99 protein-coding genes and 8 pseudogenes (2 of these 107 only partly in view) are annotated in these 115,343 nt (G+C 58.6%); 37 read left to right on the plus strand and 70 right to left on the minus strand.

From position 1 onward, the window contains the following. A protein-coding gene (locus B0G75_RS12510; RefSeq protein WP_106305236.1) for an amidase crosses the window boundary here: on the minus strand, window positions 1–1,063 show its 5' portion. 467 nt of this gene lie to the left of the window's left edge; the window shows 1,063 of its 1,530 coding nt (coding positions 1–1,063); its start codon is at window positions 1,061–1,063; its stop codon lies beyond the left edge, outside the window. Window positions 1,064–1,083: 20 nt separating this feature from the next. Then, complete coding sequence (locus tag B0G75_RS12515; protein ID WP_106305239.1) at window positions 1,084–2,370, minus strand: MFS transporter; 1,287 nt, start codon at window positions 2,368–2,370, stop codon at window positions 1,084–1,086. 97 nt (window positions 2,371–2,467) lie between these two features. Between B0G75_RS12515 and B0G75_RS12520 the strand changes: the two genes are divergently transcribed. Further along, window positions 2,468–3,127 (plus strand): helix-turn-helix domain-containing protein, encoded by a 660-nt coding sequence (locus B0G75_RS12520; protein ID WP_106305242.1) that lies wholly within the window; start codon window positions 2,468–2,470, stop codon window positions 3,125–3,127. Between the two features lie 153 nt (window positions 3,128–3,280). On the opposite strand, the gene B0G75_RS12525 is transcribed toward B0G75_RS12520, so the two are convergent. The 4 genes and pseudogenes from B0G75_RS12525 to B0G75_RS42015 form a co-directional block, all read right to left on the minus strand. Next, window positions 3,281–4,123: a tetratricopeptide repeat protein gene (locus tag B0G75_RS12525; RefSeq protein WP_106305245.1), complete on the minus strand. Its 843-nt coding sequence runs from the start codon at window positions 4,121–4,123 to the stop codon at window positions 3,281–3,283. Continuing rightward, window positions 4,120–5,070, minus strand: a complete 951-nt coding sequence (locus tag B0G75_RS12530) for a Ku protein (protein ID WP_106305248.1) — start codon at window positions 5,068–5,070, stop codon at window positions 4,120–4,122. Before B0G75_RS12530 ends, B0G75_RS12525 begins: the two co-directional genes overlap by 4 nt. Before the next feature lie 211 nt (window positions 5,071–5,281). Continuing rightward, on the minus strand, window positions 5,282–7,789 hold the full coding sequence (ligD, locus tag B0G75_RS12535; RefSeq protein WP_106305251.1) for a DNA ligase D: 2,508 nt from the start codon (window positions 7,787–7,789) through the stop codon (window positions 5,282–5,284). Between the two features lie 194 nt (window positions 7,790–7,983). Further along, window positions 7,984–8,232 (minus strand): annotated as a pseudogene (locus B0G75_RS42015) (hypothetical protein); the annotation flags it as partial. 599 nt (window positions 8,233–8,831) lie between these two features. Here B0G75_RS42015 and B0G75_RS12545 point away from each other — a divergent pair. The 5 genes and pseudogenes from B0G75_RS12545 to B0G75_RS41280 all read left to right on the plus strand — a co-directional run bounded on the left by B0G75_RS12545 (window position 8,832) and on the right by B0G75_RS41280 (window position 14,973). After that, the gene (locus tag B0G75_RS12545) at window positions 8,832–9,719 is read left to right on the plus strand and encodes a manganese catalase family protein (RefSeq protein ID WP_106305257.1); all 888 of its coding nucleotides are present in this window, start codon (window positions 8,832–8,834) and stop codon (window positions 9,717–9,719) included. A 1,025-nt stretch (window positions 9,720–10,744) separates the two neighbouring features. Beyond that, window positions 10,745–10,951, plus strand: a complete 207-nt coding sequence (locus tag B0G75_RS12555) for a DUF2934 domain-containing protein (protein WP_106305260.1) — start codon at window positions 10,745–10,747, stop codon at window positions 10,949–10,951. Between the two features lie 486 nt (window positions 10,952–11,437). Then, the gene (locus tag B0G75_RS12560; RefSeq protein WP_106305263.1) at window positions 11,438–13,147 is read left to right on the plus strand and encodes an ATP-binding protein; all 1,710 of its coding nucleotides are present in this window, start codon (window positions 11,438–11,440) and stop codon (window positions 13,145–13,147) included. Window positions 13,148–13,877: 730 nt separating this feature from the next. Beyond that, window positions 13,878–14,126: pseudogene (locus tag B0G75_RS41275) on the plus strand (CHASE3 domain-containing protein); the annotation flags it as partial. 298 nt (window positions 14,127–14,424) lie between these two features. Beyond that, window positions 14,425–14,973 carry a GGDEF domain-containing protein gene (locus B0G75_RS41280; protein WP_258194446.1) on the plus strand — a complete coding sequence of 183 codons (549 nt, stop codon included), beginning with the start codon at window positions 14,425–14,427 and terminating at the stop codon, window positions 14,971–14,973. A 92-nt stretch (window positions 14,974–15,065) separates the two neighbouring features. Here the strand turns inward: B0G75_RS41280 and B0G75_RS41855 are convergent. From B0G75_RS41855 to B0G75_RS12600, 4 genes and pseudogenes are all read right to left on the minus strand, one after another. Then, window positions 15,066–15,427 (minus strand): annotated as a pseudogene (locus B0G75_RS41855) (MFS transporter); the annotation flags it as partial. Window positions 15,428–15,837: 410 nt separating this feature from the next. Then, the gene (locus tag B0G75_RS40620) at window positions 15,838–17,409 is read right to left on the minus strand and encodes an ATP-binding protein (RefSeq protein ID WP_181309237.1); all 1,572 of its coding nucleotides are present in this window, start codon (window positions 17,407–17,409) and stop codon (window positions 15,838–15,840) included. Window positions 17,410–17,603: 194 nt separating this feature from the next. Beyond that, window positions 17,604–17,924: an NAD-dependent epimerase/dehydratase family protein gene (locus B0G75_RS42020; RefSeq protein WP_374956885.1), complete on the minus strand. Its 321-nt coding sequence runs from the start codon at window positions 17,922–17,924 to the stop codon at window positions 17,604–17,606. Between the two features lie 863 nt (window positions 17,925–18,787). Next, complete coding sequence (locus B0G75_RS12600) at window positions 18,788–19,027, minus strand: hypothetical protein (protein WP_106305696.1); 240 nt, start codon at window positions 19,025–19,027, stop codon at window positions 18,788–18,790. Between the two features lie 264 nt (window positions 19,028–19,291). Here B0G75_RS12600 and hfq point away from each other — a divergent pair, with 264 nt between their 5' ends. Both hfq and pstS read left to right on the plus strand, forming a co-directional pair. After that, window positions 19,292–19,558, plus strand: a complete 267-nt coding sequence (hfq, locus tag B0G75_RS12605) for an RNA chaperone Hfq (protein ID WP_106305266.1) — start codon at window positions 19,292–19,294, stop codon at window positions 19,556–19,558. 634 nt (window positions 19,559–20,192) lie between these two features. Next, the gene (gene pstS / locus B0G75_RS12610; RefSeq protein WP_106305268.1) at window positions 20,193–21,212 is read left to right on the plus strand and encodes a phosphate ABC transporter substrate-binding protein PstS; all 1,020 of its coding nucleotides are present in this window, start codon (window positions 20,193–20,195) and stop codon (window positions 21,210–21,212) included. 608 nt (window positions 21,213–21,820) lie between these two features. Here pstS and phoU (B0G75_RS12615) read toward each other — a convergent pair. The 4 genes from phoU (B0G75_RS12615) to B0G75_RS12630 all read right to left on the minus strand — a co-directional run bounded on the left by phoU (B0G75_RS12615) (window position 21,821) and on the right by B0G75_RS12630 (window position 24,549). Beyond that, entirely contained in the window at window positions 21,821–22,528 is a 708-nt protein-coding gene (phoU, locus tag B0G75_RS12615; RefSeq protein WP_106305699.1) for a phosphate signaling complex protein PhoU, read from the minus strand. 173 nt (window positions 22,529–22,701) lie between these two features. Next, window positions 22,702–23,148 carry a hypothetical protein gene (locus tag B0G75_RS12620; protein WP_106305270.1) on the minus strand — a complete coding sequence of 149 codons (447 nt, stop codon included), beginning with the start codon at window positions 23,146–23,148 and terminating at the stop codon, window positions 22,702–22,704. Between the two features lie 703 nt (window positions 23,149–23,851). Beyond that, on the minus strand, window positions 23,852–24,160 hold the full coding sequence (locus B0G75_RS12625) for an SMP-30/gluconolactonase/LRE family protein (RefSeq protein ID WP_106305272.1): 309 nt from the start codon (window positions 24,158–24,160) through the stop codon (window positions 23,852–23,854). A gap of 164 nt (window positions 24,161–24,324) precedes the next feature. Next, complete coding sequence (locus B0G75_RS12630) at window positions 24,325–24,549, minus strand: CHAD domain-containing protein (RefSeq protein WP_106305275.1); 225 nt, start codon at window positions 24,547–24,549, stop codon at window positions 24,325–24,327. Between the two features lie 153 nt (window positions 24,550–24,702). Between B0G75_RS12630 and B0G75_RS12635 the strand changes: the two genes are divergently transcribed. Together B0G75_RS12635 and B0G75_RS12640 are read left to right on the plus strand one after the other, a co-directional pair. Beyond that, a complete protein-coding gene (locus tag B0G75_RS12635) occupies window positions 24,703–25,365 on the plus strand; it encodes a ParB/Srx family N-terminal domain-containing protein (protein ID WP_181309239.1) in 663 nt (220 codons plus the stop codon). Continuing rightward, on the plus strand, window positions 25,358–25,621 hold the full coding sequence (locus tag B0G75_RS12640) for a hypothetical protein (RefSeq protein ID WP_106305281.1): 264 nt from the start codon (window positions 25,358–25,360) through the stop codon (window positions 25,619–25,621). The genes B0G75_RS12635 and B0G75_RS12640 overlap by 8 nt, the downstream gene beginning before the upstream one ends. Before the next feature lie 613 nt (window positions 25,622–26,234). On the opposite strand, the gene B0G75_RS12645 is transcribed toward B0G75_RS12640, so the two are convergent. The 5 genes from B0G75_RS12645 to B0G75_RS12670 all read right to left on the minus strand — a co-directional run bounded on the left by B0G75_RS12645 (window position 26,235) and on the right by B0G75_RS12670 (window position 32,334). Further along, window positions 26,235–26,813, minus strand: a complete 579-nt coding sequence (locus B0G75_RS12645; protein WP_181309240.1) for a phasin family protein — start codon at window positions 26,811–26,813, stop codon at window positions 26,235–26,237. A 400-nt stretch (window positions 26,814–27,213) separates the two neighbouring features. Further along, window positions 27,214–27,438, minus strand: coding sequence for a dodecin family protein (locus B0G75_RS12650; protein ID WP_106305287.1), 225 nt, complete (start codon window positions 27,436–27,438; stop codon window positions 27,214–27,216). A gap of 306 nt (window positions 27,439–27,744) precedes the next feature. Beyond that, window positions 27,745–29,622, minus strand: coding sequence for a potassium transporter Kup (locus tag B0G75_RS12655; RefSeq protein WP_106305290.1), 1,878 nt, complete (start codon window positions 29,620–29,622; stop codon window positions 27,745–27,747). 655 nt (window positions 29,623–30,277) lie between these two features. Next, the gene (locus B0G75_RS12660) at window positions 30,278–30,538 is read right to left on the minus strand and encodes a P-II family nitrogen regulator (protein ID WP_106305293.1); all 261 of its coding nucleotides are present in this window, start codon (window positions 30,536–30,538) and stop codon (window positions 30,278–30,280) included. A 1,445-nt stretch (window positions 30,539–31,983) separates the two neighbouring features. Next, window positions 31,984–32,334 (minus strand): hypothetical protein, encoded by a 351-nt coding sequence (locus B0G75_RS12670; RefSeq protein WP_106305299.1) that lies wholly within the window; start codon window positions 32,332–32,334, stop codon window positions 31,984–31,986. Window positions 32,335–33,054: 720 nt separating this feature from the next. Between B0G75_RS12670 and B0G75_RS41290 the strand changes: the two genes are divergently transcribed. After that, window positions 33,055–33,309 carry a hypothetical protein gene (locus B0G75_RS41290; protein WP_258194412.1) on the plus strand — a complete coding sequence of 85 codons (255 nt, stop codon included), beginning with the start codon at window positions 33,055–33,057 and terminating at the stop codon, window positions 33,307–33,309. Between the two features lie 445 nt (window positions 33,310–33,754). On the opposite strand, the gene B0G75_RS12680 is transcribed toward B0G75_RS41290, so the two are convergent. From B0G75_RS12680 to B0G75_RS12705, 4 genes are all read right to left on the minus strand, one after another. Next, window positions 33,755–33,943, minus strand: coding sequence for a CsbD family protein (locus B0G75_RS12680; RefSeq protein WP_106305302.1), 189 nt, complete (start codon window positions 33,941–33,943; stop codon window positions 33,755–33,757). A gap of 995 nt (window positions 33,944–34,938) precedes the next feature. Then, entirely contained in the window at window positions 34,939–35,376 is a 438-nt protein-coding gene (locus B0G75_RS12695) for a response regulator (RefSeq protein WP_106305311.1), read from the minus strand. A gap of 869 nt (window positions 35,377–36,245) precedes the next feature. Then, complete coding sequence (locus B0G75_RS12700) at window positions 36,246–36,740, minus strand: ferritin-like domain-containing protein (RefSeq protein ID WP_106305314.1); 495 nt, start codon at window positions 36,738–36,740, stop codon at window positions 36,246–36,248. Window positions 36,741–36,836: 96 nt separating this feature from the next. Beyond that, window positions 36,837–37,559 (minus strand): hypothetical protein, encoded by a 723-nt coding sequence (locus B0G75_RS12705; protein WP_258194413.1) that lies wholly within the window; start codon window positions 37,557–37,559, stop codon window positions 36,837–36,839. Between the two features lie 407 nt (window positions 37,560–37,966). Between B0G75_RS12705 and B0G75_RS12710 the strand changes: the two genes are divergently transcribed. Beyond that, complete coding sequence (locus tag B0G75_RS12710; protein ID WP_258194447.1) at window positions 37,967–38,251, plus strand: hypothetical protein; 285 nt, start codon at window positions 37,967–37,969, stop codon at window positions 38,249–38,251. 117 nt (window positions 38,252–38,368) lie between these two features. Beyond that, window positions 38,369–38,641 carry a hypothetical protein gene (locus B0G75_RS12715; RefSeq protein WP_106305320.1) on the plus strand — a complete coding sequence of 91 codons (273 nt, stop codon included), beginning with the start codon at window positions 38,369–38,371 and terminating at the stop codon, window positions 38,639–38,641. Window positions 38,642–38,885: 244 nt separating this feature from the next. Here the strand turns inward: B0G75_RS12715 and B0G75_RS42025 are convergent, their stop codons facing one another. Continuing rightward, a complete protein-coding gene (locus B0G75_RS42025; RefSeq protein ID WP_106305323.1) occupies window positions 38,886–39,158 on the minus strand; it encodes a DUF4148 domain-containing protein in 273 nt (90 codons plus the stop codon). A gap of 883 nt (window positions 39,159–40,041) precedes the next feature. Here B0G75_RS42025 and B0G75_RS12725 point away from each other — a divergent pair. Then, a complete protein-coding gene (locus B0G75_RS12725) occupies window positions 40,042–40,233 on the plus strand; it encodes a permease (RefSeq protein ID WP_258194448.1) in 192 nt (63 codons plus the stop codon). 50 nt (window positions 40,234–40,283) lie between these two features. Here the strand turns inward: B0G75_RS12725 and phoU (B0G75_RS12730) are convergent, their stop codons facing one another. From phoU (B0G75_RS12730) to B0G75_RS12780, 9 genes and pseudogenes are all read right to left on the minus strand, one after another. Then, window positions 40,284–40,991 (minus strand): phosphate signaling complex protein PhoU, encoded by a 708-nt coding sequence (phoU, locus tag B0G75_RS12730; RefSeq protein WP_106305326.1) that lies wholly within the window; start codon window positions 40,989–40,991, stop codon window positions 40,284–40,286. Window positions 40,992–41,584: 593 nt separating this feature from the next. Continuing rightward, window positions 41,585–42,280, minus strand: coding sequence for a VIT family protein (locus B0G75_RS12735; protein ID WP_106305328.1), 696 nt, complete (start codon window positions 42,278–42,280; stop codon window positions 41,585–41,587). Between the two features lie 333 nt (window positions 42,281–42,613). Then, a pseudogene (gene dmeF, locus B0G75_RS12740) lies at window positions 42,614–43,895 on the minus strand (CDF family Co(II)/Ni(II) efflux transporter DmeF). Between the two features lie 12 nt (window positions 43,896–43,907). Then, window positions 43,908–44,183, minus strand: coding sequence for a metal/formaldehyde-sensitive transcriptional repressor (locus B0G75_RS12745; RefSeq protein WP_106305331.1), 276 nt, complete (start codon window positions 44,181–44,183; stop codon window positions 43,908–43,910). Window positions 44,184–44,315: 132 nt separating this feature from the next. Next, a pseudogene (locus B0G75_RS41300) lies at window positions 44,316–44,623 on the minus strand (acylphosphatase); the annotation flags it as partial. Between the two features lie 191 nt (window positions 44,624–44,814). Beyond that, window positions 44,815–45,984: pseudogene (locus B0G75_RS12755) on the minus strand (MFS transporter); the annotation flags it as partial. A gap of 726 nt (window positions 45,985–46,710) precedes the next feature. Then, window positions 46,711–47,046 (minus strand): hypothetical protein, encoded by a 336-nt coding sequence (locus tag B0G75_RS12770; RefSeq protein ID WP_106305334.1) that lies wholly within the window; start codon window positions 47,044–47,046, stop codon window positions 46,711–46,713. 37 nt (window positions 47,047–47,083) lie between these two features. Beyond that, on the minus strand, window positions 47,084–47,311 hold the full coding sequence (locus B0G75_RS12775) for a hypothetical protein (protein WP_106305702.1): 228 nt from the start codon (window positions 47,309–47,311) through the stop codon (window positions 47,084–47,086). Between the two features lie 1,373 nt (window positions 47,312–48,684). Then, complete coding sequence (locus B0G75_RS12780; protein ID WP_106305337.1) at window positions 48,685–49,113, minus strand: VOC family protein; 429 nt, start codon at window positions 49,111–49,113, stop codon at window positions 48,685–48,687. Window positions 49,114–49,308: 195 nt separating this feature from the next. Here B0G75_RS12780 and B0G75_RS12785 point away from each other — a divergent pair, with 195 nt between their 5' ends. The 4 genes from B0G75_RS12785 to B0G75_RS41305 all read left to right on the plus strand — a co-directional run bounded on the left by B0G75_RS12785 (window position 49,309) and on the right by B0G75_RS41305 (window position 53,585). After that, complete coding sequence (locus tag B0G75_RS12785) at window positions 49,309–49,488, plus strand: DUF2934 domain-containing protein (protein ID WP_106305340.1); 180 nt, start codon at window positions 49,309–49,311, stop codon at window positions 49,486–49,488. 697 nt (window positions 49,489–50,185) lie between these two features. Beyond that, complete coding sequence (locus tag B0G75_RS12790) at window positions 50,186–50,623, plus strand: response regulator (RefSeq protein WP_181309243.1); 438 nt, start codon at window positions 50,186–50,188, stop codon at window positions 50,621–50,623. 354 nt (window positions 50,624–50,977) lie between these two features. Then, window positions 50,978–52,738, plus strand: a complete 1,761-nt coding sequence (locus tag B0G75_RS12795) for an ATP-binding protein (RefSeq protein WP_106305346.1) — start codon at window positions 50,978–50,980, stop codon at window positions 52,736–52,738. A gap of 574 nt (window positions 52,739–53,312) precedes the next feature. Continuing rightward, on the plus strand, window positions 53,313–53,585 hold the full coding sequence (locus tag B0G75_RS41305; protein WP_106305349.1) for a hypothetical protein: 273 nt from the start codon (window positions 53,313–53,315) through the stop codon (window positions 53,583–53,585). Between the two features lie 213 nt (window positions 53,586–53,798). Here the strand turns inward: B0G75_RS41305 and B0G75_RS42030 are convergent, their stop codons facing one another. From B0G75_RS42030 to B0G75_RS41315, 8 genes are all read right to left on the minus strand, one after another. Further along, window positions 53,799–54,368 (minus strand): DUF4148 domain-containing protein, encoded by a 570-nt coding sequence (locus tag B0G75_RS42030; RefSeq protein ID WP_106305352.1) that lies wholly within the window; start codon window positions 54,366–54,368, stop codon window positions 53,799–53,801. A gap of 1,594 nt (window positions 54,369–55,962) precedes the next feature. After that, a complete protein-coding gene (gene lhpH / locus B0G75_RS12810) occupies window positions 55,963–56,970 on the minus strand; it encodes a trans-3-hydroxy-L-proline dehydratase (protein WP_106305355.1) in 1,008 nt (335 codons plus the stop codon). 77 nt (window positions 56,971–57,047) lie between these two features. Beyond that, entirely contained in the window at window positions 57,048–57,995 is a 948-nt protein-coding gene (gene lhpI / locus B0G75_RS12815; RefSeq protein ID WP_106305358.1) for a bifunctional Delta(1)-pyrroline-2-carboxylate/Delta(1)-piperideine-2-carboxylate reductase, read from the minus strand. A gap of 53 nt (window positions 57,996–58,048) precedes the next feature. After that, the gene (locus B0G75_RS12820) at window positions 58,049–59,308 is read right to left on the minus strand and encodes an amidohydrolase family protein (RefSeq protein ID WP_106305361.1); all 1,260 of its coding nucleotides are present in this window, start codon (window positions 59,306–59,308) and stop codon (window positions 58,049–58,051) included. A gap of 10 nt (window positions 59,309–59,318) precedes the next feature. Next, window positions 59,319–60,614 carry an MFS transporter gene (locus B0G75_RS12825; RefSeq protein WP_181309245.1) on the minus strand — a complete coding sequence of 432 codons (1,296 nt, stop codon included), beginning with the start codon at window positions 60,612–60,614 and terminating at the stop codon, window positions 59,319–59,321. Between the two features lie 152 nt (window positions 60,615–60,766). After that, window positions 60,767–61,666: a LysR substrate-binding domain-containing protein gene (locus B0G75_RS12830; RefSeq protein ID WP_106305365.1), complete on the minus strand. Its 900-nt coding sequence runs from the start codon at window positions 61,664–61,666 to the stop codon at window positions 60,767–60,769. A 302-nt stretch (window positions 61,667–61,968) separates the two neighbouring features. Then, window positions 61,969–62,331, minus strand: coding sequence for a hypothetical protein (locus B0G75_RS41310; protein ID WP_258194450.1), 363 nt, complete (start codon window positions 62,329–62,331; stop codon window positions 61,969–61,971). Continuing rightward, window positions 62,279–62,689 carry a LysR substrate-binding domain-containing protein gene (locus B0G75_RS41315; protein ID WP_258194416.1) on the minus strand — a complete coding sequence of 137 codons (411 nt, stop codon included), beginning with the start codon at window positions 62,687–62,689 and terminating at the stop codon, window positions 62,279–62,281. Before B0G75_RS41315 ends, B0G75_RS41310 begins: the two co-directional genes overlap by 53 nt. Window positions 62,690–62,946: 257 nt before the next feature. Here B0G75_RS41315 and B0G75_RS12845 point away from each other — a divergent pair, with 257 nt between their 5' ends. Beyond that, window positions 62,947–63,231 (plus strand): ketopantoate reductase family protein, encoded by a 285-nt coding sequence (locus B0G75_RS12845; protein ID WP_106305372.1) that lies wholly within the window; start codon window positions 62,947–62,949, stop codon window positions 63,229–63,231. Here the strand turns inward: B0G75_RS12845 and B0G75_RS12850 are convergent. Continuing rightward, complete coding sequence (locus B0G75_RS12850; RefSeq protein ID WP_106305375.1) at window positions 63,130–64,203, minus strand: LacI family DNA-binding transcriptional regulator; 1,074 nt, start codon at window positions 64,201–64,203, stop codon at window positions 63,130–63,132. The genes B0G75_RS12845 and B0G75_RS12850 overlap by 102 nt on opposite strands. 94 nt (window positions 64,204–64,297) lie before the next feature. On the opposite strand from B0G75_RS12850, the gene B0G75_RS12855 reads away from it, so the two are divergent. Next, entirely contained in the window at window positions 64,298–65,491 is a 1,194-nt protein-coding gene (locus B0G75_RS12855; protein WP_258194418.1) for a phytanoyl-CoA dioxygenase family protein, read from the plus strand. 538 nt (window positions 65,492–66,029) lie between these two features. On the opposite strand, the gene B0G75_RS12860 is transcribed toward B0G75_RS12855, so the two are convergent. Then, entirely contained in the window at window positions 66,030–66,950 is a 921-nt protein-coding gene (locus tag B0G75_RS12860) for a LysR family transcriptional regulator (protein WP_106305378.1), read from the minus strand. Window positions 66,951–67,043: 93 nt separating this feature from the next. Between B0G75_RS12860 and B0G75_RS12865 the strand changes: the two genes are divergently transcribed. The 3 genes from B0G75_RS12865 (at window position 67,044) to B0G75_RS12875 (ending at window position 70,505) form a co-directional block, all read left to right on the plus strand. Next, window positions 67,044–68,036, plus strand: a complete 993-nt coding sequence (locus B0G75_RS12865; protein WP_106305381.1) for an LLM class oxidoreductase — start codon at window positions 67,044–67,046, stop codon at window positions 68,034–68,036. A gap of 54 nt (window positions 68,037–68,090) precedes the next feature. After that, window positions 68,091–69,221, plus strand: a complete 1,131-nt coding sequence (locus tag B0G75_RS12870; protein ID WP_106305384.1) for an alkene reductase — start codon at window positions 68,091–68,093, stop codon at window positions 69,219–69,221. 270 nt (window positions 69,222–69,491) lie between these two features. Further along, entirely contained in the window at window positions 69,492–70,505 is a 1,014-nt protein-coding gene (locus B0G75_RS12875) for an EthD domain-containing protein (protein WP_106305386.1), read from the plus strand. Between the two features lie 206 nt (window positions 70,506–70,711). On the opposite strand, the gene B0G75_RS12880 is transcribed toward B0G75_RS12875, so the two are convergent. The 7 genes from B0G75_RS12880 to B0G75_RS12910 all read right to left on the minus strand — a co-directional run bounded on the left by B0G75_RS12880 (window position 70,712) and on the right by B0G75_RS12910 (window position 79,411). Then, window positions 70,712–72,580, minus strand: a complete 1,869-nt coding sequence (locus tag B0G75_RS12880; protein ID WP_181309246.1) for a CocE/NonD family hydrolase — start codon at window positions 72,578–72,580, stop codon at window positions 70,712–70,714. Between the two features lie 147 nt (window positions 72,581–72,727). After that, window positions 72,728–73,417 (minus strand): EthD domain-containing protein, encoded by a 690-nt coding sequence (locus tag B0G75_RS12885; protein ID WP_106305392.1) that lies wholly within the window; start codon window positions 73,415–73,417, stop codon window positions 72,728–72,730. A gap of 42 nt (window positions 73,418–73,459) precedes the next feature. Next, window positions 73,460–74,170, minus strand: a complete 711-nt coding sequence (locus tag B0G75_RS12890) for an ABC transporter ATP-binding protein (RefSeq protein WP_106305395.1) — start codon at window positions 74,168–74,170, stop codon at window positions 73,460–73,462. A gap of 13 nt (window positions 74,171–74,183) precedes the next feature. Continuing rightward, window positions 74,184–75,965, minus strand: a complete 1,782-nt coding sequence (locus B0G75_RS12895) for an ATP-binding cassette domain-containing protein (RefSeq protein ID WP_106305398.1) — start codon at window positions 75,963–75,965, stop codon at window positions 74,184–74,186. Next, a complete protein-coding gene (locus B0G75_RS12900) occupies window positions 75,962–76,885 on the minus strand; it encodes a branched-chain amino acid ABC transporter permease (RefSeq protein ID WP_106305711.1) in 924 nt (307 codons plus the stop codon). The genes B0G75_RS12895 and B0G75_RS12900 overlap by 4 nt, the downstream gene beginning before the upstream one ends. A 53-nt stretch (window positions 76,886–76,938) precedes the next feature. After that, window positions 76,939–78,135 (minus strand): ABC transporter substrate-binding protein, encoded by a 1,197-nt coding sequence (locus B0G75_RS12905; RefSeq protein WP_106305713.1) that lies wholly within the window; start codon window positions 78,133–78,135, stop codon window positions 76,939–76,941. Between the two features lie 64 nt (window positions 78,136–78,199). After that, a complete protein-coding gene (locus B0G75_RS12910) occupies window positions 78,200–79,411 on the minus strand; it encodes a porin (protein WP_106305401.1) in 1,212 nt (403 codons plus the stop codon). A gap of 539 nt (window positions 79,412–79,950) precedes the next feature. Here B0G75_RS12910 and B0G75_RS12915 point away from each other — a divergent pair. After that, window positions 79,951–80,727 carry an SDR family NAD(P)-dependent oxidoreductase gene (locus B0G75_RS12915; protein ID WP_106305404.1) on the plus strand — a complete coding sequence of 259 codons (777 nt, stop codon included), beginning with the start codon at window positions 79,951–79,953 and terminating at the stop codon, window positions 80,725–80,727. 230 nt (window positions 80,728–80,957) lie between these two features. Here B0G75_RS12915 and B0G75_RS12920 read toward each other — a convergent pair whose 3' ends face one another. Continuing rightward, window positions 80,958–81,746: an IclR family transcriptional regulator gene (locus B0G75_RS12920; RefSeq protein ID WP_106305407.1), complete on the minus strand. Its 789-nt coding sequence runs from the start codon at window positions 81,744–81,746 to the stop codon at window positions 80,958–80,960. Between the two features lie 154 nt (window positions 81,747–81,900). Further along, on the minus strand, window positions 81,901–83,664 hold the full coding sequence (locus B0G75_RS12925) for an FAD-dependent oxidoreductase (protein WP_106305410.1): 1,764 nt from the start codon (window positions 83,662–83,664) through the stop codon (window positions 81,901–81,903). 308 nt (window positions 83,665–83,972) lie between these two features. Between B0G75_RS12925 and B0G75_RS12930 the strand changes: the two genes are divergently transcribed. Then, a complete protein-coding gene (locus tag B0G75_RS12930) occupies window positions 83,973–84,626 on the plus strand; it encodes an EthD domain-containing protein (RefSeq protein ID WP_106305413.1) in 654 nt (217 codons plus the stop codon). A gap of 176 nt (window positions 84,627–84,802) precedes the next feature. On the opposite strand, the gene B0G75_RS12935 is transcribed toward B0G75_RS12930, so the two are convergent. After that, entirely contained in the window at window positions 84,803–86,146 is a 1,344-nt protein-coding gene (locus B0G75_RS12935; protein WP_106305416.1) for an MFS transporter, read from the minus strand. A gap of 424 nt (window positions 86,147–86,570) precedes the next feature. On the opposite strand from B0G75_RS12935, the gene B0G75_RS12940 reads away from it, so the two are divergent. Beyond that, a complete protein-coding gene (locus B0G75_RS12940; RefSeq protein WP_258194420.1) occupies window positions 86,571–87,740 on the plus strand; it encodes an MFS transporter in 1,170 nt (389 codons plus the stop codon). 82 nt (window positions 87,741–87,822) lie between these two features. Here the strand turns inward: B0G75_RS12940 and B0G75_RS12945 are convergent, their stop codons facing one another. Beyond that, window positions 87,823–88,656, minus strand: coding sequence for an IclR family transcriptional regulator (locus tag B0G75_RS12945; RefSeq protein WP_164862117.1), 834 nt, complete (start codon window positions 88,654–88,656; stop codon window positions 87,823–87,825). A 98-nt stretch (window positions 88,657–88,754) separates the two neighbouring features. On the opposite strand from B0G75_RS12945, the gene B0G75_RS12950 reads away from it, so the two are divergent. From B0G75_RS12950 to B0G75_RS12975, 6 genes are all read left to right on the plus strand, one after another. After that, window positions 88,755–89,564 carry an IclR family transcriptional regulator gene (locus B0G75_RS12950; RefSeq protein ID WP_106305425.1) on the plus strand — a complete coding sequence of 270 codons (810 nt, stop codon included), beginning with the start codon at window positions 88,755–88,757 and terminating at the stop codon, window positions 89,562–89,564. Window positions 89,565–90,215: 651 nt separating this feature from the next. Continuing rightward, complete coding sequence (locus B0G75_RS12955) at window positions 90,216–91,172, plus strand: MBL fold metallo-hydrolase (RefSeq protein WP_106305428.1); 957 nt, start codon at window positions 90,216–90,218, stop codon at window positions 91,170–91,172. A 150-nt stretch (window positions 91,173–91,322) separates the two neighbouring features. Continuing rightward, on the plus strand, window positions 91,323–92,657 hold the full coding sequence (gene hmgA, locus B0G75_RS12960) for a homogentisate 1,2-dioxygenase (RefSeq protein ID WP_106305716.1): 1,335 nt from the start codon (window positions 91,323–91,325) through the stop codon (window positions 92,655–92,657). Further along, entirely contained in the window at window positions 92,657–94,039 is a 1,383-nt protein-coding gene (gene fahA / locus B0G75_RS12965; protein WP_106305431.1) for a fumarylacetoacetase, read from the plus strand. Before hmgA ends, fahA begins: the two co-directional genes overlap by 1 nt. Next, on the plus strand, window positions 94,036–94,683 hold the full coding sequence (gene maiA, locus B0G75_RS12970; RefSeq protein ID WP_106305434.1) for a maleylacetoacetate isomerase: 648 nt from the start codon (window positions 94,036–94,038) through the stop codon (window positions 94,681–94,683). The genes fahA and maiA overlap by 4 nt, the downstream gene beginning before the upstream one ends. A gap of 357 nt (window positions 94,684–95,040) precedes the next feature. Next, complete coding sequence (locus tag B0G75_RS12975) at window positions 95,041–96,951, plus strand: acyl CoA:acetate/3-ketoacid CoA transferase (protein ID WP_258194449.1); 1,911 nt, start codon at window positions 95,041–95,043, stop codon at window positions 96,949–96,951. A 489-nt stretch (window positions 96,952–97,440) separates the two neighbouring features. Here B0G75_RS12975 and B0G75_RS12980 read toward each other — a convergent pair whose 3' ends face one another. From B0G75_RS12980 to B0G75_RS13020, 7 genes are all read right to left on the minus strand, one after another. Beyond that, complete coding sequence (locus B0G75_RS12980; protein ID WP_106305436.1) at window positions 97,441–97,653, minus strand: excisionase family DNA-binding protein; 213 nt, start codon at window positions 97,651–97,653, stop codon at window positions 97,441–97,443. Window positions 97,654–97,792: 139 nt separating this feature from the next. Continuing rightward, the gene (locus B0G75_RS12985; RefSeq protein ID WP_181309247.1) at window positions 97,793–97,936 is read right to left on the minus strand and encodes an excisionase family DNA-binding protein; all 144 of its coding nucleotides are present in this window, start codon (window positions 97,934–97,936) and stop codon (window positions 97,793–97,795) included. 413 nt (window positions 97,937–98,349) lie between these two features. Then, window positions 98,350–99,333, minus strand: coding sequence for a hypothetical protein (locus tag B0G75_RS12995; RefSeq protein WP_258194423.1), 984 nt, complete (start codon window positions 99,331–99,333; stop codon window positions 98,350–98,352). A gap of 329 nt (window positions 99,334–99,662) precedes the next feature. Further along, entirely contained in the window at window positions 99,663–99,800 is a 138-nt protein-coding gene (locus tag B0G75_RS40625; protein ID WP_181309248.1) for a hypothetical protein, read from the minus strand. A 402-nt stretch (window positions 99,801–100,202) separates the two neighbouring features. Beyond that, window positions 100,203–100,640, minus strand: a complete 438-nt coding sequence (locus B0G75_RS41025) for a DUF6088 family protein (protein WP_106305451.1) — start codon at window positions 100,638–100,640, stop codon at window positions 100,203–100,205. A gap of 3 nt (window positions 100,641–100,643) precedes the next feature. Further along, window positions 100,644–101,108: a hypothetical protein gene (locus B0G75_RS13015; protein WP_146142505.1), complete on the minus strand. Its 465-nt coding sequence runs from the start codon at window positions 101,106–101,108 to the stop codon at window positions 100,644–100,646. A 376-nt stretch (window positions 101,109–101,484) separates the two neighbouring features. Beyond that, window positions 101,485–101,964, minus strand: coding sequence for a hypothetical protein (locus B0G75_RS13020; RefSeq protein WP_146142506.1), 480 nt, complete (start codon window positions 101,962–101,964; stop codon window positions 101,485–101,487). Window positions 101,965–102,276: 312 nt separating this feature from the next. Between B0G75_RS13020 and B0G75_RS13025 the strand changes: the two genes are divergently transcribed. From B0G75_RS13025 to B0G75_RS13035, 3 genes and pseudogenes are all read left to right on the plus strand, one after another. After that, window positions 102,277–102,606 (plus strand): helix-turn-helix domain-containing protein, encoded by a 330-nt coding sequence (locus B0G75_RS13025; protein WP_106305460.1) that lies wholly within the window; start codon window positions 102,277–102,279, stop codon window positions 102,604–102,606. Window positions 102,607–103,288: 682 nt separating this feature from the next. Further along, window positions 103,289–103,972, plus strand: a pseudogene (locus B0G75_RS13030) (TSUP family transporter); the annotation flags it as partial. Window positions 103,973–104,060: 88 nt separating this feature from the next. Continuing rightward, window positions 104,061–104,318, plus strand: coding sequence for a hypothetical protein (locus tag B0G75_RS13035; RefSeq protein ID WP_106305463.1), 258 nt, complete (start codon window positions 104,061–104,063; stop codon window positions 104,316–104,318). Window positions 104,319–104,398: 80 nt separating this feature from the next. Here the strand turns inward: B0G75_RS13035 and B0G75_RS13040 are convergent, their stop codons facing one another. Further along, the gene (locus B0G75_RS13040; protein ID WP_106305466.1) at window positions 104,399–106,303 is read right to left on the minus strand and encodes an ATP-dependent metallopeptidase FtsH/Yme1/Tma family protein; all 1,905 of its coding nucleotides are present in this window, start codon (window positions 106,301–106,303) and stop codon (window positions 104,399–104,401) included. Between the two features lie 473 nt (window positions 106,304–106,776). Here B0G75_RS13040 and B0G75_RS40630 point away from each other — a divergent pair, with 473 nt between their 5' ends. After that, a complete protein-coding gene (locus B0G75_RS40630; RefSeq protein WP_181309249.1) occupies window positions 106,777–107,031 on the plus strand; it encodes a hypothetical protein in 255 nt (84 codons plus the stop codon). Window positions 107,032–107,343: 312 nt separating this feature from the next. Here the strand turns inward: B0G75_RS40630 and B0G75_RS13055 are convergent, their stop codons facing one another. Next, entirely contained in the window at window positions 107,344–107,655 is a 312-nt protein-coding gene (locus B0G75_RS13055) for a hypothetical protein (RefSeq protein ID WP_181309250.1), read from the minus strand. A gap of 291 nt (window positions 107,656–107,946) precedes the next feature. On the opposite strand from B0G75_RS13055, the gene B0G75_RS13060 reads away from it, so the two are divergent. After that, window positions 107,947–108,987 (plus strand): AraC family transcriptional regulator, encoded by a 1,041-nt coding sequence (locus tag B0G75_RS13060; RefSeq protein WP_106305472.1) that lies wholly within the window; start codon window positions 107,947–107,949, stop codon window positions 108,985–108,987. Window positions 108,988–108,991: 4 nt separating this feature from the next. On the opposite strand, the gene B0G75_RS13065 is transcribed toward B0G75_RS13060, so the two are convergent. The 7 genes and pseudogenes from B0G75_RS13065 to B0G75_RS13095 form a co-directional block, all read right to left on the minus strand. After that, window positions 108,992–110,305, minus strand: a complete 1,314-nt coding sequence (locus tag B0G75_RS13065; protein ID WP_106305475.1) for an MFS transporter — start codon at window positions 110,303–110,305, stop codon at window positions 108,992–108,994. Between the two features lie 172 nt (window positions 110,306–110,477). Beyond that, window positions 110,478–110,597: pseudogene (locus B0G75_RS13070) on the minus strand (helix-turn-helix domain-containing protein); the annotation flags it as partial. A gap of 94 nt (window positions 110,598–110,691) precedes the next feature. After that, the gene (locus tag B0G75_RS13075) at window positions 110,692–111,963 is read right to left on the minus strand and encodes an arsenic transporter (RefSeq protein ID WP_106305478.1); all 1,272 of its coding nucleotides are present in this window, start codon (window positions 111,961–111,963) and stop codon (window positions 110,692–110,694) included. A 9-nt stretch (window positions 111,964–111,972) separates the two neighbouring features. Continuing rightward, on the minus strand, window positions 111,973–113,283 hold the full coding sequence (locus tag B0G75_RS13080; RefSeq protein ID WP_106305481.1) for an MFS transporter: 1,311 nt from the start codon (window positions 113,281–113,283) through the stop codon (window positions 111,973–111,975). Continuing rightward, window positions 113,280–114,446, minus strand: a complete 1,167-nt coding sequence (locus tag B0G75_RS13085) for a metallophosphoesterase (RefSeq protein WP_106305484.1) — start codon at window positions 114,444–114,446, stop codon at window positions 113,280–113,282. The genes B0G75_RS13080 and B0G75_RS13085 overlap by 4 nt, the downstream gene beginning before the upstream one ends. 50 nt (window positions 114,447–114,496) lie before the next feature. Next, a complete protein-coding gene (locus tag B0G75_RS13090) occupies window positions 114,497–115,072 on the minus strand; it encodes a hypothetical protein (RefSeq protein WP_106305487.1) in 576 nt (191 codons plus the stop codon). 27 nt (window positions 115,073–115,099) lie between these two features. Next, window positions 115,100–115,343, minus strand: partial view of a hypothetical protein gene (locus B0G75_RS13095; RefSeq protein ID WP_258194425.1) — the 3' end only. Its footprint extends 563 nt past the window's final position; the window shows 244 of its 807 coding nt (coding positions 564–807); its start codon lies beyond the right edge, outside the window; the stop codon is at window positions 115,100–115,102.

A 115,343-nucleotide genomic window follows, 5' to 3' on the forward strand; every position in this document is an offset into this window, starting at 1 on the left:
AATCCGCAAGTGACATCTTCGCGCCCATCTCGTAATTTGCGCGAGTGTTCGGGCCCAAGGCGTTCCGGTCACGTTCGTATGCGGCGTGCAGGCCGGCGACGAAGCTCTCGGCCCGGATTACATCAAAGCACCGATGCACCTCGCCCAGTTTAAAATCGACAGGCTCGCACGTGTGGACAAGTTCCTTGATGGCAGCGACTCTCGACCGGAAGGTTTCCCGAATTGTCTGGTCGACGTCGCAACAGCCAAAATCCTCGGTGTAACCAACGCGGAGTTTCGATAGGTCGACGCTCCCAAGGCGACTTAAGCTCAGCGCATCAACCGAGTAGCTTAATGGGTCACCGGCCGACTCGCCGGCCGTCGCAGCGAGCTGCAACGCGGCCTCGGCGACGGTGCGGCCCATTGGACCGACGACCGAGATGGGAGTCCAGCCCAACAGGCGGCGTGAGTTCGGCACCAGCCCAGGTGACGGTCTGAAGCCGACCACCCCACACTTCGAAGCCGGAATGCGCAGGGAGCCTCCCGTATCCGACCCAGTGCAGACAGGTAACATGTCACATGCAAGTGCGGCAGCAGACCCTCCTGAGCTACCGCCTGCGTTGAGCGCTGGGTTGAAAGGATTGCCCGTAGCACCCCATACGGGGTTGCGCGTGTTCGCACCGGCCCCGAGTTCTGGCACGTTCGTCTTCGCCAGCAATATCGCTCCCTGTTGGCGCAGACGCTCAACAAGCACGACATCTCGCGATGGCACATTGCCCCGAGACATGGGCGAACCATAGGTGGTAAGCAACCCTGCGGTGTCCTCAAGGTCTTTGACACCCATCGGTAGGCCGTGCAACAACCCCAGCTCTCTCCCGTCCATCACTTGCTGTTCAGAGACTTTTGCCTCGCTTCTCGCGCTGTCAAAGCGGGTCGCTGTTACGGCGTTGACGGCTGGATTAAGCGATTCGATACGGTCGATACATGCGTCGACCAGTTCGACAGGCGAAATCTGCTTGGTGCCAATCAGTCTGCGGAGTTCTTCCGCGGACTTGGTCACTAATTCTTCGTTTGAAGAGGTCATTGTCTTTCCCGATTCCAGCTTCAGTTTATGGCTTCGCCAGTACGGTCACGCAGCCAGATTACAGGGACCAAAGACACTGCGCACGCAGCCGCTACGTACCATGCTGGTGCCAGCGGATTGCCCGTACGCTCCACAATCCAGCTTGCGATAAGCGGAGAAAATCCACCAAAAAACGATGCACTCACCACGTATGTCAGCGCGATGCCCGTTGCTCGTACCTCCCGCGGAAACAGCTCCGGAATCATCACCAGCACCGGGACAATCTGTCCAGCAACGAGGATGGCGAGGAATGCGGACACTGCGCACAGCAGAGAGACTGATGGATGTGCGCTCAGAACGGAGAACGCGGGATAGACCGCTGCCAGCAGGACAACTCGCGAGATGACCAATACACGCTTGCGTGTGAACCGGTCCGCAAGCTTTCCAGCGATGGGAGCCGCGACGAATAGCGTCAATGAAGTGACCACGCCTGAGACGACTGATGCAGTCGGCGAAAGATGCAACGTTCGGACTGCGTGATTCGGTAGAAAAAATGCCGTGATGTACACGGACACCGAACCACCCAATTCCGCAAATGTCCCCAGGATGGTGAGCTTAAGGTGAGTCGTGAGTGCCGCCTTCAGTGCGCTGCGCTTCTTCGTGCCGTGTGCTGACGCAACGCTGAGCGTTTCTTCAAGGCGACGCCGAATCAGCATCCCAACTGGGGCAGCAACAATTCCAAGGAGGAATGGAATACGCCATCCCCAGTCGTCAACGACTTCCTTAGGCAAGGTGACATTCACGATGGTGGCGACAATTGCTCCGAGCGCTAGACCGAGCGCGGTCGCCGCGAAGTTCCAACTGGCGAAGAATGCGCGCGTATTGTCTGCCGCGTACTCAACGAGAAGTGTCGTACCGGGGCCGAATTCGCCGCCTGCGGCAAAGCCCTGAATCAGGCGAGCTGCAAGAACAATTAGGGGTGCGAGGAAGCCTGCCACCGCATACGTCGGAGCGCACGCAATAAGCGCGCAGCTCAGGGCCATCAACAGGATGGTCAGCACCATGGCCTTCTTCCGCCCCACGCGGTCAGCATATGCGCCAATAACAATGCCACCGAGAGGACGAACTACGAAGCCAACGCCAAACACCCCAATCGAGAGAAGGAACTGGTTGACCGGCGACGCAGACGGGAAAAAGAGCTTCCCGATTTGGATAGCGAAAAAGCTATAGATGGTGAAGTCGTAATATTCAAGTGCTGTGCCGAGGGTAGTCGCGGCAACGACCTGGGTCTTGGAGAGACGAGCCTTTTCAAGCGCGAGCGATGCCACGATGCTGCTCCTTGTGAAAATGGACCTGACGCGAGTTATCATATACGAGAAAAAATAAATTCCCGTATACGACAAAACCCGAATTTAGAAGACCCCTATGCGAAAGTCCGGAGCACAACGCGAGCAACAGAACCCGCCGACAGAGACCGACGGAGCTCCGCCACACATCGACCATAAGGCTGTCGGTGCGCGCTTGCGCGTGGCCCGCAAGTCGCGTGGGCTGACGCTAATGCAGTTGTCCGAGCGCTCGGGCATCGCTGTCTCGACAATCTCAAAAACCGAGCGTGGCGATATTGCCCTCACTTACGACAAGTTCGCCGCGTTGGCCCACGCTCTCAACGTCGACTTCGACACCATCTTCGGCCGTACGCCGACTCGCCCAGCGGGGCCGATTGAACCGACATTAACGCGGTCGGGAAAGCAGTTGATTTACGACACGCCGAATTACGAGTACGGGATGATTGCCAACGACCTTGTCGGCAAACGTATGGTGCCGATGCGAGCGCACATCCGTGCGCATTCGCTCGAAGATTTCCCTGACTACATCCGGCACAGCGGTGAAGAGTTCGTCTTTTTACTGCAAGGAAAACTTGACCTTCACTTCGAAAACGGTTCCGTGTTCAAGCTTGAGCAGGGTGACAGCCTCTACTTCGACAGCGCACAGGGACACGTCTATGTCAGCACTGGTGCGAAGGACGCTGAAGTTCTCGTCTGTTGCGTCGACACGGATGACCATCGGCCGCCACAAACGCTTTGAATGCCCCAGTCGCAACCGCCTGCCGTGCCGCCGATGACGAACCTGGTGGCGTCAGGCCGTCGCCGGACATGCCGCAGAGTTCCAGCACCCTCATGTACGAGTTGATAGGTCGAACGCCGTGCTCTGAAACATCAATCGTCGGCGAAGTCCAGTTCAGCCGACGAGCCGGCGATAAGCGCTGAGATGCCGGACGAGGCCTTGCTTGTCCCCACGAATCTCGCTTAATCTGGCGAGATTGAAATGAGCGTCCGCATGCGTTGGGTCAAGTTCAATGCATCGTTGATAGGATGTTTCCGCAGCGTCGTAACGTTTCAGCTCTTCGAGAACGACCGCCCGATTGAAGTGCAGTAATGCGTCATCGGGGAAGTGCTGTAAAGCCCCGTCGAAAATGGACAACGCCTCGTCGCAGCGCGTTTCCGCCTCGCAAAGCAAGACGCCAAGATTTGTATACGCGTGATAGTGCGGTGATGGCGCGAGTTCCAGCACTCTCCGATATGCCTGCTCCGCGCCAACAGCATCGGTTCCGGTGAGCTGTTCCGCGAGCGCAAACCATTCATCCGCTTGCTGTTCTGCACTCGGTCCGTTTCGCGGTGCAGAATCCAGGAACGCGACGTCACCTCGGATAGGTGCAACCTCGAAGTCGAGCAGCAGTTGGCCCGAGGTCGCGTCCCATTGCGCCTGTCCTGACCTGACAGCGACGGTCTCGCCCACCGATGTGATTCGGATGCCAGACAGCGGAAGCTCGTCAGGCAGTTCGGCTCTCAGTATTGCGAGGGCCTTGAGAATCTTCCGGGACGAGACTTTGGCTGATTGCAGCTGGAACGCTGTGCGCAGGACCACTACGTCCTGGAAAGAGAATCGGAGCTCGTTTCTACGGCCGCGCGCCGGGTGAACAAATCCGGCATCGATAAGTCCAGAAAGCACCCGACGCGATACTCCCAGCAGCGATTGAAGGCTGCGCAATGAGTAATCGTTTGACTGGCTCCGTCTTGTCACTTGCGTGCTCGGACCTTTGCTGGGGGCGCCTCTTTGATGTCGTCTTTCGGTGTGGCCCGTTTGACGGGCCGGCGAGGCTTAGCCGCAAGCACTTCGACGTCGGCAGGCGAAGTCTTTTTCGTCACTGGCGCCTTGGTCGCCGCTGTCTTCACAGTTGCCTCACGTTTGCCCTTATTGGCGCTGAGACTGGCGCGAAGGGCTTCCATCAGGTCAATCACCTGACCACCAGACTCTTTGGCCGGCGCCTCGGGCGACACAATCTGTTTACCCGCAATCTTCCGGTCAATGGCCTCAAGAATCCGCTTCTTTTCTTCGTCTTCGTAAGCTGTCGGGTCATAGGCGTCTTCCGAAACCTGGTCGATGATTTGCAGCGCAAGTTTCAACTCTGTGTCGCTGACAGTGACCTGTTCTATGTGCAGGTCGCTCAGCGCGCGCACCTCATCGGCGAACAGCAGTTGCTGGAAGACCATCCCGTCTTCCGCAGGCCGTATCTGAACAATCCGGGTCCTTCCCTTGTAGGACCATTTTGCAAGCGCGCAGCGTTCACTTTCTCGCATGGCGAGTTGCAGCAGGCTGTAGGGTTTTCCGCCGCGTTTGTCCGGAGCGATGAAGTACGCCTTGTCGTAGTACAGCGGGTCCACTGACTTTTCGGGGACGAACGAGACAATCTCCACGACGTGGCTGGCGCCTTCCTCTAGCGCTTTCAGCTCCTCGGGGGCAAAAACGACGAACTGCCCCTTCTCAAACTCGTATCCCTTCTTCATGTCCGCGCGGGCCACGACTGCGCCGGTGACCTCGGATATGTACTGCTGCTTCACGCGACCGCCCTCCGGCGTCAGAAGGTTGAAGCCCACACCCGCAGCGCTGTCTGTCGCCGAATAGAGTTTCACGGGTATGGACACCAGTCCGAAGGATAGCGTCAGCGAAGCGATGGAACGCGCTGCCATGTGAGTCTCCTGATAGCGGCCGGCGGCAAGTCGCCAGTGCTACAAACTAGCCATGCACGAGGGCTCCAGTGTTCGCGACAAGGAGCATGTTACGTGCCGGCCAGTGGACTAGCCTGCGCCCGCGAATTCGGCTGGCTTGCACGTAGCGCGGGGTACCGCTCCGCAACAACTTTTCGTGCTGAACCGGCGGACCTTTTGCCGCCTATCGTTTTCATCTAAGGCGCATTATCGCCGATGCCAACGATTGTTTCGCGGACCAATAGGCTCCCCAAGGGTCTTGCGTTTGGAAGCTAAGATACTCTCTCGCCGTCTGCACCGTCCAGTGCGCTCCGCTTTTGAGGTCAGACAGTTGCTCCCATGACACGGGCATCGAGACGCCCATCCCGGGCCGCGCCCGCGCGGAAAACGCCGTGGCGGTCGTCTGCGCCTTGCCATTGCGCAGATAGTCGACATAGACCTTGCCGATTCTGTTGGCAGCCCCCGATGTCGCCGAAAAGCGGTCCGGGATTGTCTTCGCCAGATGCCGGACGAATGCCTGCGAGAACGCTTTCACTGATTTGTAGTCCAGTCGTGGCGTTAGCGGCACCACGACATGCAAGCCCTTACCGCCGCTTGTTTTCAGCCACGCTTTCACGTCAAGCTCGTCAAGCATTGCCCGTACAAGAAGCGCCGCCTCCTGAATCTGTTGCCACTTCACGCCTTCGCCAGGGTCGAGGTCAAAGATGACCCTGTCAGGCTTGTCGATTCGCCGAACTGTTGAGTTCCACGTGTGAAACTCGACGACGTTCATCTGGGCTGCAGACATCAGCGCGTCCGCGGTGTCGACGGTCAGCAGCGGCGGATGATTCAGCCACAAACTGCGGTCGTGCGCCTTAAGACCGGGCATGGCAGTCTTCTCGGCGTGCTTCTGGAAAAACAACTCGCCGGAGATTCCCGTGGGCGCGCGGACCATCGCCAGCGGTCGGTCCTTCAGGTGCGGCAGAATCCATTCGACAACGCTTTCGTAGTACCGGACCACGTCGAGTTTTGTGACGCCGCTCGACGGGTCAACGACACGCTCAGGGTGCGTGATTTTGACCTGCGAGGCAGGCGCTGGCTTTAGCGTTGCTCCAGACTCGCGGACGACGCGGCGCGCTGGCTTGTCGAGGCGAATGCCCTTGAACGATGCCTGCCGAACCACACCTTCTTCGGTCCACTCGGCGAACTCGACCTCGGCAACCAGTTCGGGACTGACCCAACGTTCGGCGCCGGCGGCACGCCTGGACCAACGGCTCGGCTTCGATACAACAACGTCAAACGGGGCCGCATCCAGCTCAAGTGGTGCGAGGCGCTTCCACAGGTCCCGGCCAGTGCGAGCGTCCCAACCGGTGCCCACGCTGCCAGCGTCATGAAGCTTGTCGCCCACGTAGTACCCGAGCAGCAGACTGCCGACTTCACCTTCCTTGCCGCTTCTGGCAGTAAAACCACAGACGACCAGTTCCTGCCGCAGCCGGCACTTCGCCTTCAGCCAGGTCTGCGTCCTTCCAGACTCATATCGGGCGTCTCGACGTTTCAACATCAGCCCTTCGAGTCCCAAGCTTCCGGCTGCTTCGAATATCTGGGCGATTGGAGCGTCGAAGTCCTGACTGAAGCGTATGCGGTCGATATCTTCGTCAAGTAGCTGGGCGAGTCGTGCGCGCCTCGCCCATAACGGGACGTTCGTCAGGTCTTTCCCGTCACAGTACGGCAGGTCGAACAGGAAATAGATAATCTCCTGGTTCGCTCCGCCGTCTATCGCGTCCTGCAATGCGCCGAAATCCGGCAGGCCATCGCTGAGTACTACTACCTCGCCATCAAGCCATCCGCTGGAAATGGAAAGTCGCCTGACCTCGGTGGCGAGCGTCGTAAGCTTCTTTGTCCAGTCGTGGCCGCCGCTCGTGAACAACCGGACCCGACCCTTGTCGACTCGGGCGAGCATTCTATAACCGTCCAGCTTCGACTCGATAATCCAGTCGCCGCTCGTCGGTAGCGACGCGGCTAGCGTTGCGCGCTGAGGTTCGAGCTTGGCGGGCAGCGGGACGCTGACTGCGGCTGACAGGTCTATCGCCGGCTTGGTGCCGCGCGCGGCTCTCGCGACTTTCGGCTCCCGCTCTTCGACGAGCCCAAGTGGCTTCGTTGTAACGCTGTCGGGATGCGCTTTGATGACGTCATACTCGGCTAACGGTTGCGCCCACTCATCACGCTTCTTGAATAGCATCCACTGGTCTTGTTTGTCCTCCGGCTTTGATATGCGGACCAGTTCCCATAACCCCGCGAGCTTCTCACCATGGAGCCGGAACACCAGCTTGCCGACCTTCATGCCGTTGCGCAGGTCTCCGACCGGCTCCCACGTTCCGCGGTCCCACACTATCACCGTACCGGCCCCGTATTGCTTCGGTGGAATCGTTCCTTCAAACGTCGAATACTCGACAGGATGGTCCTCCACGTGGACGGCCATTCTCTTTTCCTTCGGGTCGTAGCAGGGCCCCTTCGGTACCGCCCACGAAACTAGCACGCCGTCGAACTCGAGACGGAAGTCGTAGTGAAGGCGGCTCGCCCAATGCTTCTGAACGACGAAGGCAAGACGTTGTTGCTCGCCAGTTGCCGCGTCTGCCGGCGCGGGCTCGGGCGTGAGCCTGAAGTCCCGCTTTTTCTTGTAGCGGCTGAGAGACGGAGAAGTCGATTCGCGTGCAGGGGCCATGCGTGCACCTGGCAAAAGAAGCGAAAAACGCTGGACGACGTCTCAACCCTCGGTCCGTCGGAGACCCCATTCTCACAACGTTGACGGCGTGCGTCCAGCTCGGGCGGCGGAGCCTCCTAGTCGGACTCGAAAGCCCGGAGGCTCACCGGCAAGTCGCTCCCGCGATGTGCCGATGGCGGGACAGATGATTGAGTTCGAGCTTCCGTGCCCTGGAGTTCGCCATGCTTGTGCGAATGTGTCGCCGCGTACTCAAGTTCGAAATGCGCACCCTTGCCGCTTCGCGTTGGCGGGAAGTGTTCGCCCTCGACGCAGGTGACCTCGAAAGTGCCTTTGCCATCATCATGTGAGAACCATTCAGCAAGCGACGTTCCGTGCTTCGTGACACGATGTGTTGACCATTGTTGCCGCGGCTCTGCATCACCGACGAGGTGCAGTTTCGCCAATCGCTCAGCTAGTCGAGAGCGCAACCAGTTCTTCGGGCCAGGCTAACAATGCCTTGTTCGCATTTGCCTGATTCTCGGCGAGGGTGGTCTTGACCACCTGCACCTTGAGCACGGTGAGTTTCTCGCCACCCTCGACGGCGTCGCGAAATCAAATAACTGCTGCTGGCAGTGCTTTTTTTCAACGCGCCGCTGCGCGACTAATGAGTTCACGACGGCTGATGCTTGGAATGACGCGCTGCGCACCCACCCTAGGGCGTTTTGCCGCAAGGCAGCAAAATTCGTTGTATGCGAGTGCGTCTCGCGGTCAACAAGTTGCGCAGCATATTGCGGAAGCTCGTCTAAACCGGAAACGTGGGCGCGAGACGGGAACGTTCCATGCGCACATACATGGCGTAGTGACCTTCCCCCTAGTGCAGCGCGACGCTGCACTTCCGCCAGAGCTCAGCTCTGAGACCCGGGCGCCCATCAGGGTGCGGCATCTAGCGTCGCTAGGGTGCAGCTGTCCGGGATGTCTGACCAGCCAGAGTATCCGTCGCATCGTATGGCAGCGAAGCCTGCCACCTCGTCGCCGGGTATGCGGCCCTCTATGGAGAAGTGACATGTTTATGCACAACAAGCGCCTTCAATACACTGTCCGCGTCAGCGCCCCGAATCCCGGACTGGCCAACCTGCTGCTGGAACAATTTGGCGGTCCTCAAGGAAAACTGGGTGCGGCCTGCAGATATTTCACCCAAGCGGTCGGAGAAGACGACCCGGGGCGGAAGGATTTGTTGTTTGACATCGCCACCGAGGAGCTGAGTCACCTGGAGATTATTGGGTCCATCGTTGCGATGTTGAACAAGAGCGCGAAGGGACAACTTGCTGAGGGCGTGGAAGCCGAGGCCGAGCTTTATCGTTCGATGACAGGTGGCGGCAATGACTCACACACGACAGCGTTGCTATATGGCGGCGGCCCAGCGCTTACCAACTCAGCCGGCGTTCCATGGAGCGCGGCTTATGTCGACACCATCGGTGACCCGACTGCAGACCTGCGCTCAAACATTGCGGCGGAGGCTCGGGCAAAGATTGTGTACGAGCGACTCATGAACGTCACTGACGACCCGGGCATTGCTGAAGCGCTGGGCTTTCTCATGACCCGTGAGATTGCTCACCAGAAGTCATTTGAGAAAGCGCTTCATTCAATCCAGCCAAACTTCCCGCAAGGTAAGCTTCCAGGCGTCCCGGAATTTACGAACGTCTACTACAACATGTCGCGAGGTGACGAAGCGCCGCGGGGTCCGTGGAACGAAGGCCCCGATTGGGAATTTGTTGAGACGCCTGAGCCGGCGGTTGACGGCGGGGACGGGTTGGCGACAGTGAACATTTCTGGTGCCGACGTAAAGGTATTGTCGGCAATGGCTTCGAGGACGGCTTCGGATACGAGTTCCGACCCGATGACGGGGGCTGACCTCGGTGCGGGACAAGACGCTACCGAACTTAAAAAATAGAGCCCCAGGACGCCTTCATGTCGGGCCGGTGGTACAGCAATACACGCCGGCCCGGCGCAATAGGGGGCGCTTCAGCGAGACCTAGGCCATTAGGCGTGAACATCTCGCCCGACATGGACCTGCGTGTACTCCGTTCGGGTTGCAGAGACTCGGAGAATTGGCGACATTGGCAAATCGCCTGCGATTGCCAATGCCGCCAAAGAGGATTAGCTTCGAGCTTCGGTACCTGAAGGTAGCCATGCTTATGTGAATGTGTCGCCTCGTACTTCAGTTCGAATTGCGCGCCCTTGCTGCGACGCGTCGAGGAAAAGTGTCTGCCCTCGACGCAGGTCACCTCAAACGTGTCTAAGCCATGGTCATGCACGACCGAGTAGACCCCAAACTTTCACGATTTCGTCCGGTTCTATATGGTGGCAGCGCTAGTGGACCGCCGGGCCTGGCATCGGCGCAGATTCAATAAAAACACCGCAGGAGTCGGGGTACAGTTCTCGGAAGGCGACGGACACTGCCTGCAACCCTACTGCTAGATGCCCCAAGGTGAGCGTTCCAATAGCCGAAAGACTAACGGATTGAATGAGGGCACTAACAGCGACGTGAACAGCGGATTTGGCAGCGGAAAGACCGCGTACGAAGGTTTCATTACGCCGACGATGCCGCAGTCGGGTCGCTTAGTGAGGTAAATGCCTCATGCCACACCCGCATCGGCGCCAAAAATAGATTTGTCCGGTCCATAGGCGTCTGATAACCATGTAAGCGTCAACCGCGACCACTCCATGCTTCAGTTGACGCGCGTCGCAGTTCTTCACGCTGCCATGGCCTGACTACATAATAGCCACTCGGCTTGCTGACTCGAGGCCGAAATACCGAACTCCTTCGGGCCGGGGTTGGGTACCTCCGTCGAAAGACAAACTTCACGAATTGCGTGGCAATTGTTCATTCCGTGCGCTAGCTATGGCGTGTCGAAACGCGCATCATTGTTATATTCAACCGGCGACTGAATGAATGCAAAATCAATGAGGTGTGACATGACTTCCGCAGTATCTGACAGTGACATCCGAGGACGCGCGTATGAACTGTGGCTTCAGGCCGGCAGTCCAGAAGGGCGCGCTGACGAATTCTGGGAGCAGGCGCGCTCGCAGCTGGCGGAGCCGGAGCCGCCAAATCAAGAGGACACGGTCGCGGACTCCGATGATTTTGCAGAGGCGCCGACGGCAAAGCCCGCGCCTAAGTAGCAGACGTCCCTGCCCGGCGTGCCCTACGTTTTGACTGCATAGCCCGTCACTTTGCATGCCAGGCATCTGGGCTCACCGCCCGTGAGAACCTTCGGCCTTTTGAAGAGCCCGCTACGGCGACCGCATGACGATTGCTTCCTTGCCTATGCTCGTCTGCTCGATGTTGTCGATTCGGTCACATTGCTTTCGGCCAATCAACGGCCCAAATGCACGTCCTCCTTGACGAATTACCAACCGCCAGATTGCGAGCTACGCGCAGAAAGGCGCCGTGCATACTTCTCGGCGATAGAGCGATGCACCGCGTGGCCGCCTGTGTGCATACAGACTTGGCCCTGATGGAGGAACCGGCCCACGAAATCATCTCGTTGGCATCGGGCGCTTTTTCCTTAGAAGTCAGCTATATTTTGCAGTGAGTTACGTCTCGTCAGAGAATCGACTACCCAGCAGCACCGGCCCATATCCCCTGTCTCCTGATTGGCAGTAACCATGGACAGTGACCGCGCACTCGACAATGCCGAGGAACTCGCCCGAAGACGCTCGCGGGCGCCAGACTACCCCGCTGAAAATGAGGCCCTCGTCGCTCTCGCGCAGGCTCAGGCGGGCTCACGCACGGACCTGCTGCAAGCCATAGCGGACGCTGCGATGTCGCTGTGCTCAGCCGGCAGCGCCGGTATCAGCCTCATCGAGAACCGCGGCAGCGAGCGCTTGTTTCGATGGCTTGCCGTATCAGGGCTATGTGCCGAACTGCGGGGGAAGACAACAGCGTGGGATGAGTGCCCGTGCGCCGTCGCGTTGCGGGCAGGCAAGCCCCAGCTTTTTGTCGACCCGCAAACGCACTTTCCATGCCTGGCGTTCGACGGAGCGAAGGTCCCAGAAGGCATCGTCGTCCCCGTCAGCGTTGCGGGACGCGACCTTGGCGCGATATGGGTCATGTCGCACACGGACGAACGCAAATTCGACCTCGAGGACGTGAGGCTGTTGTCTAACCTGGCACAGTTTGCCGCCGCGTCTCTTACCATAGTGAACGCCCGCGATGCGAGCGAGGAAAGCGACCGCAGGAACAACGAGTTCATCGCGATGTTGGGGCACGAACTCCGAAATCCGATGGCGCCTATCGCCAGTGCTATCGGCGCGGCTCAGCGACTATGTGCTGATAATCCGCGAGCGGTTGAAGTTCTCAATATTGCGCATCGACAGATGCGACATCTGAGAACGCTTGTTGACGACCTTCTCGACGCGGCGCGGCTTCAGCATGGCAAGCTTGCTATCAAGCTCACCGATACATCGCTGAACGACATTGCATTTGATGCGATGGCCGCAGTCAGACACCACGTCGACTCGCGTAAGCACAACCTCACCATCGTGGGCCTTGACGAACCGGTCTACGTCCGGGCAGACCATGTCCGCCTCAGCCAGGTGCTCGGCAACGTGTTGTCCAACGCAGCGAAGTACACGCCCGTCGGCGGCAATCTTGCACTTAAAGTTAGAGTGGAAGAAAGCCGTTCGACCGACCAGACGCCGGACTCGGTGGTCATCGGCATCAGCGATGATGGCATCGGCGTCGATAGCTGCGCGCAGCCGCAGATATTTGACCTGTTCGCTCAATCTGCCCCGGCAGAAGCTCGGACGGAAGGTGGCCTGGGAATCGGCCTCGCGGTAGCCAAACGGATGGTCGAGCTGCACGGAGGAAGCATTGTTCTCCAGAGCGATGGTCCGGGACTCGGGACGACAGTGACGCTTCGTTTGCCCATACTTCGTAGGCCGACCGATGTGGACCAGGCAGGCGCACGCCATAGCACTAACGAAGTCCGGCCGGCGCGCCTCCTACTGGTCGACGACAACCGCGAGGCGCTTCAGACGCTGGCTCTTCTGCTCGAACTCGACGGCCACGAGGTTACGACAGCCGATAACGGCGTCGACGCGGTTCAACTGATGTCCGACCGCCAGCCTGAGGTCGCGATTATCGATGTTGCCATGCCTGTGATGGACGGCTTTGAAGTCGCGCGGCATGTCCGGCTCAACGGAAGGCTGAAGGGGATGCTGTTGGTGGCCCTCACCGGCTACGCGTCCGAATCCGACAAATCCAAAGCGCTTGCGGCCGGCTTCGACTACCACCTTACCAAACCACTCTCTCTTGAGAAGCTGAAACACATTCTTTCAATCCATTCCAGTGGAAGACTGCGCGATATCGTATGACGTCCTTCGTTCGCACGCACAGTGCTCCGTAAGAGTTGAACTTGTTGCTTCGGGCCGCTGCTGGATACGAACATGCCCCGGGTGCTGTAGCTCTTCGCTGCGTCCGGCAGCCCCGCCAGACAGGGCTCAATCCAACTCGCGCCTTTATGTCCGATTGACTATTTGTAAGGGAACATACCTAAAACCTATGTAGCCAATCGGGTTTCACTTTTTGAAGGGGTGGATGGTATGAACCGCGAGCCGCACGCGAAACAATCGCTGATGAGAGCTCCCCAGGAATCCGGGGGTATTGTAATCACCACACTCCAGCAATCGAAGGCGCGCTTGCTACGTCCAATGAATGGGACGGAATTTTTTAAGGCGCAAATTCTTCGGAACCAGTGTCGTAGAGGCCGGCTGCGGGCATAGTCGTTGCGGCCCTTCTGACAACCGGCCACCCAGCCATCATGGCATGGCTTGCTCCTACTTTTTCGACAATGACATCCATCCCGAAACACACTCACAGCAGTTCTGGAAGGTTACGGCTTCGAAGTGCTCCCGTCGCAAGACGCCTCCGATGCACTGGTAGGCAATGCGCGCTTTTGCAGACCTCGTAGTAACCGACTGGCAGATGCCTGCCTTGACGGCATCTCGCTAGGCGAGCGCCCGCGAAGCATTCCGAGCTTCTACGCGATTCGCCTAGTCCTTACGTCCGGCTGTCCTCGAAGCCGGGAACCGCGTCCTTCATGATTTGGAGAATCTCGAGACGGGCCAGCGCGGATATTTGCTTACCAGCGACGACCGTTACCTGGAGCCCTATCGACTGGCGCAGCACGACCTCGACGATATGGTCCTTCGGCTTCATCACCTTGTCACCGGCAACCCTCGTTCTGCAAACCTCGTCCAACGCATCGAACGCGCAAAAAACGCGAAAGCCATGGAGCTGTCCGAGACGTTAGACCTCGCCCGCAGCGGGAATCGCGAGGCAGCACTGGCGCTTGTTCGGACAAATGAAGGCAAGCGGTACATGGACGAGTTGCGGGAAGACCTTGGCAGCCTTCTCAGCGACTGGGAAAATGTCGGGATGGTCGCAGTGCGCGATGTTAACCAACGCACCCTTGTCGCAGCTGCTGCCCTTGCAATAATTGCGGTGCTTGTGTGCTGCCTACTCGTCTACACGCTCCTGATTCAGCGACGGGCATTCGCGCGCGTGCGCGTCTATACGGACATGGTCAGCCGGCGCGCCTCTAAGGACGTTCTGACCGGCCTGCCAAATCGCCCGGCACCTGCTCACTGCTATCGAAGCACTTTCTTCCGAAGCGGAGGCGGCCACTCATCGCGTCGGGCTGCTCTACATGGACATCGATGGCCTCAAGGCAGTAAACGATTCCCTCGGCCACAACGCTGGCGACGGCGTTCTCAAGGCGCTCGCACGGGCTCTTCGGGACGCGACCAGGCAAGACGACGTGCTAACGCGAATCGGAGGGGACGAATTTGTCCTCCTGGCGGTCGACTTCAGGGACGATGCTCAGCTGGGGGAATTGGCCGCGCGTCTAGCCGCTAATGTTCGGAAAGTTGCGCGCGAAGAGCTGGAAGGTCGCTTCTCGCTTGGCGTCAGCATCGGCATCGCGACCTACCCGACACGGTGGATTCCGTCGAAGGTCTGCTTGACGCTGCCGACGCCGCGATGTATGAGGCAAAGCGTGCGGGGCGTTCTTCCTACGCTTTCGCGAAAGGAAGCCAACAGTGGAACGTCTTCCGTTTGCATCGCTGAGTCAAATTTGGCTACTTTTTGGACGCGCCTGCGACGCCCGTGCAATCGCATTGCGCGATGGCGCATCGGTTAGGCAACCAGACGCAGATTCGTGCGGTCTACATAACGTCGACATTGCTGTCATGGATTGCCCATTGGCGAGGGCAGGTCAATCCCGTATCCTAACTATACGGTTGCTGATGCGAGCGCTGCCTTGCGATGCGCTCCGACAGACCATGCAATGACGGTGCCGATTGCGAGCTAACAGCATGCAGTCGGAACGAGCATCGGTGCAAATGACTGTTGGTTACCTTGCCAACGTGCGGCATGAGGTTCTGTCCGAAGAACCCTCCAAGGTTTCCAATGCAATTGATGGCAGCGACGCTTCCGGCGGCTCGAGCGCCAGAAAAGAAGCGTGGTGGGAGCGACCAGAAGCAAGGGTACAGCAGAGGAATACAAGCTCCACCCAGACACAAAGCAATGAAGCGCAACGACACTGTCGGCAACACGAGGCTCGATGCAAAGCATACGACGCCTATGCCGGCGATAGTCCCGCAGCCAAGGACATTGAACCAGTCGAAAAACGGACGGACCTCGGGAACCGCAACCATCGGCAGCGCGGAGAGGCGATGCTCAAGCGACGTAAGTGTCAACACTCGCCGATTCTCATGCCTTGCGAGCACGCAGGCGCTCTGACGTGTCGGCGCTGCGCTGATGCGTGCACTGAAGCCAAGCTTGCGGAGGACCGCCTTCGCCGCACGACACAGTGCAAGCAGGCCGCCAAAGAGGCACAAACCCGCGCCGACCTCGACGACGACCGTTGCTTCATCGAGCAGTGCGACTTCTGGCGAGAAGCGCATCAGGGCGACGCCGACCTCGCGCTGCGCCGCGCCTTTGCGACCCAGGTCGCGCTCATGCATTTCCGTCTCGGGCGACAATGTGAGGACACCGCCGTGCTTCAACCCACATGTTCTTTGCGTTTTGCATCGGCCATCCGGATGACACGTTCCAGTTCTGCCAGTGCGACGGGTTTCGTCAGGTGCGCGTCGAACCCGGCCGCCGTTGTACGCTGTCGGTCTTCTTCAAGTCCGAACCCCGTCATGGCGGCCACGACGAGCGCCTCGTTGCGCGCCGCGTCCCGGAGTCGCGGCATCGCCTCATATCCACTCATGAGCGGCATCGACAGGTCAAGAAGTATCAAGTCCGGCGCGAATTCGGCAGCGAGTGTTATACCTTCGGCAGCCCCATAAGCCTTGCGGACAAGGTGGCCCTCGACCTCGGTAAGCATCGCCATGCTGTCGGCAGAGTCTTCGTTATCGTCAACGACCAACACTTTGAGGGAGCGACTGTCGACTGCAACGGACGGGCTGTTTGTCACTGTTGGCTCCGTGGCGTGCTCGAGTGCGGGGAGCCAAACGGTAAAAGTCGCGCCATGTCCTCTACCGGCACTATCGACCTCGACGCGGCCGCCGTGAAGTTCGACAAGAGAACGGGCAAGGGTCAGTCCAATGCCAAGCCCGCCTTCGTCTCGGGCTGCGGCGGGGTCTTTTTCCTGCGCGAACAGGTCGAACACCCTGTCAAGCGCTTGCGGCTCAATACCTCGGCCCGTGTCTTTTATGCGCACGACTATCATTCGCTGAACCTGTGAAAGCTCCATGCTGATGAGGCCGCCTGCGGGCGTGAATTTCGACGCGTTGTCGAGCAGATTGTGAAGCACTTGGACAAGCCGCGTCATGTCGCCGTGGACCATTAGCGGTTCGGTCGGCACTTCGACATGGAGCGTCTGAGACTTGCCGTCAGCTCTCGGCTGTACGCCCTCGACTGCACTCTCAATGACCTCCTGCACAACGAGGGGCGATGTAGATACACGAACCTTCCCTGTCGTTATGCGGCCCGCGTCCAGCAGGTCATCGACAAGTCGGGTCATCTGCGTGAGCTGCCGGTCAATCAAGGAGCACGCCTTTCGCACGACTTCGGGGGTTGGCGCTTCGTGGAGATGCAGGATGCCGACCGAGTTTCGGATTGGCGCGAGCGGATTTCGAAGCTCGTGTCCAAGCATGACAAGAAACTCGTTCATTCGACGCGTCGTCTCTTCGAGTTCCTCAAGTCTGCGGCGCTCCGTCATATCGCGCACCACCTTCGCAAAACCAGCAAGGTTGCCGTCCTTGTCCCGAATAGCTGAAATTACGATGCTCGCCCAAAACAGGGAGCCGTCTTTCCGGACGCGCCAGCCTTCTTCCGCGTACTCGCCAGCGGCGAGCGCGTTTTGAAGAACCTCTTCCGGGTGCCCTGCATCGACCTGGTCTGGAGTGTAGAACAGGGAGAAGTGACGACCGATTATTTCGCCCGCAGCATATCCCTTCAGACGTTGAGCGCCGCGGTTCCATGTCGTGACTATCCCGGTTTCGCTGAGCCTGAAGATTGCATACCCGCCGACCGACTCGACGAGCAACCGGAACGTGGCATCGCTATCGGGCGAATACTGATGATTCTGCGCTTTCTCACTGGCGAGCCCGTTTTCTTCATTCATGGCTTTTTCCCCGTAATGGCCCTCGCGCGACTTGCGCATAGTACAAGACGTATTCTCCTGAAGAAACAGGCAATTACTGTACCGCCTCCGGCCCAATGTACATGTTATCTCTCGCGGCGCCGTATTAGTCTGCGAGACAATCTCGCTGCCGTTGGCTATCGAAGGATATACCCGGGACCCCGAAGCCACGACATTTACCGTGATGCTCCTCGGCGAGCTCCGCTGTCCATGACCTTGCCAGGCCAATCAATGCCGACTTGGTCCCGGCATACTGGCTGCGCGTCGCAGCGCCATTGATAAGCCGCCAATACGAGATGCGTCGCATCCGGTACCTGCGAAAGAAGTGCCTCACAGGAATCACGGTCAAGAAGGTCCACCGGAAAGTGTTTCGCACGCGAAGTAAAATCGGGCGTTCGACGCGAGACAGCGACCAGATTCACATTTTTATCCTCGTAATGAGCGAGAACTCCGCGACCAATTACTCCGACAGCACCAGCAACAACAACGGTCTTCATGGTTTCGAAAACCTCCAATTTTAGCGATAAGTTCTACGTCGACTACGACACTCCCCGCTTAGGTCGCGCAGATTTTTGACACTTTCATGACTAAACCTAGGCGACAAGCAGGCAGACTCAATTCGAGTTTAGGTGTTATGTGGTCGGCATAAGTAGTAAGAGAAACGACTAGCAGCAGCAAATCTTCTTGTGCGCGGCCATGTTTCGGCGTCGAGCACCGGCAGCCCATGGCGCGACGAGGTCTATAAAGACTATCCAGCCCCATTTATTCGCCGCGCCTCCGACGCTCAGCACGCTGATGTCGCGCCGTCCGTTACGGTGCCGCGCAAGCGCGTTCCACCGGAGCCCGTGTGTTCGACACGATGAAGGCACGGTCGGAGACCAGTTTGGGCGTTCGACGGAGAACGTAAAGCACTTCTACGCTATGAGTAGGTCAGAAATCAGTTCACTGCGCACAACTGGCGGCAGGCACCGTAGGAGCAATGTTAGCCGGCGTCAACTGAGGTTCTCCGGTACTTCCACCGCTCCTCCTTCGGCGTTGGAAGAGAGTGCCGAATCCAACCGCGACAAGCAAGGCCATCATCAGGCCGGCGCTCATGCCGGTCGCGCCACGGGATTGACGACCCCGGTCCCGGGGACGCTTCGGGCGCGGACGGATACGCGTCGTCCGTAGTGATTGACAAAACAGCAGGCGTGCCTCCTGCGGACACCGGGGGAAATGAGCGTTCCCGCCCCGCTGACAAACGGGTCACCACCTCCGATTTCGTAGCACGTGCGCGCCGTGCGTATGGCGTCGGCGTCGCCCGCCGAGAGCGTGTCATGGACCGCAGGAGACTCAATTGTCGACCGTTGGTCGGCGATTTTCACGGGTGCGGCTTAGCCGCCCCCGCCAGCACCCGTTCGAGCGCCATCGACCTGGCCGCTTCCTCCGCTTGTTCGGCCGTATCGAACACACTGCCCGACACATGCACCCTATGCCACTCGGGGTTATCAGACGCGTCACGGAAAATGCGAAAGCGCGCGCAGTAGCCACGTGGCGTAGCCGGTATCACGTCGATGTCGACGGACGCATCTTCTATCTGATGCCTGACGAAGCCGTCCATGCCACCCTCCTGACGCCTGCGTTGTACGCGAAATCCTAGCATGATGGTCGCGATGCGGTAGGTGCGTTGCAGCAAATCACCGGGCATCAATCAGACGCTCGATGACCTGCACACTCGTTCGACATGATTGGTCACAGCCGGGGTCAACCTCGTGACACGTTATTATTCAGGATGTCTAACCTGAATTAAAGTATCTTGGTACTGCCGCGTTGGGCATAAGGTATCATCGGTACAATTAAAGGACTAAATGCTTTGACCTCGAACATGACCCCACGTCCAGGGGTGCAAGACGATTTTTTGCAGACGCTCGTGAAGGACAAGACCAATGTAAGCGTGTTCCTCATGAACGGCATCAGACTGAGCGGCCAACTGGCCGCCTTTGACCAGTTTGTAGTGCTGTTAGAGTCTGGCCCAGGTGTGCAACTTGTTTTCAAGCATGCCATTTCGACCGTGATGCCGGTCAATGGTAGGGGCCCGGCACGCGACCGAACCGAGGCATCAACGCGTCGCGACGAGCCGAATCACTTGTGACCTCGCGTCCGGCGAGAGTGTCATGACATGTTGTGCCCTACCTTTCGTCGGCGCATAACGACGCGACGTAAACAACCTGCATGCCATGCAGAAAAAATGACCCGACTATTTTTTTGGGTTACTAATGGACGACTGCCGCGTCGGGTCAATCTCGGCACCGAATTGCCTTTTGTTGTCCACCGCGCCAATCTCGCTGAAACGACCGAACCCGCACACTCGAGGCCGGCCTTTATGCGCATCGCACAAAATCTTCCCCACTCAGCCGAGTACTGACCGTCCAAGGCCACAGCATTTAATGCGGTCGACAGGAGACCGCAAATTCCGCGCAGTCGGCCAAAGACTTATATCTTCTTGTCTCTCTTCGAACGCCGGTGATAGAACGATTCAGTTCGCGCCACCCTTCCTTCATCCTGTAATGAAATTGGTCAGCTTGGCGAGCGTCGAAGCCTCTGAAAGCATGTGCCTCCCGAGCCAGTTGAGCACTACACTACGGTGATTCGACGAAATCCTCGCGGTCTAAGTCACTTCTTAAATTATCAGACAAACGATAATATTTTCACGCCGTTTAAATGATGAGTTTCACTCATTGACCTTCAAAAACAGTCACAAGGAGGTTTTCGTGAAACATGCTCTGATGCTTACGGTCGGTCTGGCTGGTACCCTGTTCGCCATTTCAGGCAGTGGCGCTGAAATCACCGGCGCCGGTAGCACATTTGCTGCGCCTCTTTACACCAAATGGGCAAGCGCCTATCAGGGAGCAGGCGGCGGTAAGGTGAACTATCGCGGTGTCGGCTCGACGGATGGCCTCAAGCAAATCGTCGCGAGTCAGGTCGACTTCGCCGGTTCGGACGCACCGCTCAACGAGGCCGAGCTCGCGAAAAACGGCTTGTTCCAGTTCCCAACGGTTGTCGGCGGCGTCGTTCCGGTAGTCAACCTTCCGGGCATCAAGTCTGGCGAAGTGAAACTCACCGGTCAGGTGCTCGGGGACATTTTCCTCGGCAAGATTATCTACTGGAATGACGCGGCCATTGCAGCAATCAATCCTATGATGAAAATGCCGGACACCCCGATTGCCGTAGTCCGGCGTCTTGACGGTTCCGGCACGACACTTATCTGGACGCACTTTCTCTCGCAGGTCAATCCCGAATGGAAGGACAAGGTCGGCGAGGGGACTTCGGTGCCTTGGCCTCGCGGAATAGGAGGCAAGGGCAACGAAGGTGTTGCGACCTTCGTGAAGATTCTGCCGGGAGCCATCGGTTATGTTGCATGGGATTTCATGAAACAGAACCACATGACCTATGTGGCCATGCAAAATGCGGCCGGCGCTGCTGTCCGACCTGGTCCGGAAACATTCAAAGCGGCAGCGGCTAGTGCCGATTGGTCTAAATCACTTTTCCCGATTTTAACCAATGAGCCAGGCAAGAATGCATGGCCCATCGTCGGTGCTACGTTCGTGTTACTGCGCAGTACGCAGGAGACGCGGGAGCGTGGTGAGGAAACGTTAAAATTTTTTAACTGGGCATTCACCAACGGTCAGCAGGCGGCGGAAGACCTAGACTACATTCCACTTCCGGCGGCCGTCGCGGACGAAGTTCGCATGCAGTTACGCACCAGAATAACGAACTCGTCGGGCAAGGCAATCACCGCGCAGTGACGTTCGAGGACGGTTTGTATGCAAATGTCAATATGTATCAATGTGACTCGTGCCAGTTTACGCTCACGGCGAGCGGGTCATCTGAGTCTTAGTGAGCGATGCGGTCTAGTCAGACTCTATGACGCGGCGTTTCCCTGGATTGAGCTCCTGGAGAATTGAATGGCTCACGGCAACTCTGACGAGCCGGTCAACACCATGGCGTCAAACACCAACGGGCTGCTGCGCCAGTATCTGCCCAAAGGCACAAACCTTTCGGTCGGCAGTCGGAACGTGCGACCCTATTGCCAGAGAGTCGGAACAGCTCACCTCGCGCGACTCATGCCTTCCATTCGCCATTCAAGGTCCTCCGCGCGACCGTCGCCTCAGCAAGTCAACCTCGAAGCTCTAAGCTCTAAGCTCTAAGCTCTAAGCTCTAAGCTCTAAACATTAAACCCGCTGGTGGGCTTCACTCCTGAACCCGCCCCACTATTGGATTGACGTCGCACGTTGGCATCGCAAGCAATCCACGCGACGGATGCGAGTGCACGGTTAACGACTGCCACTGAGGCAATCGTCAGCCCGTCTTCGCCAGAGACGCGCGTTGGGCTTCGCCCTGCTTGCGCGGCCTTTCACTCACTCAGGGCTACGCGCTCGAGTTGTTCTCGGGGGATGTGGCGGACATCCTTGCCTTTGACGATATAGACGATTAGCTCCGCTATGTTCGTCGCGTGGTCGCCGATACGTTCAATGGCCTTGGCAATGCAGAGATAGTGCAGCCCGATAGAGATGGTTCGAGGGTCCTTCTTCATGCACGACACCAATTTTCGTACAAACGCACGAAATTGTTCATCGATAGTTTCATCATCGCGGACGACTTGAACTGCGGCAACCGTATCCAGGCGGGCGAATGCATCAAGCGCACGCCGGAGGAGACTTATCGCCATCTCGCCAGATAAGGTAATTTCCGTGGCGTCGATGGTCCTTGCCCTACCGTCATCTGCAATACGACGCGTTCGCTTCGCTACTTTCCGCGCTTCATCCCCGGCACGCTCGAGGTTCGTGACGGTCTTCGAGATTGACATCAGCAAACGCAGGTCGCGTGCAGCGGGCTGGCGCCGCGCAATAATGTTTATGCACTCTTCGTCGACTTCCGCTTCCATCGCGTTGAGTCGACGCTCGTCGACAAGGATTCGGCCGACGAGGTCCAAATCGAAGTGATGGAGCGCCTGCATTGCATTGACGACTTGTGACTCAACGATGCCGCCCATCTCGAAGACGTTCGACAACACCAGATTGAGGTCCGCGTCGAATCCGCTGGAAAGGTGCTTATCGGGCATTTGAACCCCCGTCAGCCGAACCGGCCGGCTACACAAGCCCCGTTCGATTTAGCAACCACTGCATCACGGCACGCTGGCGTCGAAGCACCGATGGCCGAAGAAAGACGACATGCGCATAGCTGCTATCACGGCCCTCGGGCCCCCATTCATAGCCTGCCTGCGGCGTGGTATCACTACGACTTTGCTGGTCGGCCAGTCTTGACGGTTTCGACCGCAGAAACAGCGGCCAGCAGACCCTCTGCGGTGGGCGCCGAGTCGAGCAAAAGCAGGCCGGCGCGAAGAAGCTCACTCTTTTTCACCGAGACGCCTGCGTCCAGACACTTCTGTTTCAGTGCCGCGATTTTCTCGTAGTCGGATTTCGGCATTGTGAAGCTGTCGCGCACCACCTTCTCTTTCTTAACGCGTTTTGCCTTCACGTCCACCGCAGGACTGACTGCTTCAGTCTCAACGGGTTTTGCGCGCTTCTGTTTGGCGGTCTTCGTCGGTGCCGGTTGGACATCTGGGGCTGCGGGAGTGTTTTCCTCACTCACCTGCTTCGCATCGGCTTTAGCGTGGCCGTTGGCATTCTTGGGAAAATGAAAGGCGTTCTTCGTCGGCTTCCTCACAATGGGTTCACTCATGGCAATCTCCAGATTGATAAACAATATAAACAGTATATACCGTTTATTGGCGGTTACCAGACCGCGCGGGTCTTATCGACTGCCGAACTCGCGACGCAGAACGGGCCGAGAGGCAGTTGGGAGCTGGCGTGCGATGAGTCAGCCGGCGGTAGGCTAATGTGAGGATGCTGCGCGGACATGGGCGTTCTCAAGCGATGTAACCTGGCGCCTCGCGAAGCCCTGTCCCTCGCTAGCATGTAATCCACAACGCCTTCGGTACGAATTGGAAAATACGCGAAACATACCGAAAAGCGTGTCGGTGCGTGTGGCGGGCGACCCGCAACGCGTTGACGAGCACTCGATTGTCGAAACCGTAAGTCGACGGCCGGACAACCACGAACCGACTTGCTCCATTATCGCCTGCACCGCCTCATGGTCCGCGAGCGTAGTCGTGCGGTGAGAAAGGGGCGACTGCGAGCAGGTCGGCTAGTCGTTGTCGTGGAAATGGATATGGCTATCTTAGACTGGATACGCGACATGTGCGGTGCCGGACAAGGTTGCAACTCTTTGGCTAGCAAGAGAAATAGATGGGCGGCGACAGCGGTAACCTGGCAGAGCAAGTCGCTCCACTCGCTACGACGTGCCGTTAGCCTGTGGCCGGTGCAAGACCATCACTTTCCCCGGAACCTCGACGCGTGCCCGATAAATTTGAGCGCTGCGAGATTCAGCGATAAAAAATGTCTCGGTTCTCAGGTCCGCCGAAAGCGAGGTTCGTGGAGAGATTGCCGGCCGGCGTATTCACACGGTAGGTCGGCTCGACTCGTGCGTTGAAGACCCAGACGGCTCCCGTACCAGCATGGGCAATCAGCAGACCGCTCGAGGAATCGAGCGCCAATCCGTCAGGGCCAACGCCGCTCGAAAGCTGGATGAACGTACCGACGCTCGCGACACCCCCATTGAGGATTGGCACTCGCGACACCGCGTTCGCACACGTACCGCGAGCAGCAGCGCGTGTTCGTCGAGGTTGACCCATATTCTGCGGACATCAACATAACTCCGTTGCTTCGATTGGTCAAACTTACCGAAGGCGCTGGTGCTCGTCGAAAATTGGAAAGCACAAAATGCATGAACTTGCTGGGCAATCCGGCAGCACGCGGCATAACTGGCCGGGCTGATGTAGAGCATGCAATTAACAGGCTACCGCATGGCTCGTGCGTCCACAATCGGCCGATAGACCCAAAGCAGTGTTCGCAGCCGACGCAGTGCTACGCGAAGCTTGTGAAGCTTCTCGGCATTGGTATTGCTCCGAAGAGCAGCCGCCTCTTCGATGGCTTCGCTGACTAATGGGTTGGGATAGGTGGTGAAGTTCGCCTCCGCGAGCGCTTCGATGCCGCGCGTATGGTTGCCTTCGTCTGTATCCATGGTTGTTTCCTCGCCTTGCAGATACATCAGAGGCGCCAAGAACCGTACCTTCCGCGGGATGGCTTGCTGACCGGTAGGCGCGGCGCTTGCTCGAAAAGATTTGCGGCGCTTGTGGCGTGTCCGGTCAACGCGTCGTCACTTCCGGAGCCGCATATGGATGAACAATCGAATTCGGGAAGCGGCATAGCGGCTGACGGCGGCAGCTCGCCGCGCTGGGTGCCGTGGTGCCTGTTGCGACCCACGCAGGGGGCAATCGGCTACGTTCAGGTACTGGCGAAGGAGGCGACCTATCTTGAGCTTGGACCTGAAGCAAGACGTGCGTTCGCAGAAGAACAGGCCGTCGCAGTTGTTCATGGGCCGTCAGGGGCGCTCCACATAATTGACCATCATCATTGGGCGCGCGCATGGTTTGACATGGGCCTGCCGGAAGCGCCGGTTTGCATCAGGGAAGATTTCCGCGACCTCACGGGAGAGCAATTCGCGAAGACCATGTCGGAGCGGGGTTGGCTGCACCCCTTTGATGAAAACGGGCGGAAATTTCCGCTCTCTGACCTGCCTGAGTCTGTTGAAGCAATACCTGACGACCTCTTTCAGAGCCTCGCTGCATTTGTAAGAACAGCAGGCGTTTTTGAAAATCCGGGTGAATTCAATGCCAAATTCGCGTGGGCTGATTTCCTGAGAGGACACGTTGCCCGGCGCCCTGCGACAGTGGATGGATTTGCACTCATGCTTGCGGAAGCGTTCGCAGCCTCGCGGTTGCCCGAGGCGAGGCAGCTTCCCGGGCTCATTCCAACCGGGGGTCGCGAGCATGACTAAACGTTATATTGTGGAGGTCTGTTTTGAGGACGAAGGCTTGCTCGAGCTCCCCGTTGATGCAACCTACACGTTACGGGCGTTCACTGGCGAAACCGACATGCAGGTCAGCGTGTTTGAGACACTCGATGAGAATCTCGCCGCCCAATGGGCGCACATACTTGACGCCGAAGACCGAGCCTACGTCGCGCGGGTGATGGATGGAAATAAGCTCGTTTCCCAGCAATGCGCGCGGAATCCCGGTTGGCGCGCAACCTAGTAGCGCCCCAATATCTGCTCCGATTGAGACGCGGTCTTACGGCGAGCACGTGTCTGCCGTGGTGTGAGTGTCCTGTCGATGTGCTTTTTTCATGTGGTTGAATGGCATTCGTGCTTCAGGGGCAGCAGTGGCTCACGTCGACGTGGGACAAACTATCGGGTTTCCGGCAGCCGTGTATGTAGCGGCCGCCTGTGTATGCGCCACCGCTACTCTGCCGTCTATGAGCAGCCCGCCCGTACGCGCCAGCGCGAGTCATCGCGGGCTCTGAACAAGTCATCGGCTGGAATGGTGACGGGTGTTGGGACGGACATCGTGACTCGAATAGGCGATTGGTGCGCGCGCGGATATCACCACCATCGCTGCGCCTAACTCGCTCCTCAGGTCAGTTAAGCGACAGGGACCACGACCGATGCGACAGTACGAGGTCAGCAGCGAAATGCTACGATGGTCGCGCCGTGTTGCGCCGGTTCTCGATGACGTGCTTAAACCGTCCGGATGCCCACCCACGCTCCGCGCACGCCGCTCAGGCGGGGGCCCTTACGATGAGAACCCCGAAGCCGAAGGGATGCGCGGCAGGCAGTTACCAGTGTCGACAGGGCATGTCGACTAACACTTATCTTTTCCGCGCAGTTTTGACCTGTTCAACGGCCTGCTGGGTCGCTTTGTTTGTGGCGGAAGTTGCTGCCTCAATGTAGTCTTCGGCAATTTCCGGTGCTTGTTCGGCGGCCTTTTTACCGGCTTCAATTGTCCCGTCCGTCGCCTCACTGCCGGCAGTGACAGCCGATTGCATCGCACTCACAGCGGCTTCGCTTCCCGCCGACGCATTGCTCGCGACCGTGTCTACCAACGCCTGCGTCTTCTGCTGTTGCTGCTTCAGTTGGGCCTCGGCGCTCGCGGCAAGTTCGGCCTGGGTGCCGTACACGATGGTGCTCACGTGCCGCCAGTACGACTGTGCTTCCTGCATGGCGGCTTGCGCCCGCCTTGCCTGCAGGGCGAATAGTTCCTGCGGGTCTTTCGTTGACAATGCCAGGTCTGCGATTGCCTGATTTTCGGCAAGCGTCGATTTGACCGCCCGCACGTTCAGTTCGGTCAGCTTTTCGATGCAGCCAAATGCCTTGGTCCATACATCGGACAGCGTTTCCAAACTGGCTCTTTGCAAAGCAACCATTGGTTGACCAGAAAGACTGCTCATTACAACCTCCATCTGGGTAAGGTAGCGGTAATCCGGAAGCCATCCTTCTATGGCCGCCCCGAACAAGGCTACTGGGCAGGAGTCTGGTTGCGAGCAAGGGCTGTTCCAGGGAGTCTGTGCAATGTAAGCTATCCTGAGAATCATAACCGGCACGACCGGCGGCGTGCCATACAGACCGCTGGCAGGTACAACGATGCACGCGACACAGCTGGCATCCGAACGGCAGGTGTCGTGTCGGCATGACTGGGCAAGACTCAGCACTCTGGGCGACCCAGGCCGTGCCGCTGGGCCGGCTCCGGCGCGAATGCCAAGGGCGACGGCCTGACGGCCTTTATCTGGGCGCCTTCCTGCGCGTTTTTCTTCACACAGAGCAGTGCGCGCCGCCGCTGCGAGCCGCCACTCAGGCTTCGTACTTGAATGACAAAGATACGCGCGCGCGATACTCGACGACCTTGCCGCCATCAACCCTCATGTCGAGCTTGCCGACTTCGGCAACGCGCAAATCTCGTAGCGAATTCGCAGCGAGTTCCACAGCATTCTTCGCGGCATCTTCCCAGGAGTTCGGGCTGGTGCCGATAATCTCAGTGACGCTGTAAACGCTGCATTCAGTGTCCTGCGTGGCCATGATTTCCACTCCTCTCGGTTAGGAGGCGCGATTCCCGCACCTCGGTCATTTCATCATAGGCCCCGACGTGCCAACCGTCGTCGCTGCCCTCGGAGCCGCGCGTCTCGGCTGGTTAGCGGCCGGTGGAGAATTTCGGATGTTGCGCGCCGGCCACCTATATCGCAGGCGTTCGTTCCTAAGAAGGCCGGCGCTCAATGGAGCGATTGGCCTCGTTCCGAGCGCTGTACAGGCAACTATCGCCACTTTTTCCAACGTGATGTAGCCAAGGACGGAGCCGAAACTCTTCGCTCGAGTCGGCATTACCCTTCAAATCTCTACCTGCGCTCCCAGTTCGATGACCCGATTGGGCGGAATCTTGAAGTAATCAGCCGCGTCGCGAGCGTTGCGAGACATCGTGGAATACAAGGCTTCCCGCCATAGCGCCATGCCGGCTTTCGGCGTGGCGAGGACTGTCTGGCGGGCGATAAAGAAGGAGGTTTGCATCGGGTTAATCGAGAGTCCAGCATGCCGACCTTTTTGCAAAGCGCGCGGTATGTCGCGCTCATCCGAGAACCCATAGTAGACGTTGACTTGATAGCAGTTGTGTCCAAGCGGGACCACCTTGATGCGTTCCCTATCCGGAACTCTGGGGATGTCGGTGGCGTACACAGTCAAAAATATCGTTCGTTCATGCAGCACCTGGTTATGCAGTAGGTTATGCAACAGTGCATGGGGTACGCCGTCACCTTCTGCACGGAAGAAGACGGCCGTACCAGGCACGCGTAGCGGTGGATTGATGAAGAGCGACTGGAGGAAGTCTTCGAGAGGGATGAGTTGGCGTTGGAGGCTTTGGAATACCAGTTCGCGCCCCCTTCGCCACGTCAGCATGAGCATGACCATCAGCGCACTGATTGTTAGCGTAAACCAGCCGCCGCTAATGATTTTCAAACTCGTGGAAGAGAACAAAGCGACGTCAATCGTCAAAAAGAATCCGGTCGCTGCGACCGACAGCAACAGCGGAAATTTCCAGCCGAAACGAACAACGAAGAACGTCAGCAGCGTCGTCGTCAACATCGTAGCGGTCGCAGCAATGCCATAGGCCGAAGCCAAATTGGAAGACGAGCCGAATCCCACGACGGCCAATATGACAGCCGTGAGCTGGAGCCAATTGACGAGTGGGATGTAGATTTGCCCCTTTTGACTTTCAGAGGTCTGGAGGATACGCATACGGGGCAGGAAGCCCAGCGCAATAGCTTGCTGAGTCACTGAAAATGCACCAGAGATTGTCGCCTGCGATGCGATAACCGTCGCCATCGTCGAGAGCACTACGAGCGGATAGACGCTCCAAGGGCCCAGTTGCAGAAAGAAAGGATTCGAAACCGCTGCCGAATTCGATAACAACAAGGCGCCTTGCCCGAGGTAATTGAGTGCCAGCGCGGGAGCGACGATAGAGAACCAGGCCAAGCGAACTGTCTTCTTGCCAAAATGGCCCATATCAGCATACAGCGCTTCCGCACCGGTGAGCGCCAGGACAACCGCACCGAGGGCGACGAAGGCCAACCACCCGTTGTGGATGAGAAAGCCGAGGGCGTGGAGCGGATTGAAGGCAATCAGAATGACCGGGTTCTTAGCGATATTAGCAACGCCCATCGCAGCAAGCGTAATGAACCAGACCAGCACAATCGGGCCGAACCATTTTCCGATACCGGCTGTGCCCCTGCGCTGCAACAAGTACAATGCAACCAGAACGGCCAATGTCACAGAGATAACATACGGCTTAAGAGCAGGCGCGGCCACTTCCAAGCCTTCAATGGCCGACAAGACTGAAATGGCTGGCGTAATCACACCGTCGCCGAAAAATAGCCCTGCGCCGACCATGCCAAGCAGCATCACCGGATAGTACCAACGGGATTTCTGAGTGACCGACGATAGCGCTAACGCGGTCATCGCCATAATGCCGCCTTCCCCTCGGTTGTCCGCCCGCAAAACAAGAGTTACGTACTTGAGCGAAATCACGATTATGAGGCCCCACAAAATCAGCGAGACCACCCCCAGCACATTGACAGGGACAAGCGAAAGACCGTGATGTTTCGCGAATACCTCCTTCATTGTGTAAAGCGGACTGGTTCCAATGTCGCCGTACACAATTCCAATGGCAGCCAGCGTCAGCGCAGCAATGCTACTTTTATTGGAGTCTGTAGTCACGACGCCGCCTCATTGTTGAGCCTCAAAGCATGTAACTGCGGAGCAAACTGCTGCTCCAGCCCACTACAACTTCTGCAACCGTCGCATCGCATCCGACAGCAACCGACCTCCGCTTACGTTCCGGCAGTTCGCCGCGACGGCGCTTCCCCTTGTGACAGTCATTATAGGCGGGTGCCATTCTTGCCCGCTCCGAATCCGTAGCCGCGAAGTTCGCGCAAGTCTATGCATTGGTTGTCGACCATGATGTTGACGTGGTCGAGACGCTTGACCGACTCTCAATCACACAGGATTCTCACATGGACAACACGGCGGAAATCTTGATTGTGGGCGCTGGAGTAGGCGGACTGACTCTTGCGCTCGCTTTGCATAGTAAAGAAGAAGCTCCTTAGTCCTCGTGAGATTGCGATGTTGTTTGTGCTGTTCAGCGCGCCAGGACAGGCGTCGCTCGCAGACCCAGATGCTGTGCCCCTTCAACAAGAACAATTGGTCGAAATCGTATCAACAACGCCCAGGAACGCCGAATTCCGGTTGACATCGGAGGGTACTGAACTATTGCGGCGCCTGGGGTTGGCGAGGACGTGACAGACAGGTCACCGAGACCGGGACGAGCAGGCACATAGGCACTGCTCGTCCGACCTGCCGCACACACGTCGAATCAGAGTACCGCCTCGGACTGACTACGAACGCTGAAGAATTTCTCCACCGGCATGACTGCAACGACCCCGTCGCCGGCAGTGCAAACATGTGCAATATCCATGATTGTCCTGATTAGCACATCGACGCTTTCCGTCTGTACGAAAATTTCGATTTTGACGTGCTCCGTTGCCCAGTCATCGGCGAAGAGATTCGGGTGCGCATCGAATCCTCCGATAGTTCGCGAGACCGTCTCATACTCCTTTAATGCCGCATTTTTCATCCATTGCAGCCTGAGTCTTGTCGGAATCCTGAACTCTGACCTGGCTCATCTTCCAGGCTGTCTCTGCGATGCCCTAGGTAAACCTCGCATGTCACCGCCATGTGGTCTTCGAAGCATTGCAGACGGGAATGGTGAACGCCGAGATTTCGGCGTCGTGCCGTCCGCTGTGCATGCGCCTTTGTGATGAACGATGCCGGTACAGGTTCTGCCGCTACAGACTGTCGCAAAGCAAACACGGGAAACTCTCTCCGACGGCGAAGCTACATGCCCACCCACGCCGCAACCGCCGGTCGCTGGTGCACCTCCGAATAACAGACTCCCGCAAAGACCAATGGTTAACATGTTCAAGGAAGTTCACTTCGAGTGAAAGAGTTAAAAGACATTGTAGCGACGTCAGTTAGCCTGGGCAGGACCCTAAATTTCAGGCCGCCGCCCCATTGCACCGGTATCGGTCGAACCCTGATGACCGCAGTGCACCGGCGGTTGGAGCTAGAGGTTGCCTCTTCCCACTGAGAAACATGCGGTCAGACCGATAACTAGCAACGAATATGATTGGACGAAACGAATGCTGTCTCTGTTAGTTCTGGCTGTGAATGCCAATCATGATGGTTCTTCTCCGCACGAATGAACGGCACTGATTTACGCTCCCGGCGCTTCTATACCATCGCATATTTCGGTGCAGGCTGATGCCGCTTGGGAACAGCCGTTGCTCACCTGATGGTACACAAACCATCAGGAGGCGAAAATGGCTACCCATCCAACTGAGCAACGTGCGCCCGCTGGTGCCTCTATATTTCAGCCACATTCTGTCTCTCTGAAACCAGTTGCGAAACCAGAGTTAGCAATTGCTCAACGGCCACTGGCTTTGGAAGATAGGCGCCGAAAACGGACGCGTGCGGGTCTGTCGGCGGCGGGCCGTCGGATAGAAGGATGACCGGAAGGCCTTTCCCCGGGCGGGCGGGCGTGTCGGAGCAATTTGTATACACCGGGTCCATCCAGCATCTTCCCATCCGTGATAACGACGTCCAGAAGTCTCCCAGACACCATTTCGAACGCCTCCAGGCCATCGAGCGCCGTCATGATGTGATGACCCTCAGACTTCAGACACAGTCGCAGAACCTCAATCAGATGAGGCTCTTTGCCTACCAGCAATATTCTGCTCACGGACTCCCCACTTGACTCCTTCACACGCGCGCATGGGACGTGCCTGGCAGTGCGCGCAGCGGACGGGCACATCCTGGAGGTTCAGCGGTCTGAGGCGCGACACGACGCGGGGCTGTCGCGGGCTGAGGCGCCGCACGTGATGCTGGCAAGCGAAGGCCTCAACGCGGGCGTGGCTCGAGCGTATCGTCGCGCCGGCGAATCACAGCAGAACTGGCCTGTCACCTGAATTTCTGGACCCCGGCGTACTCACCGGTACGCCCCTGCAAGCAGCGGGTTCAGCGTCACATCCCCTTGTCCTCGCCCAGTCCGGGATGCAAATGAATATGCAGGAGTGTGAGCCAGCGCCCGGGAAAGATTGGACAAATCCAGGTTATGTGAGGCGGACGGCCTTCCAAAACCACATGGCCCTTTCTGACCGCTGCGCCGAATGCCCTGCGTGCGTCAAAAATGACCCATCGGTAGGCAAGTAATACGGTCGCCGCGCCATACCAAACGAGAGCGGTAGGTGATACGGCGCCCGCGCTCAGGTCGACAGTAAGTGAAAGCAGCAGCGCGCTGAGTTGTGCGATGGTGCCTGCAATGAGGGCTGTCGACAATTGAGCTTTGAGCTTGACCTGGAGTGCTGATTTCAAAACGAGCCTCGTTACCGCCGAACGAATTTCGCCGCTTGCGACGCGAGCGCCCGACGAAACGATTCGCAGACTACACTGCGCGCGACTGCGCACAAGTCGGTGAGAGGGCCGACCGTTTCGAGGCCCCGCATCGGCTGAATGGACCGACGACGAGCGGCCGGTCGCCTGCCGTGCGTTCTCGCGTCTCATTATTATTGTCCCCTCAAAATGCCGCTACATCGAAGTTATTTCGGGCTCGGAGGCAAACGTCCGCGCTGCGCTTGAAATTTTGAGGGCGGACGCGATTGAGCGGCTTGCTCCCGATGAACCTCGACTTCGGCTGCATCGTACGGCCCGGGATGTCGCTGGCTGGCAGCAGGCACGCACGCCACCCGGGGAAATGGCTTTTCCTTGTGGCATACACGTTGCGCGCCCAAAGGCATATCCGCACAAGCAGCACCCGGTAGGACCTTACGTCTCTGCCATCGAGGAAATCATGACGAACTATCGAAAGCGACAGGCGCGCCCCGCAGCGCGCGACAATGATAAGGATGAGCCAGCTAGCGACACCCCGGGCTCCTCCGGCTCGTCCGTGCCAGACAGCGCTGCCCCCGTCCTGCAGTCCGAGGATGACGACGCATTAGTCGACGAAGACGCGCCGGGGTAAGATGCGGCCGGACGAGGCGTTCCGCCGAAAAACCGACCTATACGTGGAGTGGATGCAGCGCGTGGAGATATCCGATGGACGACCGATTTGACAGACGAGAACTGCTACTTCACCTCGGGGACATGCTCGAAGCCTTGAGCTGTTCGGCCCGGACAGGCGCGCCCGACACGCTGGTGGTACAGTTTGCGAAGGAACAGGACTTGTTTCGGGACTTCGAGTTCCTCCGGGTGCTTGCCCCGACGATGACGGTGGACGATTTCAGCGCACACGTCGCCAGCGCGTTCTTCCTGTGGCCAAGAGAACTGCTCGATGCCGAGCTCAACCGCTAAGCTCTTGCGTGAAACCGTCCAACACGAGCTCTTGGACGGCAACCCTCACGCTGGAACTCCTACGTCGCTCATATCCAGAAGAAGGTGAAGTGGTTCGGGACGGGGCTCCCTGAGAGGAAAAGGAACGTCTCGGACGACCGAGGGCATGGTGCCGCGGAGGAAGTCACTCCAGTCGGGGTCGCGCAGTCCGCCGGGCGGAATGCGCCCGGGGCACGAAAGGGTTGGCTCTGGCCCGACCCAAAGACGCCGCGCTGACCGCTGCCGTCGCGGCGTTCCAGGCCGGATTCAAGGTCGCCAGCGCGCCCCGCCCCAACCTTGACGAAAGCGTTGTCAACGACAAAGTCTCTCTCGTGAAAAGGACCGGCGACCGACTTCTCGAGTGAGCCGCCTGATGAAGCCTTCGACGCTGGGTCAACGCGTTCGCCCAAGCCCCGCAGGCATGCGGTTAATGGTGACGCGTCGTGCGGTCCTTCGCCGCTTCCCTGGCGTCACCGACGTCTTTTTTGGCTTGTCCCGCGGCTTGCTGGACATCGCCTTTCAGTTCCCGGGACGGTCTGCCGGTGACCTTGCCCATTGCCTCGTTGACCTTGCCCTTCATTTTTTGAGCAACGCCTTTGACCTGGTCCTTGTTCATGATGCATTCCTCCGAATATGCGACCGACGTCGCGTTAACCAGATTGCGACACTATCGGAAAAGCGTTTCGTTCGTGAAGCAAACGGCGGGGAGCGGGAGATGCGTCCTGGGACGCGGAACGGCCGAAGCATTGCGACGTTTTCGGCGCGCGCCACCGACCCGAAAGGCGCCAGCCCCTGACCTGGCGCGTGGCGCCTGCCTGAGTCGAAAAGTCGGTGATTTCATGCATCGTCGACGTGGGCCTGTAGCGATGTTGACGCCGCGTGCAACCCGCTGTTACCCCTACTGGCCGTTTTGCCTTGGGCCGTTCCGTGTGCTGTTGACGTCGCTGTTCGCGCCGCTACGTGTACCCATATTCAGACCATTGGCCTTACCGCTGTTGGAACGTCCCGTCGAAGGGCTACTGCGCGCCTCACCGACGCCACTCGCCGTGACATCCGGAGAACCGTATCCCCCCTCGTTCGGGGTCTTCATCCATCCGGCTGCGACACCCGGTGTTGCCTTCCCGTCAGCATTGCCACCGGCCTGTGCGTACGTTATTGCCGACAGTGCCATCACGAGAGCCGAAGCGCAAAACGTCCTACCGAAATGTCTCATGGTTCACCCTCTCAGAGCAGATGTCTCATGCAAGCGTCTGCCGCTCGCATGACCTAGGCGCCGCATAGTTCGTGCCTCGTGTCGCTGAGTCGTTGCGAAACGTCACGCTCGTCGCACTGACCGGCTACGCCGCGGAGTCCGACATATCACGAGCGTTAGCTGCAGGCTTCGACTACCACTTGACCAAACCGCTATCACTCGAAAAACTGCAATACATCCTGGCGAATCGAAGTGGGGCAAGCTGGGGATTGATTTGATAACCATCGGAATTGCAGGGAATTGAACGTCCGCCCCATTGGATGCGCAGCCTCGCCTGATAGGCATGGCAGCAGCGGGGTCACTCCCGGTCGTAGGCACCCGGCGTGACCGTGCTACTCGACCGCGGGCCTCTGCGGGCCTCAGGATATGAATGCCGAAGATACCGGCGCCCATCGCGACATCGCACGGTCGGAACACACCGGGCGAAGCGTTTCGCGCAAAGGTCGCGATGACAGCAGCAATGCCACTGTTGACTCGAACGCATCAAGGTCGACCGGTTTGAGAAAGAACGCGCTCCAGAGGGCTGGCTTCCGGTGAGGCTGCGCGTGCGCCGAGACCATGATTACCGGTATCGCAGCAAGGGCGGGATACAACTTGAGCTGGCGGCATAAATCGACGCCGTCCATTTCAGGCATGCTGCAGTCCGTGATAATTAGGTCCGGCATGCTTTTTCCAGCCTGGTCCAGCGCGGCCTTCCCGTCCGCCGAGAGGAGGACCCTATATCCACGCCATTCCAAGGCCATGCTCAAGGCGGCCAGAATGTCCGGCTCGTTATCTACTAGAAGGATGGTTGGCATTGGGAACGTCCGAAGCAGCTAACCACTCGAGCGCAACAACCATACCGTGATGCAAAGACCGAAGTTCCAGAGGCGGGTTCGTCTGCGCCGGACTGTAAGCCTGGGGGCGTTGCAGGTCGGGCAGGCGAGCGTTACCGGAACCGGCCGCCGAACACTCGCGCTGAACCATCGAAAAGCCATTCACCATTCAAGTCGGTCTGCTTCCTGAGTTCGGCTCCGCGGTCGGACCGTCCGCGCCTGGCTGCTGCCGCACGTCAATCAAGTGGAGGCAATCATGGACGAATCGAATGGCAACAAAGCTTCGTCAAGCACGTCCGGGGCGCCGCCTTTGTCGCGGTCGGCAGTTTCGGAAGCAATGGAACCGGCGGCCAGCGCGCCGGCATCCGACTCTAAAGACAGCAGTTTCCAAGGTAATGGACCGGCTGTGCTTGCCCAGCCGCCGGTGGAGGGTGCGGAAGGAAAAGGCAGCAAATTGCGCGAGCGGATAGCACGACAGCGTCGAAAGCGACGCTAGCCGTGATTAAAGACGTTCTTGCCGACACACAGGAGGCCGTTGTAACCCGTTACCGCCTCGTGTCGGATTCAACCGACGACTTGGTTCACGGCAGCCCGCGGAGGCGATAGCATTCGCGGCACTTGGCGGCGTCATTGTCGGGATGCTGGCCGCTCGCTGAAGAAGCGATTATCGGGACGGGGCAACGCTTTTGGTGAAGGAAATCCATTGCTCTCCGCGCCGTCCAGCGCGGGCGCTCACGGGCGGCATTGGCTTTTGATACGAGGCAGTGTCAAGGGTTACCGCTCAAGCAACTGCGTTTGCAGCCACTTCAATGCCAGCGGCGAGGCCCGCCGCTGGCGAAAGCCGGATGGCACTACTTGCCCAGCGCCTCTGCCGCGACTTTCTCTTCCGCAAGCAGGGAAAGTTTCTCGTCGGTCGCCTTCTCTTCCTTCAACGTCTCGCCCAAAAGGTCAACAGCGGCCATCTCGCCCAACTGTTTTGCCAGCGCTATCAACGAGCCATATGCGGCGATTTCGTAGTGCTCCACCTTCTGGGCCGCAGCGATGAGAGCGGTGTCGAGGACCGGGCCCCTTTCAATGTTGTCAATCTGCTCCTGGCCTTCCTCGACCAGACCCTCCATGGCAACGCACTTGACGCGTTTGAGCTTGATTCCGGTGGCCTCGACGACCTCGTCAATTCTTCCAATCTGACCTTGCGTTTCTTCCAGGTGCTTCTCAAATGCCGACCTGAGACCCGGATTGGTTGATGCGCGCGCCATCCTGGGCAGAGACTTCGTCATCTGTTTTTCGGCGCTGTAAATGTCGGACAGCGAGTGGATGAACAAATCCTTCAGCGTCTTCGTAGTCATGGCTACTCCTTCACTGGGTTTCGACTCGCACCTGCCAGCGGGTGCGGGTGTGACATGCTTCGCTTCTCATGAGAGGAGCGTGCGCCCGCCGCTCTGCTAACGCACGCGGCGCCGCGTTTCATCCTCCGGACCGGTCGCGAGCGCCGCACCTTGGGCGTACGACGCCCTGGAGGCTCCGCCGCTTTCGACTGCCGGCTGATGCCGGAAACCAAGTGCTCCTGCGCCGAGCGCTATGACGGCGCCGACAACCAGTGCGGCCACCGAAAACCAGCTCGCGCGAGCAACGGCACGTGCGGCAGTGTCGGCCGCCTGTCGCACATCCGCTTCCGCTTGCGAACTGGACGCTACCGCGGTCACTGAGGCGATGGCGTTGCGCGCCTGTTCCGCCAGTGCATTTGTCGCACTATTACCCGCGTTCGTCTGACTCGCTGTCGCCCCAACCGTCGCACTGGCCGACGCAACGTTCCCTGCGACACTGACCGCACCGCCGATGAGTGATGCCATCTCGAACACAACAAAGAGAATCATCACCGCCCACGCCAGCAGCCCATGCAACCAGCCAAGAACTGGTGCACAGCGACCGGCAAAGTACGCTCCGGCGAACACGGACACGACCGTCGTGATAATCATCCAGACGCCCGAGCCGAAACCGAACGCCCGGGAGGGGTTTGGCTGAGATAAGGGGTTGAGCAATGACGCACCGATTGCCGTGCCAAGCACGCTCATCGCAAGATAAACAACGAGCGAGATGATGACGCCGGTGAATACCGCTCCCCACGAAACGCGCGGGAGGCCCGCTTGGGTTACTAGGAGTCGCATGGCCAGTCTCCGGTTGAATTGGTTGCTTCAGATGCATCCGCCGGAGAAGCCCGGCACGAGAGCCCCGCAAGCGGCGTTCCACGGGCGGGTGGCTAACTGCCCACGCGGGCTGGGCATTATTCAAATCCGTGGTTTGCCGCGCTGACCACGGGCCATCCCTGACGCCCGGCGCCAGGTGTTTTCTTGTGTAACGAGGCGTCCGACGTGAAAACCCCGCTCCGTTTGCACGACTCTGAGAAGTCCAGCCGACACGAAATATTCGGTTTCAGAACTCACAACTTTGCGGTCAACATCGCGATAGTCCAGGACGTTGAGCAGATGAACGGCCAGAAGCCGTCCCCTCCACTGAATCGGAGACCAACATGGACACCGCTGCCTTCAAAATCGCCGCGGTTGCAGCGCTTGCGATGTCGTTCACGGGCGTTGCATCGGCGCAAACTAACTGGGACGCGACTCATCCCGGCCGCGCGGAAGTCAATCAGCGACTCGCGAATCAGGACCGTCGTATTCATCAGGAAGTCAGGGAAGGCGAAATATCGCACGCCAAGGCGGCGAGACTGCATCGCGATGACCCTCAGATTCGCCAGGAGGAGCGTGACATGGCAAGTCAGAACGGCAGCCACATCACCAGGCGGGAAGACCTTGCGTTGAACCAGCAGGAAAACCGCTTAAGCCGGCAAATCGGGCAATAGCGTTTATTGCCAGCGCCACCGCTAGCGACAGCACAGCGAAAGGCAAGATGCAGCGCTGGCGTTGGCGGCCTGCGCTCTTTCCGACGTCGGTTGTCCTCAGACTTACTGGAGGGGGACATGAAGAACACCAATGAGCAATCCCTGCGTTGTCAGGTCGAAAAATGGCTCGCATCGGGGCCCGCGACGCCAGTTCATGTGACCGCTTTCAGCCGCACGAGAACGGGCGGGCGACGCTACGTGTGCGTCGAGACGTCTACCCCGGCCGGAGCGCGCGCATTATTCTTCTTCAGACACGATGACGGCAGTTGGTACGTATTCCCGCAGCCTACCAACGGGCGGAAGTTGGCCGCAGAGCATCCTCTCATGCATGCGACCGCCGCCACCTTTTGACGGCGGTCGCAACTTCGCCGCGGTGAATCGTGGCGCTCGCAATTCAGCGCACGCGGGCTGGTCCGCAGCCATCGAGTCGCCTTTCCGTCGGACGAGCGACGCGCAGTGACTCACATAATGTTACTGCGTGGCAATGCAGTAACAGCCGGACCACGCCGAGGCCATCGGCAGGAGCCAATTGCAAACTTGTTGATGGTGACAAGGCGGCGGACGGTCGCTGCGCCGGAATCGCGCACTCTGTCTTTTACTGCCCGCCATACTCCGCGTTTATCCGGTCAAGTTCACCCGACTGGCGCGCGCTCTGAAGTTCCTGTTTGACCTGCGCCCGCGTTTTGCCCATTGACACGCCTGACTCGCTGGTCGTGGCAGAGACACCGCCAACAGAGTCTGTCGAAGATACGGCAGGCCTGGTGGCCTGCATTGCAGGCGACGTCTCCTGAGCCTGAACGTACCCGAATGCGAGAGCGGCGACACTACATGCTGCTAGTTTGAGCGGTTTCATCTCCATGTACTCCATCTAACGTGGTTCGGTCGTTCGAACCAAGCAGGAGGGTCAGATTATCCCGACCCTGCCTCGGCGACGGCCCGTACCGACGGGTCGAATCGGTTACCTGGCAGCGTACTCCTCAGGACGAAGGAAGTCGGCGACCATCGGGCTTCACATCGTGCGGATTCGTCCCCGGCACTGCCCGGTGCAATGCGTGCTGTCTGAGCACCAGCGCTCGAAGGCGGCTTGTCTGCGTTACGGTGACGACTGACAAATCATGCGCGCCGTATGAAACGCCGTCTGCGCGCGCCAGAAGCAACTCGGCCTCCCCATTGGCGAATCGGACACGGGCTGATGCGTCCACCACGACAATGGCCGGTCTGAGCAGGCCCAGTGCCCCCGATACCAGGTCCCGTTCAACACCGAGTCGACCAAGGCGTAGATGTTGGCTCGACAATTCACTAGCGGGATGCTTCGTGAGCCACACCACAATATTAGGAGGTCGGGTCGAACTTTCCGGCCAATATTCAGACGTGTTGAAGATATTCAAAGCGGCATGTCATAGCGCTAACACTCGCCTTGTTTTGTGAGTGAAAGCTCTCTCGGCTGCGCGCCTTCCGCCGTAGAAACGGTAGGCCGAGCGAGCTGTGGGAAAAAGACGGCAGCCCCGAGGGGGACGAGCCACAACTCTTGCAGGCGAACCGTTCGGCGGCGCGACGCAGGCAGCGCGTCCTTGCGTTGTCGCTGCGCGCCGACCCCTCGACGTGCCGGACGCTATCCGGTTTCCTCACGCGAACGCATAACGCTCGTGACCGGAACTCGACTTGAATTACGCACGATAGCGCGCTCGGCGCCCAGGGTGCCGGGCAGCTTCTGGCAGAAATTCTTCCTCGTCAGTCATCCGACGGCCTCAGTGATTTGTAGTGCATTTGTCGGCCCCTTGATTGCGGTTGCGTCGTTTATCTGCTCCGCTGGAAAGGTGCCGCTCGCTGCAGTACTGTGGAACGGCGGCATCAGTTTCGGCTGTGTCGCCTCTTTCATCTTTGCAACCTCATCATTCTTCCCATCCTCAACATCTACCGGAAGTACTACGGCGGACGGATGACGGTGTTTCTCGCGGTGGCCTTCTAATTTGCGATGGTCTCGCGGTACGTATCAGTTACCGGAGGCGTCGGGGTTAAGCTGGTCTCGTGGTACATGGCGAACATCAGTGCCGCTGACCACGTAGACAACTGACTCGGCGATATTGGTCGCGTGGTCGCCAATACGCTCGATGGCCTTCGCGATAAACAGGTAGTCCAGTCCAATCGAGATTGTCCGAGGGTCGTCCATCATGTACGTCACGAGCTTGCGCACGAAGGCTCGAAACTCGTTATCGATGGCTTCGTCATCCCGGATAATCTGTGCTGCTGCAACGGTATCCATCCGCGCAAATGAATCCAGCGCTCTGCGAAGAATGTGCGAGGCCATTTCGCCGGAAACCTTGATTTCAGAAATGTTGATGCTGCGTGCGTTGGTTTCCATGCCAATGCGGCGCGTCCGCTTCGCAATCTTCCGGGCTTCATCACCTGCGCGCTCAAGGTTTGTGACGCACTTCGACGTGGCCATCAGGAGTCGCAGGTCACGTGCGGCGGGCTGTCGACGAGCGATGATGTTGCAAACTTCTTCGTCGATTTCAATTTCCATCGCATTGAGCCTACGTTCGCCATCGAGGACCTGCTCAACAAGTGGCAAATCCAATGTGTTCATTGCCTCCATAGCAAGCGCAATCTGCGATTCCACGAGGCCGCCCATTTCGAGCAACCGGCCTGAGAGCAGGTTGAGGTCAACATCAAATTGTCTTGAGATATGCTTGTCCGACATGGTCGCTCCTCGGTCAAAGCGGCCGTGACAAAAGCCGGCAATTTTCCAGCAGCACGGGTTCGAAATTTCTATCCTTGGAACCATGCCGACGCGAACTCGCCGATGGGGCGCCACCTCTCACAGATACTTGACCGTCCAGTGCGACGCTTAGCCCTGGGTCACGACCAACTCTACGGTATGCCTGCAATTCGCGAACCACAATCGCGCATAGTTGCCGCGTATAAAAGAGACCCGGAATCGCTTCCGGGTCCGAATGGGGTGGTCATGATATTGCTACTTCCAGAACAACGCATTCCTGCGCCGAACTTTGCTAGCAATTTAACCACCTGCGTGGTGGAGCAAACAAACCGGTTTGGGCAGAGTTGCATCCCATGCGTCAGAGACGGAATTTCCTAACGCGCTATCTGCACTGCAGATTAGCGCTTCTCCTTAAGGGCTGCTTATGCGCGGCGACGAATGCGTCGAATCGTTACGCCTGTCGCGTTGGTTACAAAAAAAGTGAAAGGGTTGCGCCTAGGTGTCAGCGAGAACGCAGCAGCCGACAAACTGGCGGACGCAGGGACCAAGTTTTATAGGCGGCCGCGCCCGGCGCTTCAGGCAACCGCGCCGAACAAGACGCCGACACCTGACGACGCGCCCATGGCCAAGGAGCTCCAGAAGACGACGCGGATAACGCCGGGGCCAACTTTCGCTCCGCCAGCTCTCGCTGCGAGACCGCCCAGAGCGGCCAGTGAAACCAGCGCAGAGACCGCGATGGATGGCAGCAGCACCGGTTCTGGGGCGAGTGCAGCGACGAAAACCGGCAACGCGGCCCCGGTCGCAAAGCTGCAGGCAGAAGCCAGCGCGGCTTGCAGAGGTCGGGCCGAATTGATTCCCGAAATGCCCAGCTCGTCACGCGCGTGAGCACCCAGCGCGTCGTGCTCCATCAGCTTTTCGGCGACCTGTCTGGCAAGCGGCATATCCAGCCCCCTGCGCACATAGATTGCTGTCAATTCCTGATGCTCGCGCGAAAAGTCGGCATCGAGCTCAGCCTGCTCCTGGACCAGGGCTGCCTTTTCGGTATCCCTCTGAGAGGAAACCGATACGTATTCTCCCGTCGCCATCGACATCGCACCAGCAACCATGCCGGCGATGGCCGTGAGCACAACGCTTCCATGGGCGGTGTGCGCTGATGCGACTCCGGCAACAAGGCTCGCCGTCGAGACAATGCCATCATTGGCGCCCAGTACGGCGGCACGCAACCAGTTCACGGATTCCAGACGGTGCGGTTCCTTATGGCCCCTTGGCATAACTCCTCCACGTTCAAAACATAGCTCCACGGTCTGAATGTCGCGGCGCTGAAGCGAGCTGGATATTAGCCGAGCGGGTGGCCTGGAGAGCCTGTCGTGCGCCGTCCCGCTGACAAGGCACCGCCCGCGCATTTCGCGCCGGCGACGACGAGCCTGGCGATTCACGCTTGAGGCTTGCCTCCAGGCTCGGCCATCGCACAACACCGGATGGCGTCGGTGGTCGGTCATATGCTTGTATCCGCATATCGCGCAAGTGAAAGCGTCCAACTCGGGAACCGAACTTGCCATCAATTCAGCAAACGTCGAAGGACGCGGCGAGTTGGCTGCCATGGGTCAGGCCGCTGCTTCCGACGGCTCTACTTCCACCGTGACATGCGACAGTCCCTTGAAGCGCTCGAGCACTGCATGATAGAAGCGCGAATCTCGCTGCCGCTCACTGGTCGAGACCGACACTACGGCGCTCATGTGACCCGGACCTACGCGCCATACGTGCAGGTCAACAACCTTGTCGCCCCGGTCCTCGATAGCATGACGCACATTCTCAGCCATGCCTCGGTCGGGATTCATGTCGAGCAATATCGCGCCCGTGTCGCGCATCAACCCATAGGACCAGTTCCCAATCACGAGCGCTCCGATAACACCTGCGAGCGGGTCCATCCAGAGCCAGCCAAACGCACGCGTCAGTAACAGGCCAATAATTGCCAGCACGGATACCGCCGCGTCGGCCATCACGTGAATATAGGCGGAGCGGAAGTTGTGGTCCCGGGTAGCTGCGTCGTGCACGTCGTGGCCGTGCTCGTGCTCCGTGAAGTCAACCTCGTGCTCACCGTCCTCCATTCGCACGATAGCCTTGAAGGCGCGCGGCTCTGGAATCTTGTCCATCGATTCAAGATACCCGTCGCGGTCTGCAAATGCAAAGACCTGACGCGCGCCGTCAGGTCGCACCGTCGTCACCAAAACAGTCGAAGCATCCAGTCGCGAATTGTCTATTGCGGGCGTAACGCGAAAAACGGGGGGCACGCCATCCTCGAAGATGGAAACGGCCAACACGCCGGACGGAGTAAAAAAAATCTCCTGCGCTTCTTCTTCGTGAACGTGGCCGTCACGACCATGGCTATGACCGTGACCATGAGCATGGCTGTGTCCGTGATGGCCGCCGCTCAGCAGCCATACGCTTGCCAGGTTAACAAGCAGACCGACCACCGCGATGGAAATCGCTTCGCCGAAGTGGATGGGCACCGGTGACAGGAAACGTGAAATCGCCTCGTAACCAATCAGCAGCGCAATCATCGCAAGCACAATGGCACTTGTGAATCCTGCCAGGTCGCCCAGCTTGCCCGTACCGAACACGAAACGCGCATCAGTGGCGTGTTCGCGCGCGTACGTGTAGGCGAGTGCCGCAATCAGCACGGCGCCCGCATGGGTCGACATGTGCAGACCGTCGGCGACGAGCGCAAGCGCCCCGAACATACTGCCGCCGACGATTTCAACCAGCATCATCGCGCTGCACAGCGCAATCACGGCCCACGTCTTTCGCTCGTTCTGTTCGTGACCGGCACCGAGAAAAATGTGGTCATGTCCCCGCACCGAACGCGGCGTCTATGAAATCATTCATTTCCAACCCTAATCACTTGAAATAGCTGTGAACAACTTCGATGAGCTGTTCGGTGGCACTATCGCCTGGCTCATCGCCGCTTTCCGCGTCGACGAGGTGGTTCCTGATGTGGTCCTCGAGCACGACGGCAAGCAGGCCATTCATCGCCCCTCGGCAACTCGTGATGCGCTGCAGGATGTCTGAACAGCCGTGCTCTTCCTCCAGCGCCCGTTCAACGGCTTCGACTTGCCCCTTGATTCGGCGAACCCTGTTGAGAAGCTTCTGTTTTTCCTGAACGGTATGGCCCATGGCATATCCCCTTTATACCCTGGGGGAGTATATACACTTTCTGGGACGCATATAGGGGGTCCAGGTATTTGTCGTGGTTGCGATGGCCGACCCTGACGACCATATACCTACAACGTGGCAAGCGCTCGAGTTATCGAAGCGGGCAAACGGTGGCCGCACCTTGATTATTTCAAGCTCGTCGACAAGCGCTGCGGACATGCCTCGCTGAGCCAGGCGCACATTTCTGCCAGCTGCTCTGGCAAGCCCTGCAGCATCCCCGCTAAGCCATCCATGCGGTTGCGGACTCAACCGGTGACGCCCAGTTCTCTCGCGCGACGTACGCAGGCCTCCCGATAGCCCACGCCCTGCACCTCGCCACGGACCCGAACCAGTCGCGTCTCGAGCGGCCCGTTCCTTATCGTGGGATTCCACGCGCGTACTCCCGTTGCATAGCGACGCAGCCGCAACGGGTGGAAGATGGGGCGACGAGGCGGCCGCAAAAATCCTGCGTCGTTCGCTCGGCTCGCGAAGTTCATCCCGACCTATGGTTCAGAATTCGCACGGAGCGCGTGTGATATCGTTGGCCGACCGATTGCAGACGCCCTTTGTCTGAAGGCCTGCGTGCTCTGCGACCAGCCGTAGTGTCAGGCATTCGTCCTGACAAAAGCAACGCGATGGTCAGAACGCAAAAACCTGCTCCCGCGTAGAACGTGGCCGCCGCACCCAAGCGGTCCCACAAGGTACCGGCGATAACGCTAGGCGCAAGCGTAACGACGCCGCTGAGAAGGTTGAAGAAACCGAACGCGGTGCCGCGCAGTTGCGCGGGCGCGGTGTGAGAGACCATCGTGGCGAGCAATCCTTGGGTCATCCCCATGTGCAGACCCCATAGCGCCACCCCCGCGAGCACAACGCTCCAATGCGTGCCATGTGCGAGCACCACATCCGATGCAATCAAAATAGCGAGGCCCGCGACCAGCAACCTGGTGTGGCTCATCGTGTCGGCAAGTTTCCCGAACGGATACGCCGACAGCGCATACACGACGTTTGGCGACCATCACGAGCGGAACCAGCGCAATCGGCACACCGCTGCGCATCGCGCGCAGCACGAGAAAAGCTTCGCTGAACCGCGCCAGTGCGAACACTGCGCCCACGACCACCACCCACCAATAGCTGGTGCCGAGTTGTTTGATGCTGTCCCAGCGAATCGGATTGACCCGCTTCGCACCTGGTTCTCGCGCCGGCTCCTCGATGCCAAATGCCAGCAGGGCGACGGCGAGCAGACCGGGAATGACCGCCAGCCAGAATGCAAGCCGGAAGTTGTCCGCCCACAGCAGCATGATGACAACGGCCAGCAGCGGGCCGAGGAACGCGCCGACAGTGTCAAGCGACTGACGCAGCCCGAACGCCGCGCCTCGAAGGTGCGCCGACGTGACATCGGCGACGAGCGCGTCGCGTGGCGCGCCTCTGATGCCTTTGCCCACCCGGTCGATGATGCGTGCGGTCATCACGATACCGATGGTCGACGCCACAGCGAAAAGCGGCTTGCTCAGCGCACCCAGCCCATACCCGGCCACTGCGAGCCACTTCCGATTGCCGAGGTAGTCGCTGAGGGTCCCGGAGAACACCTTGACGATGGGGGCGGTCGCCTCAGCGAAGCCTTCCAAGAGGCCAATCGTCGTTGCACTGGCACCGAGACCTGCCATCAAGAACATCGACTGTGGATGATTTCCGATGAAACATCCATGAACAGGCTGACGCAACCAAGAATCCATACGCTGCGCGGAATCTGTCGAAGAACACTGACGTGCGGTTCGGTTCGCATTGGGCCTGTCTGTAAGGAGGTTTGCCGCTGTTGAGGTTAAGGGCGGTTCCAACGCGTCAAGCTACGACGTGACCAGCCGAGGGCCACGCAAGCGTCGTTCTATCGCGTCAGGCTTGTCAACGTCGAACAGTTCCGGTCCTGGCGAGGCGCCGAAGCTGTAGGTGGAGCGGCCGACACGCTTCGCCGCGTACATGGCTGCATCGGCGACATCGAGCAGTCCCTCAACTGTCCACCGGTCCGGACAATGTCGCGATGTCGGTGCTGACGCCAACCGGGAACCGGCCACCGCACTTCTTCTCGCCAATGGCGCGGACTTTTCGATGGTCCCATTTCTTCCGGCGCAACCTGCCGCCACCTCAAAGCGATGCTGAATTCGAATCGCTGGTCAGAAAGGCTGTGAAGCTCGCGATGAGCAACGCAGCGCTCGGACTTCCGGGTTACCCGGGCAAGCCGGCTGACGGAATCGGCAACTTTGTCACTCGGAGCGGGAACTGGGCCCTCGCTGTAGCCGATGGGCCTGGCGCGAGGCCGGGTAAGGGATAACGTCGCAGGTCAGACTGGCAGTCCCCGTCATGGAGCGACTGACAGCATCTGTCGTTATCCGGAAGAGCTCCAACTCCCACGCATAGCCATGCGGGTACATCCGCAGTCGACGTCCGCTTCGATTCGCGGCGCAAATGTATGAACTACCTCAGCGTCAGGCCGACAGCGGTCTGTCCTCGCAATTCATTCACCGTAGAGGTCACTGCCCGGCCCGTCATATCGAACATCGAGCGACGACTGGTCCTTGAAAACCAGTCGTTTCACAACACCACAATCCTGAACGGCATGAACCGCCTCCCGCTTGACGAAAACGCCCGGGCGTTCGTCGGGCAGAACCATCTGGAGCAGCGGGCCGAACTTCCGTACGGCATCAAAAAAGCTGGGTTCGCACGAGGGTTCTGTCGCCCCCAGCCAATAAACGAGGGCAGCACTGGGATTCTTCGAATCGCGCGCGAGAAAGCGTAGCGTCTTTCGCGTAGCGAAGTAGTTCGATGGTTCGATATTTGGCACGTCGCGCATGCGGGTCTCCGTGGGTTGCCTGTTCGTATCGTGACGCTCAAGCCCGGCGGGCCTTCGTCTTCATGTCAACCCAGATGCGCCCCCAGCTGGTCGCATATTTCAACGCCTGCTCATCGTCAAAAAAGTAATCGAGCGCAGCGAAGGCTTCCGGCGCACGACCCGGCCTCTCAATGACAAGGTCTGCAGCGTGCAGACCGCCATGCGCCGGACATGCGCTAGCCGTCAGTTGATAGCCTCGATGCGAAGTCGAAACGGCTGCCGTCATGAAAGTTGTCTCCATTGGTGAGTTCGTCATTCGCGCAGAAAATAACCTCGGCGTTCCAGAATCGACACGACTATCACGGCGGGCCATGACTAGCGTGTGACGACCCATCTATTGGGATTTAATGGTCAGGGGGCATTCTGCGGGAAAGCAGCGACCGCCAGAACCGGTGTTAACTCCAGGCATCGGAAAAGGACTGAACTCGCGTTGACGTTCCCAGCCTCACTGCCGGCCGTCAGATGCTATATCTCGATGAATAATCCCTGCGGTTCCTCATATAGTTATTACATCGGTGCGAACGACAATTTCACGCCAGCCTCACCCTCATGCGTGTGCCCCAATGGATAGGTGGGTGGACAGGAGGCGGCAATGAAATCCCGTACCGTAAGCATCGGGGATAAAAGCCCGTATACGCTACAAAACCTCGACATCGCAATCGCACATCTGGAGCGTATTCCCGGGCGCATACTGGCATCAGCGCATTCGCCAGGTTACCGCGACACCAGGGCTTACCGAAATCCAACGGGAGCGTTTGCAACGACTGTTTGACCGCGTTACCGCCTGGCCAAATCCCGTCAACGCATGCCGAGCCCCAGCCGTGACGAATCGACTTCGCAATGGTAGACATGCACACTGGACGCACGCTCTGATACCGGCACAGCACACGGCATCAACGGCCTTCGTGAACGTTGGCAGCAGAAACGTGGCCACGGGATACCGAACCGACGACCAGACGTGCCCCGGCGATATCGCTTCCGCCCGACCGAAAAAACGCGAGTTATCCACAAAATCTGTTCGCAAGTCTGTGGATAAGGCAACCCGAACGGCAATCAATTGAAACGTATCTTCCTTTGCTGGCACGGCATACGTCGCGGTTCGGAGCCGACCCTCATCGGGTCCCGTTGGCATAACATTCATGTTTCTGACGAACGTCCCGGGACCGCGCGCCCGAGCGACCGCACTGGCGATGTTCATCGGCCACTACGCGCCCTGCGGACATAGGAAACGGCAGTCCGTTGAAAACGTGTGCAGCGCGGACGGAACGCGCCGGGCAAAAGCATCGGCGTAACTACTGACTTGCAGCCGGACCCAGTCATGTTCCAGGCGCCATCGGTTGAGTACATGGGGACTCTGTACTCGCAGTCGTTGGGCAGGACATTGAAGGTCTCGTCGCAAGCGCCGTCATCACCGATGAAACAGAAGCCCACGTCCAGGCTACCAGCGCACTGGGTTCCTTTCCGACCGAAATGCAAGCGCGTCAATTTGCCATCGCGTATGCGAAAGCTGAAATCGGGCGGTGCGCCTTGATGAAGTTGAAAGCCTAGCCATGCGACCGCCGAGCACACGCACCCTAACCAGCCGGCGCGCAGTCGACGCTATTTTTCTTCTCGCATCCCTGGCGGGAAAGTGATACCGACCAGCAATCCTTCCGGTGAGATGAAGCGATTGACAGTTTGCCCCCGAGGTTCTTTCCTGTTCTTGACGAGCATTCGATAGCCTCGCGATTCAAGGTCCGTTGTTGCCTTTTCGACATCGTCAACATCGAACTCGAGCCAGGCTTGCGGAACAGGAACGTTGTCGGGCGAGGTGTCCTTGCCAAAGCAGGACCGGGCCGCCTGAGAGAGCGGCCACAGGGCGAAACTTTTCGCGCCGTCGAGAGCCTCTGTATGAAGATAACCGCCGCTCTCCGCCTTGAACCGGATACCGAGGTTCTCGCCGTAGAGCTTGCGGCTTGCCCATGCATCACGGATGATTGGACCAAAGCCCGCGATAAACCGGATTCCGATGTTTTCGATTTGCTTCATGACGCCACCTCTTCCAACAAGGCATACAGTATCGGGCAGATTGACTCATCTTTCCTGTATCCGCACACATTAACAATGAACTCGGGACAGCTTTCGTCTACTCGCGCGTTGACTCTTTCGCATTCCGATGTCGAAGCGGCAGGCCAGGCGACCTCACCAGGAACTGTTCGTAAATAATCTACCGAAGAGGCTGCAATGGACAGCGTTTCGCGCGAAGAGAAGATTCGGCGGCGGGCCTATGAACTCTGGGAAGAAGATGGCAGCCTGGAGGGATGCGCAGACGAATATTGGCAGCAGGCTCGGGCTCAAATAGACGAAGAAGAATCCGAGGCCAACGGCGGCAAAGCTGCCTCGAAAGGCCGGCCCCCAATGTGACGAGAACGAGCGGAGCGCTGGGCGAAGAACTACGCCGTGGATGGCCCGCTGAGCCGCAACTGCCGCAGGCGAAGCGTGCGTACCGCGGCGCGATGCTCGCGGCTCGCCGCTCCGTTGTCGCTATGCGCCGTACCCACGGCGTTCCGCATGACGAACCATCGAAAGAGACAGACGCGCGACGTGGACCACGACGAGGACAAAGATGAGCGGCCATGCGACGCCCCGAACCCTTCCGGCTCGCCAGTGCCTGACAGCGCAACCCCGGTCTTTCAGTCGGAGGACGATGACGCATTGGTCGACGAAGACGCGTCGGGCTAAGACGCGCCAGGACGTTGCACGACGCCGCGGATGCCCAGTCGGGGTCCCGCGGAGGCCCAGTCGAGGTCCTTCGCCCCTGAGCGGGATGCGCCTGGCGAGCGGAAGGGCTGGCCTTGGGCCGAGCCACAGAGCACGACCTGGCCCCTGCACGTCGTGGCATCCAGTCCTGGTTTCAACGTCCCCAGGATTGCCCAGCCCCGCCTCGGCGACAGCATTGTTACGCTCCCGTTAAAACAGCAAATGCGCTGACGGTAGAGCACCGCTCTCAGCGCAAAGCCGCCGGGTACGACGAACAACAGAGCGTCTTCGGGGGCCCAGGCCGGCGGTTGTGCGAAGCGCATGTTTAATGCGCAGAATCGATATGTCCCGGGGTCGCGATATGGCGCGCATTCTGCTGGTCGACGATGACGATGAATCACTGTGGATGCTTCAGTTGGTTTTCGAGCGAAGTGGTCATCGGGTGCTGCTCGCCGATAGTGGTGAACCGGCGCTGGCGTTGGCGGGGCGCCATTTGCCTGATTTGACTATCACCGACTGGAACATGCCGGGACTGGACGGCCTCGGCCTCTGCGAGTGGCTGAAGTTTTACCCCTCCCTTGCGCAGATTCCGGTAGTGATGACATCCGGCGAGTGGCCGCCGAAAGATAAGTCCGCGCTGTGGAACGCGTTCTTCTCCAAGCCCGTCGACCTCGAAGCCCTTGAGTCTGCCGTCGACTCGCTCCTGGCCAGGCGTTTGTGCTGTTCCAAAAACCGCGTCAATGTGCCGGCTCCGGCGCCCTCGCGTTGGGCTCCGATGCCCTCAAAGTATTGGGTGTAAGTGGCCGGTTAACGCGACCCGACGAGCCGGGGCAACGCCGCCGACAGCATGGCCACCGGGCTGGTGGCCGCGGCAACATCGCTTTTCACGCGTCGACACAGTTCCAGTCCGACAATGCGCGGCATCATCCAGTCAGCCACGCCGAGACTCGGCCTGCAAATAGCAACTTCGGCGCGGGCCGCCTCCCCTGTAATACGGTCAGGACGCGAACACCCTCCTGCTCAATCACCGCCGAAGGGGGCGCAGAAAGTTCGGGGCGTCATTCCATCTGGCCTGCATTGCAACGACTACAATTCACTCGTGATGCAATTTGTTCTGCATGCCGGCAGAAGAATTTACTGACGAGGAGGCCACATGGTGGGACTGCCCGCGACATCTGCAGCGGACCGTTCACGACGCGCGGGCACGCTGGCCACGCGGTCGCTTGACACCCGGCCGCAACGGCCGCCCGATTTTGCTGCGGAAAACAGCGCGATGCACCGCTTGGCTCAGGCACTGACGTCGTCTGACGAAGCCATGCTGCAGACGCTCTCGGATATGGCACTTAGCCTGTGCGAAGCGGGTAGCGCGGGCATCGGCCTGCTGGAAACCGGCACTGACGGCATCCCCGTGTTCCGCTGGGTCGCGGTTTCGGGTGCATGTGTTGCCGCTGCGGGCACCACCATCCCGATTGCAAAGAGTCCAGGTGGCGCTACACTCGAACTGGCAGCGGGACAACTGTTTTCGTTTCCCCGGCGCCACTTCGCCGGCCTGAAACAGGTTTCCCTCGAGATTATTGAAGAGCTGGTCGTACCGATTCCGGGCGAACCTGAGCCGTGGGGCACCCTGTGGGTGATGGCTCACGACCGGGAACACCTTTTCGATACCGAGGACCGCAGAATCCTAACCAGCCTCGCGAACTTCACCTGCGCAGCGCTCACGATGACCCGGGCGAAGGTCGACGCCGAAGCGCGCGCGGCAGAGGCGGAGGCGGCAAGGAATGCACTGGCGCTGGCCGAAGCACGCAAGGACGACTTCATCGCGTTGCTGAGCCATGAACTGCGCAATCCCCTCGCGCCCATCGACAGTGCCCTGACGGCCGCGCGAACACTGGCTACAGACAATAATCCCGCCGTGCTGTCTGCGTTGGGCATCGCTGACCGGCAGATGCGGATATTGAAGCGACTCGTCAGCGACCTGCTCGACGCATCCCGGATAAGGCATGGCAAACTTTCAGTCCGTCCTTCGTACGCGTTGCTCCAGGATATCGTGGCCGATGCAGTGGCGGCCATGAAGGCCGACGCCAATAATGGCCTGCACCAGTTGCATGTCACCATTCCGCCGTTTCCGGTGACCGTTCACGCCGACGCTGCCCGACTCACCCAGGTCATATCGAATCTGCTGACGAATGCAGTGAAATACACCCCTCCTGGCGGCGACATCACTGTGTCAGTAGAGGCACCGGACCTGAGCATCGAGCCGATACACGATTTATCGCCCCGCACTGCGGTCGTCACGGTGAGGGACAACGGCGTGGGCATTTCATCGTCACTGCTACCACACGTCTTCGAGATGTTTGCCCAGTCGGCGTCAGCACGCGGAAAGGCAGAAGGCGGACTCGGAATCGGACTGGCGGTCGTGAAGCATCTGGTTGCCGCACACAACGGCACGGTTATCGTTGCGAGCGACGGCGAAGGCCAGGGGACGGAAGTCACCGTGCAGCTCCCCATTGTCTGCAAAAGCACGAATGCCCCCGTCGCGTCCGCGACACACACCATGGCACCGGCTCGCATCCTTCTCGTCGACGACAACGCAGACGCCACGGCGGCGCTCGGCATATTGCTGGAGCTGGAGGGGCACGAGGTGAAGCGGGCACAGAGCGGACCCGACGCGCTCTCGATAGTGGAATCATTCACCCCGGACGTGGCGCTAATTGATATCACGATGCCAGGGATGGATGGCATCGAGCTGGCGCAACTACTTCGCCTGCGCGCCCAATGCTCCCTGACGAAACTGGTCGCATTGACCGGCAGTACCGATGCCCCCGGCAGACCTCAGATTGATGAGCGGATATTTGACTGCCATCTCATCAAACCGTTGTCGCTCGATGACCTCGCGGAGGTCATGCGCTCATAGCGGCGCGGTCGGCGGAAAGTGTCGATGGCGACGGCATCATTCCCGGGCAGCGCCAATTCCGCCGATTCACTGGTTACGAAAATCTGGCACAGACGTTGAGACGCGACCCGACTTCGTAAAGACTGGCACCGCTCGTGACACGTCGAGGACGCTCCACAACTTACGCGTCGGACTTCCACGGCCACGAGGGGTAGACTCGCCCATTGCTTTCAACGCTCTCCCGTTGGTCCTCGGCTTGTCCGCCATTGCGCTCGACATCGCCAGCGCTCGGAGCCTCGCGTCCGCCTGCAAGTTTTCGGAACTGCCATCGGTCGAGTCAGCACACACGCACGATTCTAGCTTGCCTGTCGCGCAGCGCTGTGAGAGGCACGGTGTACGCGGTGCCGAGCCGGACTGTGCCGTCGGCCGTGCAGTTCCTGGCAATTCTCTGAGGCCCACTCACCTCGAAATATCCGGTTTCAGAAATCACAAATCTTTGGTCAACATTGCGGCGTCTGCGGCGTCTGCGGCGTTAAAGAGATGAACGGCGAGAAACGGTACCGTTACCTGAACGGAAAACCTGCTGGAGCGGAACATGAAAAACTCGAACGAGCAGTCCCTGCGTTGTCAGGTCGAAAAGTGGCTCGCACCGGCTCCCACGATGCACGTTCATGTAACCAGATTCAGTCGCACCGCAGGGAATGGGAGACGCTACGTGTACGTCGAAACGTCGTCACCAGCCGGAGCGCGCGCGTTGTTTTTCTTCAGGCACGATGACGGCACGTGGAGCGTGTTCCCGCCCACTGCCAACAGGCGGAAGTCAACCGCAGAGCCTCCTCTCGCGCAGGTGGCCGCCACCACCTTTTGATGACGGTCACGAGTTCGCCGCGCTCAATCGCGGCGTTCGGGATTCAATCCGGTTTTCGGGCCTGTGCACGGCTATTGAACCGCATTTTCGCAGGATGGACGAAGTCCACGGACACGTGGAGTGTCCACTGCACGGCGCGGCCGTCGTCTCGGCACAAATCGAGCAAGTGTGAGCTATGCAGATGAAGACCGCCCGAGCGACGGGAACTGGAGCCTAACTGTGCAGATTGCCGGGTACTCGTCCAACAGCACCGCTCGCATCAGGTCTTCGCTTTCGCGCCCATCGTGTGCGTTCTCGCTGCAACATCCCTGACCTTTTCCGGGCCGCATATGAAAGTTGACGACCACGATGGGACCCATCAGACCGGACCGGTGCGAGCAGGCACCTTATCTTATTGCCCCCATACTCCGCGTTGATGCGGTCGAGTTCGCCCGATTGGCGTGCCTGCTGAAGCTCCTGCCTGACCTGTGCTCGGGTCTTTCCCATTGGAGCGCCAGCGTCACTCCTCGTGGCGGGCACACCACCCACGGAGTCTGCCGAAGACACGGTGGGATTTGTGGGCTGCGTTGCAGGCGCCATGTCTTGCGCCTGGACATATCCGAATGAGAGAACTGCGGCGACAGCTGCCGCGACTTTAAGCGGTTTCATATTCATGTACTCCACAAAGTTCGAATGGCTTGTTTTTGAACCGGCCAATAGAGCCGCTATTTCAAATACGTTCACTGGGGCTATCACGTCACTGGCACTGCGGTCGGACAATAAACCGCGGCGTGACACTCCCATGCACTCTGACGTAGATGCCGAAAAAACGTCGCCTCGAGTCCTCGGCTGACCCACGTACGCCTAAAACGAGATTCGAGCAACAACGACTCGCGGCCCAACCAAGGCGGTCATCCAAATTTCCGTGTGCGCCCCAAACTGGCATCGGCGACCCCAGGCGTGCTAGCTTCCCTGATAGATATCGCAGGACAAACCCACCGTGCACGGTGCACCGTTTCTGGCTTTGCCGCTGTCGCTGCTTCCGCCGGGCTGGCGTCCGTATCCCAGGTCAGGAGTACGGTCCATTGTTGTTGCCGGCTGAGCATTTGTCATGGGCTGCTGGGCAGACGACGGGTCAGTTGTGCCCGAGGGTTGCATTTGCTGCGAGTGGGCGGCGCCGGTCGCAGCGAGCAGGGATAACGCGCTGACTATAGTTAAAAGTTGCACTTTCATTTCGTCACCTCGTTTTCATCAACGGGTTGCGAATAACACAACCCCCGGAATAACAGGGGATTGGCATCCCACGAGCACGCGAGGATTGCCTTCGACCCTTTCTCGCTCCATGCTGATTCTTGCTTTCGCTTTACCAGATGCCATACAGCCTCATCTCCGACGCTGTTTAGCCGAGCAAATGCGAAGTTGGCTTGTGGCACCGTTTGTGCTCAAAGCCACACTTATTCGATGACTACTGGGTAATAACGCGAGGCTGGTACCGGGCGGGGCAGAAGGATGCGCAATGAGAGCGCTAGCGAAAGGACGTTGTAAAGTCAGTTGGCCAATAAGACCCTTGCTGCGTTTATGTTATAGAACGCAAAGGTTGTGATTGACAGCGCAATCGACAATTGGCAAATCAGGCCGACCGTCGCGCCTGTTCGCTCGCACTGCCCCGGAAGCAGCGACACACTGTCGCCCCTTCATCCAGCTGCCCGAGGCCGGCACCGGCTACCGGGAAGCCTGCGTACGCCACCGCGGGTACCGCCGACGGCTGCAAATCTGTCGGCCAAGCTTGCGTTGCGACAGGACTTCAGCCTCTCGTGGACATTCCAGCAGGGATGCCGCCCGATACCAGCATGGATGTCGAAGATGCCATTCGACCTGTCGCACGACTTCCAACCTAAAATTGCCAGCGGTCAAAAATATAATTGCCGTTCGCTGAAGATGTCTTTAACTTCCTCATCTCTTGAAACACTTTTTTGAGACATCAAGCCATCAATGGACGGGACTCTTTTTAATGGAAAGGGCGGCACTCTCGCAGAGTGGCACGCGGCTCGAGAGCGCTAGACTCCCCTCCACAGAGTCAAAATAAGCCCAACTTCGGGCACGACAAAAAAGGAGTTGGTTCAAGTTCACCATTTTGCCAAGGAAGCGTGTGCACAAAATCTGAATATGGAGGGGCCATAGCATGTTGAACAATCGGTCCAAACCAGCATCTGCGATTGTCCTGTCGCTGAACACACCCTTGTGAGAACGAGAAGCGTAGGTCCACGTTGCTCCGAACCGGACTACTTGTGGACGTTGCCTCAGTGACGGCGCATCGCTTGTTGTCCAGGACAGTATCAACGACCCATTAGCCATTGCTCAGCATCTAGCTCAATATGGTATCAACGCCAACGCTGGGCTATCGAACCAGGAACCCATAAGTCAAGGGGTCACGCTCGTCCACAATCCAATTCGCAAAGCCGCAGAGGTATGCGTTGCCTTCCACCTCCGGGATGACTGCCTTGAAGTTGCCGACGGTCGTTTCGCTGAGAACGCGGCCTTTGAAAACAGTCCCGATGATAGACTCATTTACAAGCGTCTCGTCTTTGCCCAATTCGCCGCGTAGGTAAAGTTGAGCGATGCGACCGGCTGTTCCGGAGCCGGTCGGCGAACGGTCCACCTCGCGGTCGGCAAACACACAGCAGTTGGCTTGCGTGGAACCTTCATGCCGCGGTTTGTTGGCAACAATGGTCCCGTAGATGTGGTTGATTTCCGGAATGTCGGGATGCTGCACAGGGAATGCCTGATTTGCAGCGTCCTTCACTTCGGCACCGAACTTGATGAGCTCTTCGACAGAAGACTCGCGAACTTCAACACCGTGCGGCGCGCCGTCCGTGTAGAAGTAAAATGCGCCACCGAACGCGATGTCGCCCTTGACCGTGCCAAACGACGCGGTCTCGACAGTGACATCTCGCTTCCAGATAAAGGACGGCACATTAACGAAACGGACATTGCCCGCGTGCTCGCCGTCCCACTGCACGAATGCCTCGATGAATCCGCACGGCGCATCGATACCGACGCGGGTTTCGGGCACCTGACGTTGCACCCACCCAAGCTCCACCGCCGCCGTCGACAGTGCGATGACACCGTGCCCGCAATGGTCGCTGTAGCCTTCGTTGTGAAGGAAGATGATGCCGAAATCGGCATTCGGGCTAACTGGCTCCGTCAGGTAACCGCCGTACATGTCCGCATGACCGCGAGGTTCGAACATCAGTGCCTTGCGGATTTCGTCGGCGTTCTCCTTCAGCCACGCGCGTCGCTTGACGATAGTGTCGCCAGGCAGGCGCGGAAGACCGCTGGTGACAATGCGGAACGCTTCACCGCCGGTGTGAACTTCAACAGTCGAGATGGTGCGTGTGATTTTCATGTTTGCTTCGGTGAAATCTGTGGATGCCCTGCTTTTACTCACCGCACGGGACCGGCAGCGATTTAAATCGACGCTACTTACATATCAGCGCCGAATTGCCAGGCGTTTGAGTCGAGCGCCGAACGTGCTAATCGGCATGCAGCCAGGTCCCACGCAGCGCAGCCAACACTCTTGAACAGAATCGGCGTACTCGGCTTCCGCTCGCCAGCCAGTGCCTTGGCTAGCGGAGAAACTGAGGTCCACTCAACCTTGGCTTGGATAAGGTCGCCCGCTTCATGCATTGCGCCGACAGGGTCGTCTACAACCAGGAAACTTCCGTCGACGGTTTCCTTGCCAATTTCCGCTGCCTCTGCCGTGAAAGCGCCGACCCCGACGACGAGACGGCCAGGTCGCGCCGACAATGTGTAGACGGGAGACTTGCTCGTTGTCAAGGTGATGACGACTTCAATGCTATCGGGAATCACATCGCCATCAAGGACAGACAGGTTCGGTGCTACCGACCGGCTCCGGGCCACGAAGGCCTCCGCGGCCGCCTGGGAGCTACCCTGGACGAACAGTTTGGCTTGCGGGAAGGAGGCCGCGAAAGCTTCCGCGTGATTGGACGCCTGTTTGCCGGTGCCGATGATGAGAATTTTGCGCGGGTCCATGCCATGCAGGGTCTGGATGCCCAGCACAGTGACCGCCGCCGTTCGCCGCCCGGTCACCGTCGGCCCGTCGAGCACGAACAACATTTCCCCGGTGCGCGCATCGCATGCGATGACCTGACCATGGATGGTCGGAAGCTGGCGTTTTTTGTTCGAAGGACAAACGGTCACCAACTTGTGGATGGCGATGTCTTTAGCACTGGCAGGCATCGACAGCATCAGTCCGCTTTCCTGCATCGGAATGGCCAGGCGCTCAGGACTCACGATGTGTCCCGCGCCGTACTCGATGATGGTTTCCCGAAGAACGCGCACCAGCGAGGGATAGTCCAGCAGTGCAGCTGTTGCGTGGGCGTCGAAATTCCGGGTGCTGAGAGAGGTCATGTTCGGGTTCGCCTTTGGAGGGGTGGGCGCGACCGATGCCGCGCGCCAGCAGTTCACTCTGCGATTGGTTCGAGCAGTCGGCCGGCTTCCTTCATACACACTCCAGCCTTGATGACCACGGGAATGTGTTCGCCCTGCCCCAGCAGAAGGGAAATGTCCTCAATCGGGTCACCGTCGACCACAATGAGGTCAGCTGCGGCTCCGACGGCGACGGTTCCCCGCACGCCTGCTTCACCTGTAATTTCGGCGGCAACGCAGGTTGCCGACCGGATGGCCTCAACGTTGCCGACGATTTCTGCCCGAACCGCGAACTCGTCGGACTGGAAGGTGTGCAGCTCGCCCAGCATGTCTGAGCCGAACCCGACCTTCACGCCTTCGCGCGCCATCAGCGCAAGTGCCTGCCGGCCGACGGAGCGCGCTCCCTCAATCTTTGCGAGCGACTCAGCGGGGAAACCAAGCGCGGGACCTTGTTCAATGAGACGGTCGAGAGTGGCGATTGTGGGCACAACCGCTACGCCACGCTCCGCCAGCAGACGGGCAGTCTCCTCGTCGATGAGGTTTCCGTGCTCGATACATTTCACCCCGCACTCGACGGCCCGCTGGACGGCACGAGCGGTGTAGGCGTGCGCCATCACGTAAGTCCCGGCAGCCTCCGCTTCCTGAACCGCGGCACGGATTTCATCTTCCGAATACTGGGTGTTGGTGATGGGGTCGTTGGGCGAAGCAACACCGCCCGACGCCATTATCTTGATTTGGGAAGCACCTTTGAGGAGTTCTTCGCGTACTGCCAGGCGCATCGCCTCGACACCATCGACCACCCGGGCAATTGCTCCCTGACGCCCCAGGCACCCGCAGGCATCGTCAAGCTTGTCATTGCGCTGACGGAAGTCGCCGTGCCCACCGGTCTGCGATAGCGCCTTACCCGAAGACAGGATGCGTGGACCCCAAAGCACGCCGCTGTTGACAGCATCGCACATTGCAAAGTCTGCGCCACCTGCATCACGAACGGTGGTGAACCCGCGATTCAGCATGCCGCGCAGGATGGGCAACGTTCTAAGCGCAGCCAGGAAGTTTGGCATCATCGCGTTAGCGCCCAGATTCGCATGCGACGCGACGACGTGGACATGCAGGTCGATGAAGCCCGGCAAGACGGTACGCCCGGGAAGGCTCATTTTGCGGGCATCGACAAACGACGACGGTATCTGTCCTATTGTCGCAATCCTCCCGTCGACGATGCAGACATTGGTGTTCGTCTGGCGTTTCTTCGTTGCGGGGTCGAAAATGTTCACCCCTTCGATTACCAACATGTTCATGTGAATTTCCTCAAGCCTGGTATGGCTTTGTCAGCAAGATGCCGAGCAGACTAACCACCGCGGCGAAGATGATGTAGTAAGACGCAGACTCGGCGTCACCCGTGTGTTGGGTGAGCCAGGTGATGATGAAAGCGGCAAAGCCACCAAAGATGGTCACGGCGCCGTTGTAGGCCAAAGACAATCCGGTCGCGCGGACGCGGCTCGGGAACATTTCCGTGAACAGAGCCAGAATCGGGCCGGTGTATGCAGCAATCAGCACGCCGAAAATCGCCTGGAAAGTCAGCAGCGTGGCAAAGTCGGGCGATTTAATCAGATGAGAGAACAGTGGATAGCTGGCCACCAGAATTACGAGCGCAGCAACCGACTGAACCCGCCGCTTGCCGACCTTATCCGACAGTGCCCCGAACACGGGCGCCATGACCATCAGCACGACACCGCTGACGACGCCCGACGTGAAGCCTTCGCGCTGGGTCATGTGCAGATACTTCACAACATAAGTCGGGATGTAGAACAGGATGACGTACGTGCAGACGGTCCACAGTACGACCATCAGCAGGCTGGAGAGCACCTGGCGGGGATACTCGCGAATGACGTCACGCAGCGGCGTGTTGGTGTGGTGCTTCTCCGATACGAACTCGGGCGTTTCCTCGATTTTCAGCCGAATGTAGTATCCAACCGGGGCCACCAGCATGCCGATGAAAAACGGAATGCGCCATCCCCACGCGGTCAGCGACTCAGCCGACATGCTCGACGTGATAAGCGTACCGGAAAGGCTGCCGATGACCACGGCGAAACCGATACTCGTCTGAATCCAGCTCGAATAGAAAGCACGACGTTTAGCTGGAGCATGTTCGGTCAGGAACGCAGTAGCGCCGCCCATTTCACCGCCAGCGGACAGACCCTGCAGCAATCGCGCGATGACGATAAGACACGGCGCGGCGATGCCGATAGATTGGTACGTAGGGGCGAAAGCAATGATGCCCGAGCCGAGCGCCATGATGAGCATGGCGAGCGACAGCGCTCGCTTGCGACCCACCTTGTCGCCGTAGATGCCGAACGCGATGCCGCCGAGCGGTCGCATCACAAAACCAACGCCAAAAGTTGCCAGTGAAAGCAGCAGCGACGTTGTCTCGTTGCCTGCGGGGAAAAATAGCTTACCGATGGTTGCAGCGAAGAACGCGTACCCGGAAAAGTCGAACCATTCCAGACCGCTGCCAATGACGGTGGCGAAAATCGCCTTCCGGCGCGTCACTGTTCTTGTGGGCGGCTCGCCCACCAGTATGCCGCTTGATGCACTCGTTGCCATTTGGACCTCTCCGGATTGTCGCTCTGCGAGGTGAGCGTTCGCGATTCGTCACGCAATCAATGTAATTTTTGGCGTGACGACCGCATAACGCTAAATTCGCAAACGCGCTTGCAAAAAACGCAACCGCATCCAGAGGCTTGCAACGGGGGACGTCAGGAAGCGGGTGTCTGGCTAATTACCCACTCGCGGAACCGACGGGCAGCCGGTGTTTCCGCGCGCTCTGATGGCCAGGTGACAAAGTAGGAGCCGCCCATTGTGGCGTGAGAGCCTGATGCCCTGACGAGCGCGCCGTGCTCAAGGAGCGGGTCGATAACCCGGTTCCAACCGAGCGCGACGCCCTTGCCATGCGTCGCAAGCTGGACAATGAGTGGGTAGCTGTTGACGATGATGGTTTGATTGAGCGCTGGTCGTTCAAGGCCCGCCTTTTCGAACCAGGTGTGCCACGACATCCAGCTCCGCTCTGCGTCCTCAAGAACAAGCAGCGTACAAGTCAGCAGTTCCACCGGCTTCAGTTTGCGCCCATCGAGATAGGTAGGCGAACACACCGGAAAGACCTCTTCGTCGAAAAGCTTCCGTGTGTGCGTCCCGGGCACCTCGGAGTTGCGCAGATAGAAAATGCCTACATCGTATTCCGCTGGCGAGACGGCTCCAAAGTGGTCCCGCACAATGATGCGCAAGTCCACATCGGGATTACCGTCGATAAACGAGCCGATTCTGGGCGCGAGCCAGAATACCGAAACGCCAGCTGAACAGGACACCGTGAGGCGAGACCTGACAACGCGAGCCATCAGACTCGAGGTAACGCTGGTGCACAGCTCCAACATGCGCCGCACATCCACCGCATAGGTTTCCCCGGCCGGCGTGAGCCTTAGGGCGTTGTGCTCCCGCACGAACAGCCGGCGCCCCAGGAAATCTTCGAGTTGAGAAATCTGGCGGCTCACAGCACTAGTGGACAAGTGCAGTTCCTGCCCCGCGCGAGTGAAGCTCAAATAACGGGCGCTAGCCTCGAATGCTTGCAGACATGCGAGTGGAGGTAACGGAGAGAGAGCCATAGCGTTCGGCGGACTGTCCAGGTTGTGGTAGAGCAACAGGATAGCCCAACGACGTCAGCCGACGGTCATGAGTGTCCGCAGACAGCTTCACGGCCATACAAAAGTCGCTTGGATAGCGGAGAAATGAATCTGCATATTGTCTGCAGGCCTCGTCGATTGCGCGCGGAGTCTACCGACACGACCGGAGTGAAGTGGGCTCCGGCCACTTCGGCACTAAACAGACTGCCATCAGCGTGCAGCCGCTCAACTTGCTTCCCATTCGCGCGAATGCGCTCTCTGAAGTCGGTGGGTGACACCAATCTCTATTTGCAATCATTTCGCGACGGGCGACGACTGCTTGCTGCTGGAGACAGAGCGTCGAAGTAGTAGGTGCCGCAAACAACGTCTTCTTCGCGAGCAATCACATTGACGGGAATTGGCAGTATTACCGCTTCATCAGGTTTGAAGCGACTGCTGAGAGAGCGAGTCGTCGGGAGCTCCGATGGCTCGATGCGGTCGGATGCAGCTGCCAAAGCTACCGTGTCTAGAGGGCAAGTTCCGACCGTAGCACCTTCCAATTGAAGTTCTTTTGCATATGCGGCGAGCCGGTCGCCGACATGAGTTTTCAGTGCATCAATGAATTGCTTGGTTTTCGCATCGACGCGATGGGTATAGCGCGTAGACACTTCTCGCGTGAGTATGGTACTGCGGCAGCACTCGCTCGAGTGAACCGCTGCGAAGGTCGTCCATCGCAGTGAATCCGGCAATCAAACCAATTCCAGCGCCTTCACGAAGAGCCATCGACATTGAGTCGAGGTCGTTCACGCTGAAATGCGGTTCAGCCGGCCGAAAGCTGGCGTTGTCAGAAGCGCTCTGAAGCTGCCACTCGTCTGGCGCGTAGTCGACTGTCCCGAGAAGGCTGCATTGGGGGTCAAGCAGGCCTTTAATCCGACGGTCACGTGCAGCATTACTTGCCTCCAGTGACTTTGCGAACGCGCTACGCGAGCGCCACTGCGTCGCTTGGCGACATCGGCAGCGGCCCACAGGGCGCTACGTTCAAGACCCAGTCTGCCAACCGGCTCACAAGCGATGCATCGTCTTCGTTCAGTCCCAGCGCCGACAACGACTGCACCAACGATTCCAACTGCGGAGAACAGCAATAAATGGCATCGAAAAGCGGCACGTACGCGCGTAGACGGTTAGCCCCGCAGCGCCACAAGTGACCGGGGTCTTGTCGCGGGGCTTTAGGACATCGAGATTGGAGCATCACATCTGAGAGCCGACCATGAAAATCGTCGTCATTGGCGCTGGGGGCCGTCGGTTCGTACTTCGGCGCAGCGTTCGCGCTTGCTGGTCACGATGTCACGTTCTGTGTTCGAGACACTTCGCGCAGTGAAATTGAAACGGCAGGAATTCGACTGACAGGGCCGCGGGGCGACTTCCTCGTCGAAAGAGTCAGGCACACGTCCCAGCCCGCGCACTGCTCACGTCGATTGAGTGACACCTGCCGGTCGCACGCTTGCAAAGCGATGCTCGACAGTTTGAGGGATATTTGTCGGCGTAATCACAACGACCGACGAGGATAGGTCGACGGCCGACGCCGGCAACAGCTTATGAAAGTGCATGATGGAGTGGCACGCGCTGCGCATGTCCTGCCGGAGGTCGTGATGCAACACCGCGCTCAGTTTGCCGTCGCGCAGCAAGTCAACGTTATCCTTGTCAAGGTCATGCCCGATGAAACATTTCGGCGCCTGACCCAGCGCGCCGAGCGCACGGAGTATCGCAACGTTGCCTCCGCCCATCGAATAAACCGCGACAATTTTGCGGTCTGCATCAACGGCCCGCTTGACTCGCTTCTCCGTTTCCCTGTCGAGGCCGTGCCCCCCGCTGGCATCGACGAGTCTTAGCTTCGGATTTCGGCGCGTCAATTCATCCCGAAAGCTCGCTCCGCGTTCTTCTTCCCCGCGAAACCGTTCACTACTCATGGTGACCAGAACATCGCCTTCACGGCGACCAAGCCATTGACCGATGAGGTAAGCGGCGGTTGCGCCTGCCATGTGGTTGTCGAGCCCGGCATAGGCAATGCGCGATGACTGCGGAATATCCGTAAAGATGGTGACGACAGGAATGCCCCGCTGCTGCAAGCCCGAAACAGCGGCAACAATCTCAGGGACATCTCGTGCCTTGAGCAACACACCGTGGCTGCCCCTGCGTCCAATCGCGCTCAATGCGTCCACAACTTCCGCAGTGGTCATCGTGTCTTGCATCAGAAACCGTGGTCTGAATACCGCCGGATGCAACCCCGGTAGCTCAGACTCCAACGCTTCCCGTATTTCGTCAGAAAACCTTTGCGGCGCTTCGACGACGACATCGACGACAACCTTGCGCCCGCTGGTCGACAGCTGAAACTGTTGTTTCTCCAGTTCCTTTATGGCGTGCTGCACCCGTTGACGAGTGTGTTCGCGGACGTGCTCCCTGCCATTCAGCACGCGGTCGACTGTGGCAAGTCCAAGGCCCGCCTGCAAGGCAATCTCCTTCATAAGAAAACGGTGCGCCATGAGGGACTTCGAATTGAGGTGTTTTTGAGGTGTTTATGGTACCCCAAGCGCCAAAAGGAGGACTATCGTTAGAGGAAGAACCGAAGGAGACACCGTGAACCCCATTGAACCGCGTCTCGACGTCCGCGCAGGCGGTTGGTATCGGGAGCAGGATTGCCTTCTCCAGGACTTCCTTGCTGTACTCCAGCATTCTCCGGACGACGACAGGCTTACTTTTGCCGCCGGAACAGTAGACCACGTTCCGTTGTACGACTGCCGCGAACTTACCTCGGTCCTTGAGGACGTTTCCGGGCGAATGGACCTTCAGGCTGAGTGGGCGCGCGTTTTGAAAACGGGCGCGGGCGTGCTCGTATTGAAGCGCATGTGTGCCGACACCGCACCGGTCGACGAAGCGACCAAGGTCTTTGAATCACTCATTCAGGAAGAGCGCGAAGCTGGCGGCACTGCTGCGGACCACTTCGCCACGGCGGGTGCAAATGACCGAATCTGGAATGCGCAGGAGAAGCTTTGTTTGCGCGCGCCAGATGTGTTCGCACGTTACTTTGCGAATCTGCCGCTTCGGGCTGTGGCCGAGGCGTGGCTCGGTCCAAACTTTCAGATGACCTCTCAAGTCAATGTCGTACGCCCCGGTGGACAAGCTCAGCAGGCCCACCGGGACTACCACCTCGGGTTCCAGACTGTTTCCGAAGCCGAACGTTATCCGGCACACGTTCATACGATGTCTCCGTTTCTCACGCTGCAAGGGGCCATCGCCCACATCGACATGCCGCTGGAAAGCGGGCCGACCAAGCTACTGCCGTACTCACAGCGCTACGCCGAGGGATACCTTGCCTGGCGTCGGCAGGACTTTCGCGACTACTTCGAAACGAGCTACGTTCAACTGCCACTTGAAAAAGGCGATGCACTCTTCTTCAATCCAGCGCTCTTTCATGCAGCCGGCTCGAACCGCACAGCCTCCGTCCAACGCATGGTGAACCTTCTTCAGATTTCCTCAGCCTACGGCCGTGCGATGGAATCACTGAATCGCACGAAGATGTGCGAGGTCCTATATCCGGTGCTGCTTGACCTCGTTCGCACGGCGGCTTTCACGACAGAAGAGGTTGACGCTGTCATCGCGTCAAGCGCCGAGGGCTATCCGTTTCCCACGAACCTGGACAAGGACTCACCACATGGTGGCTTAGCTCCCGCGAGCCAGCAGGAGCTGCTACGTCGAGCGCTTGCAGAAGACTGGGCCCAAGACACATTCGTGGCTGCGCTTCGCGAGCAGGTTCACCGACGCACCGCTTGATTCCCACCGTGGAACTCCGAGGACGCTCCCAGCTGAGCTGAAGCATTATGAGCTGTCTTGAGAGTACACATACTGCTGCCCGTTCCGCAGTCGCGCATGGTCGGACACGAACGGCAGCGGTCGCGGGACAGCCGGTACTGTGGGATAGCCTTGAGATACCGGACAGGATGGCGAAGTTAGCGCCCTGAGGCGAACGGCTGACGGGCGACGCTGGCTCCGGGGGGCATGTCATGACGCTCTGGAACGTGTCTGAAGGCCTCGCTCAGGATAAGGCGGGGCTCAACTTCACCAAGGGGCATTCACAAAAACAAGAGATGTACGCTAGAGAGAATGCTCAAATGTAGGAAGGTGAAACAAGGATTTAAGGGGTAGTGCGCTTACGCCGCGAGACGACGCTTGCAGCTCGGCCGCCGGCGGTCGTGCCGGATGGCGACGAGCGACGCTGGGTCCTTCGGGTCGAGACGCACCTAGCCATCGCCGCATCTGGCTACAGCGCGGTCTGGTACCGAGTACCGGGAGACCATCCGACGCCTGATATTCAAGGCTTGAACCCGGAGCTCACGTCGTTGGACAACCGGATGAGCTCGTCAATCACAACTCTGACTCGTGGCTGGACATATTTCGTTCTCGGCCAGATGACATGAACCGGCATCTCCCCACCAGACCATTCCTTCAGAATTTCAATCAAGTCCCCGTTGCGAAGATGCGCACCCACAAGCCAAGTTGGAAGCTGAGCCACGCCGCAACCTGCTACCGCAGCATTTAGCATCGCCTCACCGTCTCCCCACTCATGCCGCGCTCTTACCGGCGTGAGCTCAAATTCGCCCGCATCATTCCGAAGCAGCCATGCGGACCGACGATTTCGTTGCAACCCCGCAATGCAGTCGTGATTCAGAAGCAGGTCTGCCTTGTCTTTAGGTCTCCCGTGTTCTTTAAAGTATTCAGGCGAGGCGCAAATCACCAGACGCTGTTCCCCAAGTCGTCGCGCTGCAATGTCAGCGTCATCCTTCAATTGGCCGATTCGAACGGCAACATCGACGCCTTCGGCGATAAGGTCGACCAACCTTTCGCTGAAATTCGCCGAGATGTCCAGCCGAGGATAGCGGCGCGAAAGTTCGAGCAGCGACGGAAGCAGGTGACGCCGGCCAAAGGTGGCCGGCAACTCAATTCTGACTCGCCCCACCGGCTCACGGTGTCCTGTGGCCAAAAAGCTCTCAGTCTCGTCCAAATCCTCAAGCACGCGCAGACAGCTGGCGAGGTATGCCTCTCCTTCGTTCGTCAGGGTGAGACGCCGGGTGGTTCGATGGACCAGCTTGGCCCCAATACGTCCCTCTAACCGCGTGATGGCCTTGCCGACCGCACTGCTGGTCAAACCAAGCCGAGCGCCGGCTGCCGTAAAGGTTCCCTCCTGGGCTGACAGGACAAACTCGCTGAGACCATCGAATCTATCTTTCGACATGATTTGAGAATCGAGGGATGAAGTAAATGGAATTCTAGGGGGTTAATGGCCCTCCCGGACAAAATTAGAATGAAGCCAACATGGAGAACCCGTATGAACGCGAACGTTGAGCATGGCTTCAGCCGCGCACAGCTTTCTGAACAGCCCGGTTATGAACGCCTCTTTTTGCGAGAGAAGCTGACCATCGGCCTGATTCTGCCGCTTGAGACCCATCCGAATAGTCCGGCGCCTACGATGCGGGACCACGTTACGATGGCTCAGAAAGCCGATAGTCTCGGCTTTGCTGCCCTATGGATGCGCGACGTCCCGTTCTATGACCCAGACTACGGCGATGTTGGTCAGGTTTTCGACCCTATTCCATACATCGCCTATCTAGCTGCCTTTACCCGGAAGATAGCGCTCGGGACGGCAGGAATTGTCTTGCCAATGCGAGAGCCGTTGATTCTTGCCAAGCAGATAGCTTCGCTTGACCAATTGTCGGGTGGCCGCATGGTCTTGGGGCTCTCATCCGGCGACCGTCCGGCCGAGTACCCCCTCTTCGGCATCGACTTTGAGACAAGAGGCGAGCGCTTCCGTGACGCTTTTGATGTCTTCACCAGAGTGTTACACAACGATTTTCCGCGGTTCTCCTCGCCCAGATTCGGAAGCTCGCGTGGAACGCACGACCTTGTACCGAAGCCACCATTCGGTGGGACGCCGACTGTTGCAATCGGGCGAGCCCAACAAAGCTTGGCCTGGATTGCTGAGAACATGGACGGATTCATTGGCTCCTCGCCGGTGCCCGAGCAGCTGCCATCGTTTGCGAACGAATGGCACGCTCACGTCGAACAGACAAGCGGTCCCGAAGAATTCAAGCCTCTCGGTATTGGCGGCTTTCTTAACCTGGTAGAAAACCAGAATGAGCCGCTTATCCGAACTCGCGGCGGATTCCGAGCCGGGAGCAAAGGCCTTGTGAACTTTCTGCACGACGCTCAAGCAGCGGGCGTGAATCACATCGCACTGAATCCCAAGGTTAGTCGACGCCCGTACGCTGAGCTGATGGATGAGCTCGCTTCTGAAGTCCTTCCGCACTTTCCTTCACACTGAACGATGTGCACTCGAGTGCACGCTGGCTCCCTGACGTGGTCGCGTAATCCATCTATGAAAACCATTTTTGAACCATTCAATCTCTCTGGCACAGCATTAAAGAATCGCATTGTCATGGCTCCGCTAACGCGAGCACGCGCTTCGCGTGATGTCGCTGATGAACGCATTGCTCTCTATTACACCCAGCGCGCCACGGCTGGTCTGATTGTCAGCGAAGGCACATCGATTTCGCGAGAAGGAACGGGTTATCTTTTCAACCCGGGCATCTACACGCCGGAGCAAATTGCCGGCTGGCGCCTGACTACTGATTCCGTTCACGCAGTCGGTGGAAAAATTTTCGCGCAGCTCTGGCACGTCGGCCGCGTTTCCCATCATTCAATCCAGGAAGGCGGGAAGGCCCCCGTCAGCGCCAGTTCCAAACAGGCAGTGAACGCGAAGGCCTTCGCCTACGACGATAGCGGGAAGCCCAACCCCGTAGACACGCCCACGCCTCGCCAGCTCGAAACGCAGGAAGTTCGGCGTATCGTCCAGGATTTTGCTCAGGCTGCCGAGAATGCTATGAAGGCAGGGTTTGACGGGGTCGAAATTCATGGCGCGAACGGCTATCTGTTCGAGCAGTTTATGAACCCGCTCGTCAATGACCGGAGCGATTGCTACTCAGCCGACAACATTGGGAATCGGTTGCGCTTCACTCTCGAAGTCATCGATGCCGTTGCTGGGCGTATCGGTGTTGAGCGGGTCGGCATTCGAATATCGCCTTATGGCAAGCTATTCGACATGCCCTTCTATCCGACCATTGATGCGACATACACTGAGCTCTGCCGCGAAATCGGGAAGCGAAAGCTCGCGTATGTTCACGTCATGAATCAGTCGGGATACTCGCGCCTGGACAACGCACTCGAACCGGACGCCGAGTCTGGATTCATGGCCCTCCTGCGCCTCTTGAAAGGCTTTCTGCCACATACTGCGCTCATTCTTGCAGGTGGTATGTCGCGAGAACGTGCGGAGGAAATGATTGCCGCTGACGTCATCGACCTCGTCGCGTTCGGCGCACCATTCATCAGCAACCCTGACCTCGTTGCTCGTCTTCAGAATGATTGGCCACTGAGCCCCGCGAATCCGGCGACCTTCTATGGTGGCGGAGCAGAGGGCTACGTGGATTACGCTCCGTACGCTCCATCTTGAAGGCAATCGTGGCGCCAGATGCTAGGGTTACCGACCTTAGCAGATTCCAAGACTCCATCTTCCATGCCCAGACCGACGTCGCGGACAGCGAGTGACAACGAAATCAAAATAGGCCTTTTGTCAGTGCGTCGGTGTCGAGTCTCCGCTGGTTCGGCGTTAACGCCGCTTACCCCTATCGAACGGAGCGCGCTGGCCGATGAGATGTCAGCGTGGTTGCGGTAGACGCCTCGCTTCCCACTTTTGTCTGCTAAATCCTTCGAAGGTCAACCCATGTCTAACTTCGTTGTCGAAAAGCTGTATCGACCGCCCTACGTCCAAACTCGACCAGGTGGAAGCGAGCCGCTGACAGTTCTCTTTTCGTTGCTGTCCCGTGCGGATACGACGCCACCCGACGTACGTCGAGTGGGTGATGGTTACACGCTCGACACGTCTGGCCATCCATTACGCGACCCGGCGAAAGATTCCTCCACCATTGGTTTCGAGAGTAATCCCAACGTCAGCTTCGAGCACTGGGGCGAGTATTGGCGAAAGGTGCATGGCGTTCGTTTCACCTACATCGAAGAGCACGACGACCGCAGCTTGGAGCGACTGCTGCGTTATGAACAACTGCATCGATTCGCTCCAGGGCCAACAAGCTTTAATGCGCCCCCATACCGCGCTCCAGTCGACCAAAGCGGAATGCTCTGGCCGACAATTCTCGGACACATTGAACCGTATCAACGGCCGCGCTGGGATGGCGTCGCGTATCTCAACTTTGAGAGCATCGATGACATCGCAGCCGTGTTCGCTAACGAGCGAGTGCGCACCAAAATTCTTCCCGAAGACTTGACCATGTTTCGTGACATCGCGCCGGTACTTGCCCTGCAGCACATCATCATTCCCAGCGAATCGGGAAATGAAGCAGTCACATTGGTCAAGCTACATGTGCGTCGAAAAGACGAGGCGCGCGAATCATTCCAGCAGTGGTGGCTCAAGGACCATGGCCCCTATGTCAGCAGTCACTGCCAAGGCAGTCAGTTGGTCAAACGTTATGTCCAGCTTCACAACATCGGTGGTCGAGCATCCGGCCAGCCGTTTTTTCATCCTGACGCAGCGACGCTTGATGGAATAAGTCTTATGAGCTTTTCAAGCCTCGCAGACCTCGAGGATTTTCTGCTGAGCCCGATGAATGCACGTATTGTCGAGCACGAGTCCCTGAAGACTGAGCACGCAGCGTCGGAATATTGGACCACCATCGGCATGATGATTGTCAACCGCATCCGCCCCGAGGTTCGCACCGCGTAACGAATGCCGCTGCGGCGTTGTAGCGACCGGCCGCACTCACCTGTCCGAATATGCGCCGCGTTATCGATTTGTTCGCCGAGCCATCACCACTGAAAGCACTAGGAGTCGACGGCATTGGGGCAACCTGTTAATTCTGAAATTTCCCACTCCCGCGAAACGCCCCGTCCCTTAGGACGGGGCGAACTACTTACCGCATCGAAACCTGCTCAGTCGTCGTCCGCCTCCTGGCACACGGCACCTTCCTTCTCCGCCGAATCAGAGTCCCAGTATGGGAGACTCGTGTTGCCTTCAGACTTGAAGCAGCCTGCTTTGAGCAAAGGCAAGTTCAAGGACGACGGGAGGCTTGCGCCAACATACAGTGAGACGGTACTTCCCGTCAGAGAGACCGCCTGAGGATGCGTCGGAAAGCATGCGTCGGTGCCGAGTACGGGAGAGCATTGCGAGTTTGCCGGAGGCGGCGACCCGATGCCGTTCGACTGCTGCGTCGGAGTTTGAGTGCTGACGATGAGTCGGACCTTGCTTCCCGCCGGAATTGAGGCAAATTTCGGCGAAATCAAGAAGTCGTAACGACGAATATTACCGGCGGGTACGTAGTGGTCTGCGAAGTATTCGCCGTAAGGCTTCACAGGCACGCCGTTCTTGTCGAGCCATGAGCGATTCGGGTCGTTCTTCGAGAGGCTGCCGAGGACAGTACCACTGGAAAGCGGAGTGACACTCCCATCCGGACCCACCAGTTGTACCGTCGCGATGAGTTCCAGATTCGGCGTGGTCGACGAGGCGTAGAATGACGCGCTCATCGGGCCGGCCAGCGTCGCTCCCTTTTTCAGGACCGGCCCATCAAATTGCGCCGTGCTCCCGGCGCCTGGCTGCGCCCAAAGTAAATTAACTTCCGCCGATTGATTCGAAGGCTTCTTTGAAAGCGCTCCCTTGGGCGTGAGGAAGTATTGCGTGTACACAGGCGCAACCGGGTAAGCCGACGTGCTAATCCAGTTGTTGGAAATTAGCTCGTGGACGTGAACTGGTTGCTTAGTGTCCGCCATCCCTGTCTTCTTACCTTTGAGCCAGGTATCGAACCATTCCAGCGTGATGTTGTTTGTAATGTTCTGCCCAGTCGTCTGCTCCTCAAACTGGCAGTGACCGCCCTGGCTGATAATCACCTGGTACCGGCCTGTGACATCCTGGTTCGGACGCATGGGACCGTATACGTATTGGCCGCTTCTCGCGTTCTGCAAATATGCGTACATGGACGTAGAGCTCTCAGCGTAAATGTCCTGGTGCGTGCTCCAAATAAGAGTCGGAATGTCGAGGTCTGCGAGTTGCCGGGCGAACGTGCCGGGAGAGCGCACCTTCCAGAAGTCTCTGTAATAAGCCCTGGGGCCACCCGCGTTGATTTCGTCGACCATTGCCTGGCCGTATGCGGTCGCGCCATGATTATTACCAACCGCCGCACCGAAACCTAGTGGGAACTGGCCCGTTTGCGTAGGGATGCCGCCTGCGAAATACGTCTCACGGTAAAACTCGGCTCCTGCACAAAATGGTGCTAGAGCCTTGATAGGTGAATTTTTTCCGGCTGCCAGCGCCGTCGTGTATTGGTTCAGTCCTGACCATGAACCGCCCTGCAGAGCAATCTTGCCGCTTGAGTTCTGCAGCTTCGTCGCGGCCCATTGGACTATCTCCGCACCATCCGTCCCGTCGTTGCCGAAGAACGAAAATTCGCCGCCTGAGTTTCGAGTCCCTCTGACCGATGCTGTCACATAGATGTAGCCTCGCTGAACGAAGTAATCACCAGCCGTGGACGGATTCCCAAGGTATGGCGTTTGAGTGAGAATGACGGGGAACGGACCCTTCGCCCGAGCACCGGTATGCAAGTCGGTGGGATAGGACACATCGACCATAAGCACCGTTCCATCGCTCATGGTGACCGGGACGCTTTTGTCTAGTGCGGTCCCGTAAGTCGGATTACCCGGGCTCCATACTCCACCCGGAAAAGGTGTAGACGCAAGCGCGGGAACTGCCGCACCGGATAACAGAATTGCCGCGGCTGCAAGCAGCGCTGCACGACTTGAACGCTTCATAACGACCTCCATCGGTGTCTCGCCAATCGTTAGATAAACTTACTCTTCATTCCTAACTTTATTTACAAGACGTAATCCACTTACGCCAGCACCACAACCGCGGGCCCCGCCGTCGCAGGGACGCGGCACCACTCAATTCCAGGGACGTCAGATGATTCGGTGCTCCTCGACCAGGAATGCGGTGATGCCGGCGAGGAATGTTTTTGCATGTTCCATCGTCTTCACGCCGACCTCTGATTCGAACGCCTTTTGCAACGACTCAGTGCTTTCGAACCAGAACTCAACGACCCCATCAATGGGTAGGTCGTCGTAACTGCAAGGCGTGCCTTTCTGAAGCTCTCGCTGCACTACCGCGTTCTGCCGATAGCCTTTGACGCCAGGCATCGTGCGAACGAAATCCGCATGTACTTTCCACTCGTTCAGAAAGTCCTGCTCCGAAAGCTCGGGGCGACGGCGGATGAGAGAAATCCGCTTCTTGAGCTTTGCACGAGACGCGTCTTCCGGCACTTCTACTACCGTCGTCTGCTTGACGGTCAGGATATGAAGGCGGCCGAGGAAATGGTTCTCGTCTTCGATGATTCTTTGCGGCAGCTCCCCCTCTCCGAACGGCTTGTTCGGGTCCGAAATCCACAGTTGCGAGAAACCGTCGAACTCCCACGGCTCCCGCTCGAAGTCGATTCCGCGCTGAATACGGTCGACAATGTGGTTCTGCCAATACTGACTAAGCCCAGGTGCGTTTTTCACCAACGGGCCGTGATGGCCGAGCCAATGCTTGTAAAACTCATCGTTCGACCATTCGGGCTTCTTTGAAATAAGCCCCATGCGTACCGTGCTCATCAATCCTCCAATGTCGTGACTTAGGTCGAAAGCTCGGCGCGGTCAATGCGCGCCTAAATATGCCGCCTTGACTTTTGGGTCGTTCAGCAAGTCGCGCCCAGACCCCTCCAGCGTGATGTTGCCAACCTCAAGCACATATGCCCTGTCAGCGACCCCCAAGGCCTGCTTCGCCATCTGCTCGACCAGCAGAATGGTGAGGCCATCCTCGCGCAGACTACGGATGGCATCGAAAATGTCGCGGATGACCAGCGGAGCCAGGCCCAACGAAGGCTCATCGAGAAGAAGCATGCGCGGCTGACTCATCAATGCGCGCGAAATGGCGAGCATTTGCTGCTCGCCCCCGGAAAGCGTTCCCGAGAGCTGATTCTGACGTTCGCGAAGACGTGGAAACCGGTCAAACTCCCGCTCCATCGCTACCTCAGTCGCGGACATCGGCTGTTTGCGGGAATAGGCTCCGAGAAGGAGGTTCTCACGCACGGTCTGGTCGGGAAACACGCCGCGACCTTCGGGCGACAGGGCAATACCGAGGCCGAGGCGCATGTGTGCAGGCAACTGGGTGCAGTCGCGACCGCCAACCGTGATGCGGCCGGAGGAGACCGCCTGCAGCCCCGCGATGCTCTTTAGAAGGCTGCTTTTCCCGGCACCGTTCGCGCCGATGATGGTGACGACTTCGCCTTCCCTCACCTCGAGGCTCACACCCTTCACGGCCTGAATAGCGCCGTAAGAGACCTTTACTGAATCGACTTTGAGCATCGTTGCTCCTCTCTCATGCGGCTTCAGCTTCGTCGACGCCGAGATATGCTTCGACGACGCGCGGGTTGGCCTGGACGTCTGCAGGCTTGCCTTCGGCAATCTTGATGCCGTAGTCAAGCACGATGACGTGGTCGGAAATCGACATGACGAGGTCCATGTGGTGCTCGACCATCAGGATGCTCACGCCATATTTGCTGATACGAAGGAGCAGCTGTCCCAGCTCCGCCGTTTCCTGTGGGTTCAAACCCGCTGCCGGCTCATCCAGCAGTAACAGCTGCGGTTCGGTGGCCAGTGCACGGGCGAGCTCGGCCCGGCGTTGCAGGCCATACGGCAGACTCCCTGCGGGACGGCTCGCCAGGTGACCGAGGTCAACCAGCTCAAGCAGCTCGCGCGCACGTTGCCTCGTGATTTCCTCCTCTTGACGCGCCTTCGAGGTCGCGAACAAGGAAGCAAACAAGCCGTTCTTCATCCGGCTGTGCCGACCAAGCATTACATTGTCGAGAACCGACAAATCGGCGAAGAGTCTCAGGTTCTGGAAGGTACGGCCCATACCGAGGCAACAGATGGAATGAACCGCGCTTCCACCTATCTCCTTCCCGTTGAAGCGAATCGACCCGCTGTCCGGACGGACGATGCCCGTTACCATGTTAATCATCGTGCTCTTCCCGGCGCCATTCGGGCCAATGAGCGCGTGGATATGACCGCGCTTCAAGGCGAACGAAATGTCTTGAGCAGGCTTCACGCCACCGTATGCTTTCGAGAGCTTAGTGACTGTCAGCAGTTCTGCGCTGTTCGCCCGACCGCCGCGCAAGAGCGTTGTAACCTGCCCGCCCGGGGCAGCGTATTCTTCCTTCGTATCTTGACTCTTGCGTCCGACGAGCTTCGATAGCGTTCCGACTACTCCGCCGGGCATCACATAGAGCGCAAACAGGAGAAGCAGCCCATACAGCGCGTGCTGAACTGAAGGCCAACGTGCGAGAAGTGCATCAAGCAGGGTCAGGACGATTGCGCCAACGACGGGCCCTAGCTTCGTTCCCGCTCCACCAAAAAGGACAAGCAGCAGGATGAAGATAGAGAGCTGAAACGAGATGAAATCGGAATTGATGTACTGGTTCTGCTGAGCGACCATTGCGCCAGCAAGTCCACATGTCACCGCTGCAATCACGAACGCAATCACTTTGCCCCGATAGACACGAACGCCCACCGACGACGATGCAATTTCGTCAGCCTGAAGGGAAAGGAAGGCACGGCCAAACCTTCCATTCAGCAGGTTGCGAAGCAACAGGTGAGTAACCGCGCAGAAAACGAGCCCGACGCACACCCATTGACCGAGCGACATCGGCTCCCCACCCATTTCCGGGCTACGAATCCCGTAGATGCCTTGGGCTCCGCCAAACACATCTGTCCAGTCACTGACCAGCCGTTCCACAACGATACCGAACGCGAGCGTCACCATGGCCAGGTACGGCCCTTTGACGCGAAGCGACGGGAGCGCGATGAGCACCCCGCAGACGCCCGAGATGGCCGTTGCGATGGCCATGGCTGCCCACGGACTGATTTCCGTCTGCGATGTGAGAAGTGCGACTGCGTAAGCTCCCGCTCCGAAGAGCCCAGCTTGACCGAGCGATTTCTGTCCTGCGAAGCCGACAAGGACGTTCATGCCGGCGGCGCACAGGTAGTAGACGCACATCATGAACGCGATGTGCAGGTAATAGTCGTTTCCGATGGACAGCGCGGCGGCACCAAGCACGACCGCGATGGCACATACGACCGCCAAATGGCTGTACTTTTTCATACCTTCTCCACGAGGCGGCTGCCAAAGAGGCCCGTCGGCTTGAAAGCGAGGACGAGAATCACCACAGCGAACACCGCAATCTCACGCCACTGCGCCTGCCACAAATTGACAGTTGACTCGAACACTCCGAGAGCAAAGCCACCGATAACGCAACCGCGGGGATTATTAAGACCACCTACCATCGCGCCAGAAAAGCCCTTCAGCCCAATAGCCAGGCCCATGAAGAGAGACGCCTGCGTGATGGGTGCAATGAGAAAGCCAGACAGCCCAGCCAACGCCGAGCTGACCACGAAGGCACCAATCATCACTGCATTAGTGTTGATGCCCATCAGGCTCGCGACGTTACCGTTGGCAGCGACAGCGCGCATCATCTTTCCAACCATCGTCTTTCGCATGACGACGTCAAAGGCAACCATCACGAGGACAGCCACCGCCAGGAGAAGCAGCTCTTGCGGACGCACGCCGATTCCGAAAAGTTGAATGACGGAGTCACCCACAGGCGACGGCACCACAACCGGTTTGGGGCCCCAGATGGCCAGCCCGATGCTGTCCAGGACCACACCGAACCCGAGAGTGCTCATGACCCATGCCATTCCGGGCTGTTTTGCGAAAGGACGCACGCCGATGGCATACAGGAGCCATCCGAGCGCGCCCATCACCACGAGTGCGGCAACCAGCGCCAGCAATTGCGCACTCACGCTGGGAACAGCCCCGCCGAAAGTTGTCGAGGTGATTGGCTTTCCCAAGAGGAGCAGCATCACGCTCATTCCAATGAATGCGCCGCTCGATACAAACTCGCCGTGCGAGAAGTTGAGCGTTTTCGTCGTGGTGAACGTGATGCTGAAGCCCAGCGCCACAAGCGCATATGCGCCGCCGACCGCCAGCCCACTGATTACCGCCTGAAAGATAGCTTCCATGATGAGTGTTCTCCGCTGTGACGGCATCTGCGGTGCCGCCATCATCAATGGGACCGTTACTGCTTGTAGTCCGCCGGGGTCAGGGACGCAACGAGCGCATCGCTGTACGGCACGAGTCGGCCATCTTTCCAGTGCACCCAAACGAAGTCCTTTGCTACCAGTGCTTCGTGATTTGTCTTGCTGAAAGGCTTGTTGTAGGTTTTAAGCAGACCTTGCACCGGTGCATTGAGGTTCTCGAGCGCAACACGGATTGCCGCGCCATCGGTACTGTTCGCCTGCTTGATTGCCTGAACCAGAATCATCACGGAGTCGTAGCCGTGCAGCGCAAACGAGAACGAACTCGGAGCCTTCAGCTGAGACCCAACGCGGGTGAACAGCTTGTCTTGGGCCGGGGTCCGATTTTCACTGACGGTACGCAGAAAAAGTGGCTTCTCTGCCAACGTCTTTCCGGCTGCATCATAGAAAGTGATGTTGTCCGCCGCCCAGGAACTGAGCGTACGCGGGTAGTAGTTGATTTTCTCCATGCTCCGCATGACTTGAGCGATAGGAGTACCCTGCGCCCAGATGATGACTGTGTCGACACCTGCTTCCTTGAGCTTGTTCAACTGGGAAGTCATGTCTGTGTCGCTGACGCCGAATTGTTCGATGGCAGCGGGAGTGATTCCCTGCATCTCGGCGATGGACTTCATGTCTTTGAGAGCACCTTGACCATAGCCTGTCGTCTCGGTCATGAAGCCAACCTTCTTCGCACTACCCGTCTTCTTCACATACGCCATCAGCGCCGCGACTTGCTCACGGTCGACCATCGAGACGCGGAACATATAGTTGTCCGCACCGGGGCTCATCGGCTTGGTGATGTCCGTTCCCGACGAGACATTGTCAATCACCGGCATCTTCTTCTGATTGACGATGTGCTTCCATGCCATTGCGTTTCCAGAGTTCGTCGGACCGAAGACGGCAACAACCTTTTCGTTGTCGATGAGGTCCGTCATGTTCTGGATGGACTTGGGCGGCTGTGATACATCGTCGCGCACGACAAGCGCCAGTTTTTTGCCAAGCACTCCGCCGCCCGCATTTACATCTGCGATTGCAGCTTGCATGCCCAGGACAGCGGCTTGTCCGCTCTGTGCCGAGGGCGACGCAGAAAGGTCGCCGTTGAAGCCAATCTTTATTTCCTGCGCCGACGCGGCGGGGACTGCCGCAGCAAAACTGAGCGAGGCTACGATTCCTGCGATGACGCGAATTGCTTTCATGATGTCTCCAACCTGTTGCTTCAGCATTCGATGGGCGTATTCATCCCATCGTCGTTTCAATCAATCAGAACTTGCTCACGACACCCAAGCTGAGCGCAATTAAAGAGCGGCTAGCCCCCGGCGTTGTCTGGAAGCTGTCACCGATGGTCGGTGTGGCATTGATAATCGCGCCAGTTCCCGGGTTACCCAGCGTCTGGCCCGACGCACGCTGGTATCCTTCGAGCGCGTATAAACCTGTACGCTTCGACAGCGCGTAATACTGGGCGAGAACGACCTGGTGATACCTGGCTGCGTCCGAAATGTTGTTCGCCTTGGAAGCCCAGGTGTAGCTGTAGCCGAGCGACAAGTCGAACGCAGCGGCCGGCTTCCAATGAAGCACACTGCCCGCCGTGTTCCAGATGGCCGTGTCCCTGAACTTGGAATTCACACCCGGGATGTACTGCACATTCGAATATGCAAACGAGATGTCCCAGTTCTGGTTGAAGACATATCCACCAGTGACAGCAAAACGCTGCTGAGCCTGGGCTTGGCTGTAGCCATTTGTGATGGCTGATACGCCCTGCTGACCGGAGGAGTTCACTGAAGATTCCGCGCCGTATGGACCGCCGCCTGGAGTCGAGTTATTGATGCGCCAGAAGCCTGCAGCAAGACCGAAGTTCCCACCCTTGTACTGAAGTCCACCGCTCCAGGTCGACCCCTGATTCAAGCTCCCGGGCACGCCGGCAGGTGCGAATTGACCACTTGCTGTAATCCCGTAGAACGTCGGCGTCGTATAGGAAATCGCGTTGTTGGCGCGATAGTAGGTATCCAAGCCGTCAAGGTCGCCAGGATGCGAACCGTACCCGGTTTGATAGAGCGCGGGAACCCACGGTGAAAGCATCACGTAATAAGCGCTATATTGACGGCCCACTGACAAGGCCCCATAGGCGGGGTTCGACAACTCGATACGCGCCTGTCTGCCAAACATCGCATTCGTGAACTGCTGTCCGCCATTCGCGATATTGAATCCCGACTCCAGGACAAACAACGTCTGATAACCGTTACCGAGGTCCTCTGTGCCACGAAGCCCCCAACGGTCTCCGTTCCACACACCCGACTGCATGCGAACGTTGGACTTTCCCGGCGTCGTCGAGCCGAGAGTTGTTTGACTGTTTTGATAGGTGATAGACGTGTCGACAATGCCGTACAGAATCACGCTCGACTGAGCAAATGCAGGAAGAACAGCCAAACCAAGAATCGCACCTACTGCACATCGAACAACTCTCTTCTTCGCCATTAAAAGTCTCCTTAATAATTTTCTAGTCCGAGTCGTCAGCGGCGGCGTCTGATTGCCATCACTTGTCGCGGCCTGTCGTGGGCAACAGGGCCAATTCGGCTTGCTATATGTAGGACAACGAATCGGTGTAGCGATTTACTCTCACTGGATTCGAGAGGAACGCACCGTGTTACGCGCGGCGCGCAGATTGACCTATTTGCGGCGCTCGTTGTCTTGAGGGAGGGCTGCCTCCCCCGATAGCCCAGATACTACGCCACAAAATTAAACATTCGCCACTTCTTTTGCATAGGTGCAAATCCCTATCGGGCAGCTCCTCATTCATCTCAAAGACCATCGGACGGCGAGAACCCACACACCGTGCAGGTTCCAGCCGGAGTCATACGCTAAGTCGCAAGCAACGCATCAGCGCTATCGCAATATCGATGGAATGTGGTGTCTGGATGTGAGTAATTACACCTATGCAATGACATATGTTTACGTGAAACACTTACGCAGCGGGCGTTGCTAACCGTATATCCATCAGACATCAAGGAGAAATCATGTCGTTCCCTCAATACGTCGCGCCACGTTTGCTCGAAGACCGCGTGGCTTTCGTAACCGGCGCAGGACAAGGCAATGGCCGTGCACTCGCGCTCGGCCTTGCCCAGGCCGGCGCCAAGGTTGTGGTTAGCGACATTGCTTTCGAACACGTCAGGGAAACCGCCGCGCTCATTGAGAAGGAAGGTGGGAAAGCGTGGCCGTTCGAGCTGGATGTCACCAACGCAGACGCTTGCTGCACCCTTGCCGAAAAGGTCTCCGACGACATCGGCTGTGTCGACCTGCTTGTGAATAATGCGGGCATCATTATTCGTGAGAACTTGACAAGCCCGAATGCAGCCAAGAACTGGAAGAAAGTGATGGAAGTGAACGTTCAAGGGACGTTCAATGTCACGCACGCGTTTCTTGAGGCTATCAAGACGACCAAAGGCGTGATTATCAACGTTGCATCTATCGCCGCTTATGCTGGACAAGGCGCTAGCCTCGGCTATTCCCCGTCCAAAGGTGCAATCAAGATGTTCACGCAGTCTCTAGCGGCCGAACTCGCGCCTCACGGGGTACGCGTAAATGCATTGGCGCCCGGCGTCATCGAAACCCCTATGACGGCTGCAACACGCGAGAATCCGGCGCGTCTCGAGGCGTTTATGTCACGCATCCCTATGGGTCGGGTTGGCCAAACGGAGGACCTCGTCGGCCCGACAATATTCCTGGCGTCTGGAATGTCGCGCTACGTGACGGGGATAACCCTCGCGGTAGATGGCGGATTTCTAGCTATCTAAGGTCTGTCTTGCAAAAGCCCGCCCAGCGGGCTTTTCTTGGTACCACAGCGTCTACGCCGGAGCAGTCAGAAGCGTGGCGTTCGCGGTTCTCGCGGCGAAATCCGTTTGCAGATAGCACATGCCGGCGCCAGCATCAGAAGCTGCACATTTTCGAGAACCTCCCTCCAATCATCCTTTCCACCAGCTTGCTGGGCAGGCACGGACCACCCGGGTCTTCGATTCCCAAGGCGTTACGAGGACAGCTTTTCAGAGAGCTGAAGCAGTCCCCTCGCAACGGTTCCGGTATCAGAAGTATCCAGCGTGCTTGACGGGCCGAAAATGGTAACTGAAAGCACCATCTGCCCGCGGTCGAAAACAGGCGCGCTCAGGCTGTCGACGCCAGGGATTGGCACACCCAGCGTTCGTGACAGATGTGTGCGCCGCACATCTCCTGCGAAGTTCTCAATTACATCGACAAAGCATCCCGCCGAGACCGCATCAGCCTTCGCAAATTCACGAGCAAGCATCGGTTCTATCGTCTGCCTCTGAAGGAACGCGGCGAACAGTCGTCCTGTGCTGCTGTGGGCGATGGACATTACCGACCCCACATGCAAGCCGACATGCAGGTACATTTCGGGGCCGTGGTATCGAATGACGGTGGGGCCATGGTCTGTCCATATCGCGACAAACGCACCGTGATTATCGTCTTTAAGCAGTTCAATGGCCAACTCCACCGTCTTATGCAATGGGTGGAGCTGCGCTAAAGCTCGCAAGCCAAGCTTCAATGCAAGTGGCCCAGGCTCGAAGCTTTGGGTCGTTGAATCACGTCTAACCAGTCCTGTGCGAACCAAGCTGACCATGTATGTGAAGACCTGATTCAAAGGTAAGGCGGTTGCAGCGCTCAGCCCCAGCATCGAAACAGGTTTTCCGGCGTCGGCCAGATGCTGCAAAAGCGTCCCTCCAACCTCCATCGCATGGATTCCGCGCTGCTCCCTGGTTCTTCTCGGAGCAAGTTGCTCGACGCATTCGGCAGTCTCCATATCTCCCCCTCGTTTGCGAGCATCGTCCCGGACCGGATGATGCCGGCCGGTCGGCACGTCGCTTTCTCGACAAGGTCCGACATGCGAAAAAAACCGCGGCCGCTGGGCAACAGCAACCGCGGAAATGCACGCCCATCGGAATCCCTACGCTTCGTTAATGGGACACCACTGCAAATTTGGTGGCCTGAGCGTCCATCACAGTGTCTTCCTTCAGAACCTCTGTGGCAGATGCGATTGCTTTGCCTGCGATGTAGCCGAAAGTCAACGCCGGTCCCAGCGTAATGCCGGCGCCGGGGTAGTTCCCGCCCATGATGCTGCACGCGTCGTTGCCAACCGCGAAGAGACCGTGGATTGGCGAGCCGTCGGAGTTGAGCACGCGGCATGAAGAATCAGTCTTCAGGCCAGCGAATGTGCCGATGTCACCGATGCGAATTTTGAGAGCATAGAAAGGGCCTTTCTCGATAGGCGCGACACACGGGTTCGGCGAATGAAGAGCGTCACCCTGATAACGGTTATATGCTGTGCTTCCCTTCCCGAAGAGTGAGTCGCGACCTAGTCGCGCCTCGGCGTTATAGCCTCGCACCGTCTCTTTGAAGTTGAGCGCATTGACGCCAATCTTCTCGGCCAGCTCGTCTACGGTTGATGCTTTCGTCAGGTAGCCGACACGCAGATAGCGGCCAATGGGCATCGGGAACGGAGCAACACTACCCAGGCCGTATGTTCGGAGAGTCTTGTGGTCGCAGATGAGATGTGCGGAAATCTCCTCTCCCGCCGGCGTCGACTTCACCAGCGCTTGCACGAAGTCATGGTACGAGTGGCCTTCGTTCGTGAACCGACGGCCGTCGCGCAGCACGGATATAACGCCAGGCTTCGCGCGGTCGATAAAGTGCGGCATGATGCCTGTTGTTCCGTCCTTTCTGGTCAGCGTCGAAACCGGCACCCAGGCAGCCGCGTTCGGCAGCGTTGTCGTCACTTGAGCGCCGACTGCTTCAGCCATGCGCAATCCGTCGCCCGTGTTACCGGTCGGAGAAGGCGAGAAATGTTCGGAGCCTGTCGGAGCGTGGGGGAAGAGTTGCTTGCGACGTTCGATGTCGTACGGAAAACCGCCGCTCGCCAAGATAACAGCACGATTCGCGGTCACACGTACTTTCGAACCGGCCCGGTCAAGGACCGCTCCGGTGATTCGGCCGTTGTCGTTGGTGAGGCTGAGCGCCTTGGTGTTGAGCCAAAGAGGAACGTTCAGGTCGAAGAGCGACTTTGCGAGACGACCGGCAAGCGCGTTGCCGTTCGTCAGCGTCATGCCGCGACCATGCTTCAAAACATCTGCGAAGTGGCGAGAGAGACGCTTGGTGACGTACCAGGCAGACTTGATTGACTTCGTCACCCGCATGAAGTGCACAATTTCCTTGCCCGAACCAAGCATCATTCCGAATACGGTGAGTTCGGGCAGAGCAGGAGCGAGGTCCTTGATTGCCGTGCCGAGTTCGCGGCCGTCAAACGGACGAGTGACCATGGAACGACCACCTTGCGTACCGCCGGGCGCCTCGGCGTGATAGTCGGGAAACACAAGAGGCATGTCGAAGCGTACAGCTGTCTTCGCTGTGAAGAAGTCTACAGCTTCCGGCCCATTCTTGATGAAGGCGTCGACGCGCTCACCATCAAAGCTCGACCCCGCCTCGTGCTGGAGATACGTACGCGCGGCATCTTCTGCCTCGTAAATCCCTTGCACCTTTGCAAGCGCTGTATTCGGAATCCAGAGCCAACCGCCCGAGCGAGCTGTTGAGCCGCCGAACTTCGGCTCTTTCTCGATAACGAGGACATTGAGCCCCTCAGACGCGGCCGTGATTGCCGCGGACATTCCCGAGCATCCCGAACCAATAACAAGCACGTCACAGCTGTATTCGCTTTCCTGCTTCATCACGCATCTCCGATAGCGAGGACGCGTCACCTCAGGTGCGTCCTCATAATCCATCCCCGTCTTCTGGGCCATGGTCAAATCATACGCCGCAATTACATATACGCGTACATATTTGCGTAAGTACAATCCCTATGCCGGATTCCATCGTCTCGGATGTAAATTGAGGACTCCATGGGAAAGGTTGTGCCCTTTTGCTTGGATGCGGTTGGCGGCCTCGTGTGCAGGCGCTGCGCTCGCCACCTTTGTCATCGAATTTCCGGCTACGGTCTGTCGCCGGTACCGTTTGCTTCACCTACTCTGGAGACGACATGATTAAACGTATGACTTTGCTGGCGCGCAAAGAAGGCACTTCGGTAAGCGACTTTCGTGCGTACTGGTCTGGCTGCCATGCTCAACTTGCTTTGTGCATGGATGGCATTGCGAAATACACGCAAAACAGGGTCGATAAAACTCTCTGGAAGTCCGGAGGTGGTTCGGGATGTTTTGATGTCGATGGCATCGTCGAGCTCTGCTTCGAAAGCGATGAGCTCATGTCGGAAGCGCAACGTTCCGCGGTCGGGAGTCGATACATTCCCGAAGATGAGCCAAACTTCCTGCGTGGATGGACGCTCTGCGTAGTCGACCACGAGGATGGAGCCAAAGAGCACACAGGCGTGAAGGTCATCCTCGTCGCTGCCCTGAAGGCAGGTGTCTCACGAATCGAGTTCGAGAAGGTGATGGTCGAATCCGACGAGGAACAACCGACGCCTGCGACAACATCGCTCAATTGGACGACCAGAAGCGCGAAGCGTGAACGCCTATGGGCAGAGCCGGTTGTGCCCACCGTGCTTGCGGCGCTGTGGTTCAAGAATCTTGCGGAAGTGCATGACGCGTTTCGAGTTGAGAGCAGCCTTGTGCAAAGGATTGACGGCTTAGCCGACCGTGCGGCTGCGTACCTCATCAACCCGCTCGTGGTCAGGTAATCCATTTCAGACCGGTAGCCGGTTTGGTGGGCGCGTCGCCCCCTCTCTCTCTCGCGAAACCATAGCGCACTGCGATTCGGAAATTGCTACGAAACCGCACCGTCAGCCCGTACCAAAAAAATAAAACGGGCGCTGGAGCTCCGAGCGCCCGGTGCATCTCATTTTCGGCTCTCAGCTCACGCTTTATGCAGATTCCTCGCCCGTTCGGACCGTAACGCAAAAAACATCGCTGTGCAGGCAAGAAGCAGAATGAATGCAATGAAATAGAACGCGTTGTTCATGCTTCCAGTGTAGGTCTTGATAAGACCGATTAGATACGGGGTGATGGTTCCGCTGGTTACCCCGATAGTGCTGACCAGCGCGATGCTCGCAGGAGCGCTGGAACCGCGAAAGAAGCTAGCGGGCACAGACCAGAAGATGGGATGAGCCGCGTAAATAAATACGGCCGCCGCAGTCAACAGCGCCATGGATAGTGCGAAGCCCAGGCCATGCGAAGTCAGTAGCGCCAGCGCCGCAGCGGCGCCAGAGCCACAGACGATGAAATGCCATTTGCGTTCGTTGCGTCGGTCGGAACGACGAGCAATCAAAATAACGCCCACAGCGCCGATTGCATTCGGGATTGCCGAGTACAGACTAATCTGAACGATGTCGGTAATTCCGAATTCGCGAATCATCGTCGGCATCCAGAATAGCAACAGGAGGATGCCCGAGGTCAGGCAGAAGTACACAAACGCGAACACATAGACGTACGGGTTACCCACCGCCGCAAGCAGGGAATGGCTATGCTCAGCAGGCTTTCCGTCGTTCGCCAGCACGTCTTCCAACCGCCGCTTCTCACCTGCGCTAAGCCACGGTGCAGCGGACGGCCTGTCCTTCAAGAAGAAGAATGCGATAACACCCAGCAGGATTGCGGGAGCACCCTCGATGGCCAGCATCCACTGCCACCCGTGGACACCATGGACCCCATCCATGCCGCGCATAATCCAGCCAGAGACTAGACCGCCAAGCACACCGGCGACGGCGACACCAGCATAAAAGACGGATAGCGCTCCTGCGCGACGGCGTGCCGGGAACCAGTACGTCAGATATAAAACGATGCCTGGGAAGAAGCCGGCCTCGAATACACCGAGAAGAAAGCGTAAGACGTAAAACTGCGTGCTGTTGGATACCGCGACCATCACCACCGAACACGCGCCCCACAACACCATGATTCGTGCGAAGGTCTTCCTGGCTCCGTACTTATGCAAGAGTATGTTGCTGGGCACTTCGAAGAGGACGTACCCGACAAAGAAGAACACTGCGCCCAAACTGTACGCGGCGTCAGTGAAGGAAAGGTCGTGCTTCATCTGCAACTGGGCGAACCCGATGTTGTTCCGGTCCAGGATTGCAATGACGTAACAGAAGAAGAGAAACGGAATGATTCGCAGCGTCACTTTGCGAAACAAGGTGTCATCCGATGTGCCGACAGATGGGGGATTCGTCGGTGCAGGGACCGTGCCGACTGAACTTCGCGTTGTCATCAGAAACTCCAGTGCAGTTATTTTCAGTTGTGGTCCGCTGTCAGTCGAGGCACCTACGCCACCTCGCTGACCGCCAACCCACTCAGAAGGTAACCGCACCATGGCAGGTCCACGCTTCTTGATTACATATTAACGCTTCACTTCGCACATATATAATTCTCGTTTGTACCTATCTGGGTTCTTCTGGACCGCGAACGGCTTCGAAGTGCTGGTAAACACCTAACGTGCCTGCGACTGGTTCGTCAGATGTCGCACAGGCCAAGACCAGCAAGTTCGAATTGGCCGCCCTTGCCTCGAATTCGCTTTGCCTGGCGGCCCGCAGCGCCACCAAGTACGTTTTGTTTTACGCTCATACGTTTGCGTATATATAATAAAGCACGAGTGAGCTGCTACGTACAGCGATTGCATCGTTAAGGAGACCGGTTTGTCCGCGAGAATGTTGTGGCTTCTGAGCGCGTGCTGCTTTGCCAGCATGGCGTCAATGCGGGTCTGCGATTCACTGTTACCGTCACTGCAGGCGGAGTTTGGTGTGAACATGGGGCACGCCGCCCTCGCAATTTCAGGATTCGCCCTCGCATACGGCCTTACGCAACTTGTCTTCGGGCCTTTGGGAGACAAGTTTGGAAAAATCCTCGTAATCGCGCTGACCACGCTGGCCTGCACGGTAGGAAACCTTGGTGCAGCATTGTCCGTTCATGTGGGCCAATTGGTAGCGGCCCGGGTCTTGTCCGGGGCTGCGGCCGCGGGAATCGTGCCTTTAACTATGGCGTGGATTGGCGACACAGTGCCTTATGAACGGCGTCAAGAAATCCTTGCGCGGCTGCTCGGCGCGACTGTTTTCGGGATGATTGCCGGTCAGTGGCTAGGGGCATTGCTCGCCGACGCGGCTGCCTGGCGAATCTTGTTTGCCTCCCTGGCCCTGATTTATCTGGTTGCGGGGCTCTTCGTCTTGCGAGAAGTCAATTCGTCGGACATGGCGCGCAAGTCGACGCCCGGCCGTTTCGCGTACCGTGCTTTTGAGGTGTTGGCGATTCCTTGGGCTCGAACAGTGCTCCTCGTTACCTTCATCGAAGGCTCGCTCGCGTTCAGCGCGCTCTCGTTCATCCCGACCTATCTACACGGGACATTCGAACTTCCGATGTCGAGGGCGGGCGCGATTGTGGCTCTTTATGGGGTAGGCGGTTTAACGTACAGCCGATGCGCCCGCCTCTTGGTCCGTCGCTTGGGGGAAGCCAATCTGGCGAGGCTTGGCGGTGTCTGTCTCGCAGTGTCATATGGCGGACTCGCGATTCTCAACACCTGGTTGCTCGCATTGCCCGCCTGCTTCATGGCTGGGTTTGGCTTCTACGCTTTGCACAACACCTTGCAGACCCATGCCACGCAGATGGCACCGAGCGCCCGCGGAACCGCCGTGTCACTCTTTTCGTGCTTTCTTTTCTTTGGGCAATCACTAGGCGTTGCTTGCGCTGCGTGGTTCATCGACAGATTTTCAGCGCCGCCCGTTTTTATAGGCTGTGCTTTCGGCCTTTTTCTAGTCGCAGCCGTGTTTTCGTCGCTGGTTTCTCGCCAAACCGCACAGCTGGCGAGGACCTAGCGGAATGCCGACGGAGGAGATACCCAGGGTGGCCGCGAGCTGGCAAAGGAAGCGCACGGCAAACCAGCTGGAACAGGCGTGCCTAGACGGCCGGTACCGTCGGCGCGGAATTCTGCTCGGTCAACAGCTTGGTGGTCGCAAGAAGACTGGTAACCAGCGGGCCTTTCCAGGAAACGTCGAAATTCGCGGCAACGCCGAAGAGCGTCAAAACAAGAACAATCTCTCCGTTGTTGTCAAAAACCGGCGCGCTGATGCTGTTGATTCCTGGAATCGGCATACCTTCTCCTCGCGCGACTCCTCGCTTTCGAATATCCGCCAGAATGGCGTCGAACTGCGTGATGGTCAGACGCTCGCCATCAGGCGTTTGCGACCCGAAGTCCGCCCCGACGAGCTCGTCGAGCGTGGAACTCTGCTTGTATGCAGCAAACACGCGGCCAGTCGTCGAATGCGTGAGGGACATAACCGTGCCGACGTGAACACCTGCATGCAGCGAGGCGGCCGGCTCGATGCTTTGCAGAACGGTTGGACCGCGGTCTCCCCACGCGGCGAGAAGCACACTTTGCTCGACGCGCGTCGCAAGGTCGGTGGAAGGCTGCATTGCATTACGGACTGCGGGCACCATGCGAAGCGCATGCAACCCCATGCGGAGAGACAAAGGCCCTGGCTCGAAACGCGAGGTCACGGGGTCCCGTTTGACGAGGCCGGTACGAAGCAGGCTCACCATATAGGTGAACACCTGATTCGTGGGAATGCCGCTGCGCGCGCTGAGCTCTGCAAGTGTCACCGGTTCGCCAGCGTCCGCGAGATACTGAAGGAAGCGGCCACCAACTTCCATGCTCTGAATGCCGCGTTGCTCCTTCCGGGCACTTGAATCGAGGCTTTCCGGATTTTCTTTTGCCCGCTGCTTCGTTACCATGCAATCCTCTGTGCACGAACACATTATGTTTTGCCGATTTTACCGGCTTCCTGGTCACCGTAAGGCACTTGGATTCTGAATCCGACAAGATACGCAAAATGGACACCGAAAGCACCGAAAAAGCCCAGCGGGGAATCCAGTCAGTTGAAGTGGGCAGCGAAATTCTGCTGGCACTCACGCAATCTGACTCGCCCATGCCGCTCAAAGAAATTTCGCGGGTCACGGGCATGTCTCCCGCCAAACTTTTCCCGTATCTGGTCAGCCTCATCAAGCTTCAACTGGTACAGCGAATGGAGCCGTCAGGCGATTATGCCCCAGGTCCCTTGGCGCTGCGGCTTGGCCTGTACGGACTCCAACGATTGAATCCTCTGCGCGAAGCCGAGGCAGACGTATTGGCGCTAGCCTCGAAAACGGGACAAAGCGTTTTTTTGACGACTTGGGGACCAAACGGACCGGTCGTCGTCAGGCAGGAAGACCCTTCGTATCCGCTGCATCTCACTTTGCGAGTCGGCACGGTCATGTCGCTCGTCAACACGGCAACGGGACGACTTTTCGGCGCGTATATGCCAGAGTCCTTGGTGCAGAAGGCTCTCGCAGACGAGAACATACGGCTTAGCGGTGCAACCGCACTGAAGACAACGGAAAAGCAGGACCTGTTCAAGGAGTATCGGAAGATTCGCGAGGAAGGCATGACGCGAACTTCGGGCCATCCTTTGCCGGGTGTAAATGCTATCGCGGCACCTGTATTCCTGTTCACGGGGTCCATAGCGCTCGCCATCACTCTGGTTGGGCCCGCAGGTACGTTCGATACAAGTTGGGATGGGGAACTTGCGTTGACCCTGCGCCAGACCACACTGGACCTGTCCTACCGACTAGGCTACTCGGCCATCCCGGGCGACGAGGCCTAGTTCATCGCGATGCGACAGCAACGCCCGAGAAATGCGAAGACAATTCGCGGCTGCCTCGGGCGTCGCCAGTCAGCGGCTTGAGACCTTTCCAACGCACGCCGGCGGCACTCCCGCGAGCCCCCTTCAAATCCCTGCATCGCTTTGATGCGATGGCGCAGGCGACCCTGAAAAACTTGGGCTCGCTTGCGCGGCCACCTCTCTGAAACCCTTCGAAACACAGAAGCCCTGACGTCGAGCACATATCAGTGCGGCACGTCGGCCCATTCGGCCGCCAAGAACAATCAACACACATGTTGGCTTCACGGTAGTTCACCGCAACGCGTGCTCCAGTGCCGAAGACGTCCACGGACGCAAGTGTGCCGTCCGACAATCGTACGAAATGAATCCACGCTTGCGTCTTAGCGTCGCGCCAGTTCGTCCCCGCTTCCGCCGCTCGTCGACAGCCAGCGCCCCCATATACCAGCGTGCTTCGGATGTCTGTGATTGCAGAGGGCAAGCAGGACTGGCAGCCCGGGTTTTGGGGACAGTTAAGGCGTACGGGAAATTATCTATATGCGACTATGTTCGCTTATGTATAATAAACTTCAACGTCAGGGTCGCTGGACAAAACCCACCCTGTCCCTTCAATTACTCCTGTAGAGGTCTCCTACCATGGCGACAGAAAAGAAGTTTGCTTCCCACGCGGACGTTGAAGAAAAGAAAGTCACGTTCGAACAGCTTTCCGAACATGCCTACGCGTACACCGCTGAAGGCGACCCGAACACCGGCATCATCATTGGCGACGATGCCGTGCTCGTGGCCGATACACAGGCGACGCCCGTGATGGCTCAGGACGTCATCCGCCGCATCCGCGAAGTCACCGACAAGCCCATCAAGTATGTTTTGCTGACTCACTATCATGCGGTCCGCGTGCTCGGCGCATCGGCCTACAACGCCGAGCAAATCATCGCCAGCCAGGACACCTACGACCTCATCGTCGAACGTGGTGAGCAGGATATGAAGAGCGAGATTGAGCGCTTCCCGCGTCTCTTCAATGCGGTCGAATCGGTGCCGGGTCTCACGTGGCCGACCCTTACCTTCCAGAAAAAGATGACGCTCTGGATGGGCAAGCTCGAAGTTCAAATCCTGCAGCTTGGTCGCGGGCACACGAAGGGCGATACCGTAGTCTGGCTGCCGCAGGAAAAGACGCTTCTTTCCGGTGACCTGGTCGAGTACGGCGCAACGCCGTATGCCGGCGACGCGTATTTCCAGGATTGGCCGGCCACCCTTGACGCAATCGCTGCGCTGAAGCCTGAAAAGCTTGTCCCCGGCCGCGGCGCTGCTCTCAAGACGCCGCAGGAAGTTGCCGACGGTCTGGCTGGAACCCGCGCTTTCGTCAGCGAGCTCTACAGCAAGGTCAAGTCTGGTGCCAGCGAAGGCAAAGACCTGAACGCCATTTACAAAGAAACCTACGCCACGCTGAAGCCGAAGTTCGGCGACTGGGTCATCTTCGACCACTGCATGCCGTTCGACGTCACACGGGCACACGACGAAGCAACGCAGTACCCGGACCCGCGTATCTGGACTGCTCAGCGCGACAAGGAAATGTGGGAGACCCTCGAGGGCTGATTATTAGCCCCACGCGCCAGCCTGCGAGCATCAGGAGCACGCAGGCTGGAACGACAAGTCCAATCTGGAGACATTAAAGTGCAACAGCCGACGCGAGACACATCAAGCCGCCGTGAACCTGTTCAGGGCGGCACGTTCTGCAACACTGCATTGGAACGCGCATCGTCCGCGTCTGCGTTCTCTGCTCATCCGGATGGCTATCAGTCGGGGTTTGCCAGTGAGTTCACCACCGAGGCGCTCCCCGGCGCGCTTCCCGTTGGCCGGAATTCGCCGCAGCGTGCTCCCTACGGCCTGTACGCAGAACAACTCTCAGGCACGGCCTTCACTGCCCCTCGCTCCCACAACCGACGTTCATGGCTGTATCGCGTGCGACCGGCAGCGGTTCACATGCCATTCACGCCGCTGGAGAGCAGCAGACTGGTCAGCGACTTTTCGCGTGTACCACCGACTCCTCCCAATCAGTTGCGCTGGGACCCGCTTCCGATGCCGGAAGCGCCGACAGATTTCATTGACGGTCTGGTCACGATGGCGGGTAACGGGTCGGCGGATGCGATGTCGGGATGTGCTATCCACATGTACGCAACGAACCGCTCCATGATGGACCGATTCTTCTACAGCGCTGACGGAGAATTGCTGATTGTTCCGCAAGAAGGTCGCCTCAGCATTGCGACAGAACTCGGCCTTCTCGACATCGAACCTCAAGAAATTGCCGTGATTCCGCGTGGCGTACGGTTTCGCGTCGAGCTACCGGATGGCAAAGCGCGCGGATACATCTGCGAAAACTTTGGGGCGCTGCTACGCCTACCTGACCTCGGACCTATCGGCTCGAACGGTCTTGCCAATCCGCGCGACTTCCTGACACCTCAAGCGGCGTATGAAGTTCGTGAAGGCAATTTTGAACTCGTGGCAAAACTTAACGGTCATCTCTGGCGTGCAGATATAGGCCACTCCCCCTTGGATGTGGTCGCCTGGCATGGCAACTACGCGCCGTACAAATACGACCTTCGACGTTTCAACACCATTGGCTCGATAAGCTTCGACCATCCGGACCCGTCAATCTTTCTGGTGCTGCACTCACCGAGTGATACGCCCGGCGTTGACACTATCGATTTCGTCATCTTCCCGCCCCGGTGGCTTGCTGCTGAAGACACCTTCCGCCCGCCCTGGTTCCATCGGAATTTCGCTAGCGAGTTCATGGGGCTGATTCATGGCGAGTACGATGCCAAAGCCGAAGGCTTCGTGCCAGGTGGCGCCAGCCTCCATAACTGCATGTCAGGTCATGGTCCCGACGCTGGCACGTTTGAAAAGGCATCGGTGTCTGACACGACGCAGCCAACGAAGGTCGATTCGACCATGGCTTTCATGTTTGAGACGCGCAATCTCATCAAGCCGACTCAGTTCGCTCTGGAAACCTCGCAGATGCAGGCACAGTATTTTGAATGCTGGCAGGGCCTTGGAAACAACTTTAACCCGGACGTCAAGTGATGCCAGCCAATACAGACGATACCCAGATGCTTAGTCGGACGACTAACCCGAGCCTTCGGAGCTGGGTCGAGTCAGCGAATTCTGCCGATACCGACTTTCCCATCCAGAACCTTCCTTTCGGGGTGTTCTCCGACGACAAGTCCGACACGGGACGGGTCGGTGTTGCAATCGGAGACCTGATTGTCGACCTTTCGGAGCTTGAGTCCGCAGGACTGATTGCCGTGCCATACGTAGTCACCGACGACAACGGTCAACCTAAAATCGTCTTCCGTCAGGCACGGCTCAATGATTTCGTCGCCTTGGGAAAAGCCACCTGGACAAGTATCCGGATTCAGCTCTCGACGTTGCTGGCCAGAGACGGTTCGGCGCTTCGGGATAATCCTGAACTGCGCGAGCGGGCTTTCGTGCGCCAGCGCGACGCGACTATGCATCTCCCTTTCGACATACCTGGTTACACCGATTTCTACTCATCCCGCGAACATGCGACGAATGTCGGCGCGATGTTCCGCGACCCGAAAAACGCGTTGATGCCGAATTGGCTCGAGATTCCTATCGGGTATAACGGGCGAGCGTCTTCTGTGGTCGTCAGTGGTACGCCCATTCGTCGACCGAACGGCCAACGCAAGGAGCCGAACGCTGAACGTCCCACTTTTGGACCTTGTCGTAAGCTCGACATTGAACTGGAAACGGGCTTTTTCGTGGGTGTGGGCAACGGCCTCGGCTCGACTATCAGTGCAACCGACGCCGACGGTCATATCTTCGGTATGGTCCTTCTCAACGACTGGAGCGCGCGCGACATCCAGCAGTGGGAGTACCAACCGCTTGGACCGTTCAATTCGAAAGGTTTCGCGACAACCATTTCTCCGTGGGTGGTCACCATGGAAGCAGTGGAACCTTTCCGCGTTGACCAACCCCTGCAAGAGCCGAAGCCTCTGTCTTACCTCCGCGGAGCTACGCGCGCTGGAGTCGACCTCCATCTTGAGGTACAGCTGAAGCCGAAGTTCGCTACGTCGCCAACGACTATCGCCAAGACCAATTTCAAGTATATGTACTGGTCGATGGCGCAGCAGCTGGTGCACCACACTTCCGCAGGCTGCAACACTCGTGTCGGTGACCTGCTTGGTTCCGGGACTATCAGCGGGCCAAAATCTGAATCGACCGATGACAAAATCGGGACATTCGGAAGTTTGCTCGAGCTGACTTGGAACGGGCAATCACCTCTGAAGCTCGACGATGGCGAGACACGGGGCTTCATCGAGGATGGCGACGAACTTACTCTGACTGGCTGGTGTCAAGGCGATGGCTATCGCGTCGGGTTCGGTTCATGCGTCGGAGTTGTACTGCCTGCGCTTGAGGTCCCCGTCTTGGAGGACCATGAATGAAGCTGTATAGCTACTTTCGCAGCTCAGCGTCTTATCGGGTCCGCATCGCACTCGCCTTGAAAAAGCTGCCGTTTCAGTACGAGGCTGTTCATCTTCTTAAAGACGGTGGCCAACAGCTCTCACCGGCATACCGTCGGGTAAATCCAGACGGTATCGTCCCAGCGCTTGAGGACGGACCGGAGGTTTTGACGCAGTCTCTGGCGATAATCGAATACCTTGACGAGATTTATCCCGAGCCGCCACTTCTACCCGGACACCCCACCGACAGGGCCTACGTCCGCTCGGTTGCGCTTCAGGTCGCCTGCGAAATACATCCGGTCAATAATTTGCGGATACTCCAGTACCTGAAGAAAAACCTCGGTGTATCTGATGAGCAGAAGTCGCAATGGTACCGGCATTGGATTGATGTCGGCTTCGGTTCATTGGAGGTGCGGCTCAAAGCGGAAAGACGCCTTGGAAAGTTCGTGTTCGGCGACGCACCAACTCTTGCTGACATATGCCTGGTACCACAAGTCTGGAACGCCCGCCGTTTTGACATACCGCTGGACAGCTATCCGACAATCAAACGCATTTCTGACAATGCGTTTCATCTGGAAGCCTTCAGGCAAGCCGAACCCTCCGCCCAACCAGACGCGGAGGGTTGAACTGACCGTTCATCCACGCTAGATGTGCGGGGTCAACCGTCTCTGATTTGTCCATGGAAGCTTACCCGCCGCGGTCGTGGCCGTAAGGCATGGGGTCGGTGACGGCAACGCGGGCACTCGTTACGAACGAGCCTACGGTTTTCCACTGGCCGTCCGCGGCTGATAGATAATTCATCATTAAACAAGAACGAAGGGTATGGTCGAGTTACGAATGGTCGCAACAACTATATAGCGCCGGAGCCTGGCTCCATGGTGCAGTTTGGAGACATCATGAGTGCAGGCTTTCAACACCCATTCCCCGCAGCCGCCAATAGTGTCGCGCAAGGCAAAATCGTTAGCGCACAACAAGCCGTCTGACTGATTCGACCAGGAAACACCGTGGCAACCGGTGGCTTCGTTGGTATTGGGTTCGCGGAAGAAGTCGCCATCGCGATAGAACAGCTGTTCCTTGACTCAGGCGACAGCGGAAGCGACACGGCTCGAGACTTGACACTGGTCTACGCGGGTGGTCAGGGCGACGGAGCCGGTAAAGGCTTAAATCACCTCGCCCACGAAGGACTCGTCCGGCGGGTTGTCGGTGGCCACTGGGGACTTGTTCCTGGCCTCCAACGCCTGGCCGTCGAAGGTCTCATCGAAGCCTACAACCTTCCCCAAGGCGTCATTTCCCAGCTGTTCCGCGACATTGCTGCTCATCGGCCAGGTCACCTATCCACAGTTGGACTCGGCACGTTCGTCGACCCACGCAACGGCGGCGGCAAGCTTAACGCCCAAACGACGGAGGACCTGGTCAGCCTCATATCCGTCAACGGCGCTGATTGCCTTCTGTATAGAACTTTCCCGGTCGACGTCGCCATCGTGCGTGGCACCACCGCCGACGCGAATGGGAATGTGACAATGGAGAAGGAGGCACTCACGCTCGAATCACTGGCCATCGCGATGGCCGCGCGTAACTCCGGCGGAATTGTGATAGTCCAAGTGGAGCGTATCGCCGAGTCAGGCACTCTGAATCCACGACAGGTCAAAATACCAGGGATTCTGGTCGACTGCATCGTGGTTGCAAAACAGGAAAACCATTGGCAAACGTTCACTGAGCTCTACAGCCCGGGCTTCGCGAGTGAACTTCGCATCGCGACAGGTTCAATTCCGTCGATGACGATGAGTGAACGAAAAATCATCGCCAGACGTGCTTCTTTCGAGCTGATGGCCAATAGCGTCGTCAACCTCGGCATCGGAATGCCTGAAGGAATTGCGAGCGTTGCTAACGAAGAGAAGGTATGCGACCTTTTCACGATGACGACCGAGCCCGGTGTCATTGGCGGGATACCGGCAGGCGGGCTGAATTTCGGCGCAGCAACCAACACCGATGCCATCATCGACCAGCCTTACCAGTTCGACTTCTACGATGGCGGCGGTCTCGACATCGCATTTCTTGGACTTGCGCAGGTCGACCGCGAGGGTAACCTCAACGTCAGCAAGTTTGGGCCAAAGCTCGCTGGCGCCGGCGGTTTTATCAATATCTCGCAGGCAGCGAAGAAGGTCGTCTTTGTCGGAACGTTCAATGCAGGCCAGCTCAACGTGAGTATCAAAGATGGACGTCTGCAGATTCTCAACGAAGGTGTTTGCCAGAAGTTTGTGGACGCAGTTGAGCATCGAACCTTCGGCGGCCACTACGCCATTGAACGCCAACAACCGGTCCTGTACATCACAGAACGTTGCGTCTTTTCTCTTACCCGTGACGGTCTCGAACTCATCGAGATTGCACCAGGAGTCGACCTCCACCGTGACATCGTCTCTCAGATGGGTTTCGCTCCCATCCTGAAAGGTACCCCCCGCCTCATGGACGCGTGCATCTTTGAAGAACGGCCGATGGGCCTGCGGGCAATGTTGCTGCGGCTGAAACTCAGCGAGCGGTTCAGTTACGATTTAGAAAAGAACATGTTTTTCATCAACTTCGAAGGACACAAGGTGTCGACGGAGGACGATGTCGAAGCAATTCGCGCCGAGGTTGAACATTCGCTCTCAGGACTCAACGTCAGACCCCATGCAATAGTCAACTACGACAATTTCTCGATAGCACCCGAGGTCATCGACGCGTACTCCAAAATGGTGACCGGTCTTGTCGCAAGATTTTACTCAGATGTGACTCGGTATACGACAAGCAGCTTTCTGCGGATGAAATTGGGCAACGCGCTACAACAGCGCAGCGTCGCCACATATATCTACGAAAGTCCAGAAGATGTGTCGTCCCATGAAACGCGCAAGAAATGACGGACTTCAATCCATGGGCGGCGGCCCGGCCGTGCAACGCTTCAAGCGTGTGGCTCCTACAGCTCTTTCTCAACGGGCCGCCTCAGGTACATTGCTGCCAACTTTTCCTTAAGTTCCGACAGGACCTCGGGCGCACTGATTCCGAGCACGTCGTCGGTCCCAACCAAGTTGCTGGCGCACCAGGTTGGCCAGCCCTCATCGTCGTCCAGCGCCAACCAACCAATTGGTTTTCGCCTTATCGCATCTGACCATACCTGCATACCGCGCGGCGAGCTAAGATATCAAGACAAAGAACATATCCGCCTGGGCGCTTTGGCGGAGGCACGTCGAATGTGGGCCCAGGAATTCCTGTCAGCATTGCGATGCTCCGTCCGATTCCCTTGATGGCGGGCTAGGGGTGGGCCCGACGTGACTTTTCTCGATAACAGCGTCGGTTTCGGCATCTGCCAGCTGAATTCTCTGTAGGCCGAGCTAGAGTCCAAGCGGTCGTCAGAGACCGGGCGGTTCGTCGTCTTCCGTCTGGGTAAGGAGATACAGCCTTGCCCTTTCGTCCAACTCAAGCCGATACGTCCGGACCGAACTCTCGTCGACAATGCATTCGCCTTCGTCCGCAAGTGTGCCGCGTAGGGTTCCGTTCTCTAGGAGTCGTCTTACGTGCGAGCGGCTCACAAATAAAAACTCGGCGGCTTCGGCAACGGTCATGCTTTAACTCCGCTAGATGCGCGTAACAGAAAGTGCAGTCCTCGGGCACTATTTCGCATAGAGCCCAGCTTCTTGTGAGACACGTGCGAGTTCTTCCAGCGCCCTGCGACCTCGCCGCTTTGCTGTCAAGCGATACGCTTCAGCGTCTGTGCATGCGCACCGTGTGCCTGCCATCCGCACTTGCGTTTGCCGGCAGTTTGCCGTCGCGGATTAGCTTAACGACATACATCGGCGTCACATTCAATGCCGCGGCGACTTCGGCGACGGTCATCGCTTGTTTCATGTTCGCTCCCATAGGAACAGTGGGCGACCGGCGTAGCCAACGTCTTTCGACCTCCACGCAGTCTGCGACGAGTTGATACACATTCGACCCTACGTTCAGTTGCCTGCTACCAGTTGAGCAACGCTCGCAGCCGTTCGACAAGCCAGTCCGCTTCCACAACGCTTACCCACCCTCTGCTTCCAATTGCCCGTCTGATTCGCTGCAACGTGACCTCGCGCGAATGCTGCGGATGCTTTGCTGAGTCTTTCTGAGCCTTCGCGACGAGCTGCTGTGCAAGGTCTTCGCACACCTCCCATCGTTCAAACCGCTCATCATCGGTCTGCCCGACGACCACCTTTCCGTTAATGAGGCGGCCGACGAGTTTAGGCTGTTTGCCCGGGACAGAGGCTGGCCCCACGTCTCGAGGAAAGTCATCAGGTACGTTTCGCATTGGTCAGATGAGCGATGACTCGCTTCGCAATATCAATAGGGCCTTCGGGATTGCCCGCAGGCATTATCTTTGAGCTAAGCGTCGCACCGGGCGGAGCAACAACGCGGATGCGGATGTCTTCGCCGTCGACTAAAATTTGCACGCAAGCCTCCGACATCGGCGCCGCGCCTCCGAATGTGTGTCGTTCAATAAAAAGCGTAAAGCTACGCACGTCCGGGTACGGGCCCAGCGGCCATTGATATCCGTGTACGTGAAGCGCCTCGGACGCACGCTCCCAAAGCGGTCTGCGTGGGTCAATTTCCGCGCTCGCTGTGTACAACGGCGACACGTCACTTGGCGCCGTCTCGTGCATTCCCTCGTACAGTTTTACAACGGTGCGCGACCACTCCGCAGCCCACGCCGCGGCTGCTTGCCGTAGCGTCTTGAAATCAGCATTGTCCTTGAGCATGTCAAGCGGACGCTGGTCGGCAAGAGTGCCATTCCGCGACGTCAAAAAATCGAGGCGGCTCAGGGGCGGTGCCGACGCGATGACCCGGCAGATTGTCTGCAGCCGCCGCAGGTTGTGGGCAGCGCCTGCCAAGACGGCGGGAACGTATTGAACGCCGTCGACTTCAACACTAAACAGACTGCCATCGTTGAGCAACTTCTCGAGTCGCTTCTCGGTCACACCGATTCGCCGCCTGAACTCAGTGGGTGGCAGCAGCTCTCCACTTGCAATCATCGCGCGACGGCCGTCGAGGGCTTGCCGCCAAAGATGCGCGCGTAGTATGTCGCCCCCTACGTCTTCGCCAGCTTCGATGTAAGCCTGCCGAACAATGTCTTCTATGCGAGCAATCACATCATCCGGTAACTTTTGGAATTTTTCGCGCTTGCTTTCCGGCAGGCGAAAGTCGCTCGCGGCGATAGTGCGTACAAGAGAGGACGCCAGAAACTGCGGGATGTCGTACTCCGCATCGATGCGTCGCATTGCGGTGCTCCAGCCGCGTTCATGCAATGTGGACTGACGTGACATGGCGTCGTTACGTTGCTAGCAAAATCACGGAGACGTTGTCGTACGTCACGTTCTCGCAATCGTAACGAAGTTCGCTGTGCGGTTCGCCCCGATACACTGATTCATATGGACGCCCCTTACTTGAGCCCCGCTCATACGTCCACGTTTTCTCGTCCGAACGAACGGAGCGGACCGGTTCAGCATCTGCATCCGGTGCATCGTAGGACACGAGCATCACCGTAGCATCGGGGTCCGCGTTCCGCAAATGACCGATTAAGTCTCTCACCTTCATTGCATCAACTCCTTCACCCCATGATGGACGCGTTCAGTGCCTGTTTTTCCGCGCAGAGGTCGGCCTCCGCATGCCCGACGATGGCTGCGCTCGACGGGATTGCAAGTAACAACCAGTTCTCCCGGAGCAACTGAAGGAAGAAGATTGTCATTGAGCCGCCCGAAAAATTGCACGAGTAACCTCGACTACGTCGTCGCCAATGTGAAAGCGGACAGCGTTCAAATCAACGCACGAACGCATGCTTCGAACGCGTGCGCGCGCCGCGCTCTGTCCGCATGTGACGTCGATGCGATAAGTCGCCAGCACGCGCGTGTCGGCGGACGAGTTTGGAAACGTCTCGTGGACAAAGACCGTGAAGCGATTCGAGACAGGGTACGGGCCGCGGGGTGACGGAAAGGCAAGTGCGTCCAGGGCGCGCTGCCACGTGGAGCCACCAGGTTCAATGGTTGTGCCCTCGCAAGCAATGAGCAAGCTACTGCCCGCGCAATTGCCCAAATACACAGCGACGTCGGTCTGCAAGCTCATGGCCGAGCTGCCTGACAACGGCAGCTTCCTAGTTGTCTCGTCTGCGTCGCTCATAGATGACTCGCTTGCTGCCTACTTGAATCCTTCGGCTTATCCGCCGTCGTCCCGTGGTCACCGCTGGCATCATCGGTATTTGGGTGGACCGGCCGGAGTTGTATTCTTCAGCTAGCATTCCGGGACCGACCGCAATCCCAAGTTTTTCAAAAGCCTCGGCGGCGATTGACTCGAAAGTGGCAGCAGGCATTAGCGTCCGGGTGAATTTGTTCATCTTCGTCTTTGCGTAGATGCCATGCCCGATTCGTATCAATTTCCTGGCGTCGACTAACCTCGCGAGGACGCGAGTGAGCTGCGAGCGGCCACCCAGCTTGGCCAGCTCTGACCGCAAAATTACGACCCCTGCGCGACGGTGAATTGAACGCGTTACTCGGTCTTCGAGTCGGACTTTCTTCCGTACCCTCGTGTTCATCCGTTATACGAACCCGATGCGACAGAGCATTGCGTCATAAATTCGTTCCGCCAAATCGCAAACATCGGTCACCGGAACTGCCGGCACGAACGGCGAGCTACGTTGTGACCAGTAAAGCAGCAAGTCGACAGTTACGCTGTCTCTGTCGGGTAGCTGTAGCGCCGGAATGGCTACATCAAGAATTTTAAAACTAGGGTGCGCAATATCATCGACCGTTACGCCTTCGGCCTCTACAACCTCGACACAGCACAGATACATGCACTCGAGCGCCAGTCGATAACGTGTATGCGGGGAGAGCGACTCATTCTTGGCGTCGCGCAGTAGGTCCTTGCAGCCAAGAACACGAGGCCGAATGCTGTCGAGAGACCGCCGTCCATTTGCTGTCATTCGTCCCTTCGTTAGCGCTGGCGAATGTGGTTCGGTGGCGTCGACCGTCGCTTCAGCAATGGAGCCCGCTTGTGAGTTCATTGCTGCGGGTTCCCGTCGAAGTGAGCGCGGGCGTCGGATGCCGATGGACCATCTGGGGCGACTTTCCCGCTCATCCATCCGTCGGTAACGTCATCCCAGGATTCAATCCGGTTTGTCGCGCACCACTGCCGCCAAATCGCGTCGGCCACCGTTGAGTGAGCGCTGTCGCCTTCGAGGCGATAGACGTTTCCTGAGCGCGTTATTCCACGCTGCAGCGCTCGGTCGAACTCCTTGATTGCAGAACTAACCCGCCCGCGTCCATGAGTCGTGCGGCAACCGACGAAATGACAGGTTCCTTGGGATGTTCGTAGAATGCGCCAATCAGAAAGGACGACTTCCTGTGGCTTCAAGATGCCGCTGACAATCCCCCAAGCCATCATTCGTCTCCGGAACTGACAAGCGCATCGCCCGGACCGACGTTCGCTGCATCCTCCGCAGGCTCCTCGCCGAGGATGATTTTTGTGTAACGGCTAACTAACGCGGACCACTCCGTCGCTAGTTGGTCATCGATGAGCTTGCGAGCCTTCGTAAGGTTGGCGACATCTTCGTCCGAAACATCTTGTATCGATACAAGAGCGGCTTCAGCCACAGCTTGAGCCTCAAGCGTGTGAAATTGAGATTTGCTAACGAGCGACTGTTCGACCTGCAAAAGCTTCTCAATCCTCTCACTCGGGGGCACAGAGGCCAAGAAATAAAAGGTCTTCCGAACGTGCCACTTGAGTACCTCGACCCACCACTCGATTTCACCAGGCATCTCGTGCGGCGGCAAGGCGACAGTCTCGCCTGCGATGTTTGCGACCAGCGGGGAACCAAGCAGCGACATCGTTGCGCGAGTTGATGGGGCAATGTAGTTCAACGGGACGCTTTCCAATTTGACCTCCGCGACGGACGAAAGGTGTTTCTCAAAGCGCTTCTCCGCTCATGCTTCAATGACATGACCGTCCACAGTGGTCAGCGACCCGCCGCCTGAAGGCGCTAGGAGGTTGAATTTAGATGACTTCGTGAACCTGCGCCTTTCCGCAGAAAGCGGGATGGACCTAACACTGAAAGTTAGTTTAGGTGCAAACAGATGAGATGTAAACTCTGTAGATGTAAAAGCTGTAGGCGCAAACTCTGTAGGCGTATCGACTGTAGATGTAAGAACGTCAATCGGCGATGCTTCCGCTCCATGGAAGAACAATCGAAATTGACAGACGAACAACTAGCTGCACGTCTCCGGCTGTCCGAGAATCTAAAGCGGATTCGCGCTTCACAGGGGCTGTCCCAAGAAGCTTTGGCGGACCGCGCAGGGCTTCATCGCACCTACGCGAGCCAGGTAGAACGCAAGATTGTCAATGCGTCGTTGGACAATATCGTCTTGCTCGCGCGAGCTTTGGGCGTCGACGTTTCAGAGCTTTTTGCAAATGTCGCCGATGACTCGGAATCCACCATGGAGCGAATTGAAAAGAAAACGCCGAGTTCGTCCATTGAGAAAAAGTCTCGGCGTAAAGCCACCTAGCCCGTCCTGCCGTTCAGCCACACCTGAACTCGGTCGCTTCTCCAGCGAAGCAACTCACGGTCATAAAGTTGCGCGCGCGGTGGGAGGAGCCATGGACGGTGTTTTGCTCGCAGGATAACAGTCTGGAGCGAGATGCCAAGCAGCTCCGCGAGTTCTAATGCGTCAAGGTAAGAATGGGGCAGGTTCGGTTTTAAAGGGTTCATGCTATGTGTAGCACACCGCCTTAAATGCTCTTGCCGCCGCCGGTCAACAGCAGGCAATCACTACCTTGCAGCTTCTTTTACGCACCCAGCAACCGCCACGGGTGAGCCCGCCCCGCATCAGGCCGAGTCGTCTGCGTTTGAACTGGCGCTTGCGCTCAATCGGCTTCTCAATGAGGAAGGTACAAGACATGACCGCCCGCGGCGGGCGTAAGTATTGGATAGTCAGGCTCGTTTTGCTATTGAAAGCATGAGTGCGATTGCGGAGTTTCTACTTGCGGCTGTCGAAGGCGTGCTAGCCTCGCCGTGGCCTATAGGTCACGGTTGGCGGCAAATAACACGGCTGCTCTCCGCCGAGGTATAGACATTGGCACCATTAGACAGAGCAAAAAATGGCGTGAAGTATGGACATAGCTCTGTCGGCATATTTTTCTTATAAATCAATATATTAGGGTTTCGTCCATGGCGCTGCAACGTCGGGGTGGCTTGCCAGCATCGGCGTGCCGCTCGTGGCCATGCCGATCCTGAGCCACTTCCTGCCGATCAAGGAAGCCGTTCTTCTGCTGTCGATGCCGATCATTCTCGGCAATATCCCGCAGGCGCTCGAAGGCGGCGAACTCCTGCCGACCGTCAGGCGCATCGCCGCGCCGTTGATCGGCACGGTGATCGGCAACATCGTCGGCGTGACCGTATTGATTTCGCTGGCGCCGCATCGCGCGCAAGCGGCCGCCGGCGCCTTGCTGATGATCGCAGCATTGCTGTTGCTCGCCTCGCCGCGGCTGACGCTCTCGCCGACGTGGGCCAAGCCGGCCGGATTCGTGTTGGGATTCGGCGCGGCGCTGATGGAGAGCATTGCTTCGGTGCCCGGCCCCTTGCTCGCGATGTATCTGATCGCCACGGGCGCGACGGGCAAAGCATTCACGAAGCAGATCGCCATCATTCTGGTGGTGTCGATCATCACGCTCGTCGCGACGTTCAGCGGCGGAGTGCATGCTAGCTGGACGGACCTGGCCATCTCCGCCTGCGCGAGCGTGCCGGTGATCGCAGGCATGCTGCTGGTGCGACCCTTGCGCGATCGCTTGCCGCCCTCCGCATTCAGGATTCTGGTGCTCGTGTTCGTAGTGGCCGCCGCCGCGCAGATGATCTGGAAATCCGGCGTCCTATAAGGACTGCACCGTTAGCGCGCGTTCGAAATGGGCCGTGGTACGCGCATTGCTGCGCAAAGGTGTACCCCAATCAACCGGAGAGCCCGTCGTGGCAACCATGGCCAATTCCCCGAACGAGCAAGAGCACGAGCCCCCGCGCCAGCCCGAGGAAGACCCCGGCAGGCCGCCCACCGAGGTTTCCAAACCGATCGGCGATGCAATCCCCACGCCGGTCGAACCGGGTCTCGATCAACCGCTGCCGAAAAAAGGCGAAACGCCGCCGCCCGCTGACGACGACGGCGAAGCACTGGGCGACACCGAAACGCCCCCGGGCGTCCCGGAGCCGGGTCCATCGGATTTCGCGTAGCTAGTGCGGCCAATAAAAAAGCGGCGCCATGACGGGCGCCGCCTAGTGTTTGCGATCGACGCTATCCGTCGATCATCCGTTCAAGCCGCTTCCGGCTCGTGAACGATCTTTAGCGCGCTCTTGTGTTCCCTGATCAACCGGTACACGGTTTCGCCGGGCACTGTTTCCTGCTCGAGCAATTCGTCCGCAATTGCACGCAGCACCGGCTCGTACGCATGCAGCAAGCCGTAACACAGTTCGTTCAATTCCTTGAGCAGCACATTCGCGTGCTCGATGGCGCTCTTCATTTGCAGACCCGCGTACTGCGACGGCAGCGCCGCGAGGCTGAACAGATCGCCGTCGCTGTTGAAACCGAATTTCGACACCATGTCGAGGCTGATGCGCGACGCTTCCTGCAAATCCGATGCGGCGCCGCTCGATGCTTCGGAGAACGTCAGAATTTCCGCGTTGCGGCCGCCGAGCAATACCTGGATTTCGTTGCGGATCTCGGTCTCGCGATACAGGTGCTTGTCCTGCGCTTTCGTGATGAGCGCCACACCGAGTGCACCGCCGCGCGGCAAGATCGTGACTTCTTCCAGCACGCCCGTGCCGAGTAGCGCGGCGACGAGACCGTGCCCCGCTTCGTGCACGGCGATACGCGTGCGTTCGTCTTCGCTCAGCGCGCGCTCGGCGCCGCTCACGTCGCCGATCCGCGCAATCTTGATCGCTTCCATGAAATGCTTCGAGGCGATTTCGGTGTCTCCCGCCTTACGCGCGACGAGCCCCGCCTGATTCACTACCATCGCGACCGTTGCCGGCGACAAACCCGTGGTCAGGCGCGCCAGTTGATCGTAGTCGATGTCAGCGGCTTTCGACTTCAGTTTCTGCGCGTAGAAACGGAAAATCTTCGCTCGGTCTTCGCGATCGGGCAAACGGACCTGCACGGTGCGATCGAAGCGGCCCGGCCGGCGCAACGCCTCGTCCAGATTGTCGGGGTGATTGGTCGCCGCGACGACGATCACGCCTTCGTTCGAAGCGAAGCCATCCATTTCCGCCAGCAGTTGATTGATGATGCGGTTGCTCTCGGCTTCGACCGGACCGCTGCCCGTATCCGTGCGCTTGGCGAGCCCGTCGGCTTCGTCGATGAAGATCACCGTGGGCGCATTCTTGCGCGCCAGTTCGAACAGGTGCTTGACCTTCTGGATGCCGACGCCGTAATACTTCGCGCTGAAATAGCTGCCCGTGATCGAGATGAAGTTGGCGCCGCACTCGCCGGCTAGCGCCTGCGCAAGCCGCGTCTTGCCGACGCCCGGCCCGCCCACCATCAGAATGCCGCACGGCGCGCGCACGCCCATCGACGTGAATTGTTTCGGGTCGGACAGATAGCCGCGAATGTCCGCGAGCGCCGCCTTCGCTTCGCCCGCGCCGATCACGTCGTCGAAACGCAGGGCGGGCGCCCTGGCGAGCAGCGTGGCGCCACCGCGCATTTCGCGCCGCATGAACCACACCATCCCGCCGATCAGCAACAACGGCAGCAACACGCTGATGGCCTCGCGCACCTGATCGAACAACTGCACCCAGCGCGAACCGCCGGTTTGAATATCCGCATCGGGAAGCCAGACGAGTTGATACGCGGCGGCTTCGTCGGCCTTCGGCTCGCCGAGTAGCAGCGCATGCGAGAACGTCGCGTTGTGGTCGGTGACGAAGTATTTCGTGCCGTCGCGCTTCGAGATCAGTATCGCGTTGGGACTCACGCCGATCGCGGCAACCTTGGCGTCGTGAATATCGCGCAGCATTTGCGAAGCGTCTTTTTCTTCGTGCGTCCATGCCGAGGAATCGTGGCGCATCTGGCTCGCGACGCCGGTCAGCGCAGGCGCGACCTGTGCCGCACGCTGCTGGTAATGCCACACGCCGAACGCGAGCAGCACTGCGATAAGCGCCGCCGCTACCGAGATAGCGATCTTGCGTGTGCGTCTTTTACCAAGCGAATTGTTTCCCGGCTTCATGAGTCACTTCCAAAAACGGGCTCAAAGCGAGCCCCGATACTTGTCAAAGTTCAGTTGGGCAGAGGTTGGCGGAGGGGAATCGACTGATGCGACACCAATGCATAACCGGAAGACAGGACAGCCAACCATACGTCCCTTTTAGCAACGTGCACACGGCCAGTATGCCGCGCCGCCGCTTCTTCCAAATCGCAGAAAAGGCCTAGTTCTACCGTCTATCCGGCGTTTTGGAAACGCCGGATTTTGGGGAGCGAGCGCTGCGTGCAGCGCGCTACGACAGTGCTCCGGCGCACAGTTTATCAGCGCTAAATTCATTGCGTATTCAACATATCTATTATTAACCGCTCCCTATTTAAAGCGGTCAGAATTACTGAATATCGGCTTGTCGCGCTAGCGTATCCTCCGACGAAAAATTAGCCGCTGCCGCAGCGCTCATCTCCATCCACTCTAAAAAGACCGCCGCGGATGGAGGTTCGATGCGGCGAGTCGCACAACCCTGTGAATCACCGCCGTGCGACACGCACGACACCACGCCGGTATTCGATACAGCGCCTGACCGCTTGCTCGCCGGCACCCCGTCGTTTCAGCCGGCATGGGCGGCCCGGCGCGTCGAGTTGGCGGTCGCCGTTTCTGAAGCCGGCGGCTTCGACCTGCTCGGCATGGTCGGAGAAGCACCAGTGATCGAGCTTCAGCACGATCTCCCCGCTACGCGATACGCGTGGGCGATATGAAAAAAATGGCGTTGTTCGCGGGGGAATCGTCGGCGCTGGTCGAGCGGTGCGCGCCGGCGGCGGAAGTTATCGCCCGGCTCATGGATGAGGCGGCGGAGGCAGCGACGCGGGTCGGCGCCGCAGGTGTGCACCGACAGTCAAGCGTTGGGGAGGTGCGACGGGCCTCTTCGGGCCCGTTCGCACCGTCGCCGCTTGCTCTCTCAGGTTCTGCTGCCTTTATTAGCTTATTAGCTTTTATTAGCGATGTCGGCCCGCATCGAACTGGTCTCCCCGACTAAAATCCGGTTCTCGTATTTCTGTGTGCCGACAGACTCAAGCCGCCGTGCGCGGCTTCAGCGCCAACCGTGCCATCTGTGCCATTTGCGCCATTTGCGCTTCGCTCGCGAGTCTTTCGGAAAGTCTCGTCAGACGGTGGCGCTGGCTGGCAATCAATTCGTAAGTCTCTTCCAGCGCCCTGATACGTTTTTCCCAATACTCGTGGTCGAGCGGATAAAGTCCGCCGGACGCGTCCCCACGCGTCAGGTACTCCACCACGTTCTCGAGATGTCGCAAGTGGCCGTCCACCAGACTAGCCGGAAGCCGAGCGCCACATTGCGCGGTCGGTTGCATGTTCGTGCCGCTCATCGTTGATACCCCGTGAATTGCCTGCCGGCAACGCGTAAACCTCGCACCCTTGGAGCGCGCGTAAGGGCTCGGCGCTGTTTCTGCGCGCAGCTGCGATTTCCCTTGGGCGGCGGCGGTTGACTGCCGGCCACGTCGTCAGCGAAAGCGATCTGCATCTAATCACACAACATTAATGCATCTTTTTTGTTAGGCTTGACCGTCCGTCTCAAAATTCGGAGGGCGGCGCGTGAGATAGCCGTATGCACGCCGCAGCCACGCCGAAACACATTTCTCGCTTGCAGCAACCGATTAATGAACCAGCGTACCTTGCCGGACCATCTGCCCGCGGCCGCCGCGGACCATTCGCACTCCGCTGTGTCGACGAGCCGTTTCAGCACGCACGGACTGGCGCCTGGCGAACAATTCCTTGCCTGGCGCCGGCGCGTGGGGCATGTGGTCGACGCGCCGCCGTCGAAAGCGCAGATTGCCGGGGGATTTCGCGGGGAAATCGATTTATACGCGGTCGGCGGCATGACTTTTACCGACTGCCGCACCGATTCGATGCAACTGGAGCGCTCGGTAGCCCGCGTATCCACCGACTCGCGGCGCGATTACGTGTTTCAGCTCTTCGTGGAAGGGGAAATCGGCCACGTCACCGGCATGCACAAAAAACGCAGCGCGCCGGGCTCGGTGCAAGGCATTGTCGCGTTCGATCTGAACCAGCCGTTTCGCGCCGAGCGCCCCGAATGCCGCCTTCTAAGCCTGTTCGTGCCGGCTGCGGTGGTCGACGAAGAATTACGCGACGGCGCGGCGATTCACGGCCGCATCGTCCAGCAAGGCTCGCCGCTGACCGGCGTCGTGCTGGATCACATGACGGCGCTCGCCCGCGACATCGCGCGGCTCGATCCGGCCAGCGCCATCCATGCCCTGCAGACGGGCACGCAGTTGCTGGTGGCCGCGTTTCGCAAGGAAGCGCGCCTGAGCGGCGCCAGCCGCGCCGCGCTGCAGGCCGCCGTCATGGGCCGGGTGCGCCGCTATATCGACGCCAACCTGCACCAGGGCGAGCTCACGCCGACCGGCGTGGTTCAGGCGCTGCAGCTGAAACGCGCGACGATCTATCGCTGGTTCGAGCACGAAGGCGGTCTCGGCGCCTATATCCGCAACCGCCGTTTGCGCGAGGCAGCGGACGAACTAGTCCGTTATCGGCATCTGCAGGTCGCGGAAATCGCTTTTGGCCTCGGCTTTCAGAGCGCGTCCGACTTCACCCGCGCGTTTCGCCGCGCCTTCGACATGAGCCCGCAGGACATGCGCGCCCGCGCCTTCGACCTGCAGCAGTCGCGCAACGCGGCCTAGCGCTTCAGGCAAGCGATTGCGACGCGCTTGCAGCGCGCGCGCCCGCCTCGGGCTCCGCTTCCGGGAACGCCTTCAGCGCGAGCAGTGTAAGCGCGGTGGCGCCCATCAGATACCACGCCGGAATCATCGGATCGCCTGTCCGGTTGATGAGCCACGTCACGAGAAACGGCGAAAAGCCGCCGAACAGGACCACGCCGAAGCTGTAAATCACCGACAGTCCGGCCGCGCGCCGGTGAACCGGGAACGCTTCCATCATCAGCACGGAAGCGGCGCCGGCATTGTTCACCGCGAGCGCCACATAAGCCGTGATAATGACGAGCGCCGCGAGATCGCCGGCACCGTGGGTCAGCGCCCAGAAAGCAGGCCACGCCGCCGCCAGCGATGCGAGAAGCGACGCGTACTGCAGCGTCTTGCGGCTCGCGAGCCGGTCGGCCGCGTGCGCGACCAGCGGCGTCACGAGCAGAATCACGACGCCCGAGAGGCACGCCGTCAAAAGACTGATGGTCGGCGGCCGGTGCAAGGTACGCACCAGATAAGCCGGCATGTAGAACACGGTGATGTAGATGCTCACCGAAGGCGCCGCCATCATCAGAATGCCGCAGACGAGCGGGCGCGTATGCTCCGCGAACAGCCGCCGCGGGCTGAGCCGGGTGCGCTCCTGCGGCGCGGCCGCCGGCATGCGGCGGCGCAGATACCAGCCGACGGGGCCGATCAATCCACCGAGCACGAACGGAATCCGCCAGCCCCATTCATGCATGGCGGCGGGCGATAGCAGCGCCGTGGTGCCCACCCCGACCAGCGCGGCGGCGAAAGCGGCCGCGCCCTGACTGGCACCGCGCCAGCTCACCATGAAGCAGCGGTGCCGGTAGCCGGCCGATTCCATCAGCGAGGCCGACGCCGGGCCGATCTCGCCGCCCGCCGCGAGCCCTTGCATCAGGCGCGCGAGCACCATCAGCACGGTCGCCGCCGGGCCGATCGACGCATAGCCCGGCAGGCATGCGATCAGCCACGTGCCGAGCGTCATCAAGGCGAGCGATACGGTGAGGCCGGCTTTACGGCCACGGCTGTCGGCAATATGGCCGATCATGATCGCGCCGAGCGGGCGCATCACGAACCCCGCGCCAAAGGTGGCGAGCGACAGCAACAGCGATGACGCGGGATTGTGCGATGGAAAGAACAGATTGCCGATCGCGACGGCCGAGAAGCTGTAGACAGTGAAGTCGTAAGCGACAAAACCATTGCCGATCACGATGGCGGCGACGATACGCCTGAGTTCGGCGCGGGACAGCGGGGCCGCATTGCCGGCAACAGTGTGCATGAGTGGTTGTCGACGAATTCGTCGAGGTATTCAGGAAAGTGACGGAAGAAACGCGAGCCGCCTGTTTAACGTAACCGCCCCGCATCACGCTGCAATTCCACGTGTCGGGGCCCTCGGTCTTGCACAGGCTCGCGCGCGCCAGCAGGCATCTCGAAGCTCAAGCGGCCCGCGGTCGACGCGTGCCTCTTCGCGGCATATTCAGCATGTCGGCGATGGCGGCCAGTTGCATGTCGCCGCGCTGCTTCGCCGGCAGTTCGATGATGGCCAGCGCCCGCTCGAGATTCCCCGCCATGATGCACGCTCAATTCGATTTCGACGCCGAATGAGAACACGATTCCATATTGGAACTCAAGAGCGCCCTCGTTTGGCGCCAGGGGACAACACGTCTACCACGTCGCTCCCAAGGCAACAGCGCCCAATGCAGTCACCAAGGCGGGCAGCGTCACGACGACACCCAGCTTGAGAAAAGACCACGCAGTCACCTCGATACCGTCCCGGCGCAGGGCCGTCAGCCAGAGAATGGTGGCGAGCGAGCCCGTGACCGAGAAGTTCGGACCGAGGTCGACGCCTATCAGGACCGCACTCGCGACGGTCGTGGGTGCATGAGCGGCTGTGAGCGCTGAGCCGGCTATCAGGCCAGCCGGCAGGTTATTGATGAGATTGCAGGCGACAGCCATGACGGCACCGGAAATCCAGCCTGCGTGGGTGGGAATGGTTGTCGAAGCTGTCCTGACGACAGCGGCCAGATTTGCTATCACGCCTGTGCGCTGAAGACCCTCGACCAGAACGAAAAGTCCGGCGACCAGTGGGAGGACCGCCCAGGAAATCTCGCCAAGATGCGCACCGAGAAATTTCCCCTTCAGGATGCAGATGGCGAAAAAGAGAGCGAGCCCGGCGCAAAAAGTCGGCAGGCCAAGGGATACATCAAGTGCCGACGCGCCCAGCATCACGATGGCCATCACGGCGATGCCGAGGCCCGTCGCTTTGCCGGCGGCCGACAGCCTGGGAACATCGACCTCGGACTCAATCTGCTGCGTGAGTTCCTCCCGCTGCATGAAACGCAGCGCCAGATAGGTGACGACAATGCTCAACACGGACGGTACGGCGAAACGACCGAGCCAGTTCAGCAGTGTCGGCATACGGTCCTGAAAGATGACCAGATTCGCAGGGTTTGAGATGGGCAAAACGAAACTCGCGGCGTTCGCGATGAAGGCGCAAATGTAGAGATACGGCAGAGGCTTCTCTGCCTTGACGACGTGGGCAACCGCGAGCACCGCGGGTGTCAGCACGACTGCCGTCGCGTCGTTGGACATGAAGACGGTCACGATCGTACCGACGCAATACATCAGAAAGAACAGTTTCTTCGCCGAGCCTGCAGCGCGTTTCGCAGCAAGTGCAGCCAGGTAGTCGAATAGCCCCTCCTTTCGGGCCAGCTCCGAGGCCACCATCATGCCGGTCAGAAACAGGTAGACGTCGAGGCCCTTGCCGACGGCCGCAAGTGCGGCGGACCATGACAGCATCCCAAGCCCGCATAGGGCAAGTGCGCCGAGCACGGCCCACACCGCCTCGGGAAACCTGAACGGCCGGGTGATGACGCCGAGCGTCGAGAGCGCGGCGATAGCCCAGACGGACACAGGGGAACTCAGCAATGCATTCATTTTTTCAAGTCAGTTCGATGTTGGAATGAAGTCTCGGAGCTGCCCGCCCGGCACCGCCTTACCATCTTCGTGCGGTCGCGTTTCCGGCATGAACGCCGTGAAGAATATGAGTGCCAAGGCGCTGATGGCAGCCAGGCTCAGAAATCCTGCCGTAAAACCAAATTTCTCAACGACATATCCCCCGGTGACGTTACTGAGCGCAGCGCCGATTCCCACCGCAAGCGCCATGAGGCCCTGAGCAAGATTGAACCGTCCGGTGCCGCGCATCAGGTCGGACGCTATGACGACCCCGATAACACCAAAAATGCCGGCAGCGACCCCGTCGAGCAACTGAATCGCCACCACGGCATAGGGACTGCTCGTCATCGAGAACAGCACACCCCGGACCGGCAGTACAGCCAGTGCGACCAGGAAGATCTTCTTGCGCCCAACACCTTTGTGCAGGGCATGGCCCACGGTCGCGGCAACCGCGACCATCACGAGTTGTGCAGCGATCACGCAGGCACTCAGCGCGATGACGTCCATCCCTGGATGGACCTTTGCAATGACCTGGCCTGCGAGCGGCAGCATCGCGGCATTGCCAAAGTGAAAGAGGACGACCGAGATGATGAATACCTTGAGGTCGCGTTTTTTCCATAGTGCCGAAAACGTCATGGGGCTAGTGCGCCCCTTCGTCTCCGACGGCTTTTCGGCGCCACGGGCGAGCTCGTGGTCAATCTCTTTCGGCTTGATCAGCAGAACCACAAGCGCACTTGCCACTGCAAATCCGCAGATAAGATAGAACAGCCAGATAACCCCGACGTACTGTCCCAGAGCGCCCGCCAGAACAGCTGCCGTGAAATTTCCTGCGTGATTAAACCCTTCGTTGCGGCTTATCCGGGCGGGCAACAGCCGGTGTCCCACCACGCCGAGGCTCAATGCCGCGAGACAAGGTGGAATGATGGCCGAGGCTGCGCCGAGCGTAATTTGCGCGGCGAGCACGGTTGGCAGTTTCGGGAAGAAGGCAATCAGAAGACATCCCGCGCCGACCAGCAGACCTGAAATTGCAATGAGCAGGCGCTTGACGCGGACCGCGTCCACCAGCAATCCCGCCGGAATCTGGCAGATAGCCGCTGCAACACCGCTGGCCGCCATGACCAGACCGATGTTGCCCGAGCCCCAGTGTTGGGTGCCTTTCAGATAGACGGACAGGAAGGGGCCGAGACCGTCCCGCACGTCGGCCATCAGGAAATTCAACCCGTCGAGCCCGCGCAGGCTGCGTGACGACGGGGACTTCGGCGCTTCGTCGTCAGCCGGCTGCTGCTCTGACCGCGGGCTCACCACTTTCTCCCGTTACGGTTCGGTCCGAGCTGGGTGCCCATGAGGTGTTTCTCTTCCCACGCGCCAATCGTGTCGCGATCGCTTCCATCCGCGTGCCGCTCCCGGCTCTCATCGAATGTCGAGGTGGCTTCGATGCTGTCGAAGCCGGTAGACCCGGCACGGTCCGTCGCGCGCACAAAAATCGGACATGCCCCATCGGGGATTGCACAATTGAGCGTCCAGAGCCGCTCCGATGCCGCGAAAACCATGGGCTGCCATTCGCCGTCGCCAATCCGGCAGTCCACGCATGTTATGCCTTTCGCGCTCCACGCTTTCGCTCTGATGGAGGCTTGACCGGAGGGCACCTGATTGGGCAGATACGGTCGCGTAACCAGTCGCCTGTCCGCCGGCGAGGTAATCATCGCCACAGGCCATGCTTCATCGAGAGGTTTGAAACGCCAGCTCACCACACCGCTATCCACCGCTAAAAGAGAGAAGCCCGCCGGTCCCTCCTCTATCTGACCGGTCGAGCGTGTCGATGCATAGATGGTCCTGCCGTCATTCGCGAGTTCGTTGTAGTGGGTATGCCCCATATCGACAGCCGCGACGCGGAACTCCCGGAGCAAACGATGGAACGCAAAGGCTTCTTCAGCGTCCGCAAGGTCTGCCGGATAGCCATGGGCGAAAACCACCGTTTCTTTACCTGCTGCAGCGGCCTTTTGAAGCTCTGCCTTCAGCCAATCCATTTGAGGCTGCCCTAGTCTGAAATCCGGACCACCCGTTCCAGCAGAGACGTAGTCCAGAAAGAAGCAGCGATAGTCTCTAACGGAGATGACTTTCGGAAGATGTTCAGCGCGAAGTACAGTGTGAAATGCGTGCAGGTCTCGCGACTTGAAGTCGTGGTCACCGGGGATGATGTGAACCGGGAGCTTGAGATGGTCAAGCTCGGCGCGAAGAATCTGGTACTGCGCAGACGTACCGTCGTCGGCATTGTCGCCGGGTAGCACGGCAAAGTCGATTTGCCCTGCGAGATGCGCATTCGCCTGCCCGATGATGTCGCGTAGCGCGAGATGGTTGGGCAGTTCGGCCTCAGTCAGATGGAGGTCGCCGATATGCATCCATACAAGCGGCTCGCCGCAGTGCGAAAGCCTCGATGGCGGGAACGTGTTTTGCCTTTGTACCATTTCGCATTCTTCTTCAATGAAAGTGGCTGGATAAGGTTCGGTTCGTGTGACTACTCCGCCGTCGCTGGGAGATCCTCCGCATCGACCAGTTCGGCGATGTCGTCGACTTCAATGGTTTTGCCGTGCCGGTTCTTCACGCCATGGCCCCAGACCTGGATGTGGGCACCGGCTTCGAGGTAACTGGACAGATTCTCCGCGGCATGAGGAGGCATGCGAATCGAGGTTCCATCGGTCAACAAGGCGCCGCGCAGTTCGCCCTTGGGCCCGTACAGTGAGAGTTCCACTTCACCTATGGCCTCCATCGCGCGCCTGTCGGCATGCGGCTTCTCATGCCTCTCGCCATGGCGATGCGGACCTTCGTCGAGAATCACGACACCTGTTCCCAATGTCAGCTGGACGGCTGCGACCATATCGGCAGCACGTGGTTTGACGCCTCTCACGCGAACCTTGTCGCCAACGCTGACATGTTTCGCGATCTGTCTGGAAAGATGGGGCGGGAAATGCACCTGTCGCACCTGTCTGTCGTTGTCGAGAATCAAACCGTCCAGTTCTCCGTGGGGATTCAGGAGGAACCGGGTAACGGTGCCGCGCGCTTCCTGCAAGCACTCCGGGTCAATCCAATGCATGGTGTAACTCCAGTAAGAAAGAAGAAGTTAGTTGGGTGTATCGCCGTACAACTGCGTGACGTTGCCAGGCGTGCCGAACGCTGTTGCCTGCAGCGCTTCGCCGAATTGATTGCGCGTTCCGTATCCGCTGGCGGCCACCACTGCATCTGGTCGCATCAGGTTGGCAAACTGCTGTGCTTGCGGCGGCGGCATCTTGATGACCGTTCCATTGCTGAGAATCACGCCATCAGGCTCTCCGCGCGGTGCAGTCGTGACACGTGCCACCGTGCCC

The sequence above is a fragment of the Paraburkholderia sp. BL18I3N2 genome (assembly GCF_003001875.1).
GTDB classification, from domain to species: domain Bacteria; phylum Pseudomonadota; class Gammaproteobacteria; order Burkholderiales; family Burkholderiaceae; genus Paraburkholderia; species Paraburkholderia phytofirmans.

Bases quoted from the DNA above. Each gene is read 5' to 3' on its own strand.
- B0G75_RS40630 (WP_181309249.1), top strand. From the start codon at position 106,777: ATGCGGCGAGTCGCACAACCCTGTGAATCACCGCCGTGCGACACGCAC.
- B0G75_RS42025 (WP_106305323.1), bottom strand. From the start codon at position 39,158: ATGGAGTACATGGAGATGAAACCGCTCAAACTAGCAGCATGTAGTGTC.
- B0G75_RS42020 (WP_374956885.1), bottom strand. From the start codon at position 17,924: ATGAAGACCGTTGTTGTTGCTGGTGCTGTCGGAGTAATTGGTCGCGGA.
- phoU (WP_106305699.1), bottom strand. From the start codon at position 22,528: ATGCCCGATAAGCACCTTTCCAGCGGATTCGACGCGGACCTCAATCTG.
- B0G75_RS12885 (WP_106305392.1), bottom strand. From the start codon at position 73,417: ATGAGCACGGTACGCATGGGGCTTATTTCAAAGAAGCCCGAATGGTCG.
- B0G75_RS12650 (WP_106305287.1), bottom strand. From the start codon at position 27,438: ATGGCCACGCAGGACACTGAATGCAGCGTTTACAGCGTCACTGAGATT.
- B0G75_RS12895 (WP_106305398.1), bottom strand. From the start codon at position 75,965: ATGAAAAAGTACAGCCATTTGGCGGTCGTATGTGCCATCGCGGTCGTG.
- B0G75_RS12945 (WP_164862117.1), bottom strand. From the start codon at position 88,656: ATGGTAACGAAGCAGCGGGCAAAAGAAAATCCGGAAAGCCTCGATTCA.
- lhpI (WP_106305358.1), bottom strand. From the start codon at position 57,995: ATGACCTCTCTCAGCACCCGGAATTTCGACGCCCACGCAACAGCTGCA.
- lhpH (WP_106305355.1), bottom strand. From the start codon at position 56,970: ATGAAAATCACACGCACCATCTCGACTGTTGAAGTTCACACCGGCGGT.
- B0G75_RS13065 (WP_106305475.1), bottom strand. From the start codon at position 110,305: ATGCACACTGTTGCCGGCAATGCGGCCCCGCTGTCCCGCGCCGAACTC.
- B0G75_RS12635 (WP_181309239.1), top strand. From the start codon at position 24,703: ATGGATGAACAATCGAATTCGGGAAGCGGCATAGCGGCTGACGGCGGC.
- B0G75_RS12995 (WP_258194423.1), bottom strand. From the start codon at position 99,333: ATGCGACGCATCGATGCGGAGTACGACATCCCGCAGTTTCTGGCGTCC.
- phoU (WP_106305326.1), bottom strand. From the start codon at position 40,991: ATGTCGGACAAGCATATCTCAAGACAATTTGATGTTGACCTCAACCTG.
- B0G75_RS12770 (WP_106305334.1), bottom strand. From the start codon at position 47,046: ATGCGCGACGTGCCAAATATCGAACCATCGAACTACTTCGCTACGCGA.
- B0G75_RS12530 (WP_106305248.1), bottom strand. From the start codon at position 5,070: ATGGCAGCGCGTTCCATCGCTTCGCTGACGCTATCCTTCGGACTGGTG.
- B0G75_RS12865 (WP_106305381.1), top strand. From the start codon at position 67,044: ATGAACGCGAACGTTGAGCATGGCTTCAGCCGCGCACAGCTTTCTGAA.
- B0G75_RS13040 (WP_106305466.1), bottom strand. From the start codon at position 106,303: ATGAAGCCGGGAAACAATTCGCTTGGTAAAAGACGCACACGCAAGATC.
- fahA (WP_106305431.1), top strand. From the start codon at position 92,657: ATGCCAGCCAATACAGACGATACCCAGATGCTTAGTCGGACGACTAAC.
- B0G75_RS12715 (WP_106305320.1), top strand. From the start codon at position 38,369: ATGAAGAACACCAATGAGCAATCCCTGCGTTGTCAGGTCGAAAAATGG.
- B0G75_RS12780 (WP_106305337.1), bottom strand. From the start codon at position 49,113: ATGAAGCAAATCGAAAACATCGGAATCCGGTTTATCGCGGGCTTTGGT.
- ligD (WP_106305251.1), bottom strand. From the start codon at position 7,789: ATGGCCCCTGCACGCGAATCGACTTCTCCGTCTCTCAGCCGCTACAAG.
- B0G75_RS12850 (WP_106305375.1), bottom strand. From the start codon at position 64,203: ATGGCGCACCGTTTTCTTATGAAGGAGATTGCCTTGCAGGCGGGCCTT.
- B0G75_RS12700 (WP_106305314.1), bottom strand. From the start codon at position 36,740: ATGACTACGAAGACGCTGAAGGATTTGTTCATCCACTCGCTGTCCGAC.
- B0G75_RS12620 (WP_106305270.1), bottom strand. From the start codon at position 23,148: ATGAGTGAACCCATTGTGAGGAAGCCGACGAAGAACGCCTTTCATTTT.
- maiA (WP_106305434.1), top strand. From the start codon at position 94,036: ATGAAGCTGTATAGCTACTTTCGCAGCTCAGCGTCTTATCGGGTCCGC.
- B0G75_RS12710 (WP_258194447.1), top strand. From the start codon at position 37,967: ATGTCGTTCACGGGCGTTGCATCGGCGCAAACTAACTGGGACGCGACT.
- B0G75_RS12785 (WP_106305340.1), top strand. From the start codon at position 49,309: ATGGACAGCGTTTCGCGCGAAGAGAAGATTCGGCGGCGGGCCTATGAA.
- B0G75_RS13075 (WP_106305478.1), bottom strand. From the start codon at position 111,963: ATGAATGCATTGCTGAGTTCCCCTGTGTCCGTCTGGGCTATCGCCGCG.
- B0G75_RS12520 (WP_106305242.1), top strand. From the start codon at position 2,468: ATGCGAAAGTCCGGAGCACAACGCGAGCAACAGAACCCGCCGACAGAG.
- B0G75_RS12950 (WP_106305425.1), top strand. From the start codon at position 88,755: ATGGACACCGAAAGCACCGAAAAAGCCCAGCGGGGAATCCAGTCAGTT.
- B0G75_RS12890 (WP_106305395.1), bottom strand. From the start codon at position 74,170: ATGCTCAAAGTCGATTCAGTAAAGGTCTCTTACGGCGCTATTCAGGCC.
- B0G75_RS12860 (WP_106305378.1), bottom strand. From the start codon at position 66,950: ATGTCGAAAGATAGATTCGATGGTCTCAGCGAGTTTGTCCTGTCAGCC.
- B0G75_RS12560 (WP_106305263.1), top strand. From the start codon at position 11,438: ATGGACAGTGACCGCGCACTCGACAATGCCGAGGAACTCGCCCGAAGA.
- B0G75_RS12600 (WP_106305696.1), bottom strand. From the start codon at position 19,027: ATGGACGGCTTCGTCAGGCATCAGATAGAAGATGCGTCCGTCGACATC.
- B0G75_RS12955 (WP_106305428.1), top strand. From the start codon at position 90,216: ATGGCGACAGAAAAGAAGTTTGCTTCCCACGCGGACGTTGAAGAAAAG.
- B0G75_RS42030 (WP_106305352.1), bottom strand. From the start codon at position 54,368: ATGGGAGTGTCACGCCGCGGTTTATTGTCCGACCGCAGTGCCAGTGAC.
- hfq (WP_106305266.1), top strand. From the start codon at position 19,292: ATGACCCCACGTCCAGGGGTGCAAGACGATTTTTTGCAGACGCTCGTG.
- B0G75_RS41025 (WP_106305451.1), bottom strand. From the start codon at position 100,640: ATGAACACGAGGGTACGGAAGAAAGTCCGACTCGAAGACCGAGTAACG.
- B0G75_RS12545 (WP_106305257.1), top strand. From the start codon at position 8,832: ATGTTTATGCACAACAAGCGCCTTCAATACACTGTCCGCGTCAGCGCC.
- B0G75_RS12820 (WP_106305361.1), bottom strand. From the start codon at position 59,308: ATGAACATGTTGGTAATCGAAGGGGTGAACATTTTCGACCCCGCAACG.
- B0G75_RS12695 (WP_106305311.1), bottom strand. From the start codon at position 35,376: ATGCCAACCATCCTTCTAGTAGATAACGAGCCGGACATTCTGGCCGCC.
- B0G75_RS12985 (WP_181309247.1), bottom strand. From the start codon at position 97,936: ATGAAACAAGCGATGACCGTCGCCGAAGTCGCCGCGGCATTGAATGTG.
- B0G75_RS12935 (WP_106305416.1), bottom strand. From the start codon at position 86,146: ATGACAACGCGAAGTTCAGTCGGCACGGTCCCTGCACCGACGAATCCC.
- B0G75_RS41305 (WP_106305349.1), top strand. From the start codon at position 53,313: ATGAAAAACTCGAACGAGCAGTCCCTGCGTTGTCAGGTCGAAAAGTGG.
- B0G75_RS12790 (WP_181309243.1), top strand. From the start codon at position 50,186: ATGGCGCGCATTCTGCTGGTCGACGATGACGATGAATCACTGTGGATG.
- B0G75_RS12640 (WP_106305281.1), top strand. From the start codon at position 25,358: ATGACTAAACGTTATATTGTGGAGGTCTGTTTTGAGGACGAAGGCTTG.
- B0G75_RS12660 (WP_106305293.1), bottom strand. From the start codon at position 30,538: ATGAAAAATGCGGCATTAAAGGAGTATGAGACGGTCTCGCGAACTATC.
- B0G75_RS12795 (WP_106305346.1), top strand. From the start codon at position 50,978: ATGGTGGGACTGCCCGCGACATCTGCAGCGGACCGTTCACGACGCGCG.
- B0G75_RS13085 (WP_106305484.1), bottom strand. From the start codon at position 114,446: ATGGTACAAAGGCAAAACACGTTCCCGCCATCGAGGCTTTCGCACTGC.
- B0G75_RS12905 (WP_106305713.1), bottom strand. From the start codon at position 78,135: ATGAAAGCAATTCGCGTCATCGCAGGAATCGTAGCCTCGCTCAGTTTT.
- B0G75_RS12930 (WP_106305413.1), top strand. From the start codon at position 83,973: ATGATTAAACGTATGACTTTGCTGGCGCGCAAAGAAGGCACTTCGGTA.
- B0G75_RS12680 (WP_106305302.1), bottom strand. From the start codon at position 33,943: ATGAACAAGGACCAGGTCAAAGGCGTTGCTCAAAAAATGAAGGGCAAG.
- B0G75_RS40620 (WP_181309237.1), bottom strand. From the start codon at position 17,409: ATGAATGAAGAAAACGGGCTCGCCAGTGAGAAAGCGCAGAATCATCAG.
- B0G75_RS12705 (WP_258194413.1), bottom strand. From the start codon at position 37,559: ATGCGACTCCTAGTAACCCAAGCGGGCCTCCCGCGCGTTTCGTGGGGA.
- B0G75_RS12775 (WP_106305702.1), bottom strand. From the start codon at position 47,311: ATGACGGCAGCCGTTTCGACTTCGCATCGAGGCTATCAACTGACGGCT.
- B0G75_RS12745 (WP_106305331.1), bottom strand. From the start codon at position 44,183: ATGGGCCATACCGTTCAGGAAAAACAGAAGCTTCTCAACAGGGTTCGC.
- B0G75_RS12645 (WP_181309240.1), bottom strand. From the start codon at position 26,813: ATGAGCAGTCTTTCTGGTCAACCAATGGTTGCTTTGCAAAGAGCCAGT.
- B0G75_RS12825 (WP_181309245.1), bottom strand. From the start codon at position 60,614: ATGGCAACGAGTGCATCAAGCGGCATACTGGTGGGCGAGCCGCCCACA.
- B0G75_RS12555 (WP_106305260.1), top strand. From the start codon at position 10,745: ATGACTTCCGCAGTATCTGACAGTGACATCCGAGGACGCGCGTATGAA.
- B0G75_RS12875 (WP_106305386.1), top strand. From the start codon at position 69,492: ATGTCTAACTTCGTTGTCGAAAAGCTGTATCGACCGCCCTACGTCCAA.
- B0G75_RS12830 (WP_106305365.1), bottom strand. From the start codon at position 61,666: ATGGCTCTCTCTCCGTTACCTCCACTCGCATGTCTGCAAGCATTCGAG.
- B0G75_RS12980 (WP_106305436.1), bottom strand. From the start codon at position 97,653: ATGACCGTTGCCGAAGCCGCCGAGTTTTTATTTGTGAGCCGCTCGCAC.
- B0G75_RS12915 (WP_106305404.1), top strand. From the start codon at position 79,951: ATGTCGTTCCCTCAATACGTCGCGCCACGTTTGCTCGAAGACCGCGTG.
- B0G75_RS12925 (WP_106305410.1), bottom strand. From the start codon at position 83,664: ATGAAGCAGGAAAGCGAATACAGCTGTGACGTGCTTGTTATTGGTTCG.
- B0G75_RS12735 (WP_106305328.1), bottom strand. From the start codon at position 42,280: ATGCCAAGGGGCCATAAGGAACCGCACCGTCTGGAATCCGTGAACTGG.
- B0G75_RS13025 (WP_106305460.1), top strand. From the start codon at position 102,277: ATGGAAGAACAATCGAAATTGACAGACGAACAACTAGCTGCACGTCTC.
- B0G75_RS12630 (WP_106305275.1), bottom strand. From the start codon at position 24,549: ATGGATACAGACGAAGGCAACCATACGCGCGGCATCGAAGCGCTCGCG.
- B0G75_RS12870 (WP_106305384.1), top strand. From the start codon at position 68,091: ATGAAAACCATTTTTGAACCATTCAATCTCTCTGGCACAGCATTAAAG.
- B0G75_RS12880 (WP_181309246.1), bottom strand. From the start codon at position 72,580: ATGAAGCGTTCAAGTCGTGCAGCGCTGCTTGCAGCCGCGGCAATTCTG.
- B0G75_RS12910 (WP_106305401.1), bottom strand. From the start codon at position 79,411: ATGGCGAAGAAGAGAGTTGTTCGATGTGCAGTAGGTGCGATTCTTGGT.
- B0G75_RS12920 (WP_106305407.1), bottom strand. From the start codon at position 81,746: ATGGAGACTGCCGAATGCGTCGAGCAACTTGCTCCGAGAAGAACCAGG.
- B0G75_RS13060 (WP_106305472.1), top strand. From the start codon at position 107,947: ATGAACCAGCGTACCTTGCCGGACCATCTGCCCGCGGCCGCCGCGGAC.
- B0G75_RS41290 (WP_258194412.1), top strand. From the start codon at position 33,055: ATGGACGACCGATTTGACAGACGAGAACTGCTACTTCACCTCGGGGAC.
- pstS (WP_106305268.1), top strand. From the start codon at position 20,193: ATGCTTACGGTCGGTCTGGCTGGTACCCTGTTCGCCATTTCAGGCAGT.
- B0G75_RS13015 (WP_146142505.1), bottom strand. From the start codon at position 101,108: ATGAACTCACAAGCGGGCTCCATTGCTGAAGCGACGGTCGACGCCACC.
- B0G75_RS13055 (WP_181309250.1), bottom strand. From the start codon at position 107,655: ATGAGCGGCACGAACATGCAACCGACCGCGCAATGTGGCGCTCGGCTT.
- B0G75_RS12625 (WP_106305272.1), bottom strand. From the start codon at position 24,160: ATGGGTCAACCTCGACGAACACGCGCTGCTGCTCGCGGTACGTGTGCG.
- B0G75_RS13090 (WP_106305487.1), bottom strand. From the start codon at position 115,072: ATGCATTGGATTGACCCGGAGTGCTTGCAGGAAGCGCGCGGCACCGTT.
- B0G75_RS40625 (WP_181309248.1), bottom strand. From the start codon at position 99,800: ATGACAATCTTCTTCCTTCAGTTGCTCCGGGAGAACTGGTTGTTACTT.